Annotated in this window: 82 protein-coding genes, 1 pseudogene and 1 other annotated feature; of the genes and pseudogenes, 67 read left to right on the forward strand and 16 right to left on the reverse strand. The window is 34.6% G+C overall.

Going from position 1 to position 82,157, the window contains the following annotated elements:
* The first annotated feature begins 213 nt into the window (after positions 1 to 213).
* The 24 genes and pseudogenes from hemA (at position 214) to NEH75_RS03040 (ending at position 23,844) form a co-directional block, all read left to right on the forward strand.
* Entirely contained in the window at positions 214 to 1,449 is a 1,236-nt protein-coding gene (gene hemA, locus NEH75_RS02925; protein WP_055275884.1) for a glutamyl-tRNA reductase, read from the forward strand.
* 17 nt (positions 1,450 to 1,466) lie between these two features.
* A complete protein-coding gene (hemL, locus tag NEH75_RS02930; protein ID WP_055275882.1) occupies positions 1,467 to 2,762 on the forward strand; it encodes a glutamate-1-semialdehyde 2,1-aminomutase in 1,296 nt (431 codons plus the stop codon).
* Between the two features lie 196 nt (positions 2,763 to 2,958).
* Positions 2,959 to 3,750: a sirohydrochlorin cobaltochelatase gene (locus NEH75_RS02935; protein ID WP_055305844.1), complete on the forward strand. Its 792-nt coding sequence runs from the start codon at positions 2,959 to 2,961 to the stop codon at positions 3,748 to 3,750.
* A gap of 80 nt (positions 3,751 to 3,830) precedes the next feature.
* On the forward strand, positions 3,831 to 4,736 hold the full coding sequence (gene hemC, locus NEH75_RS02940; protein WP_055305843.1) for a hydroxymethylbilane synthase: 906 nt from the start codon (positions 3,831 to 3,833) through the stop codon (positions 4,734 to 4,736).
* On the forward strand, positions 4,726 to 6,231 hold the full coding sequence (gene cobA, locus NEH75_RS02945; protein ID WP_055305842.1) for a uroporphyrinogen-III C-methyltransferase: 1,506 nt from the start codon (positions 4,726 to 4,728) through the stop codon (positions 6,229 to 6,231). Before hemC ends, cobA begins: the two co-directional genes overlap by 11 nt.
* Before the next feature lie 16 nt (positions 6,232 to 6,247).
* Entirely contained in the window at positions 6,248 to 7,225 is a 978-nt protein-coding gene (gene hemB, locus NEH75_RS02950) for a porphobilinogen synthase (RefSeq protein ID WP_262941403.1), read from the forward strand.
* Positions 7,226 to 7,302: 77 nt separating this feature from the next.
* Entirely contained in the window at positions 7,303 to 7,899 is a 597-nt protein-coding gene (locus NEH75_RS02955) for a bifunctional precorrin-2 dehydrogenase/sirohydrochlorin ferrochelatase (protein WP_055275874.1), read from the forward strand.
* Positions 7,900 to 8,286: 387 nt separating this feature from the next.
* Positions 8,287 to 8,511: a binding site (T-box leader), on the forward strand.
* A 174-nt stretch (positions 8,512 to 8,685) separates the two neighbouring features.
* On the forward strand, positions 8,686 to 9,459 hold the full coding sequence (locus NEH75_RS02960; RefSeq protein WP_055244645.1) for a transporter substrate-binding domain-containing protein: 774 nt from the start codon (positions 8,686 to 8,688) through the stop codon (positions 9,457 to 9,459).
* Positions 9,460 to 9,484: 25 nt separating this feature from the next.
* Positions 9,485 to 10,168, forward strand: coding sequence for an amino acid ABC transporter permease (locus NEH75_RS02965; protein WP_055244647.1), 684 nt, complete (start codon positions 9,485 to 9,487; stop codon positions 10,166 to 10,168).
* Positions 10,161 to 10,883 carry an amino acid ABC transporter ATP-binding protein gene (locus NEH75_RS02970; RefSeq protein WP_055244650.1) on the forward strand — a complete coding sequence of 241 codons (723 nt, stop codon included), beginning with the start codon at positions 10,161 to 10,163 and terminating at the stop codon, positions 10,881 to 10,883. The genes NEH75_RS02965 and NEH75_RS02970 overlap by 8 nt, the downstream gene beginning before the upstream one ends.
* A gap of 68 nt (positions 10,884 to 10,951) precedes the next feature.
* Entirely contained in the window at positions 10,952 to 11,941 is a 990-nt protein-coding gene (locus NEH75_RS02975) for a phosphotransferase enzyme family protein (protein WP_055275868.1), read from the forward strand.
* A 768-nt stretch (positions 11,942 to 12,709) separates the two neighbouring features.
* Positions 12,710 to 12,901, forward strand: coding sequence for a hypothetical protein (locus NEH75_RS02980; RefSeq protein WP_055305838.1), 192 nt, complete (start codon positions 12,710 to 12,712; stop codon positions 12,899 to 12,901).
* 181 nt (positions 12,902 to 13,082) lie between these two features.
* Positions 13,083 to 14,312, forward strand: a complete 1,230-nt coding sequence (locus NEH75_RS02985) for a response regulator (protein ID WP_055305837.1) — start codon at positions 13,083 to 13,085, stop codon at positions 14,310 to 14,312.
* Between the two features lie 206 nt (positions 14,313 to 14,518).
* Positions 14,519 to 14,920 carry a hypothetical protein gene (locus NEH75_RS02990; RefSeq protein WP_055275862.1) on the forward strand — a complete coding sequence of 134 codons (402 nt, stop codon included), beginning with the start codon at positions 14,519 to 14,521 and terminating at the stop codon, positions 14,918 to 14,920.
* Positions 14,921 to 14,925: 5 nt separating this feature from the next.
* Positions 14,926 to 15,342: a GNAT family N-acetyltransferase gene (locus NEH75_RS02995; RefSeq protein WP_202966210.1), complete on the forward strand. Its 417-nt coding sequence runs from the start codon at positions 14,926 to 14,928 to the stop codon at positions 15,340 to 15,342.
* Between the two features lie 845 nt (positions 15,343 to 16,187).
* Positions 16,188 to 17,792 carry a hypothetical protein gene (locus NEH75_RS03000; protein ID WP_055305836.1) on the forward strand — a complete coding sequence of 535 codons (1,605 nt, stop codon included), beginning with the start codon at positions 16,188 to 16,190 and terminating at the stop codon, positions 17,790 to 17,792.
* A gap of 534 nt (positions 17,793 to 18,326) precedes the next feature.
* The gene (locus tag NEH75_RS03005) at positions 18,327 to 19,037 is read left to right on the forward strand and encodes a hypothetical protein (RefSeq protein ID WP_055305835.1); all 711 of its coding nucleotides are present in this window, start codon (positions 18,327 to 18,329) and stop codon (positions 19,035 to 19,037) included.
* Positions 19,038 to 19,264: 227 nt separating this feature from the next.
* On the forward strand, positions 19,265 to 19,594 hold the full coding sequence (locus tag NEH75_RS03010) for a hypothetical protein (RefSeq protein ID WP_055305834.1): 330 nt from the start codon (positions 19,265 to 19,267) through the stop codon (positions 19,592 to 19,594).
* A 314-nt stretch (positions 19,595 to 19,908) separates the two neighbouring features.
* Positions 19,909 to 20,232, forward strand: a complete 324-nt coding sequence (locus tag NEH75_RS03015) for a hypothetical protein (RefSeq protein ID WP_055305833.1) — start codon at positions 19,909 to 19,911, stop codon at positions 20,230 to 20,232.
* 554 nt (positions 20,233 to 20,786) lie between these two features.
* The gene (locus NEH75_RS03020) at positions 20,787 to 21,218 is read left to right on the forward strand and encodes a MarR family winged helix-turn-helix transcriptional regulator (RefSeq protein ID WP_055305832.1); all 432 of its coding nucleotides are present in this window, start codon (positions 20,787 to 20,789) and stop codon (positions 21,216 to 21,218) included.
* A gap of 77 nt (positions 21,219 to 21,295) precedes the next feature.
* Positions 21,296 to 21,775: a glutathione peroxidase gene (locus tag NEH75_RS03025; RefSeq protein ID WP_055305831.1), complete on the forward strand. Its 480-nt coding sequence runs from the start codon at positions 21,296 to 21,298 to the stop codon at positions 21,773 to 21,775.
* A gap of 44 nt (positions 21,776 to 21,819) precedes the next feature.
* Positions 21,820 to 22,014: pseudogene (locus tag NEH75_RS03030) on the forward strand (ATP-binding cassette domain-containing protein); the annotation flags it as partial.
* A 151-nt stretch (positions 22,015 to 22,165) separates the two neighbouring features.
* Positions 22,166 to 23,473, forward strand: coding sequence for an IS1380 family transposase (locus NEH75_RS03035; RefSeq protein ID WP_055305830.1), 1,308 nt, complete (start codon positions 22,166 to 22,168; stop codon positions 23,471 to 23,473).
* A 248-nt stretch (positions 23,474 to 23,721) separates the two neighbouring features.
* A complete protein-coding gene (locus NEH75_RS03040; protein ID WP_262941408.1) occupies positions 23,722 to 23,844 on the forward strand; it encodes a hypothetical protein in 123 nt (40 codons plus the stop codon).
* Between the two features lie 133 nt (positions 23,845 to 23,977).
* Here the strand turns inward: NEH75_RS03040 and NEH75_RS03045 are convergent, their stop codons facing one another.
* Complete coding sequence (locus tag NEH75_RS03045) at positions 23,978 to 24,409, reverse strand: hypothetical protein (RefSeq protein WP_262948523.1); 432 nt, start codon at positions 24,407 to 24,409, stop codon at positions 23,978 to 23,980.
* Between the two features lie 135 nt (positions 24,410 to 24,544).
* Between NEH75_RS03045 and NEH75_RS03050 the strand changes: the two genes are divergently transcribed.
* Positions 24,545 to 24,955, forward strand: a complete 411-nt coding sequence (locus NEH75_RS03050) for an alpha/beta fold hydrolase (RefSeq protein ID WP_262948524.1) — start codon at positions 24,545 to 24,547, stop codon at positions 24,953 to 24,955.
* 54 nt (positions 24,956 to 25,009) lie between these two features.
* Entirely contained in the window at positions 25,010 to 25,231 is a 222-nt protein-coding gene (locus NEH75_RS03055; protein ID WP_055275846.1) for a hypothetical protein, read from the forward strand.
* 94 nt (positions 25,232 to 25,325) lie between these two features.
* Here the strand turns inward: NEH75_RS03055 and NEH75_RS03060 are convergent, their stop codons facing one another.
* On the reverse strand, positions 25,326 to 25,454 hold the full coding sequence (locus NEH75_RS03060; RefSeq protein ID WP_256637890.1) for a hypothetical protein: 129 nt from the start codon (positions 25,452 to 25,454) through the stop codon (positions 25,326 to 25,328).
* A gap of 188 nt (positions 25,455 to 25,642) precedes the next feature.
* Here NEH75_RS03060 and NEH75_RS03065 point away from each other — a divergent pair, with 188 nt between their 5' ends.
* Complete coding sequence (locus NEH75_RS03065; RefSeq protein ID WP_055275844.1) at positions 25,643 to 26,443, forward strand: HAD-IIB family hydrolase; 801 nt, start codon at positions 25,643 to 25,645, stop codon at positions 26,441 to 26,443.
* Between the two features lie 100 nt (positions 26,444 to 26,543).
* On the forward strand, positions 26,544 to 27,212 hold the full coding sequence (locus tag NEH75_RS03070; RefSeq protein ID WP_055244095.1) for a hypothetical protein: 669 nt from the start codon (positions 26,544 to 26,546) through the stop codon (positions 27,210 to 27,212).
* 149 nt (positions 27,213 to 27,361) lie between these two features.
* Here NEH75_RS03070 and NEH75_RS03075 read toward each other — a convergent pair whose 3' ends face one another.
* Positions 27,362 to 28,276, reverse strand: a complete 915-nt coding sequence (locus tag NEH75_RS03075) for a cation diffusion facilitator family transporter (protein ID WP_055244093.1) — start codon at positions 28,274 to 28,276, stop codon at positions 27,362 to 27,364.
* 133 nt (positions 28,277 to 28,409) lie between these two features.
* On the opposite strand from NEH75_RS03075, the gene NEH75_RS03080 reads away from it, so the two are divergent.
* Positions 28,410 to 28,574, forward strand: coding sequence for a hypothetical protein (locus NEH75_RS03080; RefSeq protein WP_156343937.1), 165 nt, complete (start codon positions 28,410 to 28,412; stop codon positions 28,572 to 28,574).
* 4 nt (positions 28,575 to 28,578) lie between these two features.
* Here the strand turns inward: NEH75_RS03080 and NEH75_RS03085 are convergent, their stop codons facing one another.
* Complete coding sequence (locus tag NEH75_RS03085; protein WP_055244091.1) at positions 28,579 to 29,181, reverse strand: C39 family peptidase; 603 nt, start codon at positions 29,179 to 29,181, stop codon at positions 28,579 to 28,581.
* A 134-nt stretch (positions 29,182 to 29,315) separates the two neighbouring features.
* Here NEH75_RS03085 and NEH75_RS03090 point away from each other — a divergent pair, with 134 nt between their 5' ends.
* From NEH75_RS03090 to NEH75_RS03130, 9 genes are all read left to right on the forward strand, one after another.
* Complete coding sequence (locus NEH75_RS03090; RefSeq protein ID WP_262948525.1) at positions 29,316 to 31,484, forward strand: DNA topoisomerase III; 2,169 nt, start codon at positions 29,316 to 29,318, stop codon at positions 31,482 to 31,484.
* Positions 31,485 to 31,722: 238 nt separating this feature from the next.
* A complete protein-coding gene (locus NEH75_RS03095) occupies positions 31,723 to 32,463 on the forward strand; it encodes a MurR/RpiR family transcriptional regulator (protein WP_055305326.1) in 741 nt (246 codons plus the stop codon).
* 191 nt (positions 32,464 to 32,654) lie between these two features.
* Positions 32,655 to 34,088 (forward strand): 6-phospho-beta-glucosidase, encoded by a 1,434-nt coding sequence (locus NEH75_RS03100; RefSeq protein ID WP_055275836.1) that lies wholly within the window; start codon positions 32,655 to 32,657, stop codon positions 34,086 to 34,088.
* A 12-nt stretch (positions 34,089 to 34,100) separates the two neighbouring features.
* Positions 34,101 to 34,415, forward strand: a complete 315-nt coding sequence (locus NEH75_RS03105; protein ID WP_055244086.1) for a PTS lactose/cellobiose transporter subunit IIA — start codon at positions 34,101 to 34,103, stop codon at positions 34,413 to 34,415.
* 18 nt (positions 34,416 to 34,433) lie between these two features.
* A complete protein-coding gene (locus NEH75_RS03110; RefSeq protein WP_055275833.1) occupies positions 34,434 to 34,736 on the forward strand; it encodes a PTS sugar transporter subunit IIB in 303 nt (100 codons plus the stop codon).
* Positions 34,737 to 34,764: 28 nt separating this feature from the next.
* Positions 34,765 to 36,054, forward strand: a complete 1,290-nt coding sequence (locus tag NEH75_RS03115; protein ID WP_055305328.1) for a PTS sugar transporter subunit IIC — start codon at positions 34,765 to 34,767, stop codon at positions 36,052 to 36,054.
* Positions 36,055 to 36,134: 80 nt separating this feature from the next.
* Positions 36,135 to 37,562, forward strand: coding sequence for a 6-phospho-beta-glucosidase (locus NEH75_RS03120; protein WP_262948526.1), 1,428 nt, complete (start codon positions 36,135 to 36,137; stop codon positions 37,560 to 37,562).
* A gap of 335 nt (positions 37,563 to 37,897) precedes the next feature.
* A complete protein-coding gene (locus tag NEH75_RS03125) occupies positions 37,898 to 39,289 on the forward strand; it encodes a 6-phospho-beta-glucosidase (protein ID WP_317452414.1) in 1,392 nt (463 codons plus the stop codon).
* Between the two features lie 229 nt (positions 39,290 to 39,518).
* The gene (locus tag NEH75_RS03130) at positions 39,519 to 40,751 is read left to right on the forward strand and encodes a DUF1002 domain-containing protein (protein ID WP_082427808.1); all 1,233 of its coding nucleotides are present in this window, start codon (positions 39,519 to 39,521) and stop codon (positions 40,749 to 40,751) included.
* A gap of 110 nt (positions 40,752 to 40,861) precedes the next feature.
* Here the strand turns inward: NEH75_RS03130 and NEH75_RS03135 are convergent, their stop codons facing one another.
* Positions 40,862 to 41,257: a hypothetical protein gene (locus NEH75_RS03135; RefSeq protein WP_055305329.1), complete on the reverse strand. Its 396-nt coding sequence runs from the start codon at positions 41,255 to 41,257 to the stop codon at positions 40,862 to 40,864.
* 585 nt (positions 41,258 to 41,842) lie between these two features.
* Between NEH75_RS03135 and NEH75_RS03140 the strand changes: the two genes are divergently transcribed.
* The 5 genes from NEH75_RS03140 (at position 41,843) to NEH75_RS03160 (ending at position 47,435) form a co-directional block, all read left to right on the forward strand.
* Entirely contained in the window at positions 41,843 to 42,460 is a 618-nt protein-coding gene (locus NEH75_RS03140; protein WP_055305330.1) for a hypothetical protein, read from the forward strand.
* A gap of 128 nt (positions 42,461 to 42,588) precedes the next feature.
* The gene (locus NEH75_RS03145; RefSeq protein ID WP_055305331.1) at positions 42,589 to 43,848 is read left to right on the forward strand and encodes a VanW family protein; all 1,260 of its coding nucleotides are present in this window, start codon (positions 42,589 to 42,591) and stop codon (positions 43,846 to 43,848) included.
* 157 nt (positions 43,849 to 44,005) lie between these two features.
* Complete coding sequence (locus tag NEH75_RS03150; RefSeq protein WP_055277529.1) at positions 44,006 to 45,172, forward strand: leucine-rich repeat domain-containing protein; 1,167 nt, start codon at positions 44,006 to 44,008, stop codon at positions 45,170 to 45,172.
* Positions 45,173 to 45,678: 506 nt separating this feature from the next.
* Positions 45,679 to 46,812, forward strand: a complete 1,134-nt coding sequence (locus tag NEH75_RS03155; RefSeq protein WP_055243597.1) for a glycerate kinase — start codon at positions 45,679 to 45,681, stop codon at positions 46,810 to 46,812.
* Positions 46,813 to 46,985: 173 nt separating this feature from the next.
* Positions 46,986 to 47,435, forward strand: a complete 450-nt coding sequence (locus tag NEH75_RS03160) for an ASCH domain-containing protein (RefSeq protein WP_262948528.1) — start codon at positions 46,986 to 46,988, stop codon at positions 47,433 to 47,435.
* A gap of 47 nt (positions 47,436 to 47,482) precedes the next feature.
* Here NEH75_RS03160 and NEH75_RS03165 read toward each other — a convergent pair whose 3' ends face one another.
* The 5 genes from NEH75_RS03165 to sspI form a co-directional block, all read right to left on the reverse strand.
* Positions 47,483 to 48,544 (reverse strand): SPFH domain-containing protein, encoded by a 1,062-nt coding sequence (locus NEH75_RS03165; RefSeq protein ID WP_212726134.1) that lies wholly within the window; start codon positions 48,542 to 48,544, stop codon positions 47,483 to 47,485.
* Positions 48,545 to 48,557: 13 nt separating this feature from the next.
* Positions 48,558 to 49,631: a hypothetical protein gene (locus NEH75_RS03170; RefSeq protein WP_262948529.1), complete on the reverse strand. Its 1,074-nt coding sequence runs from the start codon at positions 49,629 to 49,631 to the stop codon at positions 48,558 to 48,560.
* Positions 49,632 to 49,698: 67 nt separating this feature from the next.
* Positions 49,699 to 50,424 (reverse strand): PspA/IM30 family protein, encoded by a 726-nt coding sequence (locus NEH75_RS03175; RefSeq protein ID WP_055305337.1) that lies wholly within the window; start codon positions 50,422 to 50,424, stop codon positions 49,699 to 49,701.
* Between the two features lie 159 nt (positions 50,425 to 50,583).
* Complete coding sequence (locus tag NEH75_RS03180; RefSeq protein WP_082417967.1) at positions 50,584 to 52,704, reverse strand: LTA synthase family protein; 2,121 nt, start codon at positions 52,702 to 52,704, stop codon at positions 50,584 to 50,586.
* A gap of 820 nt (positions 52,705 to 53,524) precedes the next feature.
* Positions 53,525 to 53,743, reverse strand: coding sequence for a small acid-soluble spore protein SspI (gene sspI / locus NEH75_RS03185; RefSeq protein WP_055243589.1), 219 nt, complete (start codon positions 53,741 to 53,743; stop codon positions 53,525 to 53,527).
* A gap of 313 nt (positions 53,744 to 54,056) precedes the next feature.
* On the opposite strand from sspI, the gene NEH75_RS03190 reads away from it, so the two are divergent.
* Together NEH75_RS03190 and NEH75_RS03195 are read left to right on the forward strand one after the other, a co-directional pair.
* Positions 54,057 to 55,703 (forward strand): polysaccharide biosynthesis protein, encoded by a 1,647-nt coding sequence (locus NEH75_RS03190; protein ID WP_055276193.1) that lies wholly within the window; start codon positions 54,057 to 54,059, stop codon positions 55,701 to 55,703.
* Between the two features lie 43 nt (positions 55,704 to 55,746).
* Positions 55,747 to 56,148, forward strand: coding sequence for a hypothetical protein (locus tag NEH75_RS03195; protein WP_055243585.1), 402 nt, complete (start codon positions 55,747 to 55,749; stop codon positions 56,146 to 56,148).
* A 27-nt stretch (positions 56,149 to 56,175) separates the two neighbouring features.
* On the opposite strand, the gene NEH75_RS03200 is transcribed toward NEH75_RS03195, so the two are convergent.
* Positions 56,176 to 57,435 (reverse strand): hypothetical protein, encoded by a 1,260-nt coding sequence (locus tag NEH75_RS03200; RefSeq protein ID WP_262948530.1) that lies wholly within the window; start codon positions 57,433 to 57,435, stop codon positions 56,176 to 56,178.
* Positions 57,436 to 57,542: 107 nt separating this feature from the next.
* Here NEH75_RS03200 and NEH75_RS03205 point away from each other — a divergent pair, with 107 nt between their 5' ends.
* The 10 genes from NEH75_RS03205 to NEH75_RS03250 all read left to right on the forward strand — a co-directional run bounded on the left by NEH75_RS03205 (position 57,543) and on the right by NEH75_RS03250 (position 67,269).
* Positions 57,543 to 58,277: a pseudouridine synthase gene (locus NEH75_RS03205; protein WP_055305338.1), complete on the forward strand. Its 735-nt coding sequence runs from the start codon at positions 57,543 to 57,545 to the stop codon at positions 58,275 to 58,277.
* A gap of 38 nt (positions 58,278 to 58,315) precedes the next feature.
* Positions 58,316 to 59,107, forward strand: coding sequence for a PHP domain-containing protein (locus NEH75_RS03210; RefSeq protein ID WP_262948531.1), 792 nt, complete (start codon positions 58,316 to 58,318; stop codon positions 59,105 to 59,107).
* A 177-nt stretch (positions 59,108 to 59,284) separates the two neighbouring features.
* Positions 59,285 to 59,938 carry a tRNA (guanosine(46)-N7)-methyltransferase TrmB gene (trmB, locus tag NEH75_RS03215; RefSeq protein ID WP_055243581.1) on the forward strand — a complete coding sequence of 218 codons (654 nt, stop codon included), beginning with the start codon at positions 59,285 to 59,287 and terminating at the stop codon, positions 59,936 to 59,938.
* A 20-nt stretch (positions 59,939 to 59,958) separates the two neighbouring features.
* Positions 59,959 to 60,474 (forward strand): DUF84 family protein, encoded by a 516-nt coding sequence (locus NEH75_RS03220; RefSeq protein ID WP_212725068.1) that lies wholly within the window; start codon positions 59,959 to 59,961, stop codon positions 60,472 to 60,474.
* Between the two features lie 65 nt (positions 60,475 to 60,539).
* Positions 60,540 to 61,592, forward strand: coding sequence for a hypothetical protein (locus NEH75_RS03225; protein ID WP_055243579.1), 1,053 nt, complete (start codon positions 60,540 to 60,542; stop codon positions 61,590 to 61,592).
* Between the two features lie 20 nt (positions 61,593 to 61,612).
* A complete protein-coding gene (locus tag NEH75_RS03230) occupies positions 61,613 to 61,927 on the forward strand; it encodes a thioredoxin family protein (RefSeq protein ID WP_055243578.1) in 315 nt (104 codons plus the stop codon).
* Positions 61,928 to 62,047: 120 nt separating this feature from the next.
* Complete coding sequence (locus tag NEH75_RS03235) at positions 62,048 to 64,891, forward strand: DNA translocase FtsK (protein WP_262948532.1); 2,844 nt, start codon at positions 62,048 to 62,050, stop codon at positions 64,889 to 64,891.
* A gap of 128 nt (positions 64,892 to 65,019) precedes the next feature.
* Positions 65,020 to 66,333, forward strand: a complete 1,314-nt coding sequence (murC, locus tag NEH75_RS03240) for a UDP-N-acetylmuramate--L-alanine ligase (RefSeq protein WP_262948534.1) — start codon at positions 65,020 to 65,022, stop codon at positions 66,331 to 66,333.
* 27 nt (positions 66,334 to 66,360) lie between these two features.
* Positions 66,361 to 66,645, forward strand: a complete 285-nt coding sequence (locus NEH75_RS03245; protein ID WP_238580572.1) for a hypothetical protein — start codon at positions 66,361 to 66,363, stop codon at positions 66,643 to 66,645.
* 84 nt (positions 66,646 to 66,729) lie between these two features.
* On the forward strand, positions 66,730 to 67,269 hold the full coding sequence (locus NEH75_RS03250; protein ID WP_212723429.1) for a YtxH domain-containing protein: 540 nt from the start codon (positions 66,730 to 66,732) through the stop codon (positions 67,267 to 67,269).
* 505 nt (positions 67,270 to 67,774) lie between these two features.
* On the opposite strand, the gene NEH75_RS03255 is transcribed toward NEH75_RS03250, so the two are convergent.
* From NEH75_RS03255 to NEH75_RS03270, 4 genes are all read right to left on the reverse strand, one after another.
* Entirely contained in the window at positions 67,775 to 67,981 is a 207-nt protein-coding gene (locus tag NEH75_RS03255) for a hypothetical protein (protein WP_055243574.1), read from the reverse strand.
* A gap of 103 nt (positions 67,982 to 68,084) precedes the next feature.
* Positions 68,085 to 69,323: a multiprotein-bridging factor 1 family protein gene (locus NEH75_RS03260; RefSeq protein ID WP_262948535.1), complete on the reverse strand. Its 1,239-nt coding sequence runs from the start codon at positions 69,321 to 69,323 to the stop codon at positions 68,085 to 68,087.
* 275 nt (positions 69,324 to 69,598) lie between these two features.
* The gene (locus NEH75_RS03265) at positions 69,599 to 70,615 is read right to left on the reverse strand and encodes an Mrp/NBP35 family ATP-binding protein (RefSeq protein ID WP_055276208.1); all 1,017 of its coding nucleotides are present in this window, start codon (positions 70,613 to 70,615) and stop codon (positions 69,599 to 69,601) included.
* Positions 70,616 to 70,752: 137 nt separating this feature from the next.
* On the reverse strand, positions 70,753 to 71,952 hold the full coding sequence (locus NEH75_RS03270) for a nucleotidyltransferase (protein ID WP_262948536.1): 1,200 nt from the start codon (positions 71,950 to 71,952) through the stop codon (positions 70,753 to 70,755).
* 205 nt (positions 71,953 to 72,157) lie between these two features.
* Between NEH75_RS03270 and NEH75_RS03275 the strand changes: the two genes are divergently transcribed.
* The 10 genes from NEH75_RS03275 to NEH75_RS03320 all read left to right on the forward strand — a co-directional run bounded on the left by NEH75_RS03275 (position 72,158) and on the right by NEH75_RS03320 (position 78,701).
* A complete protein-coding gene (locus NEH75_RS03275; protein ID WP_055243570.1) occupies positions 72,158 to 72,679 on the forward strand; it encodes a YceD family protein in 522 nt (173 codons plus the stop codon).
* An 11-nt stretch (positions 72,680 to 72,690) separates the two neighbouring features.
* Positions 72,691 to 72,870 (forward strand): 50S ribosomal protein L32, encoded by a 180-nt coding sequence (gene rpmF, locus NEH75_RS03280; protein ID WP_006783624.1) that lies wholly within the window; start codon positions 72,691 to 72,693, stop codon positions 72,868 to 72,870.
* Positions 72,871 to 73,443: 573 nt separating this feature from the next.
* Positions 73,444 to 74,238 carry a GNAT family N-acetyltransferase gene (locus tag NEH75_RS03285; protein WP_262948537.1) on the forward strand — a complete coding sequence of 265 codons (795 nt, stop codon included), beginning with the start codon at positions 73,444 to 73,446 and terminating at the stop codon, positions 74,236 to 74,238.
* Between the two features lie 192 nt (positions 74,239 to 74,430).
* Positions 74,431 to 74,766, forward strand: coding sequence for a hypothetical protein (locus NEH75_RS03290; RefSeq protein ID WP_055276214.1), 336 nt, complete (start codon positions 74,431 to 74,433; stop codon positions 74,764 to 74,766).
* A gap of 143 nt (positions 74,767 to 74,909) precedes the next feature.
* Positions 74,910 to 75,095: a GNAT family protein gene (locus NEH75_RS03295; protein ID WP_144436968.1), complete on the forward strand. Its 186-nt coding sequence runs from the start codon at positions 74,910 to 74,912 to the stop codon at positions 75,093 to 75,095.
* Between the two features lie 183 nt (positions 75,096 to 75,278).
* Positions 75,279 to 76,157 carry a choline/ethanolamine kinase family protein gene (locus NEH75_RS03300; RefSeq protein WP_212725552.1) on the forward strand — a complete coding sequence of 293 codons (879 nt, stop codon included), beginning with the start codon at positions 75,279 to 75,281 and terminating at the stop codon, positions 76,155 to 76,157.
* A gap of 310 nt (positions 76,158 to 76,467) precedes the next feature.
* A complete protein-coding gene (locus tag NEH75_RS03305; protein WP_262948538.1) occupies positions 76,468 to 76,617 on the forward strand; it encodes a hypothetical protein in 150 nt (49 codons plus the stop codon).
* Positions 76,618 to 76,669: 52 nt separating this feature from the next.
* A complete protein-coding gene (locus tag NEH75_RS03310) occupies positions 76,670 to 77,170 on the forward strand; it encodes an AAA family ATPase (RefSeq protein ID WP_055305349.1) in 501 nt (166 codons plus the stop codon).
* A 143-nt stretch (positions 77,171 to 77,313) separates the two neighbouring features.
* Positions 77,314 to 77,739, forward strand: a complete 426-nt coding sequence (locus NEH75_RS03315) for an HTH domain-containing protein (RefSeq protein ID WP_055305350.1) — start codon at positions 77,314 to 77,316, stop codon at positions 77,737 to 77,739.
* A 293-nt stretch (positions 77,740 to 78,032) separates the two neighbouring features.
* Positions 78,033 to 78,701 (forward strand): M15 family metallopeptidase, encoded by a 669-nt coding sequence (locus NEH75_RS03320; protein WP_055305351.1) that lies wholly within the window; start codon positions 78,033 to 78,035, stop codon positions 78,699 to 78,701.
* A 32-nt stretch (positions 78,702 to 78,733) separates the two neighbouring features.
* Here the strand turns inward: NEH75_RS03320 and NEH75_RS03325 are convergent, their stop codons facing one another.
* Positions 78,734 to 79,675 (reverse strand): 4-hydroxy-3-methylbut-2-enyl diphosphate reductase, encoded by a 942-nt coding sequence (locus NEH75_RS03325; RefSeq protein ID WP_262948539.1) that lies wholly within the window; start codon positions 79,673 to 79,675, stop codon positions 78,734 to 78,736.
* A 203-nt stretch (positions 79,676 to 79,878) separates the two neighbouring features.
* Between NEH75_RS03325 and NEH75_RS03330 the strand changes: the two genes are divergently transcribed.
* Both NEH75_RS03330 and NEH75_RS03335 read left to right on the forward strand, forming a co-directional pair.
* Positions 79,879 to 81,180 (forward strand): DEAD/DEAH box helicase, encoded by a 1,302-nt coding sequence (locus NEH75_RS03330; RefSeq protein ID WP_055245210.1) that lies wholly within the window; start codon positions 79,879 to 79,881, stop codon positions 81,178 to 81,180.
* Positions 81,181 to 81,207: 27 nt separating this feature from the next.
* Complete coding sequence (locus NEH75_RS03335; protein ID WP_262948540.1) at positions 81,208 to 82,107, forward strand: deoxyribonuclease IV; 900 nt, start codon at positions 81,208 to 81,210, stop codon at positions 82,105 to 82,107.
* The last annotated feature ends 50 nt before the right edge of the window (positions 82,108 to 82,157 follow it).

The raw sequence follows: 82,157 nt of genomic DNA on the forward strand, positions 1-82,157 counted from the left end.
TCTTAGAGTGCTTTTTTTATAATTTATGAAGATGCTTAAAGAGCATTTTTTTTGTTATCTAGAGGTATTTTAAACTCGATTATTTAGAAATTAAAATTTATAGATGTTTAGAATTAATATCATGAACTTTCTATATGCAAATTTACAAATGAACTTTAATTGGGGTATACTATTATGGGATAATAAATCAAGAATTATTGTTGGAGGTCAGCTATGAATATAGGAGTTATAGGAGTCAATCATAATTCGGCACCCATTAGTGTAAGAGAAAAAGTATCATTTACAGATACAAAAAAGATAGAGGCTATAAACTCCTTATTAGATAAAGATATAAGTGAAATTGTTATACTATCTACATGCAATCGAAGTGAAATCTATGTTAGATGTGAAAATATACAGGAAAAAATAAATCTTCTAGCTAATTTTTATGAAGATTTTTTTGATGAGAAAGAAATTAAGAACTATTTATTTTCAAAGATAGGAAGAGACGCAGTCAGTCATATTTTCGAGGTTACAGCTGGCTTAGACTCCATTGTATTGGGTGAGGATCAAATTTTAGGACAAGTAAAAAAAGCACATGAATTTGCTATGCAATTGGGTTCAAGTAAAAAGGTTTTTAATAAACTTTTTAGAGAGGCGGTTACTACTGCAAAAGAGATTAAAACGACAACAAAGATTTCTGAACAGCCACTCTCTATTAGTTACATTGGTGTGAAACTTTTAAAAGAAAAAATTGGATGCTTACAAAATAAAAATGCATTGATAATTGGATATGGTAAAATGAGTCGACTAACAATGACTTATCTTCAAGAAGAAAGAATAGGAAATATATACCTAGCTAATAGAAGTCACGGTAAAGTTAGTAACATAAGCGATCAATTTCAAAATGTCATACCTATTCAATATGATGAAAGGTATGAAGTCTTACAAAATGTTGATATCGTTGTTAGTGCTACTGCTGCTCCTCATACAGTATTAAAATTAGATAAAATGCCAACATTAAATCATAGGATATATATGATGGATATTGCACTCCCACGGGATATTGATCCTAATATTAATACCCTTGACCATGTGGTAGTTTATGATATAGATGATTTAAAGAAAATTCATGATGAAAATGATGTCAAAAGAAATGAATTAGCAGGTATAGGATATCAAATAATTCATGAAAAAATTGATGAATTTATAGAATGGTTAGAATCAGCGAACATTGATCCTACTATTAAGTCATTAAATGAAAAATGTCTTGAAATTAAAGAAGATTCATTAGAATATTTATTTAGAAAATTAAATCTTGATGTAAGAGAACAGAAATTAGTTGATCGCATGATGGAGTCTGCTCTTAAGCGATTAATTAGAGAGCCCATTGTTAAATTAAAGCAAGTTAAAGATAAAGGAAAAAGAGACGAGTATATTAAATTAATCGAAGAATTATTTGAAGTTTAACCTGTGGAGGTACCTATATGATAAATGAAAAGTCAGAACAAATTTACAAAGAAGCGGTTGAGTATATTCCTGGCGGTGTTAATAGCCCCGTTCGAGCATTTAAATCAGTAGGTTTAAGTCCTATTTTCGTTGATCATGCACATGGAAGTAAGATTTATGATGTAGATGGTAATGAATATATTGATTATATCTGTTCATGGGGGCCTCTGATGTTAGGTCATTCTCCAAAAGAATTAAGTGAGGGAATAGAAGAGGTTATCAAAAAGGGAACAAGCTATGGAGTTCCTACTCAAATAGAAGTTGATATGGCAAAAATAATTGTTGAGGCTTATCCGGCCATTGATCAAGTTCGTATGGTTAACTCTGGGACAGAAGCAACTATGAGTGCATTACGAGTGGCAAGAGGATATACTGGAAGAAACAAAATATTAAAGTTTGAAGGATGCTATCATGGTCATTCCGATTCTCTACTAGTACAATCAGGTTCAGGAACGATTACTTATGGGGTTCCAACAAGTCCAGGTGTACCAGATGATGTTGTTAAACATACATTAGTTTGTAAGTATAATGACTTAGATGCCGTAAGAGAAATTTTTAAAGAAGAAGGGAATGAGATTGCGGCAGTCATCGTGGAAACTATCTCTGGAAATATGGGATTAGTTAAAGGTAAACAAGAATTTATTGAATTACTACGAGAAGTATGTACTGAGTATGGGGCAGTTTTAATATTTGATGAAGTTATTACTGGATTTAGATTAAGTTATAATAGTTCTCCAGCCTATTTTGGTGTTAATCCAGATATGGTTTGCTTTGGGAAAATTATAGGTGCTGGTCTTCCTGTTGGAGCATACGGTGGAAAAAAAGAAATCATGAGTGTCGTTTCTCCTATTGGGCCTGTTTATCAAGCAGGAACCCTATCTGGGAATCCATTAGCGATGTATATGGGGAAAAAGAATTTAGAAATCTTAAGAGATAATCCTCAAATATATACTGAATTAGAGAGAAAAGCTAAAAAATTAGAGGATGGAATAAATACTAATTTAGAAAAATTAGATTTAGATTATACTGTGACTAGAGCAGGTTCTCTAGTATGCTTATTCTTTGCTAAAGGTCCTATTGAGAACTATGATGATGCAAAAAAATGTGATATAGAAAAGTTTAATAAGTATTTTGCCCAGCTACTAAAGCGAGGGATTTTAATTGGTCCTAGTCAATATGAAGCAATGTTCTTATCGAATGCTCATACTGACGAAGATATTGAAAAAACAATCGCAGCTAATTATGAAGCATTAAAAGTTGCACATAATTTATAATAGCAGAATAATATTAAACGAAATAAAATCCTCTATTTTACATCATTTAAAGAGATTTATCATAAAACATTTGAGAATAAGTATAACAAAAAAACCTAGCCATTTGGCTAGGTTAATTTTTTCTCAAAAATAAATTCGATTTTATTTAGATAGACTAAGTAAGATAGTAAATAGATGATGAATAAGGAGGTTAAGTATGAATAAAGCAGTACTCGTCGTAAGTTTTGGAACAAGTTATAAAGAAACACGAGATAAAACCATTAGAGCATGTGAAAAGAAAATACATGACTGTTTAAGTGATTATGATTTTTATCATGCTTATACTTCAGATAAGATCATTGAAAAGATAAAAATCAAGGATGGAATCCATATCGATACCCCAAAGCAATCTTTAGAAAATTTATATAAAAAGGGGTACCAAGAGGTAATTGTTCAATCACTTCATATTCTTTGTGGGGAGGAGTATCAGGAGTTAAGCGAAGTGGTCAGACAATATAAATCTAAATTCCAGAAGATTGTTTTAGGGAAGCCTTTACTAGTAGATCATGAAAATTATGATGAGGTTGTAGAGGCGATTGAGGATCAGCTACCTGATTTGAAAGAAAATGAAGCGTTAGTATTTATGGGACACGGTACGATGACTCAATCAAATGAACAGTATTCAAAAATAGAGTCTATGATAATAGGTCATGGAATCAATGCTTATGTAGCAACGTTAGAAGGGGACTTAAAGTTAGAACAGGTGATTGAGAATTTGCATTGTCAGAATATAAGAGGGGTTCATTTAATGCCACTTATGTTAGTTGCGGGCTATCATGCGGTCAAGGATATGACTGGTGATAAAAAAGATTCTTGGAGGAATGTATTGGAAGGAGAAGGATTTGAGGTTGAGGTTCATCTTCAAGGATTAGGAGAAAATATTAAGATACAAGAGATATTTGTGAAGCGTGCGCTGAAATGTCTAGAATCATTAAATATTATCAATTAGTTAAATATGAGTTTATGAAACAGTGATATACTTATAGTAAAGAAATTAGTACAGAAGATCGATATACAAGGAGATTCATGATGAAAGTAGTTGTTGGAACAAGAGGAAGTAAGTTGGCTCTTACACAAACAAATTGGGTCATTGATCAATTAAAAGAGCGAAACCCACAGGTTGAATTTGAAGTAAAGATTATTAAAACGAAAGGTGATTTAATTCAACATTTATCTTTAGATAAAATTGGCGATAAAGGATTATTTGTTAAAGAAATTGAGCAACAACTTTTAGATAAAGAAATCGATATTGCGGTACATAGTATGAAGGATATGCCTTCCACTTTACCTGCGGGGTTGAGATTTGCTGGAACGCCTGAAAGAGAAGATCCACGTGATGTTTTAATTTTAAAAGAGGGTTACAAGAATATTGATGATTTGCCACGAGGTGCTAAAATTGGGACAGGTAGTAAGCGACGAAAGTATCAATTATTAAAGTATCGACCAGATTTAGAGATTGTTCCAATTCGAGGGAATATTGATACACGTATTCAAAAGATTAAAGATGAAAATTTAGATGGAATCGTCCTTGCAGCAGCAGGGATGATTCGAGCAGGAATGACTGAACAAATCAGTTACTATTTCCCTGTTGATTTAATGGTTCCAGCCCCTGCACAAGGAGCACTAGCCATTGAGATTCGTGAGAATGATTTAGAAATTGAGAGTTTAGTTAATAGTATTAAAGATGAAGTGACACAAGTTCGAGTAGCTGCTGAACGAGGTTTTTTAATTGGTGTTAATGGAAGTTGCCATGTTCCTATGGGAGCTTATTGTGAGATTGTTGGTGATCAGTTGAAATTAACAGGGTTGTATGGAAATGAAGAGGGAAGTAAATTGGTTATTAAAACATTAGAAGGAAGTATAGAATCTCCGATTGATCTTGGAGTTGAGTTAGCCCAATTAGTCTTAAAGGAGTATGAGAATTATGAAGGGTAAAGTATACCTTGTAGGGGCAGGTCCTGGTGATTATAAATTATTAACGTTAAAAGGGTTAGACTGTATCAGGGAAGCAGATGTTATTGTTTATGATCGATTAGCTAATGTTAATTATTTAAAAGAGGCAAAATCAAACTGTGAGTTTATTTATGTTGGGAAGGCATCAAGTCAGCATACACTTCCGCAAGAAGAGATTAATCGCGTCATTGCGGATAAAGCGAAGGAAGGAAAGATTGTCACACGCCTTAAAGGGGGAGATCCTTATGTATTTGGTCGAGGTGGAGAAGAAGGTGAAGTTTTAAAAGCTGAAGGTATCGATTTTGAAGTGGTTCCGGGAATTACGTCTGCGATTGGTGGGCTTTGCTATGCTGGAATTCCAATTACCCACCGAGACCATGCGTCATCTTTTCATGTCGTTACTGGTCATTTAAGAGCGGATGATAAAGAAAATCCTGAAATTAATTGGAATGCTTTAGCGAATACGGGAGGGACGCTTGTATTTTTAATGGGAGTGGCTAATTTGAAAAAGATTAGTGAGAACCTCATTAAAGAGGGGAAGCCGAAAGATACGCCAGTGGCTTTAATTAGTTGGGCGACGCGACCAAATCAAAGAGTGATTATTTCAACGCTTGATGAGGTTCATGAAACAGCGGTAAGAGAAAAGGTAAAGCCACCGACATTAATTGTGGTGGGATCGGTTGTGAATTTACGAGAGACGTTGAATTTCTTTGAGAATAAGCCGTTGTTTGGGAAAAATATCATGATAACAAGAAGTCGTACACAAAGTAGTTCATTAGTTGAGAAGATTATGGATTTAGGCGGGAACCCAATTGAGATTCCAACGATTAAGATTGAAAAGATTGAAAATAATGTGGCATTGGAGCAAGAAATCCGTGAATTAAAGGATTATACGTATTTAGTGTTAACGAGTAAGAATGCGGTTGATATTTTCTTTGATAAATTAGATGAGATGGAGTTGGATGCAAGAGCCCTTGCTCATGTAAAGGTTTGTGCGATTGGAGCGGCAACAGCAAGAGAGATTAAAGCAAGAGGAATTAGAGCGGATGTTATACCGAAGCGTTTTGTTGCAGAAGAGTTATATGAAGCATTAAAAGAACAGCTAACGTCTGAAGATAAAATTTTAATTCCAAGAGCGAAGAATGCTCGTGATTTCTTAGTGGAAAAATTAAGAGAAATTTGTGAAGTTAAAGAAGTTCATACGTATGAGAGTGTGATTGATCTCAGTAAGAAGGATGAAATCTTAGAGATTTTAAATCAAGAACGTGTGGATTATATTACATTTGCAAGTTCTTCAACGGTGAAAAATTTTGTAGAGATTATTGGAGAAGAAAATTTAGATAAAATTAAAAATTCTAAGGTGATTTCGATTGGTCCTGTCACATCAAAAACAGCGAGAGATTTGAATGTTGATGTATATAAGGAAGCAGAAAAGGCAACAATTGAGAAGATTGTGGAAGCCATTGTAGTTGAGTAATTTGGAGGTTTGAATCATGTTAAGAAGACCACGACGCTTAAGAGCAAATAAGGCAATTAGAAATTTAGTGAGAGAAACGAAGTTAAATGTAGAAGATTTTATTTACCCACTATTTATTGTTGAAGGTGAAGGAATTAAACGAGAAATTTCATCACTACCTGATGTGTATCATTTTTCAGTTGATAGGTTAGAAGATGAGATTAAGGAGTTAAGAGAATTAGGTCTTGAGCACGTCATCTTATTTGGGATTCCTCATGATCATGAAAAAGATGAGTGTGGGAGTGAAGGGTTTAATGAGAATGGTGTGATTCAACGTGCCATTCGCCGTATTAAAGAAGTGGATCCAGAGATGAATGTGATTACGGATGTTTGCATGTGTGAGTATACGAGTCATGGCCATTGTGGAATTTTAAATGAACAAGGTTATGTCAAAAATGATGTGACTTTAGACTATCTAACTAAAATTGCGATTAGTCATGCGAAAGCAGGGGCTGATATGGTGGCACCTTCAGATATGATGGATGGTCGAATTAAGGCACTTCGTGATGGATTAGATGAGGCGGGATTTGAAAATATCGGAATTATGTCATATAGTGTAAAATATGCATCAACGTTCTATGGACCATTCCGAGAAGCGGCAAATTCAGCACCAGCGTTTGGGGATCGTAAAACGTATCAAATGGACCCTGCTAATTCGAATGAAGCTTTAATAGAAGCAGAGTTAGATGTCTTAGAAGGGGCAGACATTTTAATGGTCAAACCAGCTCTTTCTTATTTAGACGTCATTAGACGTGTAAAAGATCGTTTTGATTTACCATTGGCAGCGTATAATGTGAGTGGGGAATATGCGATGTTAAAATCAGCAGTGAAAAACGGGATTTTAGCTGAAGGGGCGATTTATGAATCAGTGATGTCAATCAAGCGTGCTGGAGCAGATATTATCATTACTTATTTTGCAAAAGATTTAGCGAAGATGTTAAAAGAGATGAAATAAGTGTATGGCATAAAAAAAGCTGATTACGATAAATGGTAGTTAGCTTTTTTAAGTCTGTTAGGAGGGAGGTTTTTACGATGCTTTATCCAATTAATTTAGAGTTGAATCATGTTGAAATTGTGGTGATTGGTGGAGGAGAAGTAGCCTATCGAAAATGTAAAAACTTTAGCGAGTTTAATAAATCGGTTAAGGTTGTGGCACCATCATTTATTGAATTATTTTATGAACTAGAAAATGTGGAATTAATCTGGGATAGTTATAAAGAAGAATATATTCAACATGCTCAGATGGTAGTGGCAGCAACGGATAATCAAGTGATTAATCAAGCTATTGGGGAGTATTGTCATCTCCATCAAAAACTTGTGAATGTAGTTGATAGTGTTAGTCTTTCTAACTACACAGTACCATCATATGTGAAAAGAGGCGATTTACTTTTAAGTGTCTCAACCGGCGGTAAAAGTCCATCATTGTCAAAAAAGATTCGGATGGAGTTGGAAAAAAAATATGATGATAGTTATGAGGAATATGTGCATCTGTTGGGCGTGATAAGGCAACAGATTATTGAGCAGTATGAGGATGTGAAGGTCAGACGAAGGTTGATTCAAGAACTGATTAAACTCGATTTAGATGCACTTAAAGAAGAAGGTAGAAAGTATATGTCAGAGGGGGAATAGACTCCAATGATTTGGAATTTAGGGAGTCATATTATTATAGATCTATGACCAGCCTTCTTACGAGATATGGAAAAATTTATATTTTTAACTCATCTAACGAAAGCAAATAAGAGACGTTAATAATCAAACATAAAAAATATTTTAAGGGTGAAAAAGAGGCATGATGTCTCTTTTTTCGAAGGTAAAAGAAGAGATTTGTGGTGGGGATACAATCATTGTTTTCATCATGATGACAACGCTTTTAAGTGATGTTAAGGTTGTAAGATTTTTATGGTTAATAGGAAGTATGTGGTAAAATTTCTTAGAAGGCTCCAGAAAAAAATTTTAAAAAAAGCTCTTGATTTTTTAAATATCGTGCCTTAAAATGTAACTAACAATTTGATTTGAATAAATCCTTTGACGAAGAAAGTAGCAATAAGGTCAACTGCCAAGCGAGCTAGTGTTGGTGAGAGTCTAGCCAGTTCTTATGTGTGAAACGCCCTTCTATGGAAATTATCACAAATATACATGAGTATAGAGTATGATAATTGGGTACTCCCCTTACAGAGCAGAGTGGATACAAGTTTGTTGTATCAATTAGAGTGGTAACGCGGTCAGTGGGTCGTCTCTTATGTTTATAAGAGATGACTTTTTTTATAAACATATGCCATTTTAATTGATGTAATAGAATGTATCAATAAGAGTGGTACCGCGGTAAAAGATCGCCTCTTGATTAAAGAGGCGGTCTTTTTTGTTTGTCGAAAAGGGTCAAATTGAATGAAAGAGAAAATAAGGAGGAGAACGATTATGAAAAAGATGTTAATGGTTTTAATGCTAATGTTAGTGGGCGTTGTTGGTTGTGGTCAACAGGGAATCTCAATTGAAGATATCGAAAAAGAGGGGACGTTATTAGTTGGATTATCTGGAGATTATCCTCCATTTGAGTTCTACAAAATGATTGATGGAAAAGAGACATTAGTTGGTTTTGATGTCATGTTAGCTGAAAAAATTGCAGAGGAATTAGGGGTAGAAGTAGAATTTAAAAACATGGATTTTAACTCGTTAATTGGTGCTTTACAGTCAGGGCAAGTGGATATGGTCATCTCAGGAATGTCTCCAAATGAAACCCGTCTTAAACAAGTTGATTTTTCAGATTTCTATTACACTGGTGAGAATGCAGTATTAGTTAGAGAAGATGATGTAGCTAAGTATCAAACAGAATCTGATTTAAAAGATATTAAAATTGGAACTCAGTTAGGAAGTATTCAAACCCCAATTGCAGAGTCATTTACATCAAGTGTCAAAGAATTATCTACGACTCAATCAATTGTCTTAGAGTTAAGTAATGGAAATGTAGATGCTGTTATTCTAGGAAAAGATATTGCGGATCGTTACGCTGAAGAGTTTGATAATGTTGTTGTTTCAGATGTCACAATTTCTTCAGAAGAGGCAATGGCTGTTGCTCTTCCGAAAGGATCAGATGAGTTAACAGCAAAAGTCAATGAAGTCATTGCGAAGTTAAAAGCAGATGGGACACTTGGAGAAATGTTAGAAGAAGCAATGAAAATTGCGAATGAATAATTAAAGAAATGAAGTAGGTGAAGAGATGTTTGATTTTATTATTGATTACTATCCTATGTTTTTAAAAGGAACAGGAGTCACTATTTTATTAGCCTTATTAACAGTGCTTTTTGGAACATTGATAGGAGTGTTAGTTTCCATTACAAGATTTAATAATAAAGGATTTTTTGGGAAAATCTTAAATAAGTTAGCTGACGTTTATATTGCCTTTTTCCGTGGAACACCGTTAATGATTCAGTTGTTTATTTTCTGGTTTGGAATTCCTCAGTTGTTCCATATTAGGCTAAAACCTGTGGGACCAATTCCAGCAGAGTTTATTATTGGAGCTATTGCATTAGCCATTAACTCAGGGGCATATGTGGCAGAAATTTTCAGAGCTGGAATTCAAGCCGTTGATAAAGGACAAATGGAAGCAGGACGATCACTTGGATTAAGTGAGAAACAGACGTTAAAGCACATCATTTTACCACAAGCGATTAAAAATATTTTGCCGGCGCTTGGAAATGAGTTTGTTGTCATTATTAAAGAGTCAGCAATTGTTTCAGTGATTGGGTTGGCAGATTTAATGTATAATGCGGATAAGGTGACGGCAGCAACTTATAATGCATTTGGGGTTTATATTGTAGCTGCATTCATTTATTTCATTTTAACATCAGTATGCTCAAAGCTAGTATCAGTATTTGAAAGGAGATTAGACCAAGATGCTTAAGATTAATCAATTATCAAAATATTTCCACGGAAAACAAGTTTTGCATTCGATTGATTTAGAAATTAAAGAAGGGGAAATTGTAACGATTATTGGACCATCTGGATCGGGAAAATCGACTTTATTACGTTGTATGAATTTGTTAGAAGTTCCAGAAGCGGGAGAGGTTTTGTTTGAAGGAACTAATTTGTTAGACCCCAAAACGAATTTAAATGAAATTCGTGAGCATATCGGGATGGTGTTCCAAAATTTTAACCTATTTCCGAATAAAACGGTTGGTGAAAATATTACGTTAGCTTTAAAACTTCTGAAGAAAATGGATGATCAATCAGCTAAGGAAATTGCGTTTAATTTATTAACACGTGTAGGCTTAGCCGATAAAATAGATGTGTATCCATCGAAGTTATCAGGGGGACAAAAGCAACGTGTGGCCATCGCTCGTTCATTAGCATTAAATCCAAAGTTAATGTTATTTGATGAACCAACTTCGGCATTAGATCCTGAGATGGTGAAAGAAGTTTTAGATGTGATGAAAGAGTTAGGAGAAGGTGGCATGACGATGGTCATTGTGACGCATGAGATGGGGTTTGCCCGTCAAGTCGCGACACGTGCAATCTTTATTGATCAAGGACAAGTGCTTGAAGATACGACCCCTGAACAGTTATTTACTGCTCCAAAACATGAACGTACAAAAGAGTTTTTAGCGAAAGTTTTATAAACAAAAATCACTAGTTTAACTAGTGATTTTTTCTATGTTATAATGAAGATATTTTAGGAGGAGAAGTCATGGAATTAAATCAATTAAAAGAGATTTTAGCTTGTTATTTTCTAAGTGACTGTCAGATTCATCAGGGTGCATCGGGTATGAATAATTTGACTCGATTCATTGAACATGAAGGAAAAAAATATGTGTTACGTGTGTATCAAAATCATAGTGATGAAAACTTGGTTCAAGTCGAGCAAGAGATTTTAAAAAGGATTAAAGGAGTCCCAGTTCCTGTTTTAGTGCCGACAATGAGAGGGGATTATTTAGTACGCATGTATGATAAGATTGCGGTACTATTTGAGTATCAGGAGGGGGTTAATTTAAAATTAGAGAGGCTGGATCAATACAAAAATTATGGTGAAATGATTGGAAAGCTAAGTCGCGCGTTAGGAAAGTTAGAGGTTGATAAAGAGGGCTATTCACCGTATTATGAGTTAGATGAGGCATATCCTAACCATCAAATCTGTGAGTTTTGTCAACATCCATACGAAGAGTTTGAATCATTACATGAGGAGTTAAAAGTGGTTGAGAGAGTTTATGAGGACTTAATGAACTTAAGTGAGAGATTTAAGACGTTACCTCAACAACTTATTCATGGGGATATTAACTCGTCAAATTTGTTGATGGATGAAGCGGGAATGATTTCACGCATTTTAGATTTTGAATTTGTGACGAAAGATTTACGAGCGATGGAGATTGCGATTTGTTTGTCTGAGATTTTATCTGAAGGTCAGGATGAAGTTTGGCCGAGGTTAGAAGCGTTTATCGAAGGATTAAAACAATCATTGCAATTAACGAAGGAAGAGACTGAGGTTTTACCGTCATTAATTTTACTTCGTCGACTAGATGTTGTCATGCATTTTATCGTACGTTATCGACGTAATATTTCCTCGGAAATTGTAGGAAAAGGTGAATTTTTAAGTAAGCAGATTGTAAAACTTGTTGAGCAATCGAGTTGGATTGAAGAAAATGGGAATCGCTTAATTGAATTATTAAGTAATTGTGAATGATAAAAAGGACTATCTCATTTTGAGGCAGTCCTTTTATTATTTCCTTCAATTTGTTGAGTATCAAACTCATATTTTTAATTTTGTCTTGATGTAAGTTTCCTTTTAATGGGATGAGTGACCGAGCAGTTTCACTTGTGAAATAAGTCGCTATTACTAGGGCTCTAAGAGTTTATATTGTGAAAAACTTATCGAGACTTATATATTAGAGAAAGTTCATTTATAAAACCAGGTCATGCTGGTAGTTGATGTTACTCTATTAGATTGTTGTTTGATTAAGGTTTATTTTTATTAATTAAGTGAAAATATACGACTATTTTAGACTCTCTAATATAGAAAGCGCTTTATTATTGTGGTATAATTAGGAAAAGTAAAGAAGAGAGGATGGATACAGGGTTGAGGTAAGCTTATGCCAGTTTACATTGGTGTTATATGATAAGAGGGTAAAATGGATTTTTAAGGTATAAGCTTTAGAATTGATTTGTTGAAGTGATGTCATTGATGAGCACAGTTCTGATTGTGAGTATAAGGGATTAGAGATATTTATTTAACTTGAAGGATAGGATAAGGCCTAATTCACGTCTCTTCTTTAGTAATTTAAATTTGATGATAGGGATAAGCACGATGTTGGAAGTGAAGTCCATTTGAGGAAATTGGGGGACTCTCATGATTATTGGGCAGAACGATTAGTGATATGAAGGAAAAGGCTACAATTAAAGAACCCTGGAGGAGTAGATTTTAATTTAGCGAAGGCGTTATAGGGATTTGTTTATGTCTGAGCTCGATTTAGATGAAGCGTGTTTAGGCAATAATATGCCGAAGTTTATTTTGCATCTGATGGTAGTAAATCGTTTGCTACATGGATTAAATAAATCAAGTGATTTGAAAGTTATGATAAAAGTTCGCAGCAGGTTAGATTCGATTTGGGTGTTAATGAAGGATATTGGAGCGGGAGTGCTATGATCGAAGAAGGCAAAAGGAAAGTTAGCTGGTAGATGATCATCAATAGGAATGATTAATATCATTGAATGCATACAATTATCATGTTTACATGATTGTGATCCTAAGAGTGTGAGTCACCTTAATGAAGGAATGGTAGTCATCATTAAGATACCAAAACCAAAATAGGTAGGGGGAATATCCTTTGTTAAAGATCTTAATTATCGATGATGAACAAGTTGTTCGTGTCTATTTACAGAGTATTGTGAACTGGGAACAGTATGATTGTCAGGTTGTAACAACGTGTGGAAATGGAATAGAAGCATTAGAGGTCATGGCACAGCAACCAATTGATTTAATATTAACGGATTTAGAAATGCCTAAAATGAATGGTTTGCAGTTAATTGAAGAAATCAGAAGTCGAGGATATCAGACGAAAGTGATTGTGTTAAGCGATCATAGTGATTATGATTTGATTCGTGAAGCAATGAAGCTTGGTGCGCTAGATTACTATGTGAAAAACAATGTAAAAGAAGCAGACATTATCTCAATGATTCAGCTCGTTTCAGAACAAGTGAAAAAGCAATTATTACAAAAGGATGCACTTGAGGAGGAAAAGCGACTTAAAATAGACAATTTTAAAATTGAACGTAAGACTTTTTTAACAACGGTTTTAACAGGGGATGTTTATTATAATGAGTTAGAGTTATCTCAATATGTGAAGATGTATCATCTCTTTGAGCCTCGCTTAAGTTTGTATCAATTAAGATTTCAACAACCGATTGAATTAAGACAGCTTTTATATGTTGAGGCCATTATCGCAGAGGAGTTTCAAAAGTATGATCATGATGTTGTTCATCTAACTCAGGAGAAGATTTTAGTGGCTTTATATGAACGAACGATTGTTGAAGAGCAAGTGTTAATGGATCATTGGCTCAGGATTGTTAAAAATATTAAAACTTATTTAAGGGCAGAGTTACAGGCATCTAAGCAATTATTGATTGATTCAACAGAGAAGTTAATTTCATGTACGAAGTTATTTCAAAATGATGTTCCAAGTGATGTGTCGTCTGTTATTGCTGCTGAACAGTTATCACATTATCGGCCAGAGATTCAATCTATTTTAAATTATATTCATGAGCATTATGATGAGCGCATTACGCTTCAAGATCTATCAGCGTTTGCCTGTTTAAATGAGGCATATTTAAGTCGACTATTTAAAATGGAGACAAAGAAAACAATTAATAGTTATATTAATGAGTTAAGGATTTATAAGGCGAAAGAGTTATTAAAAAGTCCAAATATTATGGTCAAAGAAGTGGCTCAATTAGTAGGGATCAAAGATCAACTTTATTTCAATCGCGTCTTTAAAAAGTTTTGTGGAGAGAACCCAACTGATTATCAGGATCGTGTGAAAAAATTAGTTTCTAAATGATAATCCTTTATTGGATTATGGATAAGATAATACTATGAAAATGATAGTATGTGAATGGCTGCAAACTTAGAGATTTTGTCTGATAAAATATATCGACGTCATTACTAATTTTATAATCGGTTACAAATTAAAAACTGTCTATGAGAAGACAGTTTTTTTCATATTTTGATAGTGTTGTGATTAAACTTTAGTAAGGAGGCGACGGAATGAAAAAAGGATGGTTTAGTGTTGCGGTGCTTTTGTTTTTAGGAGGATGCAGTCAGGTTGCTAGTGACGGTGCCTGTTCGATTGATCGAGTGCATGTGGTGTTAAATGATGAGACCTCAACGCTTGGTAAAGTGTCGGTTGTTATCAATGATCCATCGTCCGTTGCAGAGTTAGTTGAGATTCTTGACACCGCAAAAAAGGGGGATCTTGTTCGGGATGATGAGTTATTATTGGCACCGGCGGTGTTTTATGAGTTGTATGATGGAGATGATCTAGTACAGATATTAATGTTTAATGGAGAGGATACTTTACGCCTGTTTCGAGGTGGGCTTTGTTTTGAGGTTGAGTATGAGGGGGTAACGTTATCTGATTGGTATAAAAAGGTACAACAGAAAGGATGAGAAAGGTGTTATTAGAAATTCCAACTCATGAAGAGGTGAACTACATCGATCAATCATTGATGGCTTATAATCATTCGCGGGAGCCTTTTTTGCAGACGAATCCATTTATTCCAGTAAATCGTTGTTTGAAGAATGAAAACGGTGAAGTTATTGCAGGCGTTTTGGCAACACTTGTATGTTGGCATGTGTTGTATGTAGATGTGTTGTGGGTTGATCCAAGGTATCGTCGTCAAGGGTATGGGAGTCAGTTGTTAGCAGAGGCTGAAAAGGTGGCCAAGGCATTAGGTGGGTATTTAGTTCATTTGTCAACGTTTGATTTTCAAGCGAAGGCTTTTTATTTAATGTGTGGTTATGAAATTTTTGGAGTATTAGAAGATTGCCCAAGAGGTCATTTAGAGTATTTCTTGAAGAAGAAATTATAGATTTTTTGAAATATGGCTGAACCTTAAGAAATTATTAAGAATTATCATTAGGTTATTTTAAGATTTTAAGTATATATTAGGGGTATCGATTATATAAGCCACGATAAATTTTCTGTAGAGATAGAATCTAGGATGCCTTAGTATTCAAAAGCTTTAAGTACTAAGACTGACTTAGAAAGATAAAAAATAATTCTATTTATATCTAGATTATTTATCGGTTTGTATAAAGTTAAGGGAGTGCGATGCAAAATGCAACGAAAAGTGGAATATAAGTATGAAGAGGAACGTGTGAGTGTTGGTTATGTATTACGAAATATGATGACAATCGGACTAGTGGTAGCGGTTATGTTTCATTTCATTATACAATAATTGCAAAATGATGATTTCTTTTGTTGGAAATCGTCATTTTTTATGTATAATTGTAGGTGAGATGGTTAAGGCTAATCATTTTTATCATGCGTAATGAAAAGTTAAGGGAGTGTAGTTAGGATGCAACGAAGAGGAGAATATCAGTATGGACAAGACCGTGTGAGCTTTGGTTATGTATTACGAAATATGATGACAATCGGTTTAGTCGTAGCTGTCATGTATCACTTTATTGTGAAATAGTGAATAGATAAGAAGCAGTCTGTTTCTATATAGTCGATGATTTCTATGGTTAGAGATCATCTTTTTTTATTAGAGAGAAGAAATTTAATTCTTGGTTTGGTAAAAAATGATTTTCGTGTATAATGAGGTTGCATATTAAGAAATTTTTAAGATTTATGACAGTTTTTTATTAAGATTTAGGGATTAAAATATAGATGAGCTTATGAGAGCAGAATTTTATGAAAGGTGGTGCTTTGGTGAAGGCAATTTTAAATAGAAGTCAAAAAGTCATCGCGTGGTTAGTTTTAGCCGTGATGGTGATTGGAGGTGCGGTTGAAATTTATTCTCAATATCCAAATATGAAAACTCAAGCGAATCGTTGGGCAGGAAACTTTTTTGAATCGTATAGTTTTTTAGATTCGTTATCGGATGGGGTACAGTATTTAGGATTTGAGATGTCGGGAGATATCATCACTCGTGATGAGGTTCCAAGTGATGTGGAGTATGGTGGAGATTGGATTAATCTTTGTGGGAATGATTTAGATTATTATGTGAAGAGTTCAACTGGTGAAAAAACATTAGAACGAAATGGAGCGTTATTGGCACAAGTTTTAGAGGGGAAAAAAGAGATTTCATCAAAGGAACTTAAATCGCAGTATCAGTATGTCGTAGAGTTTCAATTTGATCAAGAAGGGAAAGAAGCGATTAAGCAGATTTATGGTGGGGATCGTGTCTCAACTGAACAATTTTTAAACGATTATGATGTGTTTTATAATTATCAAGCAAAAGACATGAGCATGATTTTCGGAGTACCTAAAGAACTTTCGAGTCATAGTTTTTTTGCGAATCAATTACAGTACCATCTAGAAGAAGGTTATGTGATAGCAGTGATTCCTTATTTAATTGTAGGAACTGCTATTGTCGTGTTAATCACGTTTATCGTACCATTTGCTTGGTTCGAGCGTTTAGCCATTGTTCGTGGACTTATGGTGGTACCCCTAGAGTTAAGGTTTTTATTCGTTATCGGAACGTGTTTTGCAGTGATAGGAGCACCATTTTTATTAATTTTTACTCAATCTGGTTATTTGTTAGAAGCGATCGATTACTATTTTGGAATGAATCGTGCACAATGGATAGTAACGGCTATCAATTTAATCTGTTGGGGTGGATTTATAGGGGTTATCACGCTTCATGCTCTTTATCTGAAAGAATTCTTTATTATTGGTCCGTGGCAGATGATTCGTCGTCATACGATTTTAGGACAGCTGATTTGGCTTTGGCGTCGTCCAAAAGTTGTGACGAAAACGATGGTTGAGGAGAAAGTGGTGATTGAGGAAGATCCACGTGTGGCGGTCATCACCTCACAGTTAGCATTATTTAGGGACACATTGAGTGAGATGAAACCACGCCTAGAAGAAGTTAAAGGTGTCGATGAAGTCATGGAGCAGTTAGATTCGATGATGAATCTTTGTGATTTAAATCAACCACTACAACCCGTTAATGTGACAAAATTAATTTCAGATACGATGGTATTATTTGAGGAACGTTTTGTCTCGCTTGAGGTAAAAACAAGATTCCCAAAGGAGACGATTTTTGTTACAAGTCATGAGGCTTCAATGAAGCTATTAATGGAGACGTTATTAGGTGGAATTGCAGATGAGGCTTTACCACATTCTCGTGTATATCTAGAGGTCGTTTATGAAGAGCAGTTTATTGTTTTCGTTACACGTAGTGTCTTAAAGGATGAGGTAGATGTGAAGTTATTAGCCACTTTAGAAGCATTAGTTCAACAACAACGAGGCGTATTCGAATCAGTAATCGATGGTGATTTAATGAAACTAACGTTAAAATTTAAAAAATAAAAAGATATTAAGGATAATCCTACTGTTGAGATTATCCTTTTTATATTTGATAGAAAAAGAGGAGAACTCAAAAGTAGATTCATTTTTGAAGGGGATAGTGAGTTTAACGGAGAAGAAGAGTCGGTTAGAATGGATGTGATAAATTTAATAGAAAGGGATATGTTTAAATATTTATCTTGTATTTGCGATCTATTTATCAAAGGTAAAGCAATTTTTCTAGAAGTTTATCTTACCGACATTCGTGGCACTTGTAGCGGAATATGAGTTGGCTTATATTTATATCGAATCCTATTCATGAATCGAGGGCTTTTTATTCACGTATCTTTTCATTCTAGCAGTGTTTGGTTATATCTTATATGTAGTTGTAAGATATGGAAAAGTTAAAAATTGAAGGTAAGTATCATTAATAATCGTTTTTTTCTATGTTACACTTAATCTTACAATCAGAACTAAATAGAGACTTATTTCATTCAATAGGAAATTTGTGGTATAATTTTCTAGAAATTTAAATGATAGTTGATGGGGAGAGGACAAATGAATCAGTTATCTAATAAACAAAAAGCTTTACTTTGTTATTTGGGTTTACTAGTCATATTTATTTTAGTAGGGAACAGTAATAACATTCCAGAGTTGTTTATTGAACGAATATTTGAATCGATTAGAAGGAGCAATTGGGCGATACATTATTCGGGCATTATTGTCGTTGTTGGGATGTATGTGTGTTTAAAACAGTTAAATAATATTCGAGAGAATACTTTGATTAAAACTGCCTTTCGACGAATGATTGTTATGTTTATTTTGTTTAATATTTTTTCGGGGATTTGGATAAATATCATTCAAATTTATAAAGGATTTTCGGAGGATTTAAATGCAATTTATCTAGATCGAGAAAAAACATCGGTGCAAATGGAAGGAAATGAGGAGACACTTAGCATAAATGGAATCATTGATCTTAAAAATTGTAGTCGAGATACACAGATGTTTTATATTAAAATAAAATCTCCATCTTTAGTAGAAGTAGCGACAGGCAAAGATTATATTACTTTAGAGCAGAAGGTGATTCTCTATCCAAAAGAAAGACAAACCATCTATCTTAATGAAGAAATGAATATAAGTAACGAAAGTAAGTACTCAGCTTATTCAACCCATGCTTTTGAATATGTTTTATTTAATGAGGAGGGGGAAGTAGTTTTTAATGGAACAATGGATAACTATTACTTTGATTCCCGTTCACTCTATTATTAAATAGGATAGAGAAAGTCATCTCGTAGGAAGTTTGGCAAGAGGCAAGTCTTTAGATCTGGACATATTGACAGATAGGAACTTGTCTTTTTTTATGGGGAAATAAAGTTTTTAAGGTGAAATGTGCTATGGTTTAAGTATAAAGGATTCAAAAATGTCATAAAAATACCGTTTAGTCAGGGGATTTGCTAAAATTTAAAGTGAAAATTTAGGATGTAGGAGGAAATAATGTGAAGTTATTGAAGAAGAATGATTTAGAAAGTCATGATATGTATGAGTTTTGTTACGCTAAAGATTATCCTGAAAATTGGAATGAAGATTCTCTTTTTCTTATAGATGAAGAGTTTATATTATTAATGCCTTATTTAGATAAAGTTTTTTCGCAATATCATTATTATGGGCCTCAGAAAATAACTTTGCATGAGTGGGAAAATGTAAAGAAAATAGCTTTGAGTAAAGAAAATCAAAAAGAATGTATTATTACTTTTTTTATTCAAATAGATGATTGGATAAATAATGATGTTAATAAAAATGATTATTTTTGGATTTTAGGAATTTAGTGTAAAAAATATTGAGTTAAATTTTATTTCAATTAAAATATCAACAAGATTATCTAACACAGCTAAGAAAATTATTAAAGTATCTACTTTTAAGAGATTGATCGTTTTTTGGCTAGGAGCTTAATTGGGGTAAGGAATCCAAATCTTATTAAGGAAACAATCAGTTCAGACTATATGGTAAATAGTTCACTATTTCTAACGTTCTTTGTATAAAGGAAAAAACGAAATGAGTAAAGATTAAAAAATTATAAACGGAACGTCTACTTCTGTCATATGATGTATTAGGTGTTAATCATATGAAGGAGGATGAGTGGATGAAGCGGTTGATGAAGTATGTGATTTATGGATTACCATTTGTTACTTTACTGGCTGGAGAATTGTTAGCTGAAACGGAAATTGATCGAGCTCAAGTATATGTTCCGTTATTAGCATTATTTCCATTTTTGTATTTATTGCAAGGAATATTAGTTGCGTTTTACGGTGGTAGTTTATTAGTTGCAGTTATTATGACGTCAATTTCTTATGTTGTGACTTTGTTTTTATTTTTAAATCAATCCTCTTGGATTTATATTTTAATTTATTTAATTCTCACTCTAGCTATAAGTGCTATCTTTGAGTACAAACATCGACATCATTAGTAATTAGCTTGAACTGAAAGGGAAAAGGTTGATGAAGTAGGTATCTAGTCTTTAAATTTTTATGCTTTTAGATTAAATCATGTTGTTCGTGAGAGAATTGTGGAGCCGTTGATTAATTATGAGGTGATAAATATTAATCAAGAGAATATGACATAATAAAGTGCCTACCTAATCACTGAAGGGAAGGCACTTTTTAAATGAATAGGGAATAAAAATATGTTATAACGAATATGTTAATAAATGTGAATAATAGAGTAGGAAGATGGAGTAACGGATGATTGTGGATTTTATTGTTTTAATGGGAAAGTTTGGGGTGATAGTGGCAGGTCTCTTATTTTTCTTTTTATTTAATGGTTTTATGAAAGATATAGATCGTCGAGTTACCTTAACTAAACATAAAGAAAATAAACATAGATAGTTAATCCAATCAGATCGAAATAATCGATAGATGAGATGTAGCCTTTTATAATAAGATTTGACAGGTTCTTTGGAGTATGCTATGATTACCCCATAATTGATTGTATGCAATTAAATTTGACGAAAGGGGAAGCATCATGAATAACTATGAGCATTTAAAGTTAGAAAATCAATTATGTTTCTCATTGTATGCTGCTTCACGCAAAGTCATTAAGTTATATAAACCGGTACTAGATAAATATGGCTTAACGTATACTCAGTATGTGACGATGTTGGTGTTGTGGGAAGATAGGCGATTAACAGTAAAAGAGATTGGTCAAAGGTTACATCTTGACTCTGGAACCTTAACGCCTCTTTTAAAAAAAATAGAAAATATGGGTTTAATTCATCGATATCGTGATCCAAATGATGATCGAGTCGTAGTCGTTGAACTCACCGAAGCAGGTTTACAGTTAAAGGATCAAATGAGTGATGTTCCAAAACGCGTGTTCTGTCAGATTAGTGGAACATATGAAGAGCTACTACCTCTTAAGCAACTATTAGATCAATTACTTCACAAATTAGGTTAAACCAGTGGTTTAACTTCTTTATTCCATCAATAAATTGTATAAAATTAAATTTTATAAAATAATAAGGAGCGATAATAATGAATTTTTATGGATTAGAAGCAAAGAAAATGAATGGTCAAATGGTAAAAATGGAGCAGTATAAAGGGAATGTTGTCTTAGTCGTTAATACAGCAAGTAAGTGTGGATTAACGCCACAATTTAAAGAGTTAGAAGAATTGTATCAGACTTATCATTCAAAAGGATTAGAAATTTTAGGATTCCCTTGCAATCAATTTGCAAAACAAGATTCAGGAAGTAATCAAGAAATCCAAGAATTTTGTCAGTTAAATTACGGGGTTACATTTAACATGTTTGAGAAAATTGAGGTAAATGGTGCTCATGCACATCCGATCTATCGTTACTTAAAGCAAGAAGTAAAAGGATTATTTGGTTCAGAGATTAAGTGGAACTTTACAAAATTCTTAATTGATCGTGATGGAAATGTGATTAAGCGTTATGCGCCGACAGTTAAACCATCAAAAATAGCGAACGATATTGAAATATTATTATCAAAGTAAGGCTACCGTAGGTAGTCTTTTTTTATGGTTTAAACACGAGCGTTGGTGAGAATGTAAAAAATTTATCGGGTGGACAAAAGCAACGAGTGGCGATTGCACGTGCCCTTATTCAACAGATGCCAATTTTAATGCTTGATGAAGGAACGTCAGCCCTTGATTTGCAAACGGCGTATGACATTGAAAAGACGTTGTTGGAAATTGAGGAGTTAACAGTCATTACCCTAAATTATTCACTATAAAAATGTAAAAAGCGTTGAGTCCTTAGTGGAATCAACGCTTTTTCTTTATTTTTTATTTCACCTTTTAAGTGAAGCATTTTACTATGAAAATAATCTCTCTTTTGATATCGTTTTAATCGCCAAACCAAAACTAAGGAGAGATTACATTTTTATGATACATCAAGAACAACTTCGTTTCAATAAAAAGATTAAATTTAATTTCAAGGGTGGGGATTTAACGTCGGATGCAGGACTGTTGTTAATCCAAGAATTTATGCATCACATGAAGTTTCCAGAACTCTTAAAACAGTATTTTTATTTAGAGACTGATCAGGCGATTCGAACTCATACGAATCACGACCTCTGTCTCCAACAAATTTATCAAACCATTGCTGGTTATCACTGTGCTGATGATGCGGATGAGTTACGAGTTGACCCTTTATTAACTACTTTGCTTGATAAGCCCTCGTTAGCTTCTCAACCGACTTTATCTCGTTTTACTCATCGATTGACGAAGGAAACAAGCAAGCAATTTGAACTCATCAATCAAAAACTATTATCGCAATTTTATCAAGTCGAAACGCCTCATCATTTTATTTTTGATGTGGATTCCACTCATTTTCAAACCTATGGTCATCAATATGGGAAGGCCTTTAATGCCCACTATCAAGCACAAGGCTTTCATCCTCTCATGGTTTTTGATGGAATGACTGGAGACTGTTTAAAAGTTGAGCTTCGTGCGGGGAATGTTTATACCTCACGAAATATCGTTTCTTTTATCGGTCCCTTATTATCACACTATCAAAAGAGGTTTACATCGAGCTATCGAATCGTTCGCGGAGATAGTGGATTTGCTCATAAGGAACTGTATAAGTTATGCGAAACGTTAAACACAAACTATGTGATCCGTTTAAAGGCAAATGCTACTCTCTATCGTTTAGCTAAAGAAGTAATGGATGTTTTTTTGGAAGAGTGTTCACTTCAATATTCTCAACAATTCTATGGGGAGTTTGAGTATCAAGCAAAAAGTTGGGATCGGCCAAGACGTGTCATCGTTCAAGTGAGACGAAAAGCAGGCGAACTTATTCCCGATTATTTATTTTTAGTGACGAACATGGAAACAAGACCGGAGATGGTTATCAGTCTATACGCTAAACGTGGGACGATGGAAAACTATATCAAAGAGTGTAAAAATGGATTTAGAATGGATAAAGTCAGTCATAAGCACTGGATGACAAATGTTAACCGAATTCAACTCATGGTGTTAGCTTACAATCTCATCAATGGAGTCAGACGATTAACATTACCTCATGAGTTTTCTAAGATGCAGATTGAAACCTTACGGATCAAACTCATTAAAATCGCTGCCAAGCGAGTGAAACAATCACGAAGAATCATGTTCAAACTCTGTAGTCACCATCCTTACAAAGAAGTTTTCCATCATTGTTTAAAAACGATTCAGGCCATTCAGTTAGAGTAAGTGACTGAAGTCGTTCTTTGAAAATGAGATATTTTTTAGAGAAACACATCACCAAGGGGGGAGTCTACCCTTTTTTAGAGATTTGGAGTATCAATTGACTCAAATTTAAAATCAAAACGATAAAAAGCTGTGGTTTAGACTAAAATTTAGTCTGTCCACAGCTTTTTTTGAATGGTCATGAATAATTCAGGATTACGATTATTCATAAGTTAAGTGAGGAAATTTTATCACAGTATGATGAAATTATCGTGATGGATCATGGTCAAATTGTAGAAGCGGGAACGTTTGATGAATTGGTGCAACGTCAAGGTGCTTTTTATGAATTGTATACATTGAAGCAAGAGGAATGTGCAATACCTTTAGCAGGATAAGAAAAAGCCCGATGTCAAATCGGGCTTCTCTTATATCAAAATTTGTTGGTAAAAAAATACATTGAATTATTGAAAAATAAGAACAGCATAAAATAATTAAAGTGTATGAAGGGGAGGCATTCAGGATAGAAACTTAATAACGGCGACAACCGCGTTTTTCGATATATCCTCCATGTTCGAGTTTAAAGAAGTCTTCTGATTCCCCAACGACACGCTCTACGTCCCCAATACGTAAAACTGTTGCGGTATGAGCAGTCATCGAAGGTTCAGTAAAGACTAGGATATTACTGATGATTTTAACAACGAAAGACTCTGCTAATTGGATGACTTCATTGGTTGGTCCTTTTAAAATGTCACAGGCTTCATTTTCAAGCCAGCCTAATTTAATTCGATACATGTCATTGACTTTAGATGAAACAGAAAAGACTTGATTTTCTTCAACAGACGCTACTTTTTTAGAGCTTGTTGAAGGATCTTTATAGACATTACAATGCTGTTTAACACCAACTAAAAACTTTTCAGATGGAACATAATACGTTTTCTCATTAAATTTAACATTAGCCATGATCATCAATCTCCCTTAATCATCATTTGAGATGAATATAGACTCTCACTATCAATATATGCCTAGTTTTGGGCTAATTTGCTAAAAAAGAGCATAAGTTTAGTGTGTAAAAAATAACAGGAGGAGTGAGGAAAAATGAATGTGAGACAAGCTTTGTTGATAGGCATTCTTGGATTAGTGGGAGGTGCCCTACTTTATCGAGAATATTATCGGAAAAAAGCATTAAAGGATTATGAAATATTAGCTAGTGATGGCCTTGATGAAGAAAAAGTGATTGAAATTAATGGCATCAAGCAGTGGTTATCTATTCGAGGTCAACATGCTAATCATCCAATCATTTTATTTGTTCATGGTGGACCTGGAAGCCCAATGACACCGATGATTTATAAATATCAAAAATATTTAGAAGATGAGTATACGATCGTTAACTGGGAACAACGGAGTACAGGAAGAACCTACTTTTTAAATAAAGCAAAAGAAACAGAGATTCAAAATCAATTATGCATAGAACAAGAAAGGAAAAAAATAAAGCTATTTACAAGGTAGGATGAGAATGATAAGATTTTAAAAAAATAGAAATAATGATAAGGAGAATGGTTGATGAAGAATAAAGGGTTACAGCTGATTTTATTTATTTTGAGTTTAATTTGTTTAATCATTTCAGCTAAATTATTTTATCAATTAGGAATTTATGTGGATGAAGCTAATACATCACCAAGTGTGGTTTTAGGTGGAAATTTTGGGGTCTGGTTAGAGTGGACACATCTTGCATTAATTGGAGCTATTTCTGTCTTATCGGGAATCCAGTTATTCCATAAATAATTTATTAGTCGGGTAATGTGACGATACGTATTAAATAAATCGCGTCAAGGGGGACAATTACTTTTTGGGGGCCTTAAATAACAAGATTACGTTTTTATTGTTGAAGGATTTGTTGGATATCTTCAGTTAACTTAGGCGTTTGAATAAGAATAGTTGGTTCGTCTAGTTCTTCATTAATTTGAAGTTCAATTTTCATTAACTCACCTTCTGATGTTTTTAGCATACGATACCTTTTGGTTAAAATATTTTAAATAGTGGTAAGTGGTTGGAATTAGAGGTTAGATAGTGTGCATAAGGTAATAAAAAGAAGGAAGTTTAATGCTTAGATGTTAAATTAAAGTGAAATAATGGGTTCATTTTCAACAAAATCAGTTATAATGGCAGTAAGATTAAATTTAGGTGGGGACGTTTATGAAACTATTTGCATCAGATTATGATGGAACGTATTGGAAGCATACGAAGAAAGGGCAATTGGACTTACGAAAAAATATTAAAGTGACAAAAAGGTGGCAAGAAGCGGGACATTTATTTGTTTTTGCCACTGGTCGTCCAATTTCGATGATGAAACTCGAGCAAAAAATGCATGGGATTGTGTATGATTACATTGTTGGCTTGAATGGTGGAATTATTATGTCTAGGGAGGGTAAGATTTTATTTCAGCAATCGATGGATGAAGCAGTGGCACGAAAGATTATCACGCGAATACAAGAAGAGGATGTTTTGCAATATGCGGTAACGGATGGAATTTGTGGACATTATCGAACAACATTTGGTCTAACGCATAAGACATTTTATTTGTTTGCTATGTTTAAGCTTTTTTTAAGAAAGTATAGTTTGACGTTAGAACAGGCCTTAAATCGTCCTGTTGTACAAATTTCAGTTAAAACAAAAAGTCATAAGCAGGCCGTGGCATTTGCGAAGCAAATTAATGAAGAGTTTGGGGATCAAGTGGTTGCTTTTTCAAATTTAAGACATGTTGATATTTCAGCTAAAGGCTTATCAAAGGCAACAGGTGTTGAATATGTAGCGAAGCTTCATGAGATTAAAGATAAACATGTGTATTGTATGGGAGATAGTTTTAATGATGTTCCCATGTTTGAACAGTATCATGGTTTTACTTTACCTGAGGCTCGTCAGGAAATTAAAGAACAAGCAGAAGCAGTTTTTGAAACAGTAGGGGAAGCTCTGCGTTATATTTTAAATCATCATTAAAGAGGCTAAAGGGAACTTTAGCTTTTTTTGTTTCAAGGTTAGACACCACTTTCCGTGTAGTTGGATATAATATAACAGACTAGTGAAGGGGAGTGAATTGATGTATTGGCCACGTTCATATAGAAGAATCCCGTATCATTTAATGAGAGGATATCGGGGTTTGGATGATGGAGCTTGGGATGGAGACGGATGTGGACCAGGTGGTAATTGTGGAGGTGGTGGTCCATGGGGTGGATTTGGCTTTGGTGGTATAGGTTCATTTATTATTGGTGGGTTAACGGGTGCTTTTTTGGCTAATGCATTTGGTTCTAAAAATGCACAAGCGGCTCAACCTGTTATTGCACAGCCAGTTGTTCAACCCATTCCAATTGCTCAGCCGATGCCGTATGGCTATTCACCTTATGGCTCTGCGCCACAAGCAACACAAGTTCAAAATCAACAAGGACAAAAACAAATCATTTCATCAAGTGCAGTAGATGAAGATGAGGAGTTATATCCTGACTTTGATGAATGGAAGGGAAAACAACCGATTAAAGAGACTCACCATGTGTATACCATTCCTGCGCAATCCACCTATGTCCAACCCACGACTTATCAAATGCCAATGACGGCGATGTATCCAGCTGGTATGACACCTTATCCAATGGCTCAACAAGCTGTTGCTAACTATCCCATGGTTCAATCGGGTGTGACAAGTTATCAACTGCCAACGGTTGGTCGCCCGGTAACAACGGCGATGCCGTATTATATGTTTCCAGTGCAACAGTAAAAGCCCCACTTAGCGTAGGGCTTTTTTTAATGGGATTTGATCGTTTGCGACTTCAAAGTTATCACTCACTTCAAGTAAAACAGATTCTTTACTTCTTGTTGTGCTCTAATAATATTTGTGGGTAATAATTAGAATATAGGATGAAAGGCTTATTCATGAGGATGATGATATTTACAAGGAGGATCGCTTGGAAGTTTCAGAGGATTAACGTGAACAGTACAATGTTTAATTTTATGAATGTTTTGTTCGAGTTGATAATGAACCGCTTCTGCAATCGTATGAGCTTCAATTAAGCTTAAGGTTGCTTCAACTGAGATTTCTAAATCGACATAAATTCGATTAGAATGAACGCGTGTTTTTAAAGAATCAATCGCTAAAACGCCATTAACCGATTGAATTTGTTGAATGATTTCATTAACGAGTTCAGGGCTGGCTGCCTTATCAATGACTTGATTCGTTGCTTCAACGAAAATCTCAATCGCGACTTTTAAAATGATGAGAGTGATGACTAATGCAGCTAAAGGATCTAAAATGGGGAATCCAAGACGTGCCCCTATAATCCCAATTAAGGCTCCGATCGAAGATAATGAGTCACTTCGATGATGCCAAGCATCAGCAGCTAAGGCGGTTGATTCAATTTTTTTCGCTTGGCGAATGGTGTAATGATACATCCATTCTTTAACTCCGATTGATAACAGGGCAGCCCAAATGGTCATCATCTTAGGAATGATATAAGAGCTGGATACAATCGTTTCAATGGCAGAGTATCCAATTGATAATCCTGTTAAAAATAAGATGAACGCTAAAATTTTACTGAGGACTGCTTCAAACTTTTCATGCCCATAAGGATGATCAATATCCGCTGGTTTTTGAGAAATTCGAAGTCCAATAAAAACGCCAATGGAACTAATGACATCAGATAATGAGTGAACTCCGTCTGAAATCATTGACGTACTATGCCCAATGAATCCAGCTAGTAATTTAATCAAGGATAAAAAGATATTCATGACGACCGTTATTAAAATCGTACGATTACCAATTTGCTCACGAGTAGAATGAGTCATACGAATCACCTCTAAGTTTCAATTAATCGTTATGATAAAATATGAGAAAAGTTAGGATTCGTGCCTAATGATGTATAATAAGGCGTGATTTTGGAATAGTAAGGTTATCTTAAACATAAAGGAAGGATTCAGTGTGAGTGTCAACATCTTCATTCAAATACTCTTAATCATTTGTATTCTCAGTGTCGTCTGGATGGGACTTATTTGTTGGTGTGCTTATGATCAACAACTCAGACGTCATGAAGTGTTTGAACAAGAACAAGAGAAACAAAAAAAAGGTAATCCTTTTCTATTTTAAAGGATTACCTTTTTTGAGTGGTAAAGTAGACATGATGAAAGATTGGAACCCCATTATCCCACATACTTAAAAAATAGTCCGTTGATAGGGTGCGATTTCCTGGTGCTTCTTGATTTTCATCCCCTTCACGTAAAGAGTCAAAGAAATAGACTTCATGGAGTGAATCATCATAGCCAACAACTGTCATATAATGTTGCCATTTTAGCCCATCTCCGACTAAAACAATAATTGGCGTGCCTTCTGTGAGTCGTGTTTTTAACGTTTCAAATGTTCCATGATACATAGTGACATCATAAGAACTGTCTTTGAAATAATCTAAAATTCCTTTTGGCAAGACATATCCGGAAAACGGAAGTTTATAATCAAATTCCTCATAGAGTTCAAGGCCTTTTTTAGTTTCCCCAAAGTGTCGCATGACATAAGCACTTGAGAACGCAGAACATTCATTGATGACTTGTGTTTCAAAATGATTCTCCGTCGTAATGATAAATGAATCGGGATAGTTCACTTGTACTGGATCACTTGTTGGAAATGGCGATAGGTAATAAAGAACTAATGTCGTCAGAACGAGTAAAATCAGACTTCCCCAAATTAAAAATTTCTTCATGATTAAATCCTCCCTGTTTGATTAGAGTTATTATATCATAGGTTTACATTTTCTGTAAAAATATCGAAGCGTAGTTTTTTTTAGGTGAAAATGATACAATGAATAAGAATTTAACTCAAGAAAGGATGTTAAACATGAGCAAACGATTAGTGTTAGCTGAAAAACCATCCGTTGGACGCGATATTGCGCGCGTTTTAAATTGTACCAAGCAAGGAAATGGTTATTTAGAAGGAAAAGATTACATTGTAACTTGGGCACTTGGTCATTTAGTAACATTAGCCGATCCAGAAGCTTACGATGTGAAATATAAATCATGGAATCTAGAAGATTTACCGATGTTACCTAAACAGTTTAAATTAGTGGTGATTCCGAAAACATCGAAACAATTTAAAGCAGTTAAGGAACAAATGCTTCGAAAAGATGTCTCTGAAATTATCATTGCTACTGATGCAGGACGTGAAGGGGAGTTAGTAGCTCGTTGGATTATTGAGAAAGTTGGCGTTAAAAAGCCGATCAAGCGTTTATGGATTTCTTCAGTGACGGATAAAGCGATTCAACAAGGATTTAAAACGTTAAAGGATGGTCGCAACTATGATAATCTATATTCTTCAGCAATTGCTCGTTCAGAGGCGGATTGGATTGTGGGGATGAATGCGACACGTGCCTTAACGACGAAACATAATGCGCAACTATCTTGTGGACGGGTTCAAACTCCAACATTGGCGATGATTGCTAAACGTGAGGAGGAGATTAAGCAGTTTAAGCCAAAGACTTATTATGGGTTAACGGCGATCAGTCAAGGAATCAAGTGGACGTGGCAAGATGGGAAGTCGAAAGATATTAAGACGTTTAATGAGGAGCGTATTGGGCAGTTATTCAAGTCGTTACAAGGCCAGTCGGCTCAAATTGAGAAGGTAGCGAAGACAGAGAAAAAAGTGTATGCGCCAGGACTTTATGATTTAACGGAGTTACAACGTGATGCCAATCGTATGTTTGGTTTCTCGGCGAAAGAGACGTTATCGATCATGCAAAAATTATATGAACATCATAAGGTCTTAACGTATCCTCGTACGGATTCTCGCTACATTTCAACAGATATCGTCGAGACGTTACCTGAACGTTTAAAAGCAGTCGCGATTGGGCCTTATCGTGCAGTGGCAAATCAGTTATTAAAAGGTAAACTTGTGACGAATAAATCGTTCGTTGATGATAAAAAGGTAAGTGATCACCATGCGATTATTCCAACCGAACAAACAGCTTTATTAACGGATTTAAGTGATAAAGAACGTAAGATTTTTGATTTAGTCGTGAAACGCTTCTTAGCGGTACTCTCGAAACCGTTCGTCTATGAACAAACAACGTTAACAGCGAAAATTGGAAGTGAGACATTTGTAGCGAAAGGAAAACGCGTCCTTTCATTAGGGTTTAAAGAAATTTATAGCCATCAAGATGAAGAGGCTGATGATCATCAAAACTTACCGCTGGTAGAAGCGGGTACTATTTTACCAATTTTAAAAATCATTCAAACATCAGGTCGTACGCAACCACCTGCTTACTTTAATGAGGCGACCTTATTATCAGCAATGGAAAATCCAGCTCGTTTTATGAATGGGGTATCCAGTGATGTGGTAAAAACATTAAATGAAACGGGTGGACTTGGAACGGTTGCAACCCGTGCAGATATTATTGAAAAGTTATTTAATAGTTTCATGATTGAAAAGAAAGGTCAAGAGATTCACTTGACTTCAAAAGGACGCCAGTTGCTTGATTTAGCCCCAACCGATTTAAAATCACCTGAACTAACAGGAGAGTGGGAACAAAAATTAAGTGACATTGCTAGTGGAAAATTGAAACGTCAAAGTTTTGTTAATCAAATGCGTGAGTATGCGACAACCGTTGTTCAAGAAATTAAAGGCAGTGATGCAAAATATAAGCATGATAATCTGACGACAACGAAATGTTCAGAGTGCGGAAAGCCAATGTTAGCGGTTAATGGAAAACGTGGAAAAATGCTTGTGTGCCAAGATCGTGAATGTGGAACACGTAAAACCATTTCTCAAATCACAAATTCACGTTGTCCAAACTGCCATAAGAAGTTAGAGCTTCGTGGTGAAGGCGAAAACCGAATGTTTGCCTGTGTTTGTGGTCACCGTGAAAAATTAAGTACTTATAATAAACGAAAACAAGAACAGAAAAAACAAGGAAGCAAGCGCGACGTTCAAAAATATCTTCGAGAACAAGAAAAAAATGCAGAACCTATGAATTCAGCTTTAGCTGATGCATTAGCTAACTTAAAACTATAAAATAAGGTCCTCTCAATGTTGAGAGGCTTTTATTCTTATAAGTGTAGTCATTAGTTTCTTAAAAAGAGATAAACATATCATCCTTTTGTCTCAGGTTATTTTCATATTGAATTTAAAAAATATTAACTGTATAATTAAATTTAAATCAACATCTGTAAACGGTTAATTATTTGCTTATAATGAATAGAGTGACAAGTGAGTTGGAAAGTAGAAATCTTTGAATAATGGGGGAATCAAAGTGTTTAAATATGAGCAGGTTAAAGATTTAAATGACTTGGAATTAGAAGTTTATAATTATATTATGAGACATCAAGAGAAAGTTCTTGAGATGAAAATAAGAGAGTTAGCTGAAGGTTCACATGTTTCAACTACAACAGTTCTTCGATTTTGTAAAAAAATGGGGTGTAATGGGTATTCTGAATTTAAAGTAAAGTATAAGATGTACCTAAATGAGGTTCCTAATCAGGCTAAAAAAGAGGATATTAGAGTATTGGTAAATTTTTTTTATAGAGCAGATTCAGAAGAGTTTAATAAACAGCTGGATGAAGTAGCAAGTTTAATTTATTATGCTTCAAAGGTCATTTTCCTTGGAATTGGAAGTTCAGGAATTGTAGCAAAGTATGGAGCGAGATATTTAACAAATAGTGGAAAGGTTGCCCAGTATATTGATGATCCCTATTATCCAGTTCCAGCTGGATTTTATGATGGAGCTGTAATTGTTGTTTTATCGGTTTCAGGTGAGACGGGACAAGTGATGGAACAATTGCGACGTTTTATTAGATTTAATTGTGCGATTGTTTGTTTAACAAATAGTGAAACAAGTACTATTGCTAAAATGTCAGATGTTTGTTTAACTTACTATATGCCGATAGATAGAGTACAGTATGGAGACCTCACCACACAAGTGCCTGTCATTTTTATTTTAGAGAAAATTGGAAAAAAAGTTCAACACTTACTACAAGATATTGAGATCGTTTAGCTTAAAAGCTTATGCATTCATAAGCTTTTTTTGTTTGTAAAATAGTAAAAAACAAGTTTTTTTTATGGAAAAAATTTTTGAATTCGTTACTTGTTTTTTTGAAATTTGAAATTAATGACAGACTTGTAAGCGTTTGTTATAATGAGCGTGTAATCAAGAGTAAGAGAGTTCAAACTCTAGGGGGAGGATTGATGATGTCAAATAAATTTCCGGAAGGATTTCTATGGGGAGGAGCAGTAGCTGCTCACCAACTTGAAGGAGGTTGGAATGAGGGAGGAAAGGGAATAAGTATTGCAGATGTAATGACAGCAGGTTCTCATGGTGTCAAACGAAAGATTACTGATGGAATACAGGATGGAAACTATTACCCTAATCATACAGGAATTGATTTTTATTCAAACTATAAAGAAGACGTGGCATTATTTGCACAGATGGGGTTTAAATGTTTTAGAACCTCAATTGCATGGACACGTATTTTTCCAAAAGGAGATGAATTAGAACCAAATGAAGAAGGGTTAAAATTCTATGATAACTTATTTGATGAATTATTAAAATATAAGATTGAACCCGTCATTACATTATCTCATTTTGAAATGCCATATCACTTAGTTAAAGAGTACGGGGGATTTAGAAATCGTCAATGTATTGACTTCTTTGTAAGATTTGCTGAAACGGTTATGAAACGATACAAAGATAAGGTCAAATATTGGATGACATTTAATGAAATTAATAATCAAGCTGATTTTGAGGAAGATTTATTTCCGTTTTGTAATTCAGGAATTATATTTAATGAAGATGACAATCGGGAAGAAGTTGTTTACCAAGCTGTTCATCATGAATTAGTTGCAAGTGCGAAAGTCGTGAAAATAGGTCATGAAATAAATCCAGATTTTAAAATCGGATGTATGATGGCCATGGTTCCGATCTATCCGTACTCGTGTGACCCAGAAGATATGATGCTTTGTGAAGAAGAGATGAGAAAACGTTGGTATTATGCCGATGTTCATTGTCGTGGTGCATATGGAAACTATGCGAAAAAGATGTGGGAACGAAACGGACTAAATATTGTAATCGAACCTGGCGATGAACAGATCCTTAAAGAAGGTAAAGTGGATTATATTGGGTTAAGCTATTACATGTCGGCGGCCGTTAAAGCCAATTTAGAAACAAAAGCTAATGAAGCTTTTAAAAACTTTGTTAAAAATCCATTCATTAAAGCGTCAGATTGGGGATGGCAGATTGATCCTGTTGGATTACGCTACACGTTAAATATCTTATATGATCGTTATCAATTACCACTATTTATCGTAGAAAATGGATTTGGCGCTATTGATCAAATATCGGAAGATGGAATGATTTATGATGATTATCGAATTACCTATTTAAGAAATCATATTGAGGAAATGGAAAAAGCTATTAACTTAGATGGCGTGAATGTTATAGGATACACCGTTTGGGGATGTATTGATCTCATTTCATTTGGAACAGGTGAAATGAAGAAGCGTTACGGGATGATTTATGTCGATCGTGATAATGAAGGAAATGGAACGTTAGCTAGAAGCAAAAAACTCTCATTTGATTGGTACAAAAAAGTGATTGAAAGTAATGGGCAACAATTAGGATAGGAGGAAAATTGAGTGAATGGAAATGAATTAATTAGTTTTCAAATTATTTCAGCTGTAGGTACAGCGCGAAGTATGTATGTCGAGGCAATTCAAGAGGCAAAAAAAGGTAACATTCAAGCAGCAAAACAGTTAATTGAAGATGGAGTTAAAGTGTTTGTTGATGGTCATCATGCACATGCTTCATTGATTCAAAAAGAAGCAGCAGGTGAAAAATCAGAATTTAGCTTATTACTTATGCATGCCGAAGATCAATTAATGACAACTGAGACATTAAAAATTGTAGCGGAAGAGTTTATTGAACTCTATAGCGATAAATATCATCAATAATTCAAGGGGGAATGTAAAATGTTAAAAATCAAATTATTTTGTGCAGGTGGAATGTCAACAAGTATGTTAGTTAAAAAAATGGAAGAAGCAGCAGCTGTAAAGGGAATGGAGGTACAAATTGCAGCTTATCCTGAAGCTGAAATGGAAAAGGAAACAAATGACTGTGATATCGCCTTACTTGGTCCACAAGTTGGTTATCGATTAAAAGCAGCAGAGCAAATTTGTAAGCCTAAAAATATTCCGGTAGCTGTAATTCCGATGGTAGATTACGGGATGATGAATGGAAAGAATGTATTAGATTTTGCATTAAAATTAAAATAGAGACTATACATATAGTGGGGGGATTTAGATGCAAGAGTTTTTTAGTAACAAAGTAATTCCAGCAATTATGAAGTTTGTTAGTTTAAAGGGAGTTGTAGCCCTAAAAGATGGGCTACTATATACGATGCCATTAACAATTGTGGGTTCAGTATTCTTATTATTAGCTAATTTTCCAGTTCCAGCTGTTGTTAATTGGTTTGATTCAATGGGATGGATTGACCCATTAAATCAAGCATATGGTGCTACATTTAATATTATTGCACTTATTGGGGTTATCGGTATTGCTTATAAATATGTTAAAAATGAAGGATATGAGGCATTAAATGCAGGGGTATTGGCAGCGGTAACATTTATTTTAACAACAGATTCTTTTGTTGTAACTGAAAGTGGAGAAATTGTAAGCAATGTTATTAACAAAACATGGACAGCAGGTCAAGGGATGATTTCAGCAATTATTATTGGTTTATTAGTTGGTTGGATTTATTCTTGGTTCATGAAGAATGATATTCGAATTAAAATGCCGGCTGGTGTACCAGAAGGAGTGGCCAATTCATTTACAGCGTTGATTCCAGGGTTTGTCATTGTTACAGGAGCGACACTTATTTATTCCTTCTTTAAATTTGTCTTAGATACAACATTCATTGAAGCTGTTTATGCATTTATTCAAACACCATTACAAGGTTTAACAGATTCTTTAGGTGGAGTTATTGTGATGACCTTAATGATTCCATTCTTATGGTTCTTTGGTATTCATGGATCAACGATTGTTGGTGGAATTATCGGTTCAGTTTTAACGGCTAACTCATTAGCCAATCAAGCAATCCTAGATTCTGGAATGGCTTTAACAATTGAAAATGGTGGACGCATCGTAACCCAACAGTTCCTTGATCAATTTATAAATGTAACAGGAGCTGGAATGACAATTGGATTAGTTATTTACATGATTTTCTTTGCAAAGTCTGCCCAATGTAAAGAGTTAGGTAGATTAGGGGGGGTTCCAGGGCTATTTAATATTAATGAGCCAATTTTATTCGGGACGCCAATTGTAATGAATCCATTCTTAGCGATTCCATTTATTGCTATGCCAGTCATCTCTGGATTAATCTTATACTTCTCAATTGCAGTTGGATTAGTCCCAATGTTTGGTGGAGTAATGGTTCCATGGACAACACCACCAATTGTTTCAGGGTTCTTAGTAGGAGGATGGAAAATGGCTGTCTTACAAACTTTTATTTTAGCTTTATCCTTCTTCGTTTACTTACCATTTATTCGCAAAATAGATAAGATGAATTTACAAGCAGAGAAAGGCACTAATTAATTCAAAACTAGCTGAATTTCTTCAGCTAGTTTTTTTAAATATTAGGAAAATTTATTCGACGATAATAAGGAGGAAGTAGTATGGCATTTAGAGAGGATTTTTTATGGGGAGGCGCAACGGCAGCCAATCAATGTGAAGGAGCATATTTAGAAGGTGGACGTGGATTAGCGAATGTTGACGTGATACCTGCAGGTGTCGATCGTTTTTCAGTTGGTTCAGGTGAAATGAAGATGTTTAGATGCGATGATGATCATTTTTATCCGGGTCATGAGGCTATTGATATGTATCATAATTATAAAGAGGATATTGCACTGTTAGCAGGAATGGGATTTAAGTGTTATCGTTTATCCATTGCTTGGTCTCGTATTTTTCCAAAAGGAGATGAATTGGAGCCAAATGAAGCAGGCTTACAGTTTTATGATAATTTATTTGATGAATGCTTAAAGTATGGGATTGAGCCACTTGTGACGATTTGTCACTTTGATGTACCAATGCATCTAATTGAGACCATTGGTTCTTGGAGAAGTCGCCAAATGATTGATCATTATGTACACTATTGTGAAGTCATCTTTAAACGCTATAAAAACAAAGTGAAGTATTGGTTAACATTTAATGAGATTAATATGATTTTACATTTCCCTTTTATGGGAGCTGGTTTATGCTTTGAAGAAGGTGAAAATAAACAACAAGTTAAATATGTGGCGGCTCATCATGAGCTCGTAGCAAGTGCATTAGCAACAAAGATTGGTCATGAAATTAATCCAGAGTTTAAAATTGGATGTATGTTAGCAGCGGGAAATACATATGCAAATACATGTCATCCTGCTGATGTTTGGAAGTCAATGGAAAAAGATCGAGAAAATTATTTCTTTATTGATGTTCAATCACGTGGAGAATATCCAGCCTATGCATTAAAACAACTTGAACGTGAAGGAATTGAAATTCCATTTGAAGAAGGGGATGTTGAAATCTTAAAAAATCATACCGTTGACTTCATCTCATTCTCTTACTACTCATCTCGCTTAACAAGTGCAGATCCAGAAGTGAATAAAACAACAGACGGAAATGCTTTTGAAACTCTAAAAAATCCATATTTAGAAGCTAGTGAATGGGGATGGCAAATCGATCCATTAGGTCTTCGTATTACAATGAATGCCTTATATGACCGTTATCAAAAACCACTCTTTATCGTGGAGAATGGACTAGGTGCCGTTGATGTTCCTGATGCTAACGGTTATGTGAAAGATGATTATCGAATTGATTACTTACGTGAACATATTAAAGCAATGAAAGAAGCTGTTGAATTAGATGGTGTAGATTTAATAGGTTATACCACTTGGGGGTGTATTGACCTGGTCAGCGCTGGAACAGGTGAAATGAAAAAACGTTATGGTTTTATTTATGTCGATAAAGATAATGATGGGAATGGAACACTAAAACGTTCCAAAAAGAAATCATATGATTGGTATAAAAAAGTCATTAAGTCGAATGGTGAACAATTAGCGTAATATAAATTTTTCTCACCTCTAAACTCTAAAATTAGCGTGAGTAGGGAAAAGTTACAAATTTATAAACTTATTTTATAATATAGGTAATTTTTTGATTGAAGGAGAGATAACACTTCTAGCCAAAAACTATATTTTCTGAGAAATTCTAGGGGATTTACGGTAAAGCTTTTTGATTTCTAAGGTTGATTATAATTAGAGGAACTATCTTTTGAGGTCTAGGTAGAAAAAAGAATATTTATCTTAATTGGAGATCATGAGAGCAACCTCTACGTTTCTTGATTAGTAAAGGTAATTTCTTAACAGATTCTTATAAGTTCATTCGGAGGTAGATGAAGGTGAAAAGGGATGGCATTAAAATTGTAACAATTGGGGGAGGAAGTAGCTATACTCCTGAATTAATGGAAGGATTTATCAAACGATATGAAGAGTGCCCGATTAAAGAATTTTGGTTAGTCGACGTAGAAGAGGGAAAAGAAAAATTAGAGATTGTTGGACAAATGGCACAAAGAATGTGGGATGCATCACCGTATGATGTTAAAGTTTATTTAACTCTTGATCGTCGTGAAGCATTAATTGATGCAGATTTTGTTACAACTCAATTTAGAGCAGGCTTATTAAATGCACGCATTAAAGATGAGCGAATTCCATTTTCTTATGGCATGCTTGGTCAGGAAACAAATGGGGCTGGGGGAATGATGAAAGCCTTCCGAACAGTTCCGGTTATTTTAGATATCGTAGAGGATATGAAAGAGTTATGTCCAGATGCCTGGTTAATTAATTTTACAAATCCAAGTGGAATGATTACGGAAACAGTGATCAAATATGGAAAATGGGAAAAATGCATTGGTTTATGTAATGTACCCGTGAACTCGATGATGAAAGAACCTGAAATGCTTTCGATAAATGGGGAAGAATTAATTTATCAATTTGCTGGCTTAAATCATTTTCACTGGCATAAAGTATTTGATAAAACAGGAAAAGACATTACAGAAGATATTATTGATGCCATGTATACCAAAGATGATGGAACCCCTACTAATATTTTTAAAGTTGATTTTGTGAGAGAACAATTAGAACAAATGAAAGTCATTCCATGTGGATATCATCGATATTATTATTTACAAGATGAAATGTTAAAGCATGGATTAGAAGAGTATCATGGGATAGGTACACGAGGAGAACAAGTTAAGAAGACAGAAGCGGAACTATTTGAATTATATAAAGATCCAACTCTTAATTATAAGCCAGAACAACTCACACAACGTGGAGGAACATATTATAGCGATGCTGCCTGCGAATGTATTAATGCAATCTATAATAATAAAAATATTCCGATGGTGGTATCGACAAAAAATAATGGAGCATTACCTGATTTAGATGCTGATAGTATCATTGAAGTAACGAGTTATTTAACAGCCAAGGGAGCATCTCCTGTTGCGTGGGGGAAACTAAATAGTGCTGAAAAAGGATGGCTACAAGTCATGAAGGCTATGGAAGAATGTACAATTGAAGCTGCAATAACAGGTGATTATGGTTTAGCTTTACAGGCTTTCTTATTAAATCCACAAGTGATGGGAGGAAATATTGCAAAGCAAGTATTAGATGAAATGTTAGTTGCTAATGAAAAATATCTTCCTCAATTTGCAAAAAAAATTCAAGAATTAAAAGAAGCTGGTGTTAAGGTTAAAGATGAAAAAGTTCAAAGGTTAATAGCCGAGGGCTATTAATTGTTACAAATAGAGAACTAAAACGGAGTGATTTTGCTCCGTTTTTTTTGTGAAGTAGTTAAAAAATTGTGTTGTTTTTATACAGCTTTTACATGACTTTAAGTGATAGTTCTGTTAAATTTATATTTCATCATGAATTAAAACATGGTAAAATACCATTGATTTTGGAAGAGGTAGAGATAAATGACTGATTTGTTATCATATAGCAGAACTAGGGAGGAACTATAATATGTTGAAAAATAGTTTGATTAAAAAAACAGTGCTAGCTTTAACAGTAGTTGCTGGATTAAGTGTATCAATGACAGCCTTTGCTAAATCATCATTTACTGGTGAGTATCGTCAAGGGGAAATTTTATCATTTGGTTCAAGTTTGAATCAACGTGAAGAAGCAGCATTAAGAGATTATTTTGGTGTTTCAGATGAGATGGAGGCTATCTATGTAGATAATGAAACAGCGATTAAACAATTAGGATTAGCGCCAGATGCATTAGATGACTATAAAGGTGGCTGGTATTCATCAGCTTATGTGAAGTTAACGGACCAAGGAGGAATTAATGTTTCTTCTAAAAATGTAAGTTTAGTAACGAATGAAATGTTTGCGAATGCATTAATCACTTCTGGGATTTTAAATTGTGAGGTTATTGTATCGGCACCGTTTATGGTAACGGGTGAATCTGCATTAGCAGGGATTTTAGCGGGTGCAGAGGAAATTATGGGAGAAAGTTTATCTGAAGAAAATAAGGTTGTTGCTAAAGAAGAAATTGATACAACATTAGAAATAGCAGATGAAATATTAAATAATCCCGATAATGAAATTAATTCTTCAAGTGATTCTTCAACCGTAGCATCTGGGATTATCAATGATATTAAGCAGCAAGTTATTAAAGACTCTCCAAATTCGACTCAAATCGAACAAATTATTGTGAACGTGACAAACAATTATGGAGTTGAGTTGAGTGAAGAATCAACTGAAAGAATAGCGAACTTAATGGAAGACGTGAATAAATTAGATATCGATTATAAAGATATTAAAGAGACGATGAAAAATATCGGTGACAGTATTTCTGAAAGTTTAAAAGAAGCGGGAGTTAAGCTGAAAGAGTCTGGGGTTTTAGAAAAAATCGGTAACTGGTTCGTTGATTTAGTCAGAGGAATTGGTGAATGGATTAAAGGTTTATTTATTTCATCAAACGAAGTAGATCTTCCTATTTTAAATGAAGAGGAACCGTCTGATATGAATGCTTCAATTGAAAATAGTGATGAAAGTGGAGAGGTTGAAGTTTTTGAACCTACCACTTCAGAAGAAACAGATATCAACACAGAAGATCTAACAGCCGGTGAGAACGTAGATGAAAATGAGCCAAAAGATAATGTTGAACAAAATTCTGAAGAAAATGAAGCAGAAGTAGTACCAGAAGAGACAAGCAATGATCTTGAAAACAACGAAAGTGTATCAGAATAACAAAATTAATATTTAAGCGAAAAGTAAAATACTTATTTGAGAACCTTAAGGGTTCTCTTTTTTTAAAGGAATTATATCAAATAGAATCAAAGAGATAAAAAAATGGCCGATTAGGCCATTTTATTTGTTTGGTTTATTGATTGCTTTTTTGAGTTTAGATAGTTGTGTAAATAGCATGTCAAAGTTGCGAAAAATCCGATTCCATCCATTAATGTATCGTACGGATGATAGTGAAAAATAAGTGCATAAATATATTGAATGCTCCAAAGTCCGATAATGGGAAGGAGTGTCCAGTTCCATTTTTGAGATGGTACCATTAATAAATAAATCATTGTGACAATGAACATGGACGTCATCCATGGAACGACTTCTTCTGGCATGATAATCATTGGATCGGCACACCCAATGGTTAAACTCCATCCTAAGTTTATAAGCATCCAGAACCATAATAGACAGTAAAATCCGTTTTTTAAAACTTTTTTTATGATAATTAACGTTTGATTCATTTAATTTCCCCCATTCCTGAATCGTTAAGTTTATTATAGTTTGTATGGATTAAAGATTCAATGAGTCTATTTCCTTATTTTTACAATTTGTATTTTTAAGATGAATATACACTATAAGTGTAGTTACATGAATGAGAAGAGAATGATTTATCGTTAGAAAAGGTCGTTGTGACGAGTGAACTAAGGGAAATGTTAATTAATAGAAATGAGGCTAGATCATTGATGACAGTCCTGCATCATTTTGTAAATTACTTATAGAATTTTGAGGGTGAAAAGGATTAGATTGAAAAAAAGGTGGGAAAATGAAACGTGTAGGGTTATTTTTTATTGTCATGATAGTGGGTTTAATGGTAGTCTTAATTTATAATAAATTAGTCGTTATAGAAGTGACAGATGACCTTAGTGATTAAAGGGTTTTAGTTGTTTTTATGAAAGATAAGCGAGTTGTCCGTTTATGGCGAGGTACCACGTGAATTTGTTGAGTTTGAATTAGGATTTAAAATTTAGGGCATTAGTCACCAAGTGGTAAGTGTCGCAATTAAACAACCGTTAATGATAGAATAGTTTAAAAGAAGGATGGGGTAGATGAAGCGCTGGATTGTTATCTTAATGCTAGGAATATATCTTTGTGGGTGTGAAAAAAAATCTGAACCTATTAATGATGAGGTGTCGGAAGAACATCAACGTTTGTTAATTATGGATGAGGTTAATCGAGAGGATTATGAAAGTAATCGATTTTATGCGATGGGAGATCCTGTTGTCTTTTTATCTGGAGATCAAAACGATGTCCTTTGGCAAGTAACGTTGACTGATTATGAAGTTATTCAAGATTCGCATGAGGGATTTAAAAAGGCATTAGTCCTCCATTTTAATTATCGTTATTTTATGCCAGAGTTTATTATGTCTCAAACGTTACAGTCTGTTGTTCATCCGACTGTTTTTTATCAAGATATTGCATTAAAACCACAAAGTTTAGCTGAAGCAACCATCGCATATAATATTGGGAATTATGCTAAAAGTCCTCATATTCTTTATGAACCTATTGTTAATGATGAAATGATTTGTAAGCTCGTCTATTTGCAAGCCAATACGGATCAAAGCTGTTTTAATTATTATAGTTATGCAGGACCTGGCGAATATCTCATCAGTTTTGAAAGTGGAAAGGGAGAACATTTTAATTACATGATTAATGTCAAAGAGTAAGTCGAATTATTGGAAAAAAACACCAAAAAACGAAATATTCTTAAAAAAACGTGACATTATGTTATGATAAATGTGGGCTTATGAGAGAGAGATAAGGAGATTAAAGACTGAATTAAAGGGGTCATGTTATGAGTAAGAAGAAAAAATTATTAATTGGAGGGGCTGTCGGAATTTTAACTGTTGGATTAGTATTCGGGGGGATTAAAGCATATGAATACTATCAGGCTAAAGAATTAGTTCTGACGTATGAGGACATTACATTTCCAAATATTAAAGTGAATGAGAAGGATGTATCAGAAATCTCTAAAGCTAATTTAGAACTTGTCTTAAAAGAAGAAGTTGAAGGGCTTGAATCACGTTTGATTGAAGTTAAAATTGATGATCAAACTTTTTCAAAGACGTTAAAAGAATTAGGCTTTGTTGCGAGTGAAGATGTTAATGAATTAACTGATGAAATTTTTGCACTTGGTAAAGATTTAGAAATTCTTGAACAAGCAAAAAGAATTGAAGCAGCACCAGTAGTTGAATATACTATTGAATATAGCTATGATGAGTCATTAGTGGATGAATGGATTCAATCCATTGCACAGCAGCTTTATGTTGACAAAGAAGAGCCAACGTTTAAAATGGTTTCAGCAGGGAACTTTGAAGTGACGGAAGGACATGCAGGCTATTCGATTGATGCAGATGCAATTAAAGAGCAGGTTAAAACGGCATTAAATGAAGTTTCCGCAGAGACTATAGAAGTGACAGCAGAAGGAATCGTTGATAAACAAGCGAAAGATCCTGAACTGTTAAAGTCAGTGAACTATAAAATCTCAACTTATAGCTCAAGCTTCCCAGTCGGTATTCCAAGATCGAAAAACGTAGAACTAGCAACATCTAAAATTAACAAGACATTGTTAATGCCTGGGGATGAGTTCTCGTATACAGATAAAGTGTCACCTGTTATTTATTCAAATGGTTATGTTGATGCAACTATCTTTGTTAACGCTCAACCGGTTAATGGAGTTGGAGGCGGAATCTGTCAAGTATCGTCAACGCTTTATAACACTGTGTTACTAGCTGGAATTATGCCTACTGAACGTCGTAATCATAGTTTACAAGTTGGATATGTACCTGTCGGACTGGATGCGACGATGGCAGAAAATGCAATCGATTTTAAATTCGTAAATACATTAGATTATCCAATTTATATTAATGCCTATACGAGTGGTGGAACGTTAACGATTGAATTTTGGTCAAATGAAGATGCCCTGGATGGAGTGACGTATAAACCACAGGTTAAACAAGTAGGGCAGAACAAATATCAAACTTACTTATTGGGGTATGATACAAATGGTAGCTTGGTGTATAATGAATATATTGATACAAGTACTTATAAGTAAGAGAAAAGCTTCACTTCCGAGCGGAAGTGAAGCTTTTTTTATGTCATTTAACGTGCCAACCTAAGAAACAGAGAATATCTTATATTGTATCCTGGTCATATTAACAGCAAGATAAGTGAAAGGAATTTGTAGCAGACTAGAAAGAATGTGATGACCATTGAATAATGTTATAAGAGACGAAAAATTAAAAGCTGCCTTAAATAAGCAATATTTAAATCAGCCAGCTGACCAAGTAATTACTAAAGATCAGTTAGCAAATTTACAAGGAACTGTCACGTTAGATAACAAAGAAATCAAAGATTTGACTGGGATGAGTTATGCAACTCAGATTACCGCACTATATTTAAATCATAATGAGATTATTGATATTACACCTTTAAAAGATATGGTTAATCTTCGACAAATCAGCTTAATGAATAATCAAATCAAAGATTTAAGACCTATGAGTTCACTCGTAGATCTACAAAGTTTAAACCTCAGTAAAAATCAGATTCAAAGTGTATGGCCTTTAACAAAATTAAAAAACTTAAAGACGTTATTTCTTGATTATAATCCGCTTCAAAGCTATGATGAACTTCGATTTATGAAACAATTAACCTTATTATCGATGAGAGGAGTTGGGATTTCTAATTTGGCAGTCTTGTTACCACTCGTGAATCTTGAAGTCCTTTATTTAGATGATAATAAGATACAATCACTTGAACCATTAAGTCAGTTATATTTATTGTACCAACTCAATATTAATGGGAACCAAGTACATAATTTGAAGCCAATTGGGGCACTTAAGTACCTTCAAATGTTATTTGCCAATCAAAATCAAATTGAGAATCTAGAGCCGTTAAAAAAATTGAAACAACTTCAGTTTTTAGATTTAAATCATAATCATATAGAGGATTTAACACCGTTAGCTAGCGTCGAGTCATTAGAAGCATTAAGTATTATGAATAATCGGGTAAAAGATTTAACGCCGATTACTAAGCTTCCACATTTGCTAGCTTTACTTGCTCAAGGCAATCAAATTACCTCTTTAAAGGGGATACAGGCATTACCCATCATTAGCCTTGAAAATCAGTCGGTTGAATGGGAATCGATTTGGGTTAATAAATCTGAATATGCGATTGAATTGAAAGGAAGATTAATTGATACAAATGGGGAGGTTCCATTGATTACAGCCATCAGTCCCAAAACAGTCACCTACGACGTTTTAAAATCACGACTGATTGTTAATCAGTTAGAGCCACTGATTACTGTGTTTTTTCATAATCAAAATGAAGAGATTCCATTTAGTGGTGAACTTCGTCTTTCATTCAAGGAATTAGAATAAAAGCGGTCGTTAGATCGCTTTTTTATTTGGATAATCCGTGAATTAGAGCTATCTTTCTCGTTGGATGATAGAGAAAATGAAGGGATTTTTGTTGTAAACTACTGAATATGTATGTGCAAGAAGTAAAGGAGATGTTATAATAAGGCTCGCTCTATAAGAAGTCTGTTTTTATGACGTTTTAAGATTTTCACTTAGGCGAGCAATGACGGTTATTGGTTCATATATATAAGTCCCGATAAGTTTTTCACATCATAAAAACTATTAGCGGATTGAGGATACATTTTCTTCGAAAATGCCAGGGAACCCATACCCTATCAGCGGAGGAAAGTTACGAACTTCGTTACGTAGGGTAGGGAAACCAGTACCAAAGTTTTTTGATAACTAAGGTTGATTCTAGAAATGTGAAATACATTTCGGTTTCTATATAGAATATTTTTTGAGTTAATTTAAGGGATAGTTGATTAGAACAATCTTCTAGTAACAAAAAAAGTAAAGGAGTGACTCAAATGAAGGCTGTTGTAGTGATGGATTCGCTAAAAGGAAGTTTAAGTTCAATGGAAGCAGGAGAAGCAGCTAAAGCTGGGATTTTAGCTGCGAATCCAGAGGCAACGGTGATTGTTAAACCATTGGCTGACGGTGGAGAAGGAACAACAGAAGCTTTAGTTTGTGGATTGAATGGCAGGTTAAAAACAATACAAGTTACAGGTCCTATTTATGAACCTGTCATCGCACAATACGGGATAATTGATGAAGTGGCTGTCATTGAAATGGCACAAGCAGCGGGATTACCTCAAGTTCCAACAGAAAAGCGCAATCCATTAGTGACAACAACTTATGGTGTCGGCGAAATGATTAAGGCATGTGTCGAGTCAGGATGTAAGAAGTTCATCATTGGAATTGGGGGATCAGCGACGAATGATGCAGGAATTGGAATGTTAATGGCATTAGGATACAAATTCTTAGATGCTAATGGACAAGAAGTGGTGCAAGGAGGACAAGGATTAAGTCAAATTGTTTCAATTGATGCGTCAGATGTTTTACCGGGATTATCATCCTGTGAATTTAAGATTGCGTGTGATGTCACTAACCCATTGTATGGAGAACAAGGAGCGGCTTATATTTATGCTCCGCAAAAGGGTGCAACACCTGAAATCGTTAAAACGTTGGATGACGGATTACGTCATTTTGCACGTGTAGTTGAAGGGGATCAAAAAGCAGACTTTGCTAACTTACCAGGTGCAGGAGCAGCAGGTGGTCTTGGATTTGCTTTTACTGCCTTCTTAAATGGAACATTACAATCAGGAGTCCAAATGATTTTAGAAGAGACAAAGTTGGAAGAAGTACTTAAGGGGGCCGATTATGTGTTAACGGGGGAAGGGCGGTTAGATCATCAAACGGCAATGGGGAAAGCACCGATCGGTGTTGCTAAATTAGCAAAAAAATATGGGTGTAAAGTGATTGGATTAGCAGGAGCAACAACAAAAGAAGCAACAGCGTGTCATAAAAAAGGCATTGATGCCTATTTCTCTATTGTTAATCATCCGATGTCATTAGAAGAAGCAATGGAACCGGAGGTCGCTTTTGAAAATATGAAACAAACGACAGAACAGATTTTTAATTTGATTAAAGCAATTAAGTAAGGTAAAACAAAGAAATCAACGTACTTTTCCCCATCATAACCTTTTATTTACATAAGTATTAACTTCAACATATAATATTTTTACATTGTCTTAAATGGTTGATAGGATCACAGAAGAATGTTTTCAGGGAGATATTATATTTAAAGAGAAGGTAAGAGGGGAGTATATTTACTATGACAGCAGAACAAATGTGGGAAAGGGTTATACAAGATTATCCAAACTATGGAGCGTCAACTTATGAAGCTTTTTCATTCGGGAATACAGATATAATGGCAGATGAGTTGGCATTACTTGTGAAGGCGGGGAAGAAGACTGCGACTTCATCTGTTTTTTGTTTTTATGAAATGGAAGGAGCAGCACTTCCACAAGGCGGAGAGTTAAGTATTGTACTTAATAGTAAAAATGAGGCAGAGTGTATTATCCTAACAACTAAAGTTTATACGACTTCATTTAATTTAGTTAGTGAAGAACATGCATATAAAGAAGGAGAAGGAAACCAAAGTTTAGATGATTGGAGAGAGGGTCATCAAGCATTTTTTACTGAAGCCTTAGCAGAATGTAAACAAGTCTTTGATGAAAATATGTTGATTGTGTGTGAAAAATTTAAAGTGATTTGGAAGTAAAAGAAAAAACGTCTTCTATTGTTTTTGAAGACGTTTTTTTAATATGATTAGAACAATTTATGACCACACTCATTACAGAATTTTGCATCTGGTGTTGTTTGGGTCCCGCATTCAGGACAGAATTTATAGCCGGTTGATGGGGATGATGATGCTTGGACTTTGGTCCCACACTCAGGGCAGAATTTTACATTTGGGCTTAGTTTGTGTCCACATTGATGACAGGAAAGGGTAGTAGATGGTTGAGCTTGTGATGCTGTTGATGTGTTAGTCATCATAGACGTCATTTGCTTCATCATTTCAACGCCCATAGCCATCCCAGCTCCTGTTTGAGCCATGGATGCCATCGAACTATTTGGATGTTCAGTCATCGACTCAATCATACTCATCTGTTGATAATGTGCGATATCACCGACCATATCGAAGGAAGCTGTTTTCTCAATCATCTTTTGAACGTTCTCTGGATAAGTAAAACTTGAAATTGTGAAATCAGTCACAGTTAGACCTAACTTTAATAATTCCATATCAAGATCACTTTTAATTCCTCGAGCAATATCATAAGCATTTACTTGTAAATTGAATAAGTCTTTTCCTTCTTTTGAAATCCAACGCATTAAAAGTTGATCGAGTTGAGATAAAACGCGCTCTTTTACATCCTCCACAGTAAATTGTTGCTTCACACCTGCTATACGGTCAATTAAAGCAAGATAGTCATTAACTTTAACCGTAAATGTTCCAAAGCTGCGAATAGGTAGTCCACCTTTTAAACTTGGTGTTGGGATATTAATCGCACTTTTAGTTCCCCAGCGAATTAAAAATTCCTTCGTATTCACGAATAAAACTTCTGCTCGAAGTGGACTGTTAAATCCAAACTTAAATCCTTTTAATGTGGTTAAAAAAGGAATGATTTCAGACTCGATTTCATAATTTCCTTCATCTTTAAAGATTCCTTCAATTTTTCCATTATATAAGAAAATAGCATCTTGTCCTGGACGAATAACGAGGCGACTCCCACGCTTAATTTCTTTGTTACGCCAAAGCCAAAAGATGACATCGTCACGAGACTCGTTCCATTCAATGACATTAGCAAATTGATTATTGAATAAACCCATACGTTAACACTCCTTAACTATTAAAATAAACAAAAATGAAGTAGATTGCAATGATTCCTAAAATGATTAAGATAGTGATTTTCACCCAACTATAGGGATAGGTTCCATGAATGCGTCCAGTTTCTCCATTAATAATATATTGATATTGTTTACCTTTGTAATCATAAGTAGCGGTCCAGATAGGGAGGAGGACATGTTTAAAGGTGACATGATCATAATGGGTTTGGACATGAATTCCACTGACAGTATCGTAGTAACGTAGAACTTCTAAACGGGCAGCTTCTTCGAGCTCACGATTTATTTTCTGTTTAGCAAAAGTGAATCCTTCTTGAACACTTAGACTATAACGTTCAGCCATGTAGCCAGAGATATATTCACTTCGATAGGGTTCTACACGATCAGTATTAAAAGGTTCAACTCCACACATAATCGTATTACTATAATGATGAGAAGCATTTACTAAAATATCATCGAAAAATTGATGAAGTTGACCACTGACTGGATACCAACGAACTTTCTGAACTTGATCTTTTTTTCCATTGATTTCACGAGTTTCATAATAATAACGGCCGCCTCTAGCCGTATAGGTACTAGACGTATTTGCATCATATGTCCAATAGGGGACATAGACAGCCTGAAGTTTATCACTTTGATAAAGTAGTTTTAAATCATTTGGAGCTAACCAGCGATATTTGACCCATTTTGATAGTTCCTCCAGTGCTTGATGTTTTTCGATTTTGAAGGGAAGAATAGCTTCAGGCTTAATCCCAGCTGATTGTTTCGTTTTTAGAACATGCGAGGATCCGCAATAAGAACAATGCAGCGCCGTAATATGTTTATCAACAACAGTTTCGGCACCACAGCTTTCACAAGTGATGACCTCGACATCTTCATTCCAATTTGATTTTTCTTCGAGAGTACTCACATTAGAAAAGTCATATTCATGAACTTCCCCTTCATGATCAATCGCTACTTCTGTTTCGCAGTACGGACACTTCAAAGCTTGTGATTTTATATCAAACACCATATTTCCCCCACAATTTTCACAGGTGAACACTTGGATATCTTCTTGCTTTTCTTCGCTCATTTTCTCACTCCCTATGGTAAAAAAGTTGTAGCTTAAAAAAACTACAACCGATTATGGCTTTTTAAACTTATTCTTGATTCGTTAAACCCTTTAAAGCTGCTAATTCATGATCAATAGTGGATGAACGATTTCCTTTTAAAGCAGCAAGTTCATCTTCGATAGATGAAGAGGTTTTCGTATCATATTTATTCATTAATGATTCAATATCGTCTTTAGGTACAGCATTTAAGTCGGCGATTGCATTTGCTTCATCTAACATTCGATTTGCTTTTTCTTCCATACGAGTAAAAGCCCCTAAGTTTGATTTTGAACTATTAAGTGAACTTCCAAGTTCATTAATACGTTGCTGCATATTAGCTGTCGCTACTTTTGCTTTAATACTATCACGACGAGCATTTAGTTCGTTAACTTCACTTACCAGTTTATCGTGCATTTGACGCATTTTTAAAGTATTAGATGAAGCAAGCTGTACTTTTTGTTCAAGTGTGGATTGTTTTTCTGTGAGTGTTGCTTTTTTTGATAAGAAAAGGCGAGCATCGTCATCATTTCCCGCTTCAATGGCACGTTTAGCATAATCTAATAATTTAGCAATTTCTTTATTGCACTCATCCAATTCGCGTTTTGCACGAGCTTCTTCAGCCATAATAGATGCTGTTTCAGCTTTAACTTTTCCTAAGTCATCATTTAAGTTTCGTAAAATTTGATCAACCATTTTAGCAGGGTCTTCACATTTATCTAGTAGGGCATTAATATTCGCAGACATAATATCTGAAAAACGTTTTAAAATAGACACAAAACCACTCCTCGTTCTCATGATTAATAACAGTATATGAGTAAAAGAACGAAAATATTAGGAGAATTCTAATGAATGAATTTCACAAGAAAAAATGTGACCTTAACGACATTATTTAGGTATAAAAAAATCTCCCCTCAAAGAGGGGAGGCTCTTATTTTATTCTACTTCTTGAACAGGTTGTCCAAGTGCTTCTAAAGCGGCTTGATAACCAGCCATATAACCTTCTTCAAATCCTTGGTCATAAAATTGATTGTTTTCTTCTTCTTGACCTACTTTATATTTTGCAGAAGTACTTAAGACATGGTTAGTGACCGTCACTTGTTGAATCGCAAATCGGTCGTCTTCATTTAAAGTATAATCTGATACCATTAATGTATTAGGGTCGATGTAAGTTGTCTCATGAGCGGTGTCATTGATTTTTACACGACTATATTCAGTAAAGTTTTGACCTTTTACAATGAAATTACCGTCTTCATCGTTATAAACTTCTGAAATCAAAACTTCATTAACCCCCATTTGCATTTTTGTTGGCTCATACGGATTCACGCCACCATAGATATAGCGTTCACCGTATAGCATGTCATATTGTAATAACTTAAGATTATCTAAGTAATCAGGAGTATCTTTATATTGTTGATGATAGTTAATTAATGTTCCATGATGAATGCCAAGTTGATTTAAGACATGAGCACCTAATTGGTAAGCCTCAATGTCAGTATCTTGTTTTTCTAAGCCAAAGTTGTTCCAAATAACATATTCTGTTTCGAAGATGTCACCATTTGATAATTCAGCGTCTTCAATTCCTAATGTCGGCAAGTGATCCCCATACATCACAAGGACAATATCTTCATTTATTAATGATAGGGCTTGGATTAACTCGGCGATAAATTGATCCATTTCATACATTTCATTTGTAAAGTATTCAAATGAGGTTAAGCGCTCGGTATCATCTAAACCACTGACTGTGATTTTAGAGTGATTTTCAACTGGAGTCGTTGGATAATCACCGTGCCCTTGAACTGAAATCGTATAGATATAATCTTGACCTTCTGTTGATTTTAAAGCATCAACGATTGATTTTGTTAAGTATTTATCTTTCGCCCAACCAAGTGGGGTTGTTTCTTCAATGTTCATATATTCGATTGAAGTAAAGGTATCAAATCCTAACATTTTAAATACTTTTTGACGAGTATAGAAGGTTCCTTTGTTGTTATGAATGGCATGTGTTGAATAACCTAAATCCTTTAAGTCATAGTTAATACTTTCAGCCGTTGTTTTACGTAAGATTGTTTTATATGGATATTCTCCAGCACCGAAGAATTCTAGGTTCATTCCTGAGATGACTTCAAACTCTGTGTTTGCTGTTCCGGCTCCAACTGAAGGAACTTTTAAATAACCTGAAGAGAACTGTTCTTTTAATTTTCTGAAGTTTGGAACAGGATCTTCTGAGAATTCTAAGTCGATCATGTGTGTTGGATCAAAGAATGACTCTAATTGAAGCATGATAATATTTGGTGCTTGCTTTTGTGGCACCATACTATTGTCATTACTTGCAACTAAATTTGAATTATCTAATTTAGAAGAATCTTCAGAATTCATTAGCGTTTCCGCTAATTTTTCAATAGTTGCTTGTGTATAGTTTACCGGTCGTTTAATCCCTGTGTTTAATAACGTATTAGTAAAGCAATAAGGGAATCCGTAATCTAAATAAGCAAAAGCGATGTTTCCGAAATAATCAGAAATAATATTTGCTTTTAAGGCACCTTGTGTCAAAAGTACAAAACTAATGATTCCAGCAGCGAAAAGTGGAATGTTTTTTTTGTAGTTAACTTTATTTTTTGATCTTGGTGCTTTAAAGAACGCAATAATAACTCCAATAATCGCAAGAGCAATCCCTACCCCAATTAATCCAATTTGAAACTTAGAGAAGTATTTTTCTAAAATATCAAAGGTTGATGAAATTAATTTTAATTCGTTTGCCGTAAATGGAGTGACACGATTGTTTAAAACGATTCCGTTGGTAATTCCTCCTGCTAACCAAATAAGTGAAATAGTAGTGAAAACAAAGAATTTTCGACGGACCAATAAAATCAGTGAAAAGGTTAGTAAGATTAATAAGACATTATAAGTAAATACCACGGGTGAGTGGATTAAATAATTGAATGCAGCCACAATCGAGTGACGGCTAAAGATTTCAATTAGAAAGTTAATGACGAACGCCGAGGCGATACATAGAAAATAATAATTATATAAATACTTTTTTATAATTTCTTTCATATTAGACCCCCATAAATAAATACTCTATGAGTTTGAGTGGACTCAAAGAGGTGTTTTTAAAACAATTATTTCCATATCTAATCTTAAAGTAGTCCATCTGACATTTTAACAACGACCGACCATAAAATCAATTAGAAAATTTTAGGAGAAATGAGTACAAGTAATTATTATACAGATTGAAAATAAAAATTCATCTTCTATTTGTGGCTTTTTTAAAATTCATACAAATGTTAAGAGTTAGGCAAAAAAATAAAGAACAATGTAACCGCTTCTTTTGGTGTTTTTATAAGTGGATGTCGTTTTTTGTTAATAAAATGTAAAATTTCTGTTAAGTTTTATATCTTAGCAAGTACAATAAAGATTCATTCTTGACTAAGTGTTCCCGATCGGATTGAAGTTATAATTTTTAAAATAGGTGTATTTATATTAAAGGTAATAACTAAATGATTTTTAAATCAAATTGGAACTTTATAAGTAAGGGGGGAAGAGCTGATAAAGTTAAATGAATCATCCCTTTAACGTTTAATGATAAGATAAAAGTAACAGAGATATAGAAGTAAGATTCTTAGAATCAATAGCCAACAGTATATTATGAAAAACTTAAATAAAGGGAACGTCTAATTTGATAGGTATTTTTTTATTTCGTGACCTCGTTATTGATCATGGAGGGACAGTATATGATAATTTATTCAAAAGGGAGAGGTGAAGTAGGAACTGAATAACTGAGGGAATTTTCTATCCTTATAATATGAGAAAATAAAGTTACTGATAAAAAATGTTAGTAACTAAAAAAAGTAGAGAATCATCTCTACTTTTTAAATTAAAGAGCCTTTGGTTTTAAACATTGAGTAATACGTGAAACCATTGTTTCTTTTTCTGAATCATTGCTTCCATTCCATAAGATTTCAAACATAACTCCTAATCCAGGAAGTGTTTTTTCTTCTCCAGATTCAATCGCATCAATAATCGTTTCACGGATTTCATCATAGTTTGAGTCATCTAAGTTTGCAATAACAGCTTTTCTTAAATCGAAGTTCATGATCATCACCTCATAAAAATTTCTTTCGTTATAGTTTTTCACCATTTTGGAAAACTATACATATTTTTATTATTTGAAATTTTTATAGATGAGCAACATATACTAGTGCAGTAGGTTAAGCTTAAGAGAGACGATTTGAGTGAACTGTTAGAGTAATCTTGAGCATCAGATAGGTCTATATAAATAAATATAGAAAAAACAAGAGAATTTATATCTAATTAAATTTATTTGGAAAGTTTGTAGAGTTATAGTAAAATAATATGGTGAAACCGTCTAAACATGCGGTGTTAAGAAAAGAAAGTAGGTCGAAGATATGGGGAATCGCTTTTTAAAGGGGGCAATGATTTTAAGTATTAGTATGTTTGCCACCAAATTCCTTGGAATTCTTTATGTGATCCCGTTTCAACAATTAGTTGGAACATCAGGGATGGCACTTTATAATTATGCATATACACCATATGCGTTATTTATTAGTTTATCAACTCTTGGAATTCCTGTTGGAATTGCGAAATTTGTCTCGAAATATAATGCAGCAGGAGAGTATGATACTGCTCGGAAAATGTTTAGATATGCGATTTGGTTTATGGTTGGATTAGGTTGTCTAGGATTTTTAACCATGTATAATCTAGCACCATGGTATGCACAAGTTGTTTTAGCTGGACAAAAAGAGTTAGCAAATTCAATTGAAGATGTAACAATGGCTATTCAAACGATTAGTTTTGCCTTGTTAATTATTCCGGTCATGGCTATATTTAGGGGATTCTTCCAAGGAAATCAAAATATGATTCCGACTTCAGTTTCTCAGTTTGTAGAGCAAGTCGTTCGTATTATTTTCATCTTAGCAGGATCTTACTATATTATAAATATTAAAGGTGGAAGTACAAAAGAAGCGGTTGGTTTTTCTGTCTTTTCGGCATTCCTAGCTGGAATTACTGCATTTTTAATTTTATATTATTATTGGATAAAAAATGTGAAGCATTATAATAAGCTTCTTCGAAAATCAGTTCCCCATGAACCGCGAAATTATGGGAATTTATTTACAGAATTAATTTCATATGCGATTCCGTTTGCTATTTTAGGATTGGCCACTAATTTGTTTCAAATCGTCGATCAAACAACGTATAATCACTATATGTTAGTCAGTGGATTAGATGGTGTTATTGTTGAGGATTCATATGGTATGTATGCAGGATCTTTATATAAGATTATTATGATTCCGGTCTCATTTGCTATTTCATTTGGACAGCCATTAATTCCAGAGTTAACACATCATTTAACAGCTGGGAATATGAAGTCTGTTCGTAAGAATTTAGTGTTAGCTATTCAGTTAACATGTTTCATTACGGTTCCAGCTGTTGTCGGAATGGCTTTGTTATCAGAGCCGATTTATATTATGTTCTTTAATTCGTCGACACCAGGTTATAATGCAATGGGTGGAGACATCTTTAGATTGGGATCATTATTAGGACTATTCATGGCATTATATAGTATTGTGACAGCTATTTTACAAGGAATTGGTAAGCAATGGTATGGGATTATCTTCTTAGGTGTTTCATTAGTTATTAAATATCTCGGAAATGTATTCTTAATTCCTATTTTCCAAACCGATGGAGCAACAATGGCAACGATGATCGCCTATACGTTCTGTATCACAATGAGTTTAATAGTGATTAAACGTGAAACAGGATTCAAAGTTTCACAATTACTTCGCCGATTAGTTGCAATCTTCGTCTTTACAGGAATCATGGCTTTATTCGTTATTGCTGTGAAGTTTATTCTTGATTTATTCATGGATTATAATGCACGTCATATGTTATCGTATATCTATGTAGCAATCGCGGGATTCATTGGAGTTCTAGCTTATTTTGGATTAGCTTGGTACTTCGATTTAATTACGGCTTTATTTGGAATGAAATTTTCACCAAAACAATTAAAAGAGCGCATACTTCGTCGTCGCTAGGTCATACTAAGCTCAAAAGATAGCTTAGTTTGAAGGTGATGGGATGAAGCGAGCATTAATCTATTTTACACTTGGACTTGGAGTGGCATATTTCCTCTTTGCAGGTGGTATTCGAACGAAAGTTCAATTAACGGATCAAGCACAACAAAATATTACAGTTTTAGCCTCCGCGGCTATGAGAGTCACTGATCACGTCAAATCATGGTTATCTGATTATGCAGAGGATACACAGCCCGTGATGAGCACATTAGAGCCACTTTCTCAAAAAGAATCATTAATTGATTATGATGCCGCTTTAAAAATCGTGTATGAAATTATTGAAGATCTTGATAAAATATTTACACCCGATCAAAAACAAGCGATTGAAAAAGAAGTCAATGAATTGTATAAACAAAATATTCTAAAGGAATACAGAGATCAAATTGGTCCAAGCTATTATGAATAAAAAACCGCTAATGATGGCGGTTTTTTATTATATCGTTGTTTCAGGGCGGAATCCGAGATAACTTTCAACTTTTCGAAGGCGAATATTAATGTTATCCACTTTGTTTTTAACGTCATAAATATCGATGTTTTGATTATTAATTGCTGAATAATTTGGATATGGATTGACAGAAGTTGCTAGCTGATTGCTAGGATAAGACTGAGGTGTTTGAATAGGAACGACAGGTGTTGATTGCAGTGTATCAGTAACTGATGTTGGTGGTGGGGGTGATAGCACAGCTGAATTTGTTGGCATCGTTGGAATATTTGGATTGGTTGAGCCGACTGCATTTGTAGGTGTTAGTGTAGGATTATTAGTCGGTGTCGATGGTGTCACATTTTGAATTTCTTTTTCGGCTTGTGCTCCCGCTCCAGATGCACTTGTTGGCACAGGATTTGGACGGAAGTATTGATTTGATAAGATATTTGTACCTGTTAAGTCTTCAAGAGATGGCGTTAAATCGGGGAGAGTCTGTTGAACAGGCTGAGAAAATGAGAAGTCATTGAATGAAAATTGCCCAGGAAATGAAGTGCTAGGAGACGGTTCAGCTCCGATATTAGAGTTGATGGTATCATTAATTAATGAAGGCATTTGAGGTTGGTTGAAGTTGTTATTATTGTTTGGAAGTTGGTTCGTATTAAGATTATTCATCATCGGTAGTTGATTGGTATTAAAATTATTATAAGGATTGGTATTCATCGGATTAGTCATTTGAGGCGTTTGCTGGAAGTTATTATTCATTATCGTGTATGGGTTCTGATTGTAACTATTATTCATCATTGGAAGTGGATTAGAATTGACGTTGTTGTTCATCATAGAATAAGGAGTATTAGTTGAATTGTTCATCATAGGAGTTTGGTTATAATTATTCTCCATCATTGGATAGGAGTTGGGGTTCAAACTGTTATTCATCATTGGCATTTGATTGGGATTAAGGTTATTATTCATCATTGGTAATTGATTAGGGATAAAGTTGTTGGCTGCCATGGGAACTTGATTTTGATTGAAACCGTTATTTATCATTGAATTAAGTCCTCCTATTGGTATGCCCATTCCATTTTGACCTTGAAATTGAGGGCCTGTACTATTATTAGGTCCCATCATTGGATTCAGGCCTGGTCCATTTTGAGGCATACCATTATATCCTTGCGGAGGGATTTTTGGATTATTTAAAAATTGATTTAAATAAAACTGCTCCATTTCCTCGACAGGCGATCTTGATTTTTGTTTTTTTAGTTTACCAAACATGGGCGAAGCCCTCCTTTCTATTGGTACTATATACTATGAAAGAATTCTCGATTGTGTTATGATATTTTTGTTTAAAAAAGTTTTAGATAAAATTGGAGGAACTAGCGTTGCGTTTAGATAAATTATTAGCTCATACTGGATATGGGACACGTACGGAAGTTAAAAAATTATTAAAATCAAAAGTGGTAAAAGTAGATGGTGTGATTGCTAAAGATGCGAAGCAAAAAGTTGATTTAAGTAAACAAGTTGTTACGGTGTTTGATGAAGTGGTTGAATATCGTGAATTTGTTTATTTAATGATGAATAAACCACAAAATTGTTTAAGTGCGACACGTGATCGTGATTATCGTACAGTGATTGATTTATTAGATGATTATTATTTAATGTTTGATGTGGCACCTGCTGGTCGTTTAGATCGTGATACAGAAGGCTTAGTGTTATTAACGAATGATGGAAAGTTAGCTCATGAAATCATTTCACCGAAAAAAGACGTATTTAAACGTTATGTTGCACATGTGACAGGTGAGTTAACAGACGTATCAATTAATCAGTTAGAAGCCGGTGTTGAAATTTTAGATGGAAACAATGATGCATTTATGACGAAGCCAGCGAAAGTCAAAGTTTTAGGACCAGTCGATAACCTAACAGCGGTAGAAATCTGTATTACAGAAGGGAAATTCCATCAAGTGAAGCGTATGTTTGCGAGCGTAGGATGTAAAGTGGTTTATCTAAAACGTTTAGCAATTGGAGGCTTAGAGTTAGATGAATCATTAGCGTTAGGTGAGTATCGTGAATTAACGGATAAAGAACTAGATTGTTTAAAAGCTGAGGCGACTCATTAAGAGAAAAAATCTAGCTAAGAGGATGAGGTGAGGTTAGAATGAGAATTGATTTGCATGTTCACACAACCATCTCAGATAGTTCATTAAGTACAAAAGAGATGTTATTACTGGCCAAAGAACGTGGATTAACACATGTGGCGATTACAAATCATGATACCGTTGTTGGATTAAAAGAAGCAATGGAGTTTGGGAAAGCGATTGGCGTTGAAGTGATTCCAGGAATTGAGATTAGTGCATATGATTTTAAGCGTCAGAAAAAAACTCATATTTTAGGTTATCATTTTAATTTAGAAGCCCCACATATTAAAGCCTTAGTTGATCCTATTAACGCTCGTCGAGATGCTAATACAAAGTGGCAAGTGGAACAATTGATTAAGGCTGGATATAACTTAACGATGGATGAGGTCGCTCAAAAAGCGAAAGATTCGACGGCGTGGTACAAGCAACATATTTTTGATGTCTTAACGAGTAAGGGATATCATCGCCAAGAGTTGAAACCACTATTTCAAAAAGGTGGGATTTGTGATCGTGTGATTACATACGTTAATGCCGAAGAGGCAGTAAAAGCCATTAAAGCAGATGGTGGAGTGGCCGTTATGGCACATCCTGGACAATCCAAAACGTATGATTTAATTCCGGATTTAGTGGCTGTCGGATTGGATGGCATCGAAAAATATCACCCAGATCACGATGAGCATGATTATGAGATGATTGATCAATTAACGAAGGAGTATCAATTAATTCAGACAACAGGATCAGATTTTCATCATACGTATGGACCAAATCGTCCGTTTGGTCAGCTAGTGATGGAGACTTTACCGTTTAAATAAACCTAAAAGCCACCTTACCTAAGGTGGTCTTCTTTATGTTTAAAGGCTTGCTAGACCAAGGAACGTTCACAATTTGAAAAAGTTATGATACAATAGCAGTCGTGTAAAAAAATCAAAATTTAGTAAAATTCGTCGATAATTTCGACTTAGACATATGAGAAAGGCAACGGTGATAGTATGCGTTTAAGAAAAGTAAAAGGTGCCGCTGAGACAATTGCAGCTCATCCGGAAATCGTTATTCCAAATGGAGAAGCCTTAAAAGGAAACTGGCAATCAGTCTTTGAAAAAGATCAACCTTTATATATTGAAGTTGGAATGGGAAAAGGGCAATTCGTTATTGGAATGGCACAAAAAAATCCCCATTTAAACTTCATCGGGATTGAAAAATTTGACTCTGTTATGGTTCGTGCATTAGAAAAAGTACTTGAAGCAGGAGAACTTCCAAATTTAAAGCTATTAAAAATTGATGCAGAAGATTTAACTAATATTTTTGAAGAAAATGAAGTGGAAGGTGTTTACTTAAACTTCTCAGATCCATGGCCGAAACCACGTCATGCGAAACGTCGTTTAACACATGAAAACTTTTTAAAGTTATATGAACATATTACCATTCCAGAAGGATATCTTCGATTCAAAACAGATAATCGTTTATTGTTTGAATATTCATTAGTCAGTGTAACAGAGTATGGAATGGGGTTAAGAGATGTAGCGTTAGATTTACATCAACGTGAAGATTTAGATTGGAATGTTATGACAGAGTATGAGCAAAAGTTCAGTGCTAAAGGGCAACCAATTTATCGTTTAGAAGCTCAATTCAAAGCAAAAGCTTAATCAAAAAAGGGGAATGATTTATGAAGGTAATTGTTGGTTCAACGAATCAAGTAAAAGTGACTGCTGTTAAAGAAGTTTTAGAACCAATAGGACAAGAGGTCATGGGAACTAATGTTCCTAGTGGTGTCTCTAATCAACCTTTTAGTGACGCAGAAACAGTCGCTGGAGCGAGTAATCGAGCAGAAGCTTGTTTAAAGTTTGGTCAGATTGGGATCGGATTAGAAGCTGGTGTGGAGTATTTAAATGAACAGTTATATCTTGTTAATTGGGGTGTATTAAAAACTCAAGACGGTCAGACCTTTTATGCAGGTGGGACACGTCTACCATTGCCTACTGAGTTAATTGCTCCTCTTGAAGCGGGAGCCGAACTTGGCGATGTGATCGATGGTTATTCAAAACGTCAAAATGTCCGTTCAAACGAAGGTGCAATTGGAATTTTGACAGCAGACTTCTTTAATCGCAAAGACAATTTTAGTCATATTGTTCGCTTATTATGGGGACAATACACATATGCTCAGCAGTGCTGTCGAAAATAAAAATTTGGTTAGAATCGTCTCCTATGATATAATATGATTGTATTATGCTATAAGGGGGCGATTTTTTGTCGAAACAGAAGAGAGATATGACAGTGAATACAACAGAAGAAACGAAAACGACATCAAACCAAATAAAGCAACAATTTATTAACTTAACGAAATCATCAAAACGTAAATTACAAGCATTAAATTTGAAAAATAAATTGAAAATTCATGCGATTAAACATAAATTGACTCAAACGAAAATGGAACCATCAACCTATGAAGCACCAATGATGATGGAAGCTAAACCTTCTCAATTACGATTCCTAAATCGTGCGACAACGATTTTTAGTGGAGTGGTCATCGTTGGATTAAGTGCTGGGTTACTTTATATGGCTAGACCAGTTGTGACAGCAGACACGTTTCATGCTAAGATGGACGATAGCATCGAAGCAGCCTTTGCATATCAAGGAAGTGAAGTCAATATAAAAAATGGAACAGTTGCCTATCATATTCCACGACAATTCCAATATAAATGGTCCATTGGAGTAAATGATATTATCAAGTATAAAAATAATGAGGTTATTATGCATTATAATAATCAATATAATGTCATTGGACAAGATACCGATACCTATTATTTACTTCGTGATGAAAATAAAGCAGCAGGTGAAGAAGTTTTTTATAAGAACTTTAATATTGATGGACAAAATGGCTTTGTTCAGTTAGTGCAAATGCCTGAGAAATATTTATTAACCGTCTTTGTTGATGGAGCAAAGCTATCAGCCATCATAGACTATGAAGAAGCACCATATTTAGCTTATAATATGTTAGTTGTTGGACGTACGGTTGAGTCATATGAACCATTAACAACAGAAACGCAAGTGGCTGCAAAAGGAGCTTTACGCTCTACTGACGAGTCTTCAAATTCAGAAGCGGCTGAAGCTGCCGTGACAAGTGTAAAAGATACATCAGCTGGTGTAGCAGCACAATCAGATGAAGAAACGACTGAGTCCACAGATTCAGATGGGGTTGTTGATGGAGAATTGTCAACGATGGAAAATGAACAAGTGATTCAATTTGATTTCAGTAGTGATAAGCGTAGTGAAGTTTCACAAGCTGAAAGTGAAGAATAAATCAAGGGAGGTTTTTTAACGTGAACGAAATTACAAGTGTTGAACAATATCATGAAGTGATTATGAATGAAAATGCGATTATTTTATTTACAGCTAATTGGTGTCCAGATTGTATGGTCATTAAACCATTCATGCCAAGTATCGTAGAAAAGTATAATCAGTATAATTTTTATACGATTAACCGTGATCAGTTGATGGATTTATGTGTTGAGTTAGAGATTTTCGGAATTCCAAGTTTTGTTGCTTTTAAAGGTGGACAAGAAGTTGGGCGCTTCGTTAATAAAGAACGTAAAACACGTCAACAAATTGAAGAATTCATTGAATCATTAGCGTAATGAGAGATAAGGAAAAATCGCCATGAAAATCGTGGCGATTTTTTTTAACCTTCTTGTGAAAGAAGAACCTTTTCATGTATAATTAAGAGTAAACATTTGGGTAATTTAGGGTGTGACAGTATGAAAAAACGTAAAATTTTTGATATTGAGAAAGTGGGCTTTGGGGATGAAGTGACAGTTTCACCAGCACCAAAGCCAATCTCAAAAAATGAATCAAAGGTAATGATTCAACCTACCGTAAAACCTATTGTAAAATCGGTAGTCGATCGTCCTCAGGCTATTTTAAGTCCAGAGGTGAACGTGAAAAAAGAAAGACATATTTCAACTAGTACTCAACCTAATTCGTCTCGAATGAATACTTCTTCATCATCCAAAGCTTCAGGTTATAAACCTGTTGAATTCGTGTCACCGATTAGTGGACGTCGTATTCATCAACCAAAGACGGTACACTTAGCACACGGTCAATATCAACTTTCAACAGCATCTATGGTTGAAGAAAACAAAGATAAGCCTTTGGTTGAAGAGGTACAAATTGAGACTCATCTAAGGGATGAGGGAAGTGAAGTTGTCTCAGTTCTCAATGATGAATTACATGAGCTTTTCGAATCTGAAGACGAAGCTCAAGTTTGTCCCAGTTTTACAACTGCGAACGATGCTATTGAACTGGAAAAAGACGAAACAACAATTGATCGACCATTATCAGATGAAACAGAAGATATCATCGTTGTAAATAATGAGAAAGAGATTGTTGAAGAAGTGCCAATGGAAGATGTGGATGCACCAGTCACTCATGAAATAAAAGATGGTTTATTGAGTGATATCGCTAGTGAAGTTAAAGAGTTAGCTGAAACCATCGTTGAAACAATTAATAAAGCACAAGGTGTGTTAGACGTTTCAGAACGAGACGAAGTAGATGAGGTGACTCCACTAACTGAAGAAGCTATCGATGAGATGAAAGAAGAAATCACATCGTTAGAAGAAATCACAGAAGAAGTTATCATTAAATCTGAGGAGGGAACTATCGCCTCAGAAGTGAATGACGATGAAGCATTAGAAAAAGTAGCAGAAGTAGTTGCTGTTGAATCTGACGACGAAATCATAGGTTCAGAAGCGAATGAAGATGAAGTGTTAGTCGAAGAGAGCGACGGCGAGATTGCTAAATCTGTGGCATCCATAGCTCAATCTTCTCAAGAGTTAGAGTTAGATGATGTTTTATCTTTATTAAATGAGGAAGAAAAAGCACCTTCGATTTTTGAGGCGTTGTTATCTGAAGATGAAGCTCATCAGGAACAAGTAAGTGATTTAGGAATTGATGATGTCTTAACTCTTCTACAAGAAGAGGAAAAACAAACCTCACTGCTTGATCAAATTTTGAATCATTCTCAAGAGCAAGCCTCTCTTGAAGAGACATTAAGTGATGAAATAGAAGATGAGATGTTCACGGAAGAGGATGAATCCGAATTCTTTGATGATGAAAACTTCTGTGATGAAGTGTTAGAACAAGTTCGAATAGAAGAAGAGGAAGTTGAAGCGATTTATTATGAAACACCACCTTTATCATTATTAAAAGAGCCAACTCATTCAGAAACAATGGATGAAGAGTGGATTGTTAATAAAATGGAAATTTTAGAACAGACATTCCTTGATTTTGGAGTGAAAGTTCGATTAACAGGAGAGTATACCCAAGGTCCAACGGTTACTCAAATTGAAATTCAGCCTGAATCTGGAACGAAGCTAAATAAAATAACAGGCCTTTCAGATGATTTAAAATTAAGTCTATCAGTTGAGGAATTACGTATTGAACCTATTCCAGGAAAAAATACCATTGGTGTAGAAATACCGAATCCTAAACGTAAGATGGTCTTTCTAAAGGAAATCTTATCAAAACCTGAGTTTATCTTACATGAAAGTCCGCTTTGTATTGGTCTGGGTCAAGATGTATCTGGACAACCTGTTTATGCGGATATCTCAACGATGCCTCATGGACTCATTGCAGGGCAAACCGGATCAGGGAAAAGTGTCTGCATCAATACACTATTAGTCAGTATGCTATATAAAGCAAGTCCAGAAGATGTTCGTGTGATGCTAGTTGATCCAAAACGTGTCGAATTAGCACCGTATAACGCTATTCCTCATTTAATTACGCCTGTGATTTGTGATGAACGCAAAGCAGCTCAAGGTTTAAAGTGGGCCGTTGATGAGATGGAGCGTCGTTATGAACTATTTGCCACAAATGGAGTACGAGACATTAAATCATTTAATGAAAGACGACACGAATTTGAAATGAGTTATGCGAAGCTTCCATATATTTTAATTGTTATTGATGAGTTAGCAGACTTGATGATGGTATCAGCCCAAGAAGTCGAAGACTGTATTATGCGAATCACACAAAAGGCACGTGCGGCGGGAATTCATTTAATTGTTGCGACTCAACGTCCAACGGTAGATGTGATTACCGGGACGATTAAATCCAATATTCCAAGCCGAATTGCTTTTGCAGTTGCTCAAGCAAATGATTCACGTGTCATTTTAGATGAAACTGGGGCACAAAATCTTCTTGGTCAAGGTGACATGCTTTGGTCTTCAAGTGGCTCAAAAGTGAAACGTGTTCAAGGTGCTTATATTTCAAGTGATGAAATTGATGCTATCGTTGCTTGTGTGAAACAACAAGGGAAACCAAAGTATTTAATTTCAGATGAAGTGTTCCAAAAGGGAAGCTCAAGTATTCAATCGGATACTGATCCTTTATTGTATGATGCCATGAATTTTATTTTTGATCGTGGTCATGCAACAGTATCTTCCCTTCAAACACGATTACGCATTGGTTTCAATCGTGCAGCTCGTATTATTGATACATTAGAAATGAACGGCTGGATTGGTGAACCACAAGGTGCACAAAAACAACGCGAAATTAAGATTTCTCGTGAAGAATTTGAAGCCATGAAAGATCAAACACGATTTTAATAGTTAAATGCCTTTAAAAGAAACCGCCTTTTGTGTCTGATAATGACTCAAAGGCGGTTTCCAAATAGGCGATAAATGATATAATAGTAAAGAAATAATCTTTAGTACGAGATAGGAGACGGTTTAGAATGAGTGAAAAATATCATCTCATTGGAATAAAAGGTTCAGGAATGAGTGCATTGGCACATATTTTATATGATATGGGGCATGAAGTTCAAGGTTCAGATATTGAGGAAACTTTATTTACCCAAATCGGATTAGAAGCTAAAGGAATGACTTTATATCCATTTGGAAAATCTAATATTGAACCTGATATGACAGTAATTATTGGAAATGCCTTTAAAGATGATCACGTTGAGGTGATTCAGGCAAAACAAACAGGTGCAAAATGTGTTCGCTATCATGAATTTTTAGGAAGTTTAGCAGGTGGATTTACTTCAATCGCTATCTCAGGAACACATGGAAAAACAACAACAACAGGATTATTATCTCATGTTTTACGTTTAAATCATCCGACGTCATATTTAATCGGTGATGGAACAGGTAAAGGTGTCGAAAATAGTGAATATTTCGTATTCGAAGCCTGTGAATATCAACGTCATTTCTTAGCGTATCATCCTGATTATGCGATTATCACAAATATTGAACATGATCATCCAGATTACTTCAAAGATATTGATGATGTCTTAGATGCTTTCAATACGTTTGTGAGTCAGTGTAAAAAAATGGTGATTGCTTGTGGAGATGATCCAGAAGTTAAAAAGTTAAAAGCTTCAACTAAAATCATGACCTATGGTTTTGAGACTTCAAATCAAGTGATTGCTACAAATGTGTTAAAAAATTCAGAAGGAACAACGTTTGATGTTTTAATTAATGGAGAGTTCTATCATACATTTGTAACACCATTCTTTGGAGATCATATGATTTTAAATAGCTTAGCTGTTATTGCTGTTTGCTATTTAGAAGGATTAAACCCATCAATTGTTGAAAAAGATTTACGATTATTTGAAGGGGTAAAACGACGTTTTGCTCAAAAAGCTCATCACGAGCAAATCATTATTGATGATTATGCGCATCATCCAACTGAGATTTCGGTGACATTAAAAGCAGTTCGTCAAAAATACCCAGATCGTGAATTAGTAGCTGTTTTCCAACCACATACGTTCACTCGTACAGCAGCCTTTATTAACGAATTTGCTCAAAGTTTAAACTTGGCGGATCATATTTATTTAACAGAAATTTTTGGTTCAGCTCGTGAAGCAAACGGAACTGTTGATATTCAAACATTGATTGATAAATGTCATAGTGGGCATTTAATTACGAAAGAAACGGTGAACCAGTTACACCAATATCCAACGGCTGTTGTTGTCTTTATGGGAGCTGGCGATATAAAAAAATATGAAGATGCTTATACACGTCTACCTTGGAATGTAGAAGCTTAGGATGATGGTTGAAAGGATAGGGGAAAGATGTTGACATTAACAAACGGTATAACATTGACATTTACATTATCAGATTTATTAATTTTAACAGCAATTGCATGTTTAATTGTTTTAACGGTTTATTTAGTCTTTACCTTAAAATCATTGATTCGTTTATTCAATGAATCAGCGACATTAGTAAATGAGAGTTCAAAAATTGTTGAAGATGTTCAAGAAAAAACAAAAGCGGTAGAGGATTATGTAACACAAGCTGTATCAAATGGTCAAGGAATTTTTAAAGCTATTTCTTTAGTCAATCGTGTACGACAATAAATGAGGTATAATTTATTTTGACGTCTCATAGGATACGTTGAAATGGGTAACCTATATTTTGTTAGAATGAAAGGTGGTCTTCTTATGAAAAAAAGAAATGTATTTGTTTTAGGTGCTCTTCTTGGAGCTGCAGCAGTTGCATTATTAACACCAAAATCAGGTAAAGAAATGCAAAATGAATTATTGCAAAAAGTAGATGATCTTCAAACAAAAATTAAAGACTTAGAAGTTGAAGATGTAAAAGAAGCTTTTGTTACTAAATTAGATGAAATTAAAGAGCTAGTCAATAACTTCGATTGGGAATTATCTAAAGCTGATCTTGAAGTAAAGGTCAACGATGTGAAAGCAAAATTAAATGAGATGGTTCAACGTTTAGATGAAGCGAAAGAAACATTAAAAGATCAAGCAGAATTAGTTCAAGATGATTTAGAGGAAAACTTTACAATTGTTATTGATGCCGTAAAAGATAATGCAAAAGATCTTGTAGATGGTGTCAAAACCGTTGTTTCAAGCGTTTCTGATGATGCTAAAGTTGTTGCGTCAAGTGTAGCAGAAGAAGTTAAAAATGTAGCAACTGATGTTGTTGATATTGCAACAAAAACAGAAGAAAATCAAGGTGAATAATTAAAAAAGGTTGTATTCTAAATGACGAGAGGTCATGAAGATACAACCTTTTTATGTAATTAATTGTTATTTGGATATTTTCTGGTCGCAGAGCATTTGGGGTTATAGAACGATTTTTTAGAATTTCTCTGGAATTGTAGGTTTTAGAACAATAGTTAGCGGAATAGTACGTATTTAAAGACTTAAAACAACTAAATAATCCTAAAATTCGAGCTGGACTAATGAAGATTTCACTATTGCATGATTAACGATAGGGCTGCAGTTTATCTATCATCTTATCGGTTGGGTATTAAGTTTTTATATTAGCGTAAATCTATGACTGATAATAGGTACGCTCATCTTAGGGATTGTTGTTAAGGTTTTCTCGATAGCAGCGGGAGTTTTATTTTTACATTGATCGCTAGGTTATATTGCGCTAATTAAAAAGGATTATTTCGTCAGTTTAATAAAAAAAGAGCTGTATCTTTTTAGATACAACTCTTTTTTCGAAGTCCAAACGATTGAGTTAGTAACAATAACAAATCGTGTAAGTGGTTAATAGATATTGAGGGATCAGACTAACTTTACACGGCTTAATAAGTGGCGCTAATTCATACGCGAATGTTACCACTTCTTTCATTGATGGATGATAATGAATGAAGTCCTCAATGTCTGGATCATAGATTCCCCACGCTTCATGGGAATAGCTATACTGAATGTATAATTCTTTCATTATATCCCTCACTTTCAAGGAGAACATTTCTTGTAAGAGGTAGATTAATTATATAACAGGCAGAAAGTTTATTTTGTCGTTTTTACCAAAAGTTTTTAAAAGTTTATGAAGTCTCATAGAGCTCTGATAAGATATGAATTGCTTCCTTATATTTGTGCCGCGCTTGGCAAATCTGAAATAAACTTTTTGAAAAAAGTTCTAATCCTAGACGGTCGTGTTGTTTTTTTGCAAAAGGAATTGCTTCTTTAATTAGAAAAATTCGTAATACATCAGAATTAGGATGATGGACTAAGTAGTAATAAAATTGACACTTTAGATAATTTTGACGATTAAAATTCACTTCTTTTTGCTGAAGTTGAGTTAAGAATCGCTTTAATTTAGGTGTCTGTGAAGAATGATAATAAAGTTTGATGAGTGATAAAATCGTTTCAGATGGGACATGATGCTCAAGTAGGGCTTGCAAGTACATTTTTTCAGCTGAAATATAGTCCTCGATAGCAACATAATAATCGCCATAGCAGTTAAATAAAGTCGCACGTTGATGATAGGGGTCTGAGTGATTAAGTTTAGTACATAAACGTTCAAGAAGAGAATTAGCTTTTGGTAAAAGTCCTGTTTTGGTATACTCATAGCAGAGTAATAGCTCGCAGTCGATTGTATATTTTAGCGAGTAATATTCATTAAATTTAGATAATGCTTCAACGGCAAGATGACCTGCTTTGAAGGAGTCATTAGATAAAGAATAATACTCAGCTAATGATAGAAGTAATAGTGGATCTGAGAGAGTGATCGTATTAGCTATTTCGTAAGAGAGATGATAGTAATTTTTAGCTAAGAGGCCTTCATTGAATGCCATATAGTAACGGCCTAAAAAAAGATAATAAAACTGAAGTTCTTCGAGTGACATATATGTCATCATTTTCTGTAATATTAATGTTTGCTTTTGGGCTTGTACATAGTCTTTATTTAGTACTGAAGATGCAAACTTAATTAAGCGTGCTTGATAATGAAAGGAAGTGTTTAAATTCAGCTGGTGTAGTGCTATCAAATCATGTTGATAAAGCTTAACTCGAATGGGTGCTAACCAATCAGTTAGCTGTAAACTAGGAACCTCAATGATGTTTAGTTTTTCATAAAGTTTAGATAGAAGTAAGGGTGTCGCTTTATGATTACCAGTTTCAATTTTTGAAAGGGTAGACGTATTACAAATATGTTCAGCGAGTTCACTTAAGGTTAAGTTAAGGTGAAGTCGTTTATCCCTAATAATGGCCCCAGGATGAAGCGGGGGAGAAAAAGAGAGTCGTGAATAGGTCAGGTTTTTCGCATACTCGTATTGTTTCATAGTCCACCTCTTTAACTTTTCGCTCTGTTAGACCATTTTATTGACGCTCGAAAACGTTAATAATATTAGTTTTAAAATTCTATTGAGTTAGACAAAGATAAAAATGTATGATCAGTAATCTTTTATGTCAATATTTTCTTTTAACAGAGCTTAACTTTTTAGGTTACGTCACCATGTTATCAAAAGAATTATTATTGTTATATGGATAATGATGATATTCATATGGACAAAAAATAGAAAAGGAGCATCATCCGTAGATTGTGCTCCTTTTTAAATTATTTTAATGCTTTTAATACTTTATTAGCAAGTCCTAAATAAGCAATTCCAATTTCCTCTTCTGGTGAGAAGATTGAATGCGATAATTCATTTTGTGGTTGTCCGATTGGTAAAGAGGCTAATAAGTCAACTTCTAATTGAGAAGCAACTAAATCTCCACCCCCTGAACCAAAGATAGCATCATGAGCTCCGCTCACTGGATTGATGTAGTAAGACATGTTTTCAACAACTCCTAAGATATTATGTTTTAATGTCTTAGCCATGTATCCTGATTTAACAGCGATGTGTGAAGCTGTTGGATGGGGTGTTGTAACGACGATGACATGAGCTTCAGGAATTAATTTTTGAATATCGATGGCAACATCTCCTGTTCCCGGAGGTAAGTCGATTAACATAAAGTCTAAGTTTTCATCCCATGCCACATCGTTGAAGAAATGATTTAACATACGGTTAAGCATCGGTCCACGCCACATTAAAGGTTGATCATCTTCTAAGAAGAATTCTGTTGAGATAACTGGAATATTGAAGGCTACTGGTGGATAAATTTTATTATTTTCTGCCATTTGGAATCCTTCTTTTTTCATTTCAAAGATGTGTGGAATACTTGGTCCATAAATATCCGCATCAATGATTCCGACTTTCTTTCCTAAGCGGGCTAAGGCAACCGCTAAGTTAGCTGTAACCGTTGATTTTCCAACGCCACCTTTACCAGACGTCACGGCAATATAAACAGTTTTCTTTTGGTTATCTGATTCCTCTTTTTCATGAGGAAGCTCTTCAAATTGAACTTTGATCCCACGGAACTTATGGTCGATTTTAATTAACTTCGCTAATTGACGAGATAATGTTTTTTCTTCTGGTCCTTTTGTTAATCCAATCGCAATAATCGCTGTCACAATTGAATCTTCTTCGTCAACAACTAAGTGGCGAAGGCTATTTTGTTCACCTAATGTTTTATTTGTGCTAGGATCAACTAACTGTTCGATCTCATGTTTAATTTGCTCTTTTAAACTCATAGATTAAATCTCCTTTACTATATAGAAATAGATGAATGGCATCTATTTATTGTATCAAACTTAAACTTATCAAACGTCTTATATAAGAACGAATGATTATGTGCTCATTATACACCAAAAATGAAGGAATGCGGTAATTAACGCTCAAAATGTAATGGGAAATTTGAAAATTCCGCGATATTTAAATTTGTACAATGAGGTTCGGGTAAAATAGAACTATAAGCGGCTGTGACACTTTGTTCATGTTTTAGCATTGGATGTCCTTTTGAATCGAATTTACTATAAATAGGAACATTGACGTCTTTTTTAATGGACTTTAAATATTGCTTTCCAGTTGGGGTCGCCCCTAGTAATCGAACGTAAGGTGCTGCGGTTGCTAGTTGTAAATCATGAATCCATTCTTTTGTAGTGTGCGTCAAAATATTGGCACAAATGCGCTGAATACGCGTACGCGTGTAGCGTTTTGTCTTCACTGCATCCATAAATTCCTCGAATGACGAACTCTTCATCATCGCCGAATACAAACGATTTTCAATTCCTTCTTCGACATCGTGAATCTCAACTAGATGTTTTGGTGTTAACGTCAATATTTTTTGTTTGAGAAAAGGGAAGTAGGTTTCCCACGTATGATAGGTGTTTGTTTGACGATAATGTTCATCTAAAATATCTTGCACGTTTTTTGGTACAAAGGTACTAAAATCGGCACGTTGTTCACGCAGATTTCGGATTGAGGTCGCACTTGAAATTTTATCATGGGTTGGGGCTTGATCACGATAGTCACTATGAATGCGTGTTAAGGTTCCAACTTTGATTGGACTTTGTAATTCATTCACCGCACGAATATAATAAAGTCCTAATGTATTATTAGGAGAAGTTCCAAGTTCTTTTGTAAAATTGAATTCTTCTAATGCTTTAGCATTCGCTTTTGGTAAACTTAGACCGGTTTGTACCCATTTACGAACTGATTTTTGGAAATCACTTCCACTAGTAATCGACTCTAATTGGATTAATTCGTCAATATTTCCACTTTCGCTACCAAAAATTAATTCATTTACGTGTAAATGTGTTAAAATAGAAACGGCTCCTTTAGCAAATAAGTCGGCATGTTGGCAACTATAGGCATAAGGTAGTTCGATTACTAAATCGGCTCCATTTGCAAGTGCCATTTTTGTACGTTCCCATTTGTTAAGGATCGTTGGTTCTCCACGTTGAGTAAAATGTCCACTCATAACGACAATTAAGACATCAGCATTTGATTGCTCAATGCTTTTTGTGAGATGATATAAATGGCCATTATGAAATGGATTATACTCAACTATTAAACCTGTTGCTTTCATCGTATCACCTTCCTAAATTCTATTATATCAAAGATGCATTGATATTAATATGAAGGTTGGTTATATTAAAGAAAGAGTCAGTTGTGAACCAAAAGATAAAATTAATAAGATTACACATCTTTTTGTTGAATATTATCAACTGACTTGTTGACAATGAAATAAAAAGTATGTATAATGTAGTCTGTTGCAATTAGAGGTGATTGTGATGAAATGGGCTATTGCTCAACTTATAAAACAAGGTTCCAAAGTTTTTGAAATTGACGAATTAGTTGATTTCTCAGACATTGTGAACGCACATGATGAAATTCGTAAATTGTCAAAAGTTAAAGTGACAGGAACAGGACAACTTCAAGGCAAAAAGGTAGTGTTTAATCTTCATATCGAAGGAACAATGACATTAGCTTGTGCCTTAACACTTGATGATGTAGAATACCCATTTGATTACGATTCTGTTGAAGTCTTCGTATTAGATGCGGATCTATATGAAGAAGGTGAAGATGAGTATCTTGTAACTGGAACAACGATTGAACTTGCACCGGTTATTTGGCAAAATATTTTGCTTCAAAAACCTTTACGTGTCGTAAAAGAAGGTGCTTACGAAGAAATGAAGAAAAAAGGAATCGAATTTGAAACAGAAGAAGATTTGCACGAATCAGAAGCTGAACCAAAAGTCGATCCACGATTAGCGGTTTTATCAAAATTGCTAAATGATACTCAAGATAACTAGGAGGTGTCAAAATGGCTGTACCACAAAGAAGAACATCTAAAACTGCAAAGCGTAAACGTCGTACTCACTTCAAATTAGAAGTACCAGGTATGGTAGCTTGCCCACAATGTGGAGAAATGAAATTATCTCACCGTGTATGCGGAACTTGCGGAACTTACAAAGGACGCGAAGTAGTTAAAACTGAAGAATAATACTTTGTTAATGGGCCCATTAATAAAGGTTAGCTAGCCAGAGCAGAAATGCTCTGGCTTTTGTTAGATTTACTAGCAATCTTAGATTGCTTAGTAAATCTATACATCGGCGGATATGTGTTTCACCGATGTCATCAACTAGCGAAAGGTGAGGTGTAAGCCGAACCAATATTTGAATAATCAATCATGATTAAATGGACGACGAGAGTCGTTCTTTTTTTATGCCTAATTTTATTTAGAAATTTTTGAGTGAATTATACAGTCCTTATCCTACAAAGTAGGTATCCTTCGCTAATAAGGAAAACTCCACTACTAGGGTAAACTCTATGTTCAAGAAGTATGTGATTTAATTAGATATGTATGCTAAAACATTACTTTAAGACATTGATTATATATTTAAGAGAGTGGGATAGTTGTTCTCCTTTTAATTTTTAGGAAAAGAATTTTCATACCATATTATAGAAATTTTCACTTTACATGTTTGAGGTTTAATGTTAGAATTCACATCATCATTAGACAGAAAGTGTAGTGACTTATAGACGAGTAGTTACTGCAATTTAAGGGGAGATTATGATGTTTAGGAAATTGAATGAAAATGATTACACAAAGACGATGGATTTTTTAGGTAAAGATCCTGGGCTTAATTTATTTCAGATTGGTGATATTGAAAACTATGGATTTGATTCGGAGATTCAAACCGTTTGGGGAAGTTTTAATGAAAATGAGGAATTAACGGGAGTCTTATTACGTTATCGAGACAATTATATTCCTTATTTTAAAGATGAAGAGCTATTTGTTTCAAAGTTTAGAGAAATTATTCAAAACGATGAGCGAGCTAACATTATATCTGGTGAAGCACAGATGGTAAGTCCGTTTAAATCTTGTTTTGAACGATATCATGAGAGAGAGATGTATTTTTGTGAATTAAAGGATAATCTATCCTTAAAAACAGGGCAAGTAACTATTAAATTGGCAACACCTGATGATGCCGAGCGTATCTTTGATTTATTATTGATGATTGAGGAGTTTGATACTTTAAATCGAAATTCTGCTGATCATGTGCGTCAAAAGCTTGAAGATCAATCAGGACGCATTTATTTTATTGAGAATGAGAAAAAAGAAGTGATTTGTACTGCTCAAACAGCAGCTGAAAACTCTAAATCTGCGATGGTAGTTAGTGTTGCGACACGTAAAGATTATCGACGTCAAGGATTAATGACGCAAGTGTTATCTAAATTATGTCAAGATTTATTAAATGAACAGAAGACACTTTGTTTGTTTTATGATAACCCTGAAGCCGGAGCCGTTTATCATAAATTAGGGTTTAAAACGATAGGAAAGTGGAAGATGATTGTTCGTCAGCCATAAGATGATTTCGTAAATTTTAACAGTTGTCTATGTTTTAGGTGGCTATTTGCTCACCTGAGTCCGATGTATTTATTTTTAGTCTTTTAGAGGAAAAGGTTGTTATGAGTTATTCGTCTATTTGGAGAGAACAAGTTGTTTAAAAATGAGTTTCAATTATTTTGACTATTGCTAGGTGTTTAAAGAGGTGATAAGGTGGCCACACATAAATTTGGAATAATGCAAAATGAGCCTATAAATAACGAACGATTTGATGAATATGAACCAAATAAATATCATTGTATTGCAATTGATGATAATTTTATTGAGCCTATTTTAATCGATTTACAAAATGTCTGCTGTTATTGGCATACTCGTCAAGTTCCAGGTAGAGGGATTGCATACCACGGGATTACACTTATACCTCCTCAGTCCATCGATCGGTTAATACAGATTTTATCGTTACAAGATAAATTAGAATATACTCATTTGATTTCTTTAGCTAACCAAGCAAAACAAGAAAATAAATATCTGATTCATTTTGGAATCTAAAATTTGATTTATAGAGAACAAGAGGGAATAAAGGTTCTATAATAGTTGGTGTTGCTGTATAAGCAATGCCTAAGCAAGCGTGTATCGCTCATAATAAAAATTTTTCTTTATCTGTAAGAAAAAGGTATTAGAATTCAGTGATGATGAAGGCATTAGTCACGTTTGTAATCAATGATCTTGTGATTAAAGTGGTCTCTTTAATTATAAAAGTTGGAAAGGAACGTGCCGTTTATTTATCTAAGAAATATGGTTTTGAAGTAGTAGGTGCCTATCAAAATAATATTTATGTTAATAATCAGTATCGTGATGGATTGATGAATCTTTATTAAAAAAATCAGTGCTTTCTGTTTTAGAGGTTTCATTTACTAACTATGTTGACTTCAATTAATAAAATTGTACCGATACACTTCGATAAGTGGGATACAATTTTATAAACTGTTTTGGTAAAATAATTTATTTTGATGGAATTTATGGTACAATAATAACAAAATCATAGATGTAGGAGTGAGATTATGGAAAACATCATTAAATCGGTTACTGCTAAAGCATTAGGTGTAAACGAGGCAGATGTTGTTATTGATTACCGTTTAATGGGTGGGATGTCAAACTTAATGTACGTGATTGTTGTAAATGGAGAAAGATATACATTCCGTATTCCTGGAAAGAATGCCGAAGTATTTGTGAATCGTGAAGAAGAGTTAGCCAATATTCATATTGTTGATGAGTTAGGAATCAATAATGAAATGGTTTATTTCGAGACAGAAACAGGATACAAACTTTCTAAATTCGTTGATGGGACACCTTTAAGTGAGGTTGAAAATCCCGAAGCCTACTTAGAAGAGGTATCGAAAGTTTTACATGTGTTACATGAATCAGGATTAAAAGCACATGATGATTATCGTCCGTATGAACGTTTAAATGCTTATGAAAAATTAGTGACTGATTTTGGTTATAAACATGCGGATAAATATTTTGAATTAAAAGAAGAATTCTTAAGTAATCGTGAATTCTTAGATCAATTCCCAAAAGTCATCTGTCATAATGATAGCCAAATTTCAAACATGGTCGTTGAAGCGGATCAAACATATTTATTAGACTGGGAATTTACAGGAAATAACGATCCAATGTATGATGTGGCTTGTGTTGGAAATAAAGAGTTTGAATTGGCGTTAAAATTCTTACCCGTTTATTTAGGACGTGAACCGCAGGTAGAAGAATCTCGTCGTTTATATTTATGGCGTGCTTTCCAGTGCTTACAATGGCATAACGTGGCGTTATACAAAGACTTAATTGGATTAAGTAAAGATTTAGGCTTAGACTTTAATATGATTGCAGCTGCTTATTTAACAAAAGCAGAGCAATTTTTAAGTGGAGCTAACCAATATAAATAAGAAATTTTTAAAAAGCTTAGAATGAAATTTTCGTTCTAAGCTTTTTTATAATGGACTTAAATGGTGATTGAATCCATTAGGAACCATATGATTCAATATGAAGAATATAAAACAGTAGATATCTTATCAGAGGCACAAGCTTTTATGCAGCTGAAAAAGGGAAATGTGAAACAAGGATACCTTAAGTATTTATATAAGTCCAGATAAGTTTTTTACATCGTAAAAACTTTTAGCTGGACTATAGTCTGCCTTGCACGGCATAACCATCTCATATTTCGGTTGCTGTATTAAATGTAGAAAACATTTCTGTTTGTATTTAGATTTAACGGAGCCAATTGAAGTTAAAGCGGTTAGCTTGCAGTACGAAATGGATTCAAAAGGTTATTGTCAGCCAATGTATCATTTTGAGGTTTTAAATCATAATCAATCAGCATCTATCTTGATTCCAGCTATTCCATAAGGGATTGATTTTAAAGTTAGACTCATGAAATTCTTATTTAAGGAGGGATTCAATGAGAAAAGTCATGATTATGGGCTGTCCTGGTAGCGGGAAAACAACACTGGCTAGAAAACTTTCATGTAAACTGAACTTGCCGCTTGTTCATCTTGATGTGTTGAACTGGCGAGATCATTGGCAACCAGTCTCAACAGAAGAATTTGATGCCTTACTTTTACAGGAAGTCCGAAAAGAAGCATGGATTATTGACGGAAATTATCATCGGACGATTCCACTTAGGTTAGAGCACTGTGATACTGTTATTTATTTGGATTATTCACGAATGACTTGTTTGTTTGGAGTCATTAAACGAGTTCTTAAAGGGTATGGTAAATCGCGACCAGATATGGGAGGAAATTGTCCTGAACGATTTGACTTTAGTTTTTTTAAGTTTGTTTGGGACTTTAACAAAAATAATCGAAAAAACTACTTAGAGATGCTAAGTCATCAAAAAGATAAGACAGTCATTATTTTTCATAATCGAAGAGAATGTTCGGAATTTTTAAGAAAGTTGTAAATCTATAAGAATCATTTATAGAAAGGAAAAAGAAAAGATTAAGATGTCACGATTTGATTCATTTCGATTATACTGCTAGTGTAGTGGCAGTTGTCATTTTTATAATGAAATTGCCTTAACTTTGGTGTAAGGACGTGGAGAAGATGAAGGATGAACTCTTTCGTGAACAATTAAAAAGTTTGTTAATAGAGTATCATTTGACACTCGAGGCACTGAGTCATTTAACAAATATCAGTTTACTTTGGTTTACTGAAGTGTTAGAAAAGAAATCAACGTTAAGTGCTTTATCGGATGAACAGCTATTAACACTCAGTTTAACGATTGAAATGTTTAGAGTGGGGATCACAGCGATCAAAGATGATGAACGGGTTTTAACCATTATGAAACTTTTAATCGTTGAATGTGGGCTAAAACTCGAAACCTTTGCTGCATATGCGAACGTTCCTCTAGAAGAGGTTCAACTCTTTTTAGCTCATCCTGAACAAGTTGAGGTTGAAGTTAAGTATCGGTTGGCAGTTAAAGTCATGTTTTTGTTTTCATTGTTCAAAGATTCTATCAGCTTAATTTAATCAAAATCAATGTATAAGTCCAGATAAGTTTTTTACAGCGTAAAAAATAAGTTCTAGTAGTGGAAGATGCCTTGTCATAAAAGTAGTTAGAAAACTAAATACATTTTTGTTCTGATATAGACGAGTTATCTTACCCTAAGATAGCTCTTTTTTCTAGTTAGCTTTGAATGGTACTTGTTTTATACATTTTTTGGTATAAGCGATTAAATAATTTAGCCTATTCTATCATTCATTCCTCATAAAATTGAAAGTTCTGTCGTAAACTGTAAGTAGGAAAGTGAGGGGTACTTATGATGCTTGAAATGATGGCTAGTCTTTATTTAAATGAGTGTCCATTGTTACAGTCAGGGGTTGACCCTTTCATTTTATTTGAAGTAGGGGAGGAGGAGACAATGAGTTGTTTTCAAGTACTGACGCTACAAGAACAGTATGGTGATTGTTTAGAACAACAAGTTCCATTGGATCCAAGCATTATTACTTATGACGAGTTACGTTATTTAAAGGTTTTACATTTTGGTTATGATGGGCTTTTTCATGTGGGAGAACTTATTGTCAATGTGAAAGTGGCGGACGAAGTTCTTGATATTTTTAAACAGTTGTATTTAATGAGATATCCGATTCAGAAATTGCGTGTGATGAGTTGTTATGGGGGTTCCGACGAGCTATCGATGGAAGATAACAATAGCAGTGCATTTAATTTTCGTCATGTCACGGATGGAGGTAAATTGTCTAATCATGCCTATGGATTGGCAATTGATTTGAATCCGAAAGTGAATCCGTATGTGAAAAATGATTTAGTTTTACCCACAAATGGGCTAGCCTATGTGAATCGAGATCAACATGTACTAGGTATTATTAAAAAGAACGATGCTGTTTATCAACTGTTTACGTCACATGGATGGACGTGGGGAGGGGATTGGACGAGTTTAAAAGACTATCAACATTTTGAGAAAAAATATTAGAAAGGGGCTATCTCATTTCGAGACAGCCCCTTTTATTTGCGTTTAAATAACACTTTATCACTTGTAATATGTGACGTTGTATCCCATGTACTTGGATCGTTTTTATCATAAGCCTCTAAGAAATCAATCACTTCTTTTGTAATTGGTGTTGGCGTTGAAGCCCCTGCTGTCACAGCAACTGTTTCAACCTCTTTTAACCAGTTTAAGTCAAGATCTTCAAGTGAGGCAATACGATAGGATGGTGTATTAGCACGTTCAATTGAAATTTGTGATAAACGAGCCGTGTTATTACTGTGTGGGTCTCCAACGACAATTGTTAAATCTGCTTCAATAGCTTGAGTTGCCACTGCTTCCTGACGAACTTGTGTCGCATTACAAATTTCTTTAATAAATTGTGCTTGTGGGAATTTTTCTTGGATTTTTTGCGATAATGAATATACATCCCATAAACTCATGGTTGTCTGATTCGTGATGATAATTTTTTCATTATCAAGATTTAATCCTTCTAATTCATTTGCTTTTGAAATGAGATGAATGTGCTCAGGGTCGACACCAAGTGCCCCTTCCGTTTCAGGGTGTCCCTGTTTACCAATGTAAATCACGTCGTACCCCGCGTCGATATGCTCTTTCATTAAGACATGGGTTTTGATGACATCTTTACAGCTAGCATCAATAACTGTTAATCCTTTATCGATTGCTTTTTGTTTAACGGATGGAGAAATTCCATGCGCAGTAAAGATAACAGTCCCAGTATCAATTTGATCTAGTAACTCATCACGTGTTTTTGATTTATCATCAACTGTAATCACGCCTAAATCATCGATGGCTTTTGTGATATGTTCATTGTGAACAATCATCCCTAAAACATAAATTGGACGTGGTAATGTTTCATTCAGTGCTGCATCTTGGACAATATTTAAAGCGCCGATGACACCTGAACAATAACCACGTGGAGCAATTTTAATTACTTTCAATGAACTCACCTCTGCTTTAGATTTGGGTTTATTATATCATATTTCGACGATTATCTCCTAATAATAAAGAATATAGGTTGAATTTGGTCACTCACATTTGGTAAGATAGAATTTGTGCGTCAAAAGGAATTTGCAAAATAACGAGAATTTTGTCGTTAAGATTGATAGAAGTTAGTTATACTAACATTGAAGGAGTGGTATTCATGTCTGTACGTTTTCAAGATTTAAATATAAAACCATATTTAAAGGCAGCTGTTGCTGATTTACATTTTGAAACTTTAACACAAATCCAAGAAGAGGTTATGCCGTTAGCATTAAAAGGAAAAGATATTATCGGTCAATCGCAAACGGGAAGTGGAAAAACACATGCGTTCTTAATTCCAATTTTCCAAGGGTTAGATGAAGAGTTACAACAAGTTCAAGCAGTGATTACAACACCAACACGTGAACTTGCTGAACAAATTTATAATGTGGCAAATCAACTAGCATCATTCAGTGATAAACCAATTAAAATTGCACGTTATGTGGGTGGAACCGATAAACAAAAAACAATTGAAAAATTAGGTACACAGCCACAAATCGTTATCGGAACACCTGGACGTATCAAAGACTTAGCGATTAACGAACGTGTCTTATTAGTTCATACAGCGAAAATGTTTGTTGTCGATGAAGCAGATATGACACTGGAAACAGGGTTTTTAACAGATATTGATCAAATCGCAGGAACAATGGGACGCGGATTACAAATGATGGTTTTCTCAGCAACAATTCCTCAAGCGTTAAAACCATTCTTAAAAAAATATATGACAGCCCCAACGCATGTTCATATTCAACCACGCCAACAAACAGCTGTTAAGATTGAACATATCTTATATCCAACGAAACACCGTAGTCGTGTTAATATCATTGCTAATATTTTAAAGGCATTAAATCCATATTTAGCAATTATTTTCGTCAATACAAAACAAAATGCCACAACAGTTTCAAATGCTTTAATGTCACAAGGATTCCGTGTTGGACAAATTCATGGTGATTTAACACCACGTCAACGTCGTCAAATGATGCAACGTATTCGTAACTTAGAATTCCAATACATTGTGGCTACAGATATTGCGGCACGCGGAATTGATATTGAAGGAGTAAGTCATGTCATCAACTATGAATTACCACAAGATTTAGAGTTCTACATTCACCGTGTTGGACGTACTGCTCGTGGAAACTATGATGGAGTGGCAATCACATTATATGATTCAGCTGAAGAAGAATTATTACAAGAGTTAGAAGCACGTGGAATTGAATTTAACTATAAAGAAGTTAAAAATGGTGAATTAGTGGCTGTTAATGCTCGTAATGCCCGTCAAAAACGTGAGAAAAAAGAAAATGAAATCGATAAGATTGCAAAGTCGAAAGTGCGTAAACCTAAGAAAGTAACGCCAGGATATAAAAAGAAAATGAAAGCTCAAATGGAGCAAGTGAAACGTCAAGAACGCCGTAAGCGTAAATAAGTATTGAAAGTCAGGTGATGAGGGATGTTGAAAATCGGTTCTCATGTTGGGATGGCAGGTAAAGAGATGTTACTTGGGGCTGCAAAAGAAGCAGCTTCATACGGGGCCAACACATTTATGATTTACACGGGGGCTCCACAAAATACACGTCGTAAACCTATTGAAGAATTAAATATTGAAGCGGGATGGCAGTACATGAATGAGCATGGTCTATCGGATATCGTCGTTCATGCGCCATATATTATTAACTTAGCAAATACCGTGAAACCAGAAACTTTTGAATTAGCTGTTGAGTTTTTAGCCAAAGAAATTGAACGTTCTGAAGCCCTTCGTGCGTATACATTAGTTCTTCACCCAGGGGCTCACGTTGGAGCTGGTGTAGAAGTTGGACTTAAAAAAATCGTTGAAGGATTAAATGAAGTGTTAACGAAAGACACAGCAATTACGATTGCGTTAGAAACAATGGCTGGTAAAGGAACAGAGGTTGGACGTAGTTTTGACGAATTAGCTTATATTTTTGATAATGTTGTTCATAATGATAAGCTACGTGTTTGCTTCGATACATGCCACGTTCATGATGCAGGATATGATATTGTGAATGATTTTGCAGGAGTATTAGAATCATTTGATCGTTTAATCGGAAAAAAACAAATTGCAGCATTCCATATTAACGATAGTAAAAATGTAAGCGGAGCGAAAAAAGACCGTCATGAAAATATCGGATTTGGAGAAATCGGATTTGATGCGTTAAAATATATCATATATCATCCAGATTTCAAAAAAGTACCTAAAATTTTAGAAACACCATATGTGGCTGTAGGTGGAGATTCAAAAGATAAAGTACCACCCTATAAACAAGAGATTGAAATGTTTAGAAAAGGTGAATTTGACCCTCAAAATTTAGATCGTATTTTAGGACGTCTATAATAAGAAAAATAACCATCCAAATGGATGGTTATTTTTTTATGTGCGCCCGG

The organism is Turicibacter sp. T129 (genome assembly GCF_025594975.1).
In the GTDB taxonomy this organism is placed as follows: domain Bacteria; phylum Bacillota_I; class Bacilli_A; order MOL361; family Turicibacteraceae; genus Turicibacter; species Turicibacter bilis.

Excerpts from the sequence above, each read along its gene's own strand:
- NEH75_RS03200 (WP_262948530.1), bottom strand. The coding sequence starts at position 57,435 with ATGTTTGGTAAACTAAAAAAACAAAAATCAAGATCGCCTGTCGAGGAA.
- NEH75_RS03090 (WP_262948525.1), top strand. The coding sequence starts at position 29,316 with ATGAGCAAACGATTAGTGTTAGCTGAAAAACCATCCGTTGGACGCGAT.
- NEH75_RS03285 (WP_262948537.1), top strand. The coding sequence starts at position 73,444 with ATGTTTAGGAAATTGAATGAAAATGATTACACAAAGACGATGGATTTT.
- hemB (WP_262941403.1), top strand. The coding sequence starts at position 6,248 with ATGTTAAGAAGACCACGACGCTTAAGAGCAAATAAGGCAATTAGAAAT.
- NEH75_RS03075 (WP_055244093.1), bottom strand. The coding sequence starts at position 28,276 with ATGACTCATTCTACTCGTGAGCAAATTGGTAATCGTACGATTTTAATA.
- NEH75_RS03145 (WP_055305331.1), top strand. The coding sequence starts at position 42,589 with ATGAGTAAGAAGAAAAAATTATTAATTGGAGGGGCTGTCGGAATTTTA.
- NEH75_RS03220 (WP_212725068.1), top strand. The coding sequence starts at position 59,959 with ATGAAGGTAATTGTTGGTTCAACGAATCAAGTAAAAGTGACTGCTGTT.
- NEH75_RS03310 (WP_055305349.1), top strand. The coding sequence starts at position 76,670 with ATGAGAAAAGTCATGATTATGGGCTGTCCTGGTAGCGGGAAAACAACA.
- NEH75_RS02975 (WP_055275868.1), top strand. The coding sequence starts at position 10,952 with ATGGAATTAAATCAATTAAAAGAGATTTTAGCTTGTTATTTTCTAAGT.
- NEH75_RS02980 (WP_055305838.1), top strand. The coding sequence starts at position 12,710 with ATGTCTGAGCTCGATTTAGATGAAGCGTGTTTAGGCAATAATATGCCG.
- cobA (WP_055305842.1), top strand. The coding sequence starts at position 4,726 with ATGAAGGGTAAAGTATACCTTGTAGGGGCAGGTCCTGGTGATTATAAA.
- NEH75_RS03130 (WP_082427808.1), top strand. The coding sequence starts at position 39,519 with ATGTTGAAAAATAGTTTGATTAAAAAAACAGTGCTAGCTTTAACAGTA.
- NEH75_RS03015 (WP_055305833.1), top strand. The coding sequence starts at position 19,909 with ATGAAGCGGTTGATGAAGTATGTGATTTATGGATTACCATTTGTTACT.
- NEH75_RS03255 (WP_055243574.1), bottom strand. The coding sequence starts at position 67,981 with ATGAAAGAATTATACATTCAGTATAGCTATTCCCATGAAGCGTGGGGA.
- NEH75_RS03270 (WP_262948536.1), bottom strand. The coding sequence starts at position 71,952 with ATGAAAGCAACAGGTTTAATAGTTGAGTATAATCCATTTCATAATGGC.
- NEH75_RS03135 (WP_055305329.1), bottom strand. The coding sequence starts at position 41,257 with ATGAATCAAACGTTAATTATCATAAAAAAAGTTTTAAAAAACGGATTT.
- NEH75_RS03245 (WP_238580572.1), top strand. The coding sequence starts at position 66,361 with ATGTTGACATTAACAAACGGTATAACATTGACATTTACATTATCAGAT.
- NEH75_RS03155 (WP_055243597.1), top strand. The coding sequence starts at position 45,679 with ATGAAGGCTGTTGTAGTGATGGATTCGCTAAAAGGAAGTTTAAGTTCA.
- NEH75_RS03115 (WP_055305328.1), top strand. The coding sequence starts at position 34,765 with ATGCAAGAGTTTTTTAGTAACAAAGTAATTCCAGCAATTATGAAGTTT.
- NEH75_RS02965 (WP_055244647.1), top strand. The coding sequence starts at position 9,485 with ATGTTTGATTTTATTATTGATTACTATCCTATGTTTTTAAAAGGAACA.
- NEH75_RS03165 (WP_212726134.1), bottom strand. The coding sequence starts at position 48,544 with ATGGGTTTATTCAATAATCAATTTGCTAATGTCATTGAATGGAACGAG.
- NEH75_RS03275 (WP_055243570.1), top strand. The coding sequence starts at position 72,158 with ATGAAATGGGCTATTGCTCAACTTATAAAACAAGGTTCCAAAGTTTTT.
- NEH75_RS02955 (WP_055275874.1), top strand. The coding sequence starts at position 7,303 with ATGCTTTATCCAATTAATTTAGAGTTGAATCATGTTGAAATTGTGGTG.
- NEH75_RS03195 (WP_055243585.1), top strand. The coding sequence starts at position 55,747 with ATGAAGCGAGCATTAATCTATTTTACACTTGGACTTGGAGTGGCATAT.
- hemL (WP_055275882.1), top strand. The coding sequence starts at position 1,467 with ATGATAAATGAAAAGTCAGAACAAATTTACAAAGAAGCGGTTGAGTAT.
- NEH75_RS03315 (WP_055305350.1), top strand. The coding sequence starts at position 77,314 with ATGAAGGATGAACTCTTTCGTGAACAATTAAAAAGTTTGTTAATAGAG.
- NEH75_RS03170 (WP_262948529.1), bottom strand. The coding sequence starts at position 49,631 with ATGAGCGAAGAAAAGCAAGAAGATATCCAAGTGTTCACCTGTGAAAAT.
- NEH75_RS03320 (WP_055305351.1), top strand. The coding sequence starts at position 78,033 with ATGCTTGAAATGATGGCTAGTCTTTATTTAAATGAGTGTCCATTGTTA.
- NEH75_RS03190 (WP_055276193.1), top strand. The coding sequence starts at position 54,057 with ATGGGGAATCGCTTTTTAAAGGGGGCAATGATTTTAAGTATTAGTATG.
- NEH75_RS03045 (WP_262948523.1), bottom strand. The coding sequence starts at position 24,409 with ATGGCTAATGTTAAATTTAATGAGAAAACGTATTATGTTCCATCTGAA.
- NEH75_RS03070 (WP_055244095.1), top strand. The coding sequence starts at position 26,544 with ATGTATTGGCCACGTTCATATAGAAGAATCCCGTATCATTTAATGAGA.
- NEH75_RS03210 (WP_262948531.1), top strand. The coding sequence starts at position 58,316 with ATGAGAATTGATTTGCATGTTCACACAACCATCTCAGATAGTTCATTA.
- NEH75_RS03055 (WP_055275846.1), top strand. The coding sequence starts at position 25,010 with ATGAAGAATAAAGGGTTACAGCTGATTTTATTTATTTTGAGTTTAATT.
- NEH75_RS02960 (WP_055244645.1), top strand. The coding sequence starts at position 8,686 with ATGAAAAAGATGTTAATGGTTTTAATGCTAATGTTAGTGGGCGTTGTT.
- sspI (WP_055243589.1), bottom strand. The coding sequence starts at position 53,743 with ATGAACTTCGATTTAAGAAAAGCTGTTATTGCAAACTTAGATGACTCA.
- NEH75_RS02970 (WP_055244650.1), top strand. The coding sequence starts at position 10,161 with ATGCTTAAGATTAATCAATTATCAAAATATTTCCACGGAAAACAAGTT.
- hemC (WP_055305843.1), top strand. The coding sequence starts at position 3,831 with ATGAAAGTAGTTGTTGGAACAAGAGGAAGTAAGTTGGCTCTTACACAA.
- NEH75_RS03020 (WP_055305832.1), top strand. The coding sequence starts at position 20,787 with ATGAATAACTATGAGCATTTAAAGTTAGAAAATCAATTATGTTTCTCA.
- NEH75_RS03100 (WP_055275836.1), top strand. The coding sequence starts at position 32,655 with ATGATGTCAAATAAATTTCCGGAAGGATTTCTATGGGGAGGAGCAGTA.
- NEH75_RS02990 (WP_055275862.1), top strand. The coding sequence starts at position 14,519 with ATGAAAAAAGGATGGTTTAGTGTTGCGGTGCTTTTGTTTTTAGGAGGA.
- NEH75_RS03260 (WP_262948535.1), bottom strand. The coding sequence starts at position 69,323 with ATGAAACAATACGAGTATGCGAAAAACCTGACCTATTCACGACTCTCT.
- NEH75_RS03160 (WP_262948528.1), top strand. The coding sequence starts at position 46,986 with ATGACAGCAGAACAAATGTGGGAAAGGGTTATACAAGATTATCCAAAC.
- NEH75_RS03050 (WP_262948524.1), top strand. The coding sequence starts at position 24,545 with ATGAATGTGAGACAAGCTTTGTTGATAGGCATTCTTGGATTAGTGGGA.
- NEH75_RS03235 (WP_262948532.1), top strand. The coding sequence starts at position 62,048 with ATGAAAAAACGTAAAATTTTTGATATTGAGAAAGTGGGCTTTGGGGAT.
- NEH75_RS03140 (WP_055305330.1), top strand. The coding sequence starts at position 41,843 with ATGAAGCGCTGGATTGTTATCTTAATGCTAGGAATATATCTTTGTGGG.
- NEH75_RS03035 (WP_055305830.1), top strand. The coding sequence starts at position 22,166 with ATGATACATCAAGAACAACTTCGTTTCAATAAAAAGATTAAATTTAAT.
- NEH75_RS03110 (WP_055275833.1), top strand. The coding sequence starts at position 34,434 with ATGTTAAAAATCAAATTATTTTGTGCAGGTGGAATGTCAACAAGTATG.
- NEH75_RS03180 (WP_082417967.1), bottom strand. The coding sequence starts at position 52,704 with ATGAAAGAAATTATAAAAAAGTATTTATATAATTATTATTTTCTATGT.
- NEH75_RS03005 (WP_055305835.1), top strand. The coding sequence starts at position 18,327 with ATGAATCAGTTATCTAATAAACAAAAAGCTTTACTTTGTTATTTGGGT.
- NEH75_RS03265 (WP_055276208.1), bottom strand. The coding sequence starts at position 70,615 with ATGAGTTTAAAAGAGCAAATTAAACATGAGATCGAACAGTTAGTTGAT.
- murC (WP_262948534.1), top strand. The coding sequence starts at position 65,020 with ATGAGTGAAAAATATCATCTCATTGGAATAAAAGGTTCAGGAATGAGT.
- trmB (WP_055243581.1), top strand. The coding sequence starts at position 59,285 with ATGCGTTTAAGAAAAGTAAAAGGTGCCGCTGAGACAATTGCAGCTCAT.
- NEH75_RS03330 (WP_055245210.1), top strand. The coding sequence starts at position 79,879 with ATGTCTGTACGTTTTCAAGATTTAAATATAAAACCATATTTAAAGGCA.
- NEH75_RS03065 (WP_055275844.1), top strand. The coding sequence starts at position 25,643 with ATGAAACTATTTGCATCAGATTATGATGGAACGTATTGGAAGCATACG.
- NEH75_RS03025 (WP_055305831.1), top strand. The coding sequence starts at position 21,296 with ATGAATTTTTATGGATTAGAAGCAAAGAAAATGAATGGTCAAATGGTA.
- rpmF (WP_006783624.1), top strand. The coding sequence starts at position 72,691 with ATGGCTGTACCACAAAGAAGAACATCTAAAACTGCAAAGCGTAAACGT.
- NEH75_RS03300 (WP_212725552.1), top strand. The coding sequence starts at position 75,279 with ATGGAAAACATCATTAAATCGGTTACTGCTAAAGCATTAGGTGTAAAC.
- NEH75_RS03295 (WP_144436968.1), top strand. The coding sequence starts at position 74,910 with ATGAAGGCATTAGTCACGTTTGTAATCAATGATCTTGTGATTAAAGTG.
- NEH75_RS03250 (WP_212723429.1), top strand. The coding sequence starts at position 66,730 with ATGAAAAAAAGAAATGTATTTGTTTTAGGTGCTCTTCTTGGAGCTGCA.
- NEH75_RS03120 (WP_262948526.1), top strand. The coding sequence starts at position 36,135 with ATGGCATTTAGAGAGGATTTTTTATGGGGAGGCGCAACGGCAGCCAAT.
- NEH75_RS03060 (WP_256637890.1), bottom strand. The coding sequence starts at position 25,454 with ATGCTAAAAACATCAGAAGGTGAGTTAATGAAAATTGAACTTCAAATT.
- hemA (WP_055275884.1), top strand. The coding sequence starts at position 214 with ATGAATATAGGAGTTATAGGAGTCAATCATAATTCGGCACCCATTAGT.
- NEH75_RS03085 (WP_055244091.1), bottom strand. The coding sequence starts at position 29,181 with ATGAAGAAATTTTTAATTTGGGGAAGTCTGATTTTACTCGTTCTGACG.
- NEH75_RS02935 (WP_055305844.1), top strand. The coding sequence starts at position 2,959 with ATGAATAAAGCAGTACTCGTCGTAAGTTTTGGAACAAGTTATAAAGAA.